This window comes from Pseudomonas sp. TNT2022 ID1044, assembly GCF_028656895.1.
GTDB classification, from domain to species: domain Bacteria; phylum Pseudomonadota; class Gammaproteobacteria; order Pseudomonadales; family Pseudomonadaceae; genus Aquipseudomonas; species Aquipseudomonas reinekei.
The window spans coordinates 55,951-169,096 of record NZ_JAMDHB010000004.1; the positions used below are offsets into that span (position 1 = coordinate 55,951).

Sequence of the window (113,146 nt, forward strand, 5' to 3'; positions counted from 1 at the left end):
AGCAGGGAAAAGAGGCATTGTTGAGCGTGGTGGAAGCGCCGCACTGGTTCGGTGAAATCGGTCTGTTCGATGGCCAGCCACGCACCCACGATGCGTCCAGCCTGGGTCATAGCACCCTGGCGCACATCCCGCAGTCGGTGTTGCTGGCGCTGCTCGAAGAACAACCGCTGTATTGGCGACAGCTGGCCTTGTTGATGAGCCAGAAACTGCGCCTGACCTTCATCAACCTCGAACAACTGAGCCTGATGCCGGCTCCTACTCGATTGGCCCATCGCTTGTTGATGATTGCCGCCGGCTATGGCGAAATCGACGAGCCACGCCGCGTCCTGCACCTGCCGCAGGAGCAGCTTGCTTCGATGTTGTCACTGTCGCGCCAGACCACCAACCAGATCCTCAAGGATTTGCAGGGGCAGGGGATCATTGGACTGAGCTACGGCGAAATCGAAATCCTCGATGCCGAGCGGTTGCGGTCACTCGCTACAATTTAACGGCCTACACCTACCCCATGTGGGAGCGCGCCTGCTCGCGATGGGGCCGGTCCTGCCAACCACCTTCCTGATCAATCAGCGCAACCCATCCCGAAACTGCCCCGGCGTCATCCCGGTCCAGCGCTTGAAGGCGCGGCTGAAGCTGCTGGTATCGGCAAACCCCAGCAGATAACTGATCTCGCTCAGCGAGACGTGCGAGTCGCGCAGGTGCAGCAGTGCCAGGTTCTCGCGGCTTTCGTTGAGCAGCGTATCGAAGCGACAGCCTTCATCCGCCAGATGCCTTTGCAGGCTGCGCAGGCTCAGGTGCAGGGCCTTGGCGATGTGTTCGGCGCTGGGTTCGCCTTCGGGCAATTGTTCTTCAATGGCATCGCGGACCTTGCGCTCCCACGTCAGCGGCTTGAGTTGCGCGAGGGTGCGTTTGAGCACGGTTTCGTTGTGCTCGGCCAGCTCCGGGTTGGCGTCATCCAGGTGGCTGTCGAAATCGACCAGGGCGAATTCCAGCCGGTCTTCGTCGGCGCCGAAGTGTATCGGCGAGCGAAAGACTTTATGCCATTGATGCGCGTCTGCCGGCTCCGGCCGCCGCAGGTACGTCGCCAGTGGCGCGTAATCCCGGCCCAGGCGATTGCGGCAGGTGCGCACGTAAATCGCCATGAATGCATCGATGGCCTCAAAGGCCGGGGCCGGATTGCCGCAGGGAATTTTCAGACAAAAAAGGTAGCGATCCTCGGTGCGGGTCAGCTCCAGTTCCAGGGCATCGCTGACCACCTGGTGATAGCGCACGATGCGTTCGAACACTTCACGCAGACTGCCGCTGGCCACCAGCGCATAACCCAGCGCATGGAAGGTCGTCGGGCTGACGAAACGTGACACGCGCAAACCAATCGCCGGGTCGCCACTGACCTGTACCGCCAACTCCCACAGGCGCGTAGTACCGGACAATGGATAGCGCGCGTTCGGGTCTTCCATCAACTGTGGATCGAGTCCCGCTTGCTGGCACAGGCTGGTGCTGTCGACGCCCAGGGCATCGAGTTGCTTGCGCAAGGCGCGGGTCCAGCTGGCGAGTGAGGTCGGTTCAGTCATGCTGATTGGCGCTTCCGGTCAACAGGTTGGCGTTCACGGCTACCGCTGCAAATGGGCGCGGCAGGCAGGATGCGAACATCAATAACCAGAGGATGGAAGCATGGACCGTACTTCTGCAAGCCCCCAACGACTGAATGCAGCTCAGCGATCGGCACATATTCGCGAGGTGGTGCTGGCCAAAGGGGTCGAATTGCGCGAACGCTACCCGATTCTCAAGCATCAGGATGCATTGGGCGCAGGCATCCTGGCCTTCGCGCTGGCCGGGATGATCGGCTCGGCGGCGCTGTACATGACGGGGCATATGGCGTGGTGGGCGTGTCTTTTGCTCAACGCGTTTTTTGCTTCGCTGACCCATGAACTGGAACACGACCTGATTCACAGCATGTACTTCCGCAAGCAGCGAGTGCCGCACAACCTGATGATGGGCCTGGTCTGGCTGGCGCGGCCGAGCACGATCAATCCGTGGATTCGCCGCCACCTGCACCTCAATCACCACAAGGTGTCCGGTTCCGAAACCGACATGGAAGAACGTGCGATCACCAACGGCGAGCCCTGGGGTTTCGCGCGGTTGCTGATGATTGGCGACAACATCATGTCGGCGTTCATTCGCATGCTGCGCGCCAAGACCTGGGCGCACAAGTTCAGCATCCTCAAGCGCACCCTGAAAGTTTATGCGCCGCTGGCGCTGGTGCATTGGGGCGCGTGGTATGTGTTTCTCGGCTTCCATGCGGCCAACGGCATCGCGTATTTGGTGGGTACGCCGATCGAGTGGTCGGCGACCACGCTGTCGGTGATGAACGTGATTGATATCGCGGCGGTGGTGATCATCGGCCCGAACGTGCTGCGCACGTTCTGCCTGCACTTCATCAGCTCGAACATGCACTACTACGGCGACATCGAGCCAGGGAACGTGATGCAGCAGTGCCAAGTGCTGAACGCCTGGTGGCTATGGCCGCTGCAAGCGTTCTGCTTCAACTTTGGCAGCAGCCACGGGATTCACCATTTCGTGGTGAAGGAACCGTTTTACATTCGCCAGATGACCGTGCCGGTGGCGCATAAGGTGATGCGTGAGATGGGGGTGCGGTTTAATGATCTGGGGACGTTTGCGCGGGCGAATCGGTTTGTGCGAAGAGAGGAAGTTCGGGGTGAAGCCGCAGAGGGTGTGCGGGTCTGAAGGCTCTATCGCTGGCAGGCCAGCTCCCACAGTGGATCTCGACTGTTCACACATTTTGTGTTCGCTGAAGATCAAATGTGGGAGCGAGCCTGCTACGCGAGTCTCCTGGGACTGAACCAGGGATACACGCAGGAAACCGCTATATCAGTTGCCGGTAATCAGCACACAGGTGTGGGCTTTGCAGCCCTTGCCACTGCTCAGTGAAACGAACCGGATGGCCGCCTCGGGTGTGGAGGTCGAAATCGTGACCGTTGCGGTTTGGAAATCCTTGGCCTGAAAGCGCTCATCCGGCAATACGACGCCCTTCCACTTCCCCTGGAAGATGTTGATGGGGTGGCTGGTTTTGTTTCGGATTTCAATGGTGTCGGTGTCCATGGGAATGGCCGCAAAAATCGACAGCGGCGTCAATAACAACGCCATGCAGGCCAATGTCCGGAAATTTAATGTCATGGGTACTCATCCTGAGTTGATTGAACGGTTGTTGATCTAAAGCGTCCGGCGGCGTTTTAGCAATCTCGCGGTTGTAAGGGGGCATGTGCGCTTACCGAAGCCGTTCAAAGCGATGCCATACGGTCATATTTTCAATGCCTCAAAGCATGGCTTTTTGGTCGCCGGCCCCAAGCCCTTGTCAGGCAAGGTGATATCGCCCGGGACGGCTGGGTCAGCGTACCCATCGATTTCAAAATTCATTAAACCGAAACCTAATTCGCGCGAAACGTTTACACGAGAAATTCACCATGGCGTCAATTGAGCGGGCAGGCATCACCAAGTTGTCGGTGATCACTGCGCGCTGACAAATTTACGATTTTCCGGGGCCGTCTCCTTGGCAGGGTGCGGCCCCTTTTTTATTCCGGCCAAACACGTCACACCAGCGCGTGTTTTCATATTCTATTTGGGTCTTAATAAATAGCTTCTTATTCCTTAAAGAATATAACTCTCATCCCTATACTCAATCAGGAACAGACACGCAGCAGGAGAGCACCCCCATGCGCAACGAATCAATTCGCTATCTGATTGTGCCGGGCTGGCAAGGATCGCCAGAAGATCATTGGCAAAGCCATTGGCAGAACAGCCTGCCGAACAGCGCGCGGGTGGAACAGGCCGACTGGCTGACCCCGCGTCGTGAAGACTGGGTCGCCGCGTTGGCTGAGGCGATTGCCGCCGACAGCACGCCGGTGATCCTGATTGCCCACAGCCTGGGATGCATCACCGTCGCCCATTGGGCAGCGACCGCGCCTGTGCAGTTTTTGCGTCAGGTACGCGGTGCCTTGCTGGTCGCACCGGCAGACGTCGAGCGTCCGGCTTGTGTGCCGGCCTTGCGCAATTTCGCACCGATTCCGACGGACCTGCTGCCATTCCCCAGCCAAGTCGTCAGCTCCGACAACGACAGTGCCGTCAGTGCGTCGCGAGCCATGGAACTGGCGCGTAACTGGGGCGCGGAGGCGGGCATCCTCGCGGGTGCCGGCCACATCAACGTCAAGTCCGGCCACCAACGCTGGGAGCAGGGTTTTGCCTATCTCTATCGCCTGCAGAACCGTATGGAACATCACGCCCTGCGCCGCGCTTGAACCTTTTCTTTTTTTAGAATCGCCCCCCGTCTCCCGGCGGTTTGGGGCGGGAGTCTGCCATGAGTTTTGAATCCTTCGGTCAGCCATTGCTGACCTTTCCCGACGCTGAAAAAAGTCCCCTGAGCATCCGCGCCAAGGCATTGGTGTTCGTCGATCCGCGTTCCCGACAATTGCGCCAAGAGCTGGAACAACTGGCGCCGCGTTCGATTTCAGTGTTGATCCGCGGTGAAACCGGCACCGGCAAGGAGTTGCTTGCACGGCACATCCATCGCGCCAGCGATCGCGGTGGCTTGTTCGTCTCGGTCAATTGCGGGGCGATCAGCCCGACCTATGCCGACGCCGAATTGTTTGGCTACGCGGCCGGCAGTTACAGCGGTTCGGCCAGCAGCCGGGCCGGATGGTTCGGTTCGGCCAACGGCGGAACGTTGTACCTGGACGAGATCGGCGATTTGCCGTTGCCGATCCAGATCAAACTGCTCGCCGCTCTGGAAAACCACGAAGTCACCCGTGTAGGTGCCCATCAGCCGAGTCCGGTGGACGTGCGCCTGGTGGCGGCCACCAGTATCGATCTGGCCCAGGCCGTCGCCGCGGGCAAGTTCCATGAGCGGCTCTATCACTATCTAAGCGAAGGCCAACTCGAACTGCCGGCCTTGCGCGAGCGGGTGGGCGACATCCTGTCGTTGGCCGAATACTTCCTGGGTATCTATAGCCAGCGCCTGGATCTGCCGGTGCCGCTGATCAGCGAAACTGCGCAACATGTGCTGGAACGACACAGTTGGCCGGGCAACACCCGGGAGCTGGAAAATGTCATTCACTTTGCATTGCTGGTGAGTACCGGCGATGAGATTTTGCCCGAGCATTTGAATTTGCCGGATGAAGGATTGGTACAAATCGAACGGCAACTGCAACAGATCCTCGACAACGGCTCCGCCGCCGAAAAAGACGCCCTGAAACAAATCCTTAAAAACGCCGGCCTCCTTTAGGAGCAAGCTTGCTCGCGATTGGGCCTCCGCGGTTTTTCTGTACAGACGCCATCGCTGACAAGCCAGCTCCTACAGGGAATGCGCGAGCTAGAGCTGTATGAACAAAATGGAATATGAAAGTGAATAAAAGATATTGTTCGGGAATAAAAAATCCCGGTATTGTCCGCGTCACGCCAGCGATAGCACTTCACTGGCACACGTACTAATAGCCGTCGCCACAAGCGACTGTGATATTCGATAAGGACACTGCATGAAAAAGGTTCTGTTGTTCACCGCTCTGGCGGCTGCCCTGACCGCGGGCCTGGCCCAGGCTGGCGAGAAACTGGTGGTAGCGGCGACCCCGGTTCCCCACGCCGAGATTCTTGAACTGATCAAGCCAACCCTCGCCAAAGAAGGCGTGGACCTGGAAATCAAAGTCTTCACCGACTACGTTCAGCCCAACGTACAGGTTGATCAGAAGCGTCTGGACGCCAACTACTTCCAGACCCTGCCGTACCTGAAAAGCTTCAACGAAGGCAAAGGCACCAACCTGGTCACCGTGATCGGTGTTCACGTTGAACCGTTCGGTGGCTACTCGAAGAAAGTCAAAACCCTGGCCGAGCTGAAAGACGGCGCGACCATCGCTATTCCTAACGAAGGCAGCAACAGCGGCCGTGCCCTGATCCTGCTGCAGAAGGCTGGCCTGATCGAGTTGAAAGACCCGAAAAACGCGTTGGCCACGCCGAAAGACATCGCCAAGAACCCGCACAACTTCAAGTTCAAGGAACTGGAATCGGCCATGCTGCCGCGCGTGCTGGATCAAGTCGACCTGGACATGATCAACACCAACTACGCGCTGGAGGCGGGTCTGAACCCGGCTAAAGACGCGCTGGTGATCGAAGGTGCAGATTCGCCATACGTAAACTTCCTGGTGGCTCGTCCTGATAACAAGGACAGCGCCGCCATCCAAAAACTGGCCAAAGCCCTGACCAGCCCGGAAGTGAAAGCATTCATCGAGAAGAAGTACAGCGGCGCGGTACTGCCGGCGTTCTGATTCGCGAGGTAAACCTCTTCAAGGTTTCCAACGCCGACGGCTAATACAGCGTCGGCGTTTTTTTATTGGGCGTTCTCTGAAACCTGTGGCCTGCGAGCTTGCTCGCGCCGGATTGCTAAGCGACCCCAACACCTGTGCATGCGGTCGATCATGCACACCGCGTTGCCTGGGATTGCGACTGCTGCGCAACCGAGCGGGAGCAAGCCCCCTCGCCACAAAAGCCTGGCATCAATCAACGATGAAATTCACGCCACCCTGGCCTTCAACGCTCGGCGCAACGCCACCAATAACTTCACGATGTCCTGCGGGTTCATGGGTTGAAGCACTTTTGCATCTGCCATTTTCTCTTCCTTGTGAGTGATCGGCCGGCGAGTCTGGCCAATAGCGGTTCGTCCTTGGAGGGGTAAATCGAAAAAAAGATCCTTCCTACAGCGCAAGGGAAAATAGACGTCTTACTTCGCCTCGGCAAATTCCGCAGGGTAGTTTTTGGCTACCGCGTGCTGACCCGAACCCGGGGCGCCGAAGCGCTCATTGCGTCGCCACGCAAATTGTTCTTTATTTGACGCCGCGCAACGTGCGCGTTTGAAACCCTGTTCTAAGCTGACAGACGTATTGCGCGCGCATAACGCAAAGGAGTCTGCATGGCTGGTCCTGGAATGAAAATGGCGATCGGCTTGAGCCTCCTGGCTTTGCTGACCGCGTGTGATGAAGAAGCACCGATTGAGAAGGCTCGGCCACGGGTTTTCGTTCAGGAAGTCAAACCTGCCGAATATGCCGCCAACATCACCTTGACCGGCGATGTGCAGGCCCGGGTGCAGACCGAACTGTCTTTTCGCGTGAGCGGAAAGATCATCCAGCGTACGGTCGATGTCGGTGACCGGATCTCGGCCAGACAGGTCCTTGCCCGGCTCGACCCGAAGGACCTGCAAACCAATGTCGACTCCGCGCAGGCTCAAGTCGTCGCCGAACAGGCCAGGGTCAAACAGAACGCCGCTTCATTCGTGCGTCAGCAAAAACTGTTGCCCAAAGGCTATACCAGCCAAAGCGAATACGACTCTGCCCAGGCTGCATTGCGTAGCAGCCAAAGCTCGCTGGCGGCGGCCCAGGCGCAATTGGCCAATGCCCGTGAACAACTGAGTTACACCGCCTTGGTTTCCGATGCGCCGGGCGTGATCACTCAGCGCCAGGCAGAAGTCGGGCAAGTGGTTCAGGCCACGGTGCCGATTTTCAGCCTGGCCCAGGACGGTGAGCGCGATGCGGTGTTCAATGTCTACGAATCGCTGCTGGCCGAACCGCCATCAGACAAAGCCGTCGTGGTCAGCCTGCTCGACAATCCGGCGATCAAAACCACTGGCACCGTCCGGGAAATCACCCCGGCGGTCTCCGAGCAGACCGGTACCGTACAGGTCAAAGTCACCCTCGACAGCTTGCCGCCGGGCATGCAGCTGGGCTCGGTGGTGAGTGCCAGTGCCAATACCCGGGGTAAATCCGCGGTGGAATTGCCATGGTCGGCGTTGACCAAGAAAGTCAGCGACCCTGCCGTGTGGCTGGTGGACGGCGAAGGCAAGGCGCAGCTGCATGCCGTCACCGTTGGCCGCTACCTGACCGGTAAAGTCATCATCAGCGATGGCCTCAAAGGCGGCGAAAAAGTCGTCATTGCCGGCGGCCAGTTGCTGCACCCCGGCGTGACCGTGGAAATCGCTGAAAACACCTACAAGGAATTGGCCACGGAGAGTCAACCATGAAGCATCTGTTACTGGTGTTCGCCAGTGTGATGCTGGTGGCCTGTTCGAAAGAGGAAGCAGCACCGGAACCGGTGCGCCCGGTGTTGTCGATCAAGGTCGAAGCGCTGGGTGAGCAAAACCTCGGCCGCTTCGCGGGGAGCATCCAGGCCCGTTATGAAAGCAACGTCGGTTTCCGGGTGCCGGGACGCATCGCCAGCCGTAGCGTCGATGTCGGCGCGGAAGTCGAAAAGGGCGCCTTGCTTGCCTCGCTGGATCCTACCGATCAGAAGAACCAGTTGCGCTCCGCAGAAGGCGATCTGGCGAGTATCCGGGCGAATCTGATTAATGCTCAGGCCACTGCACGGCGACAGCAGAGCCTGTTCGATCAAGGGGTGGGCTCCCAGGCGCAACTCGACGCTGCGCAGACTGACCTGAAAACCACCCAGGCTTCTCTTGACCAGGCCCAGGCGGCGGTCAATCAGGCCAAGGACCAACTGAACTACGTTGAACTGCGTGCCGATCACAAAGCGGTGGTCACCGCGTGGATGGCCGAGGCCGGGCAAGTCGTCACTGCCGGCCAGCAAGTGGTCACCCTGGCACAACCGGACATCAAGGAAGCGGTGATCGATCTGCCGGACACCCTGGTCGATCAGTTGCCCCAGGACGTGGTGTTTCAAGTGGCCTTGCAACTGACCCCGGAAATCAACACCACGGCCATCGTCCGTGAAATCGAACCCCAGGCAGAAAGCGCCACCCGTACCCGCCGTGCGCGCCTGACCCTGAGCGAAACGCCCACCGCGTTTCGTCTGGGCTCGGCGATCAGCGTGACCTTGAGTTCGGCGATCAAGCCGCAAATCGAACTGCCTCTGAGCGCACTGCAGGAGGTCGATGGCAAACCGCGGATCTGGATCGTCGATACGCAGTCACAAACCGTATCCCCGCGGGACGTCAGCATCGTCAGCCGCACCGATACAACGGTGGTCGTGGCCAGTGGCGTGAAGTCCGGCGAGCGGATTGTCAGTGCGGGTGTGAACAGCCTCAAACCGGGGCAGAAAGTGAAAGTAGATGAGGGCAGCCCACAATGAAAGGGAGCTTCAACTTATCCGAATGGGCGCTTAAACATCAGTCGTTTGTCTGGTATTTGATGTTCGTCGCGTTGCTGATGGGCGTGTTCTCGTACTTGAACCTGGGTCGCGAGGAAGACCCTTCATTCACCATCAAGACCATGGTGATCCAGACCCGCTGGCCGGGTGCGACCCAGGAGGAAACCCTCAAGCAGGTCACTGACCGCATCGAGAAAAAACTCGAAGAACTCGACTCGCTCGACTACGTGAAAAGCTACACCCGCCCCGGTGAGTCCACGGTGTACGTTTACTTGCGCGACACCACCAAGGCCAAGGACATTCCGGAAATCTGGTACCAGGTGCGCAAGAAAATCGGCGACATTCGCTACTCGTTTCCCCAAGGCATCCAGGGACCATCGTTCAACGACGAATTCGGTGACGTGTTCGGTTCGATCTATGCCTTTACCGCCGACGGCCTGACGTTGCGCCAGTTGCGCGACTACGTCGAACAGGCCCGTGCCGACATCCGTGGCGTGCCGGGATTGGGCAAGATCGAGATGGTCGGGCAGCAGGATGAAGTCCTGTACCTGAATTTCTCGACCCGCAAACTGGCGGCGCTGGGCATCGATGAGCAGCAGGTGGTTCAAAGCCTGCAAGCGCAGAACGCCGTGACGCCGGCGGGGGTGATCGAAGCCGGTCCCGAGCGGATTTCGGTGCGCACATCCGGGCAGTTCATTTCCGAGAAAGACCTGGCCAACGTCAACCTGCGGCTCAATGATCGCTTCTATCGCCTGGCCGACATTGCCGATATTCGCCGTGGTTACGTCGACCCGTCGACCCCGGAATTTCGTTTCAATGGACAACAGGCCATCGGCCTGGCCATTGCCATGCAGACCGGCGGCAACATCCAGGAATTCGGCAAGGCCCTGCACCAGCGTGTCAGCGAGCTCACTGCGAACCTGCCGGTGGGCGTCGGTGTCCACAACGTCTCCGATCAGTCCGTCGTGGTGGAAGCCGCGGTTGGCGGGTTCACCAGTGCCTTGTTCGAAGCCGTGGTGATCGTGTTGGTGGTCAGCTTCATCAGCCTCGGCGTGCGCGCCGGTCTGGTGGTGGCGTGCTCGATCCCGCTGGTGCTGGCGATGGTGTTCGTGTTCATGGAATACAGCGGCATCACCATGCAGCGGATTTCCCTTGGTGCGTTGATCATCGCGCTGGGCCTGCTGGTGGATGATGCGATGATCACGGTCGAGATGATGGTCTCGCGTCTGGAGTTGGGCGATACCAAGGAGCAGGCGGCGACCTTTGCCTATACCTCGACCGCCTTCCCGATGCTCACAGGTACGTTGGTCACAGTGGCGGGTTTCGTACCGATTGGCCTCAATGGCAGCTCGGCCGGTGAATACACCTTCACCCTGTTTGCGGTGATTGCCGTGGCCATGCTGGTTTCGTGGGTGGTGGCGGTGCTGTTCGCCCCGGTCATCGGCGTGCACATCCTCAGCGTCAATGTGAAGCCGCATGCGGCCGAACCCGGGCGTCTGGGACGGGCATTCAATAGCGGCCTGTTGTGGAGCATGCGCAACCGCTGGTGGGCGATTGGCCTCACCATCCTGTTGTTCGCGCTGTCGGTTGTCGGTATGCGCTTTGTGCAGAATCAGTTCTTTCCGGCCTCGGACCGCCCGGAAATCCTCGTCGACCTGAACCTGCCGCAAAACGCCTCGATCGATGAAACCCGCAAGGCCGTGGACAAGCTCGAAGCGACGCTCAAGGGTGACCCGGATATCGTGCGCTGGAGTACTTACGTCGGCCAGGGTGCGATTCGTTTTTACCTGCCTCTCGACCAGCAACTGCAGAACCCCTACTACGCGCAATTGGTGATCGTCGCCAAAGACTTCGAGACCCGCACAGCCCTCAGCGATCGCCTGCGTGAACGTCTGCGCAAGGATTTCGTCGGCATCGGCAGTTTTGTCCAGGCGCTGGAAATGGGCCCGCCTGTGGGCCGGCCGATCCAGTACCGGGTCAGCGGCCCGGACATCGACCAGGTGCGCAAGCACGCCATCGATCTGGCCAGCCAGTTGGACAAGAACCCGCACATCGGCGAAATCATTTTCGACTGGAACGAGCCGGGCAAGGTGCTGCGCATCGATATTGCCCAGGACAAGGCCCGCCAGCTCGGCTTGTCGTCCGAGGACGTGGCGAACCTGATGAACAGCATCGTCAGTGGCTCGACGGTGACCCAGGTCGACGATGACATCTACCTGATCAACGTGGTCGGTCGCGCCGTAGACGCCGAACGGGGTTCGCCGGAAACCCTGCAGAACCTGCAGATTCTCACCCCGGGCGGCACCTCGATTCCTTTGCTCGCGTTTGCCTCCGTGCGCTACGAACTTGAGCAACCGCTGGTGTGGCGTCGCGATCGTAAACCGACGATTACCATCAAGACGGCGGTGGTCGGTGAAATTCAGCCCACCGATCTGGTGAAACTGCTCAAGCCGGACATCGACCAGTTCGCTGCAGCATTGCCGGCGGGATACAAGGTCGCCACGGGCGGTACGGTGGAGGAGAGCGCCAAGGCCCAGGGGCCGATCAACAAGGTCATCCCGTTGATGGTGTTCCTGATGGCCACCTTCCTGATGATTCAACTGCACAGCGTGCAGAAAATGTTCCTGGTGGCCAGCGTCGCGCCGCTGGGCCTGATCGGCGTGGTGCTGGCGCTGGTGCCGACGGGAACGCCGATGGGCTTTGTGGCGATCCTCGGCATTCTGGCGCTGATCGGCATCATCATCCGCAACTCGGTGATTCTGGTGACCCAGATCGACGCGTTCGTGGCCGAAGGTTCTTCACAATGGGATGCCGTGCTGGAAGCCACCGAACACCGTCGGCGACCGATCCTGCTGACCGCCGCGGCGGCGAGCCTGGGCATGATCCCGATTGCCCGGGAAGTGTTCTGGGGGCCGATGGCCTACGCGATGATCGGCGGGATCATCGTCGCGACCTTGCTCACGCTGCTGTTTTTGCCGGCGTTGTACGTGGCCTGGTACAGGATTCACGAGCCTAAGAAAGAAGTGCGATAAGGCGAGCGCTGCGCGCTCATCGCCAGCAGGCTGGCTCCCACAGGTGCATGCGTTCAACGGTGGGAGCCAGCCTGCTGGCGATGGCGTCCGAACAGACTACACCGGCTTACGCCACACACTCGCCAGCCAAGGCTGCTGCTCCCGCGGCAGTCCCGCTGGCCGGTAGTAATGCTCCAGCTCGACAAACCCCGCTTCGGTGAGCAACTGCTGCCACGCTTGAAGATCGTGATACGCCCCATAGCGCGGCCCGTTCCAGCCTTCCTGATTCTCGCCACGGGGATTGGAACTGAACAACACACCACCAGGCTTCAGCGCCCCACGCAACTCCAGCAATACCCGAGGCAGCTCCTGGCGCGGGATGTGGAACAACACCGCGTTGGCAAAAATACCGTCGAAACGCTCGGCCGGCAGATCGAGCTTCAGAAAGTCCTGCTGCCAGACTTCGCAGCCGCTGTCCTCACGGGCCATCTGCGCGAATTTTTCCGAACCGTCGAGGCCGACGGCTGTGTGGCCCATGCGCGTAAACGTCTGCAGATCCCGACCGGGGCCGCAGCCGAAGTCGAGAATGTCGAACGGTGCCTGGCCATGGATATGCCGCAGCAGGGCATCGATGTTCTGGCTGACATCGTGATCGCGAGTGCCTTCACGAAAACCGTCCGCCACCGAGTTGTAGTGGCCGAGGGTGGTGGTTGTGATTTTTTCGAGGTCGTCGGGGGTTTGTTTCATGGTCGGCTGCGCAGGCAATTGGGATTTGCCGAATATACGCCATGAAATTTCAGGTCGTGCAAGCGCCCTCGCCACAAAAGCACCTGACGCACCGAGGATCTACCGCTTGTTCAATTCCCGCGCCAGTCTGTCGCCACCCAACTGAATCACCGCCACCAACGCCACCAGCAACACAATCACCGTCAACATGATCTGGCTGTCAAAACGCTGATACCCATACCGGTACGCAATGTCCCCCAGCCCGCCCGCACCAATCGCCCCGGCCATGGCCGACGAATTGATCATCGTGACCAGAGTGATGGTGAACCCGCCAACAATCCCCGGCAGCGCTTCCGGCAACAGCACATGCCAAACGATGTGACCGCGTCGGCAACCCATGGCCTGCGCGGCTTCGATCAGCCCGTGATCGACCTCGCGCAAACTGACCTCGGCAATCCGCGCAAAGAACGGCGTCGCCGCGATGGTCAACGGCACCACCGCCGCCCATACGCCGTAGGTGGTGCCGACAATCAAGCGGGTGAAGGGGATCAGTGCCACCATCAGAATCAGGAACGGGATCGAGCGGAACAGGTTCACGAACGCGCCCAATGCGCGGTTGATCGCCGGGGCCTCGTAGATTCCGCCCCTGGAACTGGTGACCAGGATCACCGCCAGCGGAATACCCGCCAGCAGCGCGATCAGCGATGACACACCGACCATCAAAAACGTGTCGATAAAGCCTTGCAGCAAGCGATCAAACCACATAACCCAACACCTCCACCTGTTGCGCCCAGCGGCCGGCGCGTTGCTGCAGTTCTTCGGCAGTGAGGGATGAACCCGTCACCGACAACAGCAATTGTCCGAGGGCGTGCCCTTGAATCCGTTCCACGCCACCCTGCAACAAGCGCACTCGGCCGCCGAGAGCGCCGAACAGGGCCGCGATGTCCGGTTCATCATCGGCAGCGCCGGTAAATTGCAGGCGCAATACCACCGCGTCTTCTGCTGACTGTGGCCGGGATCGCAAGCGGTTTTGCAGCTCTGGCGGCAGGGCGTGTTGCAATGGCGCGAGCAAGGTCTTGCTGACGTCGTGCTGCGGATTGCCGAACACTTCCCACACCGGGCCTTGCTCAACGATGTGCCCATGTTCGAGCACCACGACGCGATCACAGATCTCGCGGATCACTGCCATTTCATGGGTGATCAAAATGATGGTCAGGCCCAGGCGCTGGTTGATCTCGCGCAACAACCCGAGGATCGATTGCGTGGTTTCCGGATCCAGCGCGGAAGTGGCCTCGTCGCACAGCAGAATCGCCGGGTCGTGCACCAGCGCGCGGGCAATGCCGACACGTTGTTTCTGGCCACCGGAGAGTTGCGCGGGGTAGGCCTTGTGCTTGGCTTGCAGGCCCACCAGTTCCAGCAGTTCGCGAACCTTCTGATCGCGTTTTTCCTTGGGCACGCCGGCGACTTTCAGCGGCAACTCGACATTCTGCCAAACGGTTTTGGCCGACATCAGATTGAAGTGCTGGAAGATCATGCCGATGCGCCGCCGCAGCGCCACCAGGCGATCCTCGTCGAACCCACCGATGTCGACCTGATCGATCAGCACCCGGCCTGAAGTCGGTTGTTCCAGGCGATTGATGGTACGGATCAATGACGATTTGCCGGCGCCGCTGCGGCCGATAATGCCGAACACTTCACCGCGCTGGATCGCCAGGTCAATGCCGTGCAGGGCGGCCACCGGGCCATGTTTACCGTCGTAGGTTTTACCCAGGCCGACGAAGCGAACGTGGGCACGATTGAGTTCAGGGTGCAGCTCGGTTTGCACGGCGGCATGAGGCTCTGGAATTTCCAGTCGCAGTTGCGTGGCAGCGGTCATGCTCAGCTCTCCCAGCCGGCTTGATAGAGCTTGCCATGGGCTTTATCCAGCGCGGCGCGCACGGCTGGCGAATGCTGGTAGATGTCGACGAACTTGATCAGGCGCGGGTCGGTTTTGCTCTTCGGCTGGATCACGAACTGGATCACGTATTCCTTGTGGTCGAGGCCGTCGAACAGCAGCGCGGAACCGGCATCGAAGGTCTTCGCCAGGCGGATGTAGGCCGGGTAGCCCTGGACCAGATCAGCGTCGTCGTAAGCGCGGACCAGTTGCACGGCTTCAACCTGGAGGATCTTGATTTTCTTCGGGTTGGCAATGATGTCTTCTTCGGTGGCCTTGTAGCCGACACCCGGTTTGAGGGTGATCAGGCCAGCCTTGGCCAACAGTTGCAAACCACGGCCGCTGTTGATCGGGTCGTTGGCGATCGCCACGCTGGCGCCTTCTGGCAACTCGTCGAAGCTTTTGTATTTTTTCGAGTAGAGGCCGACGTTGTTGATGATCCCCGGCGCAAACGGCACCAGGTCAAAACCGGCGGCAGCCTTGGCGTTTTCCAGGAACGGGATGTGCTGGAAGTAGTTCACGTCGATGTCACCGGAGGCGAGGCTGACGTTGGGTGCAATCCAGTCGGTGAACTCCACCAGCTCGACTTTCAGGCCTTGTTTACCGGCTTCTTCAACCGCGGCTTCCAGCGGAATGGCGAAGGCAGCGGTGGTGCCGATTTTCAGCGGAGCGTCGGCGGCGAACACCGCAGAGCTAAAAAGGCCGAGGGCCAGGGCCAGTACTTTGACTGGGTGAGAGAGGTGGTTCTTGGTCATGATGGTTTTTCCAGTCAGTGCATAAGATTTTTGGTGTTCGGGCGGGCCTCATCGCTGGCAAGCCAGCTCCCACAGTGTTCTCGGGTGTTCACGCGCCCCCTGTGGGAGCTGGCTTGCCAGCGATGCTTTTAGCGTCGGAAGGCCGAGCCGGTATGTTGCCCAGGCAAATGCGCCGCTCGGTGAAACAGCTTTTCCCGCAAGCTGCCGTCGTCGTAGGCGGTCTTGTACGAGCCTCGGCGTTGCAGTTCGGGGATCACCAGGTCGATGAAATCCACGTAGCTTTCCGGCGTGACGATCCGCGTCAGGTTGAAGCCGTCGAGGCCGGTTTCGGCGATCCATGATTCCAGCTCATCGGCCACTTGCTCAGGCGAGCCGACCACGGTGATGTAGCGTCCGCCGAGGGCGTGTTGTTCGAGCAATTTGCGTCGGGTCCAGTCGTTGTTTTGCAGGTTTTTGGTGGCTGACTGGATCGCGTTGCTTTTCACGTACTGGATCGGCTCGTCGATGGCGTACTCGGAAATATCGATGCCGGTGGACGCCGAGAAATGCGCCACGCCGGCTTCGGCACTGGCGTAGCTCAGGTATTCGGCGTGCTTGGCCCAGGCCAGCTCTTCGGTTTCGCCGACAATCACGTTCAAGCCCATGAACACCTTGATGTCCTCGGGATTGCGCCCGGCGGCGACCGCGCTGGCGCGGACCTTGTCCACTTGCACCTGGGTCGACGTCTTGGTCTGGCCGCTGATGAACACACACTCAGCGTGCCGGCCGGCGAACAGCAAACCGCGATCCGAACTGCCGGCCTGGAACAGCACCGGTGTGCGCTGCGGTGACGGCTCGCACAGGTGATAACCCTCGACCTGATAGAACTCGCCCTTGTGCTCGACCTTGTGCACCTTGTCCGGCTGCGCATAGATGCGTTGCCGGGGATCGTTCAACACCGCGCCGTTTTCCCAGCTGCTTTCCCAGAGTTTGTAGAGCACCTCCAGGTACTCGTCGGCCTGGTCGTAACGGCGGTCGTGCTCGACCTGCTCGCTCAGGCCCATGGCCTTGGCGGCGCTGTCGAGGTAGCCGGTGACGATGTTCCAGCCCACACGACCACGGCTCAGATGATCCAGCGTTGACATGCGGCGGGCGAACAGGTACGGCGGCTCGTAGGTGAGGTTGGCGGTGAGACCGAAACCGAGGTTTTTGGTCACCGCCGCCATGGCCGAGACCAGCAGCAACGGGTCGTTGACCGGCAGCTGAATCGACTCCTTGAGCGGAACGTCCACCGAGTTTTGGTAGACGTCGTAAACGCCAACGATGTCAGCGATGAACAAACCGTCGAACAGGCCGCGTTCGAGCAACTGCGCCAGTTCGGTCCAGTACTCAATGGTTTTGTATTGGGTCGACGTGTCGCGCGGGTGCGTCCACAGGCCGTGGTTGATGTGCCCGATGCAGTTCATGTTGAACGCGTTGAGCAGGATTTTTTTCCTGGCCATCAGATAGTCCCCCGTAGCGGCGGGTTTTCATCGTTGAGGTAGTAATTGCCCACCGCGTGGTACTTCCAGCGCACCGGGTCGTGCAGGGTGTGCACCCGGGCGTTACGCCAGTGCCGATCAAGGCCGTGTTCAATCAGGGTCGCCTGGCTGCCGGCCAGTTCGAACAAGGTACTGCCGGCCGCGAGGGAGATTTCGGTGCTGATGGCGCGGGCTTCGGCGATGGCAATCGAAGCCGCTGCGACGGTCTCGGCGTTGGTGTCAGCCTGAGCCCTGTCGAGGCATTCGCCGGCGCGTTCGAGCAGCGCTTCGGTGACGTGCAGGCGAATGCTCAAGTGGCCGAAGCTCTTGAGGGTCAGCGGATCATCGATGGCTCTCTCATGGGTCGCGTCGATCCACGGCCGGGTCTTGGTCCGCACAAAATGCAGTGCATCTTCGTAGGCCGCGCGGGCGATGCCGGTGTCGATGGCGGCGTGAAGAATTTGCGCGAGTGGACCGACCGGGGTCGGGCGCTCGAACGCGGTTTGAAACGGGATCACGTCTTCGACGGCGACGAAAACATCTTCGAACACCACCGAACCGCTACCGGTGGTGCGCTGACCGAAGCCGCTCCAGTCGTCGATGACAGTCAAACCTTTGCTGTTGCTCGGGACGAACGCCAATTGCTGCACGCCGTTTTCATCAATGACCGAGGTAGGGATGCGCTGGGCATAGATTGCGCCGGTGGCGTAGAACTTACGCCCGTTGATGCGATAGCCGCCGCGCGCTCCCTGTAAATCAGGGGTCAGGCGGGTGACGCGGTCGTGGGCGGTTTTGGTGCCTAGCTCGGCGAGTGCATTGCCGAAACGCTGACCGGCCAGTACTTCGGCGTACAGGCGGTTTTTCTGCTCGGGGTTGCCGTTTACGCGCAGCACTTCCAGGGCATAAAAATGATTCTGCGGGATCTGCCCGAGGGAGCCGTCGGCCTGGGAAATCAGGGCGATGACTTTGGCCAGCGTGACGTTGGAAACGCCCGCGCCACCGTGCTCTTTCGGCACGCTGATGCCCCACAGGCCCGAGCGGGAAAACACGTCCAGTTCCGGGTGTGGCAAACGGCGTTCGCGATCACGGAGGGCGCTGTCGCGCCTGAAATCGTCGGCCAGGTCGCTGGCGACAATCAGGGCTTGCTCATCGCTGGTGATGACCGCGACGTGGTGAGAACTTGTCATGTGTTTCTCCAGCGCTCTGGTAGAAGTGTTCCGGTCGTTAAATCCAGGAATGGCGAGCCGGTAAAGTGCCGTTCAGGTGATAGGCGCCCACGGCGTGGTACTTCCAGCGCACCGGGTCATGCAGGGTGTGCACCCGGGCGTTGCGCCAATGGCGGTCAAGGTTGAATTCGGCAAGGGTCGCGCGGCTGCCGGCCAGCTCGAAAAGCTTTTCGCTGGCCAGTAGCGAGATCTCGGTGGTCAGCACCTTGGCTTCGGCCACGACAATCGAGGCACGGGCGGCGGATTCGGCGGTGAGCGGCGCGGCGCTGACCTGATCGAGCACTTGTCCGGCCTTGCGCAGCAGGGCCTCGGCGGCATGCAATTCGATTTTCAGCTTGCCGATATCGGCGATCACGTACAGGTCATCGCTGGCCCGTTCAACGTTGGCGTCAATCCATGGTCGGGAACGGGTTTTCACGAATTCGATGGCATCGTCGATGGCGCCCCGGGCGATTCCGGCGTCAATGGCGGCCTGAATCAGTTGCGAGACGGCGCCCTGGGTGTTGGGCTTTTCATTGATCTTCCAGTTGTCCACCACCAGATCGGCGTCGACCCGCACGTTGTTGAGCAAAATCGTACCGCTGGCGGTGGTGCGCTGACCGAAACCGGACCAGTCATCGACGATGCGCAGCCCCGGCGTACCGCGACGCACGAAGGCCAGCACTTGCTTGCCATCGTCATTGAGCGCCTTGACTGCAACCCAATGCGCGAACAGCGCGCCGGTGGAATAGAACTTCTGCCCGCTGATGACAAAACCATCGCCGTCGGCGGTGATGCGCGCCTTGAGGTCCAGGGTGTTTTTGGTGCCGCGTTCCGGCCCGGCGTTGCCGATGCGCCAGCCGTCGAGCACGCTATTGAACAGCTGTTTTTTCTGCGCTTCAGTGGCGCTGCCCAGCACCAGATTCAGGATGCCGAACTGGTTCTGCGGGATCTGCCCCAGGGCCGGGTCTGCCGCGGAAATGATCGCGAACACCTCAGCCAGGGTGACGAACGAAACCTGTGGGCCACCGTACTCGCGGGGGATGCAAATGCTGCCCAGCCCGCTGCGGGTGAATTGTTCGATTTCCGACCAAGGCAGCTTGCGCTGCTGGTCACGTTTGGCCGCTTGCAGGCGCGCGACTTGCGCCAGTTCATGAGCGGCCTTGATCGCTTGTGCGTCGTTGCGCAGCACTTGTGCGGGCAACAATAGCGGGGCGATATCCAGATCACTCTGGACGATTGCATCTGCCAAATTGGACATCAGCGCCGCTCCCTGGCTGCACGCAATGCCCTGGCGATCTGCACTGGGGTGATTGTGTTCCGGACCATACCTACCTCACATCTCATGGAAACGCCGCAGTGCGGCGAGCGAAAACAAGAGTGTCCGGTGGTCCGGTGTATATACCCTAAGCGTTTATAAAATAGTTTTGAACTAACCTTTAGGAATATCAATAGAAGTGTGTCGTTTCGATCCATTCAGGCATCAGCGATTTCTTCGTTCAGCAGCCTTGAGCACTTTCTTTGGCGGGACGTTGAGGTACGGATTGGCACAACCAATCTTCAACGTGCGTGCGGGCGCCCACCGTGAGTTGTTGCCGACCCGGTCGAGGATGCAATACGTCACTTCCAGGCGCAGGTCTTCGCCGGCCTCGATAATGATCGCCGGTGGTACCCAGACCTGGATTGGCTGGCCCACGTCATTCGCCGTGAGTCGCGGCAGGTCCATGCGCACGTCGCCCCAGCGCAGGGTGATTTCGTCGTCGGCCGCCATGTTCAGGTACGGCTCGATGGTCACGGGCACGCCGCGCTTGATCTGGTTGGGATTCACGCCCTGGCGGCGAATCGTTTCGGGGATGCTCACGGGGGCCAGGCACTGGTTTTCGTCGCCGTACAAGGCAGAAGGCTCGCCACCCGGACAATCGAGTTTGACTTGCACGCGCCTGGCCGGCGAAACCGCCGGCCCCTGGCCGACCTGCATGATCCGGTAATGGACGCGCGATGAGCCATTGACGATGAAGCTCTCCGGCACCCTCAGTTGAACGGATCGGCCAACCTCATTGTTGGTCAGCACCCGGGAGGCGACATAGCAGTTGTCCCAGAACAGTTCGATCAGATCGCCATCGTCCATTGCGGGGTAGGGCGGCACGTCAATCAGCAGGTGCGCGGCCGAGGTGATGTTGATGTCGCTCCTGTGAGATTGCGCCAGGGTTGGGGCTGCAAGTTCGGGTTGGTTCGAAGTGCTTTTCATGGAATCTCCTTGAAGTTGTTGCAGCGAAGTCCGTGTCTGAAAAAATAAAGGCGTGAAAGATAATTAATTGTTCTGGTTTAATAATCGCTGGTGCGGTTTGTAGGCTAGATAAGAGTTCGGGTGAATCAGTGTCAATAGCGATTGTTAGTTGAGCGGGGGATATAGCGTTATTCAGAAATGTCCTACGCATTGAAGTTAATAAGCGCTATTGGAGCGTAGACTTTGCTTATGAGTACCGGGTGTGTTCGGCCTTGAATACCGTGGGCGGGGGAATGGGGGGTAATGTTCGATGAGCAGTACAAGTCTGTTGCGGGATATAAATATGTGCCGCCAGTACGGACGAATTATTATCTATGATTTTCGGGGGTTGTTATGTGTGAGCGGGGAGGGTATGTAACTTCCGTCCGTGGAAGTTAACAGTTTTGCGAAGGGGTGTTAGTTGTGTGAGTTGTTCAGGAACTTACTGAGGAACTGTTTCGTGCGTTCTTCTTTCGGGTTGGCAAACAACGCCTTTGCCTCGCCTTGTTCGACGATCACGCCCTTGTCGAAAAACACCACGCGATTGGCCACGTCACGGGCGAAAGCCATTTCGTGGGTCACGATGACCATGGTGCGATTCTCTTCGGCCAGGCCGCGGATCGTCGCCAGCACTTCACCCACCAGCTCCGGGTCGAGTGCAGAGGTCGGTTCGTCGAACAGGATCACTTCCGGTTCCATCGCCAGCGCCCGGGCAATTGCCACGCGTTGTTGCTGGCCGCCCGAGAGACGGCGCGGGTAAGCATCTTCCTTGCCCGCCAGGCCAACCTTGGCCAACAGCTTTTTACCCAGGGCAACGGCGTCGGCGTGGGGGATCTTCTTGACGATGATCGGGCCTTCGATAACGTTTTCCAGGGCAGTGCGATGGGGGAACAGGTTGAAGTTCTGGAACACGAAACCCACGTGCTGGCGCAAGTTGCGCACCAGGCTTTGCTGCTGGTTCAACGGGCGGCGGGTATCGATCTCGATATTGCCGACCTTGATCCGGCCACTGCTGGGCTCCTCCAGGAAATTCAGGCAACGCAGGAACGTGGTCTTGCCCGAGCCGCTAGGCCCGATGATCGCCACGACCTCGCCTTCCTTCACTTGCAGATCGATGCCGTTGAGCACGACTTGACCCTTGAACTGCTTTGTCAGTTTTTCCACGACAATCATGGGGTCAGGACTCCTGGTCGTGCCGATTGACCCGCTCTTCCAACTTGTTCTGCAGGTGCGAAAGCACCGTGGCCAGAATCCAGTAGATCAGCGCGGCGGCAAGATACATGGTGAAAACTTCGAAGGTACGGGCGGTAATCAGCTGTGCCTGACGGAACAGCTCCGGCACCTGGATAGTGGCCGCCAGCGCGGTGTCCTTGACCAGCGAAATGAAGCTGTTGCCCAGCGGTGGCAATGCGGTGCGCATCGCCTGCGGCAGGATGGCCCGGCGCAGAGTCTGCGCACGGGTCATGCCGATGCTGGCAGCCGCTTCCCATTGGCCGCGTTCGATCGAGCTGATCGCGGCACGCAGGATTTCACAGGCGTAAGCGGCCATGTTCAGCGAGAAGCCGATCATGGCCGCCGGAATTGGATCGAGTTCCATGCCCAATTGCGGCAAGCCGTAATAGATCACGAACAGTTGCACCAGCAACGGCGTGCCGCGAAAGAACGACACGTAGATGCGGGCGATCCAGCTCACCAGCTTGAAGCGCGACAGGCGCATCAGTGCCAGGCCGAAGCCCAGCAAGAGGCCGAAGAACATCCCGCCGAGGCTCAAGATGACCGTGTAGTACGCGCCCTTGAGCAGAAAGGGCGCAGAATCCAGTGCGAGTTGGAAAGCTTCTTCCATTATTGAGTGACGTCAGCGCTGAAGTATTTTTCCGAAAGCTTTTTCAGCGTACCGTCGGCACGCAGCTTGTCGATCGCCTTGTTCACCGCAGCCAGCAGTTCCGGCTCGCCTTTGCGCAGGGCAATGCCGGCTTCCTGGCGGGAGAACGCTGCGCCGGCGGCAACGGTGTCGGTTGCCTTCTTGGCGTATTCCAGCGCGGCCAGACGGTCGATCAGGATGGCGTCGATACGGCCCACACGCAGGTCCTGGAACTTGGTCGGATCATCGTCATAGGTCTTGATGATGGCTTTGGGCTGATTGTCCTTGAGCCATTGTTCGTAGTTGGTGCCCAGGCCCACACCGACCTTCTTGCCGGCCAGGTCGTCAGCGGACTTGATGGTGCCGTCGTTCTGTTTCAGAACCAGCGCCTGAATACCGGAGACGGTGTAGGGCTCGGAGAAATCGTACTTCTTCTTGCGCTCTTCAGAGATGGTCACCTGGTTGATCACCGCGTCCAGGCGCTTGGATTCCAGTGCCGCGAGGATGCCGTCCCATTTGGTCGGTTGCAGTTTGACCTTCACGCCCAGCTCCTTGGCCAGGGCTTCGGAGAATTCGACTTCGAAGCCGGCCAGTTTGCCGTCGGCGTCGACGAAACTGAACGGTGGGTAGGTGCCTTCCAGGCCGACGTTGATCACGCCTTTGTCCTTGATTTGTTGCAGTTGCTCACCGGCCACTGCCTGGCCGATCAGGCCGGCGCTCAGTGCCAGGCCCAGCGAGCCCACCAGCAGATTTCGACGTAGTGCGGAAAAATTCATGACAAGCCCCTGTGTTTTCTTATGGAAGACGCTTAAGGAAAGTTGGCAAATTCGGGAATTGGACGACAGCGATATCCTGCCCTAAAAGCAACGTATGCGTCTCGCTGCAAATTCGCCTGCGGCGTGACTATATGATGGCGTTATTAGATTAGAAAATAATAAATTCTATTTTTGTTATTCTTTAAATGAATATGTTTTTTTCATCCTTCTGTGGCGAGGGAGCGTGCTCCCTCGCCACAGGGTCAGTCAGTCAGAAATTCTTTATACGCAAACAACGCCGGCGCCCCACCGGTGTGCAGGAAGATGATCGGCCCCCCGTTGAAACGCTGACGACCGATGCCATCAAGCAATCCCGCCATGGCCTTGCCAGTGTAGACCGGGTCCAGCAACAGCCCTTCCTGGCTCGCCAGCAACTTGACCGCCGCCAGCGTCCCGGCATTCGGCTCGCCATAGCGCGGCCCGAAATACTCATCCCACAACTCAACCTTGAAACTGTCCGGCAGGCTCACACCCAACAGTTCTGCCGTGCGTTCGGCCAACCCTTGCACTTTTGGCCGCTGATCTTCATCGCTGCGCGAAACAGTCACGCCAATGACGGGCAATTGCGGCAGTGCTTCACTCAAGGCCAGTGCCAGTCCGCTGTGGGTCCCGGCGCTGCCCGAAGCGAGGACGACAGCGGCGAAATCCAGGCCGGTGTCCTTGATCTGCTCGGCCAGTTCCAGGCCAGCACGCACGTAGCCCAGCGCGCCCAACGCATTGGAGCCGCCGATCGGCACCAGATACGGTTTTTTGCCATTGTTGCGCAGGCGCGCGGCCAATGCCTGCAATTGCTCGTCGGCGTTATCGAGGTTTTCCACCTGCTCGACTTTGGTATCGAACAGGTCCAGCAACAGCCGATTGCCGTTGCCGAGATAGTTGCTATCGTCGGTACCCAGAGGATTTTCCAGCAGGGCGACACAGCCTAGCCCCAGCCTGGCGGCAATCGCGGCGGTCTGGCGCACATGGTTCGACTGCAGGGCACCCGCGGTGATCAAGGTATCCGCGCCCTGGGCCAAGGCATCCGCGGCGAGGAATTCAAGCTTGCGCAGCTTGTTGCCGCCCATCGCCAGTGGCGTCAGGTCGTCGCGTTTGACATACACATCACGCCCGAGCCAGGTCGACAGCCGTTCGAGTTTTTCCAGGGCGGTGGGCTGACCGAGCAGGTCGAGGCGATTGAAGCGGGCAAGCTGTTGTTTGATCAACTCTTGATTGGACATGGTTCCGTACTGGCGGTGAATGATGTCAGGACTATAGGCACGCCCATTTCACGGGGCAACCGCCAATCGCTTATAGCTGATGGTGCTTGACACAGCACAATTGGTTCTTAATTTGGCCACAGGCCCTTGCCGTAAAGTAATCGCCGTTGACGCGGCCAGACCGTCCGGCCGCCCGTGAGGAGTTTTTACCGTGAGTGAGCGTTCCAGCCATTGGCAATTGCAGACCATCGTCAGCCAGCTGCGCACGGCCCGTGATCAGTGGCGAGCACAAAACGGCCGCGTCAGCGGCGAGCAGGGTGGTCGCGAACTACCGTCCCGGGCGGCCATGGCGGAAATTCTCGAGGCCTTGTGTGGTGCGCTGTTCCCCATGCGTCTCGGGCCGGTGGACCTGCGCGAAGAGAGTGAAGACTTCTACGTCGGCCACACCCTTGATGTGGCGCTGAACGCATTGCTGGCGCAAGCACGGCTCGAACTGCGATACGCCGCGCGTCACAGTGCCCAGGCCGAGGCTGAAGTCGAAGCCAGGACCATTCAGATCATTCAGGATTTCGCCCTGGCCCTGCCCGGGCTGCGCAGCCTGTTGGACACCGATGTGTTGGCGGCCTATCACGGTGACCCGGCGGCGCGCAGTGTCGATGAAGTGCTGCTGTGCTACCCGGGGATCCTGGCGGTGATTCACCATCGTCTGGCCCACCATTTGTATCGCGCCGGCCTGCCACTGCTGGCAAGGATCAGTGCGGAAATCGCCCACTCGGCCACCGGTATCGACATTCACCCGGGCGCGCAGATCGGCCGCAGTTTCTTCATCGACCACGGGACCGGCGTGGTGATCGGCGAGACTGCCATCATCGGCGAGCGTGTGCGTATTTATCAGGCGGTGACACTGGGCGCCAAGCGTTTTCCCGCCGACGAAGACGGCCAGTTGCAGAAGGGCCAGGCGCGGCATCCGATCGTCGAGGATGACGTGGTGATTTACGCCGGGGCGACAATTCTGGGACGGATCACCATCGGCAAGGGCTCGACCATTGGCGGTAATGTCTGGCTGACCCGCAGCGTGCCGGCGGGCAGTAACCTGACCCAGGCCAATTTGCAGCTGGATGATGGGGCGCAGAAGTAAGGCCGCAGTCCTCCGCTGACGGATCTACCGTCATCGCGAGCAGGCTCGCTCCCACAGGGTTTCCCGTCGATCACAGCCATTGTGTTCAACCCGATCCACTGCAGGAGCGAGCCTGCTCGCGGTGCTTTTAAATCCCTGCGTATTCCCTCCTTGAGCTAGCGTAAAAGCACGACCGCCCGGCTCGGCGATTAGTCCTTAGCACCCTATTCATGTTTAACTTGAACGTTCATTCAAGTTAAACCGGTGGTTCGCTGCCCGCTCACAACAGGAGGCTTGCCTTTGCTGAGTCCGATTTCTACAGCCACGTTTTTCCTCTATGAGGTGCACCGTTCATGAGTGCATCGTCCCTTCCTCCCAGCGGCCTGGTCCGCATGAACCCGCCGGTGTTTTATTTTGCGGCGAGCTTCATTCTGTTGTTCGGTGTCGTGGTCATAGCCATGCCCGAGCAGGCCGGTGCCTGGTTGCTGGCCGCGCAAAACTGGGCGGCCAACACGGTCGGCTGGTACTACATGCTGGCGATGACCCTGTATCTGGTCTTCGTGGTGGTCACCGCGTTATCGGGCTACGGCAAGATCAAACTCGGTGCCGACCACGACGAGCCCGAATTCAGTTACCTGTCCTGGGCCGGCATGCTGTTCGCCGCCGGGATCAGCATCACGCTGTTCTTCTTCTGCGTGTCCGAACCGTTGACCCACATGCTGCAGCCGCCCCAAGGCGAGGCAGGTACCGCTGACGCGGCGCGCCAGGCCATGCAGATCCTGTTTCTGCATTGGGGCTTGCATGGTTGGGGCGTGTTTGCCTTTGTCGGCATGGCGCTCGCTTACTTCGCTTACCGGCATAACCTGCCACTGGCCCTGCGTTCGGCGCTGTATCCGTTGATTGGCAAACGCATCAACGGCCCCATCGGTTACGCGGTGGACGGTTTCGGGATTATTGCCACGGTGTTCGGCCTCGGTGCCGACATGGGCTTTGGCGTACTGCACCTCAATTCCGGCCTCGACTACTTGTTCGGCATCGCCCACACCCAATGGATTCAGGTCGGCCTGATCACGCTGATGATGGGCGCGGCGATCATCGTCGCCGTGTCCGGCGTCGACAAAGGCGTGCGGGTGATGTCCGACATCAACATGCTGCTGGCCTGCGCGCTGCTGTTGTTCGTGTTGTTCGCCGGCCCTACGCAGCATTTGCTCAACACCCTGATCCAGAACGTCGGCGACTACCTCGGCGCCTTGCCGATGAAAAGTTTCGACCTCTACGCCTACGACAAACCCAGTGACTGGCTGGGCGGCTGGACGGTGTTTTACTGGGCCTGGTGGATCGCATGGTCGCCGTTCGTGGGCCTGTTCATCGCGCGGATTTCCCGTGGCCGGACCATCCGCGAGTTCGTCTTCGGCGTGCTGTTGATTCCGCTGGGTTTCACCCTGGCATGGATGTCGATCTTCGGTAACAGCGCCATCGACCAGGTGCTCAACCACGGCATGAGCGCGCTCGGCATGTCGGCCATCGACAACCCATCGATGACCCTCTACCTGCTGCTGGAAACCTACCCGTGGAGCAAAACCGTGATTGCGGTCACGGTGTTCATCAGCTTCGTGTTCTTCGTCACTTCCGCCGACTCGGGCACCGTGGTGCTGTCGACCCTGTCCGCCAAGGGCGGCAACCCGGATGAAGACGGGCCAAAGTGGCTGCGGGTGTTCTGGGGGGCGATGACTGCGCTGGTGACCAGTGCGCTGCTGTTCTCCGGCAGCATCGATGCGTTGAAGTCGGCGGTGGTCCTGACCTCATTGCCGTTCTCGCTGATTTTGCTGCTGATGATGTGGGGGCTGCACAAGGCGTTTTATCTGGAGTCGCAGAAGCAGATTGCGCAACTGCACTCGCTGGCACCGGTGTCCGGCTCACGGCGCGGTGGCTGGCGTCAGCGCTTGAGTCAGGCGGTGCACTTCCCGTCGCGGGACGAGGTGTATCGCTTTCTCGATACGACGGTGCGTCCGGCAATTGAAGAGGTCTCGGCGGTATTCATCGAGAAGGGCCTGAAGGTGATCACGCATCCAGAGCCGGTCAACGACAGCGTCAGCCTGGAAATCGGTCACGGTGATGAACACCCGTTTATCTATCAGGTGCAAATGCGCGGCTACTTCACGCCGTCGTTTGCCCGGGGTGGCATGGGCTCCAAGGAACTCAATAACCGTCGCTACTATCGCGCTGAAGTGCATTTGAGCGAAGGCAGTCAGAATTACGATCTGGTGGGTTACACCAAGGAGCAGATCATCAACGACATCCTCGATCAGTACGAACGGCACATGCAGTTCTTGCACCTGGTGCGTTGATCGGGGATTTCATGTCTCGCTGGTCAGCACCATGAACAACACCAGCGCCGCCACCGGGATACCGAACACGGCGCTGCCTACCACCAGTTCAGTACCCAACGGCTGGCCGGCATGCACGATGCCGACTGCGCCGTTGATCAACGTCAGCGCCAGCCACAGCACGATAAAGCTGTAGGCCAGGATTTGACGGCTGAAGCCGATTTTCTCGCCGATGTAGAGCATCAGCGCCAGGAGGATCAGGCCGAAGGTGATGATGATCGTGGTGTGCATGGTGGATTTCCTCCAGTGGGTGCTGCTTTTGAGGCGTTCAACATGCCTCCATGGCAGCTTAAACCGGCGTTAGTATTGCGCGAGTTGTCGGCATAGGGTTTTTCGAAAGAAGTGTGAAACGTTTCAGCAATTGGTCGAATCCGGGGTTTTTTGGCATTTGTCTGGGCGTATGCTGGGCGACTGGCGAAACAGTCGATACCAGATTCAAGACAGACAAGAGAGGATTCGATGACTTACACCGCTGCCGAAAACCGCTATGACGCCATTCCTTACCGCCGCGTAGGCCGTAGCGGTCTGGTGCTGCCGGCGCTGTCCCTGGGCCTGTGGCACAACTTCGGCGACAGCACGCCGATCGACACCCAGCGCGCGTTGTTGCGCACGGCATTCGACCAGGGCATCAACCATTTCGACCTGGCCAACAACTATGGCCCGCCGTACGGCAGCGCCGAGATCAATTTCGGCCGTTTGCTGCGAGAAGATTTCAAGCAGTACCGCGACGAACTGATCATCTCCAGCAAGGCTGGTTGGGACATGTGGCCCGGTCCTTACGGCCAGGGCGGCGGTTCACGCAAATACGTGCTGGCCAGTCTTGACCAGAGCTTGCAGCGCCTGGGTCTGGATTACGTCGACATTTTCTACTCGCACCGCTTCGACCCGGACACGCCGCTGGAAGAAACCGCCAGCGCATTGGCCACGGCGGTGCAGCAGGGCAAGGCGTTGTACATCGGTATCTCTTCGTACTCCGGCGTGAAAACCCGCGAAATGGCGGCGCTGCTCAACGAGTGGAAAGTCCCGCTGTTGATCCATCAACCAGCCTACAACCTGCTCAATCGTTGGGTGGAAAAGGACCTGCTCGATACCACTGACGAACTCGGCACTGGCGTCATTGCCTTCACGCCACTGGCCCAAGGGTTGCTCACCGACAAGTACCTCAACGGTGTACCGGCGGATGCGCGGGTCAATCGTCCGGGCGGTGGTTCGTTGCAGGCTTCGCATTTGTCCGAAGCCAACATTGCCCACGTGCGTGCGCTCAATGAGATCGCCAAACGTCGCGGCCAGAGCCTGGCGCAACTGGCGCTGGCGTGGACCCTGCGCGACCCGCGCGTGACTTCGGCACTGATCGGCGCGAGCCGGCCGGAGCAGATTATCGAGAACGTCGGGGCGTTGAAGAATTTGAGTTTCAGCGCAGAGGAACTGGCGGAGATTGACCGGTTTGCCCAAGAGGGCGGGATCAATCTTTGGGAGAAGCCTTCGACGGCGGAGTAAGAGTTCGGCGCTGGATTACCCGGCGTCTGTTACATGGCTATCGCTAGCAGGCTAGCTAGCTCCCACATTGGAATGCATTCCTCCTGTGGGAGCTAGCCTGCTAGCGATGGGGCCAGAAATGGAAACAAAAAATCAGCGAAAAAACGGCACATCTCCCAACACCGTCGCCCGCTGCATGACTCGCCGGGCCGGGCGGTAGTCATCCACCGCGTAGTGCTGGGTCACGCGGTTGTCCCAGAACGCGATGTCATCCTTCTGCCAGCGCCAGCGAATGGTGAATTCCGGGCGCGTGGAATGGGCGAACAGGAACTTCAGAATCGCTTCGCTCTCGGCTTCCGACAGTTCATTGATCTTCGAAGTGAAGCCTTCGTTGACGAACAGCGAGCGACGCCCGCTCACCGGATGTGTGCGGATTACCGGGTGCGATAGCGGTGGATTCTTGCGTCGTGCTTCCTCCCACTGGGCCAGCGCTTCGGGCGTGTTGCCGTAGCGCTCCAGTGGAAATGAACGGGTGAAATCGTGAGTGGCGGTCAGCCCTTCCAGCAAGGCTTTGAGCGGCGCCGACAAGGCTTCATACGCCGCGATGCCGCTGGCCCATAGCGTATCGCCACCAAACTCCGGCAACAGCTTGGCGCTGAGCACCGCGCCCATGGCCGGGGTCGGCAGGAAGGTCACGTCGGTGTGCCAGATCGCGTTGTCGCGCACGTCGGTGACGGCAGTGTCGAGGATCAGCACTTCTGGTTGCTCCGGCACATTCGGGTAGATCGGGTGAATGTGCAGATCGCCGAAATTCGCGGCGAATCGCGCTTGCTGCTGCGGTGTGATTGGCTGGTTGCGGAAGAACAGCACCTGGTGCTTGAGCAGTGCTTGTTCGATGGCGTCGCGTTGTTCCAGGTTCAGTGGCTGGCTGATGTCGACGCCGCTGATCTGTGCGCCGAGGGCGTAGCTGAGGGGGACGATGGTCAGGTGGCTCATGGTGATTTCTTCAATCCGAGGTGTGCTTTTTGTGGGCGCGAGCCTGCTCGCGATTGCAGTGAGGCAGGCAATACAACGTTGACTGATGGACCGCTATCGCGAGCAGGCTCGCTCCCACAGGTTTATTCACTCATCAATGAGCCTGGCCGTGCCACGGCACCAGTTTGCGCTGCAGTTTGCGCAAGCCCATCTCCATGGCGAAGGCAATCAGCGCGATCACCAGAATCCCCAACACCACCACATCGGTGACCAGGAATTGCGCGGCCGACTGCACCATGAAACCCAGGCCGCTGGTGGCGGCGATCAACTCGGCGGCGACCAAAGTCGACCAACCAACGCCGAGGCCAATACGCACGCCAGTCAAAATGTCCGGCAGGGCACTCGGCAGAATTACATGGCGAATCAACTGCGCGCGGGTGGCACCCAACGACTGCGCAGCGCGCAATTTCGCCGGGTCGACCGTGCGCACACCGGTAGCGGTGGCGATGGCAATCGGGGCGAAAATCGCCAGGTAGATCAGCAGCACTTTCGACAACTCACCAATGCCGCACCAGATTACGATCAGCGGCAGGTAGGCCAGCGGTGGAATAGGGCGGTAGAACTCGATCAGCGGATCCAGCACGCCCCGGGCAATACGGTTGGCGCCGATGGCGATGCCCACCGGCACGGCGGTCAGCACGGCGAAGCCGAGGCCCAGGCCGATGCGGCTGAGACTCGCGCCCAAGTGCTGCCACAGGGTCGAATCCATGTAGCCGCTGGTCGCCAGCAGCCAGCCTTTTTGCAGCACGGCGGACGGTGGCGGCAGGAACAACGGTTCGATCACTCCAGTGGCGGTGACAGCCCACCAAATGGCAACGAGCGCGACCAGTGTCAGCACGCTGATCCAGCGCGTGCTCAAACGGCGGCGTACGGGAATGACCGTGGAGCTTGCCTTTACCGCTGCGGCGGGAATTTCGTAGCTGCTCATGCGTGCTCCTGCCGTGGCGCGGCGCGGCGTTGGGAGAACACTTTGGCGAGGACGTGTTCGCGGGTTTCGATAAAGCGTGGGTCGGACTTGATCGAGCGTGCCGACTCACCGGCGGCGTAGCGCTGACCGAAATCCAGGCTCAGACGTTCGACGATTTGCCCAGGATTCGGCGCCAGCAGAATCAGGTCCGTGGCGAGGAACACCGCTTCTTCAATGTCGTGGGTAATCAGGAACACCGGCTTGGCCGTGCGCCGCCAGACTTGCAGCAACAGCTCTTGCATCTGCTCGCGGGTGAAGGCGTCGAGGGCGCCGAAGGGTTCGTCCATCAGCAACACGCGAGGATCGGCAGCCAGCGCGCGGGCCAGGCCAACACGCTGTTTCTGGCCGCCGGAGAGTTGCCAGATCCGGCGGTTTTCAAAACCGGAAAGATCGACCAGTGCGAGCATCTCCCGGGCGCGGATTTCGCGTTTGTCTCGAGCGATGCCCGCCAGTTCCAGACCAAAACCGACGTTGGCCAGCACGTCCTGCCACGGCAGCAGGGCGTCGTCCTGGAACACCACGCCGCGCTCGGCGCTCGGGCCTTTGACCGGCACGCCATCGAGAGTGATACGCCCGGCGCTGGGTTCGACGAAGCCGGCAATCAGGTTTAACAGCGAAGTCTTGCCACTGCCGGACGGGCCGAGGGCGACCAGCAGCTGCTGGGGCCCCAGGGTCAGGGAAATATCCGCCAGCACAGGTTCTGCTGCACCGGGGTACTGTGCGCTGATGCGCTCCAGCTGTAGCAAGGCCATCGCGGTTAACTCCCGATCAGTTGGTGATGAACTTGGCGCTGACGTAAGGGGCGTAGTCCGGCAGCACGGCTTCGACCTTGCCTTGTTCCTTGAGGAATACGGCAGTGTCGGTGATGGCTTTGGTGGTCGGTGCGCCGAGGCTGGTTACCTGGTCAGCCGCCAGCGGGTAGACGTTGCCTTGCAGCAGCAGCGGAATGTCGCTGGCCTTGGCGCCGGACAGTTTTACCAACTTGTCGACGTTGCTTTGATCGGCGAGCCAGGCCTTCGGGTCTTTGCGGTAATCGGCGTAGGCATCCAGGGTCACTTTGGCGAACGCGGTGACGATGTCCGGGTGCTTCTCGGCGAAGTCTTTGCGCACGATCCAGGCATCGAAGGTCGGCGCACCGAACTTGGCCAGTTCACCGGAGGTGATCAGCACTTTGCCGTTTTCCTTGGCCACGCCGAGGGCCGGGTCCCAAACGTATGTGGCGTCGATATCCCCGCGCTTCCACGCAGCAATGATCGCTGGTGGTGCGAGGTTGAGGACGGTGACTTTCGACGGGTCGATGTTCCAGTGCTTCAGCGCCGCGAGCAGGCTGTAGTGGCCGGTGGAAACGAACGGCACGGCGATTTTCTTGCCGATCAGGTCTTGTGGCGTCTTGATCCCGGAGCCGTCACGCGCGACCAAGGCTTCGGCAGCGCCAATCTGGGTGGCGATCAGGAAGGTTTCCACCGGCACTTTACGGGTGATGGCAGCGGTCAGGGGGCTGGAACCGAGATAGCCGATCTGTACGTCGCCGGAGGCGATGGCGGCAATGATGTCGGCACCGTTATCAAACTTGCGCCAGCTGATGTCGGCCTTGGTGGCTTTTTCATAAGCGCCGTCGGCCTGGGCGACTTTCGCCGGGTCAACGGTGGTCTGGTAAGCGACAGTAACGTCGGCCGCCTGGGCAAACAAACTGGCTGCTGCCAATGACGCGGCCGCCAGCAGGCGAAGAGGAAAATGCAGTTTCATCGGGAAGCTCCTTGTCAGGCGGACGAGAGTCGGCGTGAAAGGAGACTAAATGATCTAAGAATCCAAAAATAAATAACTTTTTAGAATGAGCTTATGAGCGGAAAATTCTAAGAACCAGATCGCTTTTGTGGCGAGGGAGCTTGCTTCCGCTGAAGGCCGAAGGACTCCCATTCCAGACAATCAAATTCTTCGGTCGTCTGATTTTGCGGCTGCTGCGCAGCCGAGCGGGAGCAAGCTCCCTCGCCACAGGGGATAGAGGTTAGTTGCTGATCGCCAGGATGCTTGCCTGATACGACCCGACAAACACATCGAAATCGCCGACTTCGTTCTGTTCCAGCTCAGCCTGTTCAGCCAGCGACGAACGCGCCCGCTCTTCGAACTTCGCCTGTTCCTCAACCGGCAACGGCTCGCTACGGAAAAACTCGGCATGGGCCTGGCTCTGGCGCAGGGAAAACTGAGCGAAGCTTTCCTTGTGCTCGGCCATAGCCGCCAGCACCTGCGCCGATGGCGTCAGGGACGGATCCTGAACCTTGGCCAGCTGCGCATCCAGCGCCTTGCTGTGCGCATCACCACCGTGGCTCTGATCCAGCAACGCCGCCAGTGGCGCGATGTTTTCGAGCAATTGCTCCGCCCACTCTTTCAGGTCGACCGGTTGCCCGTCGCGCTGCAATTGCAGGCCCGGACGACGACCTTCCTTGACCACGCTGAGGAAGTTCGAGGTGGCATTGCCGCAGCTGGTGTTGGTCAGCAATGGGCTGTCGTTGAGCGCGCAATACAGCAGGAAGGCGTCGAGGAAACGCGATTCGGTGAGGTCGATACCCATCGGCAGGAACGGGTTGATGTCCAGGCAGCGCACTTCGACGTACTGAATGCCTCGGGCCATCAACGCCTGAATCGGCCGCTCACCGGAGTAGGTCACACGTTTCGGGCGGATGTTGGAGTAGTACTCGTTTTCGATCTGCAGGATGTTGGTGTTGAGCTGCACCCACTCACCATCCTTGTGCGTGCCGACTTCGACGTATGGGGCATACGGCGTGGCGACTGCCTTGCGCAGGCTGTCGGTATAGCTGATCAGATCGTTGTAGCACGGTGTCAGGCCGGCCTGGGCGTTGCTCTGGTAACCCAGGTCACTCATGCGCAGGCTGGTGGCGTAGGGCAGATACAGGGTGTCCGGATCCAGCTGTTCCAGCTGATGCGAACGACCGCGCAGGAAACCGGCATCCAGCGCTGGCGAGGCACCGAACAGGTACATCAGCAGCCAGCTGTAGCGGCGGAAGTTGCGGATCAGGGCGATGTAGGACGACGACTGGAAATCGCGGTCAGTGCCGACAAAACCTTCAGCTTCCTTGAGCAGCGGCCAGAGCTTTTCCGGCAGGGAAAAGTTGTAGTGAATCCCGGCGATGCACTGCATGGTTTTGCCGTAACGCAGAGCCAGGCCCTTGCGGTACACGTACTTGAGCTGCCCGATGTTGGAGGTGCCGTAATAGGCGATCGGGATATCTGCCTCGGCCGGCAGCGGGCACGGCATCGATGGACTCCACAGGTACTCGTTGCCGAGCTTGCTGTAGGCAAAGCGGTGAATGCTGTCCAGGCTCGCCAGCGTATCGGCAGGATCGGGCAGGGCCGGAGTGATGAATTCCAGCAGCGACTCGGAGTAGTCGGTGGTGATTTGTTCATTGGTCAGCGCGGAACCCAAAGCTTCCGGGTGCGGCGTTTGCGCCAGGCGACCTTCATCGGTCACGCGCAGGCATTCACGTTCGATGCCGTGAAGGCACTGTTCGAGCAGAGAGAGGTTAGCGCGCTCGCCGAGCAGGGCCAGGCGGCGGTTGAGAAGTTCGCTCAAGTTGGATTCCTTCACGCGTCAGTCGCCCCAATATGGGGGTGGGCAAGACGGTCTACAAGGGTGAAGTTGAAACTGGCGTTTTCGCCTGGTTTTCATGCCGTACTGAATCGGTCAATCACGGATTGCAGTAACCCCCTGTGGGAACGAGCCTGCTCGCGAAGAGGGTGGATCAGTCAGCATTGTCGCCGACTGAGCCACCGCCTTCGCGAGCAGGCTCGCTCCCACAGAGGGCTATTGCTGAAATTAACTCAAAATGATGACCGGTAGCTACAGGACAGCGAACGTGCCTTGTGCTTTTGCGACCAGTTTGTCGCCTTGCATCACGTCGGCCTCGACCACCAGCGTGCGCCGCCCCGGGTGGATCACCCGCGCCGTGCACATCACCTCGCCGTCGGCGACGGCGCGGATGTAGTTGATCTTGCACTCGATGGTCGCACTCTGCCGGTCAAAGCCGTGGGTGCTGGAACAGGCCAGCCCCATGGCAATGTCCACCAGACTGAACAAGGCCCCGCCGTGCAGCTTGCCGGCGCGATTGCGCAGCGCCGGTTCCAGCACCAGGGCGACTTGCGCCACCCCGGTTTCCAGGCTGTGCAGGCGACAGCCCAGCAGCTTGAAAAAAGCGCTTTCGGTGTACCCGGCAGGGACCTCCATCAACGTTTCTTCAACTGCTTGGCGTTGGCGAAGAGCGAAGCCATGGCGTTGTTGGCCGGAGCCGCCGCCGTGGTTTCCTTGCGCGGTGCGGTGTTCTGGGATTGGCGCGGTGCCGACCCCGGACGCGCGCCGCGAGCACCGTCGATTTTCTCGCCCGGGGTGTCGCTCATGCGCATCGACAGGCCCACGCGTTTACGCGGAATGTCGACTTCCATGACCTTCACCTTCACCACGTCGCCGGCCTTCACCGCTTCCCGTGGATCCTTGATGAACTTCTCCGAAAGCGCGGAGATGTGCACCAAACCGTCCTGATGCACGCCGATGTCGACGAACGCGCCGAAGTTGGTCACGTTGGTCACCACGCCTTCGAGGATCATGCCCAGTTGCAGGTCCTTGAGGTCCTCGACGCCTTCCTGGAACTCGGCAGTCTTGAACTCGGGACGCGGGTCACGACCCGGTTTTTCCAGCTCTTGCAGGATGTCGGTCACGGTTGGCAAACCGAAGGTTTCGTCGGTGTACTTTTTCGGATCGAGGCGCTTGAGGAACGCGGCATCGCCAATCAGCGAACGGATGTCACGGTCGGTTTCAGCGGCAATGCGCTGCACCAGCGGATAGGCTTCCGGGTGCACCGCCGACGAATCCAGCGGGTTTTCGCCGTTCATGACACGCAGGAAACCGGCCGCCTGTTCGAAGGTTTTCTCACCCAGACGTGCGACTTTCTTCAGCGCCGCGCGGGTTTTGAACGCGCCGTGTTCGTCGCGGTGGCTGACGATGTTTTGCGCCAGGGTCGCGTTGAGGCCGGAGATCCGTGCCAGCAGCGCCACCGAAGCCGTGTTTACGTCCACGCCGACGGCGTTCACGCAGTCTTCGACCACCGCATCCAGGCCGCGCGCCAGTTTCAGCTGCGACACGTCGTGCTGATACTGGCCGACACCGATGGATTTCGGATCGATTTTCACCAGCTCCGCCAACGGGTCCTGCAGGCGACGGGCAATCGATACCGCGCCACGGATCGATACGTCCAGATCGGGGAATTCCTTGGACGCCAGTTCCGACGCCGAGTAAACCGATGCACCGGCCTCGGACACCATGACTTTGGTCATCTTCATGGCGGGATATTTTTTGATCAGCTCGGCAGCGAGCTTGTCGGTTTCACGGCTGGCGGTGCCGTTGCCGATGGCGATCAGGTCCACGGAGTGCTTGGCGCACAGGGCGGCAAGAATCGCGAGGGTCTGGTCCCACTTGTTGTGCGGCACGTGCGGGTAAACCGTGGCGTGATCGAGCAACTTGCCGGTGGAATCGACCACGGCGACCTTGCACCCGGTACGCAGGCCCGGGTCGAGGCCCAGGGTCGCGCGCGGGCCGGCCGGGGCCGACAGCAGCAGGTCGTGCAGGTTGTGGGCGAACACGTTGATCGCTTCGGTTTCCGCGCCATCGCGCAGCTCACCCAGCAAATCAGTCTCCAGGTGGGTGTAGAGCTTGACCTTCCAGGTCCAGCGCACCACTTCGCCCAGCCATTTGTCGGCGGCACGGTTCTGGTTCTGGATACCGAATTGCTGGCCGATCATGCCTTCGCACGGGTGCATGGTGCCCGGCAATTCGTCGCCGACTTTCAGCGCGGAGCTGAGAATGCCTTCGTTACGGCCACGGAAAATCGCCAGCGCACGGTGCGACGGCATGCTTTTCAGCGGTTCGTCGTGTTCGAAGTAATCACGGAATTTGGCGCCTTCCTCTTCCTTGCCGGCGATAACGCGGGCACTGAGGGTGGCTTCCTGCTTTAGGTAGCTGCGCAGCTTGTCGAGCAGGCCGGCGTCTTCAGCGAAACGCTCCATCAGGATGTACTTGGCGCCTTCGAGCGCGGCCTTCACATCGGCCACGCCTTTTTCCGCGTCGATGAAGCGGGCGGCTTCGGTTTCCGGGCTCAGGGTCGGGTCGTTGAACAGACCGTCAGCCAACTCGCCGAGGCCGGCTTCCAGGGCGATCTGGCCCTTGGTGCGGCGCTTCTGCTTGTACGGCAGGTACAGGTCTTCGAGGCGGGTCTTGGTGTCGGCGAGTTTGATATCGCGCTCGAGTTGCGGGGTCAGCTTGCCTTGCTCCTGGATGCTGGCCAGGATGCTGATGCGCCGTTCGTCGAGTTCTCGCAGGTAGCGCAGACGCTCTTCCAGATGACGCAACTGGGTGTCATCGAGGCTGCCGGTCACTTCTTTCCGGTAACGGGCGATGAAGGGAACGGTAGAGCCCTCATCGAGTAGCGCGACGGCCGCTTCGACCTGTTGTGGGCGTACACCGAGTTCCTCGGCGATGCGGCTGTTGATGCTGTCCATAAAACCACCTGACAAATTGTGAAAGCAGGCTCGCAGGCGCAGAGTTAGGGCCCTGGCGAGTCTGGTTGAGCGGCCTGGCCTGCGCCGCTGCCTGGATCAAAGGTATCCCGTTGACCCGTGAAATCGAACAATGACTGCCGGCACCCTGAAATAAAAACGGTGCCCGTCTGTAGTACCTGTCTGATGTTGCCTGACACAAAAGGCCGCGCATTATAACCAGCGTTCCGGCATTCGGGGGCATCGGCCGGCTGCGGCTTCGGTGGCCGGTTTTCTGGCGATAAAGGAAAAATCTGCTAACAATGCACACGGTGCGTATAACGGCAGCTACGCCATAATGCGCGCCGAGCTAAAAGGAGCATCTAATGAGCAGCACTGCAAACATTGCTGAAGGCGAAAAAATTCTTATTGTTGATGACGATCCGGGCCTCAGCAGCCTGCTGGAGCGTTTCTTCGTCAGCAAGGGCTACCGCGCCCGCGCCGTACCGAACACCGAGCAAATGGACCGCCTGCTGGCACGCGAAGTGTTCAACCTGGTCGTCCTCGACCTGATGCTGCCTGGCGAAGACGGCCTGACTGCCTGCCGCCGCCTGCGCGGCGCGAACAATCAGATTCCCATCATCATGCTGACCGCCAAGGGCGATGAGCTGAGCCGCATCAAGGGCCTGGAACTGGGTGCCGACGACTATCTGGCCAAGCCATTCAACCCCGATGAACTGATGGCCCGTGTCAAAGCCGTCCTGCGTCGTCAGTCGGCTCCGGTGCCGGGCGCGCCCGGCAGCGAAGACGAAAGCGTGACCTTCGGTGACTACGAACTGTCCCTGGCCACCCGCGAACTCAAGCGCGGCGAAGAAGTGCACATGCTCACCACCGGTGAGTTCGCGGTGCTCAAGGCCCTGGTGATGAACGCCCGCCAGCCGTTGACCCGCGACAAGTTGATGAACCTGGCCCGTGGCCGCGAGTGGGATGCTCTGGAGCGCTCCATCGACGTGCAGATCTCCCGTCTGCGCCGGATGATCGAACCCGATCCGTCCAAGCCGCGTTACATCCAGACTGTCTGGGGCGTGGGTTACGTGTTCGTTCCGGATGGCGCCGCCACCAAGTGATCGGCGATTTGTAGGAGCGGGTCGTGCGGGTGACAGGTCAATTGGCCTTGCCCGCAGACTCGCGATCCGCAATATGCGAGCATCGCTCGCTCCTGCAAGTATGTAACGGTTATCCATGAAAACCCCGGTTTGGTTCCCCCAGAGTTTTTTCTCCCGCACCCTTTGGCTGGTGCTCATCGTCGTTCTGTTTTCCAAGGCGCTGACCCTGGTTTACCTGTTGATGAACGAAGACGTGCTGGTGGACCGCCAGTACAGCCACGGCGTCGCCCTGACGCTGCGCGCCTATTGGGCCGCCGATGAAAACAACCGCGACAAGATTGCCGAAGCCGCGACCCTGATCCGGGTGGTGGGTGCTGGCGTGCCGGAGGGCGAACAGCACTGGCCCTACAGCGAGATCTATCAGCGGCAGATGCAGGCCGAGTTGGGGGCCGACACCGAAGTCCGGTTACGCATGCATTCACCACCGGCGCTGTGGGTCCGGGCGCCAAGCCTGGGTGATGGCTGGCTGAAAGTGCCGTTGTATCCGCACCCATTGCGCGGTCAGAAAATCTGGAACGTACTGGGCTGGTTTCTTGCCATTGGTTTGCTGTCCACCGCGTCGGCGTGGATTTTCGTCAGCCAGCTCAACCAACCGCTCAAACGTCTGGTCTACGCGGCACGGCAACTCGGCCAAGGTCGCAGTGTGCGCCTGCCGATCAGCGATACGCCGAGTGAAATGACCGAGGTTTATCGCGCCTTCAACCAGATGGCTGAAGACGTCGAGCAGGCCGGTCGCGAGCGCGAACTGATGCTGGCCGGGGTTTCCCATGACTTGCGCACGCCCTTGACCCGTTTGCGCCTGTCTTTGGAATTGATGGGTGACCACAACGACCTCACGGACGATATGGTCCGCGACATCGAGGACATGGACGCGATTCTCGACCAGTTCCTGGCGTTCATTCGCGATGGACGGGATGAGTCGGTGGAAGAAGTGGACTTGAGCGATCTGGTTCGCGAAGTGGCCGCACCGTACAACCAGAACGAAGAGAAAGTGCGCCTGCGTCTGGAGCCGATCCAGCCGTTTCCGTTGCGTCGGGTGTCGATGAAACGCTTGCTGAACAACCTGATCGGCAATGCACTGCACCACGCCGGCAATGGCGTGGAAGTGGCGGCGTATGTGTCTGGGGATGTGAACGCACCGTACGTGGTGCTGAGCGTCATGGACCGTGGCGCCGGTATCGATCCGTCGGAGCTGGAAGCGATCTTCAACCCATTCACCCGAGGTGATCGTGCCCGGGGTGGCAAGGGCACCGGGTTGGGCCTGGCGATTGTGAAGCGGATTGCTTCGATGCACGGTGGCAATGTCGAGCTGCGCAACCGTGCAGGCGGTGGATTGGAAGCGCGGGTGCGCTTGCCGCTGGGGTTGATGTTGCCGAGGGATGCCGTTTAAGAGTCGTACACAGCCCTTTGTGGCGAGGGGGCTTGCTCCCGCTGGGGGCCGGGGGGCCCCCCTCTTGCGACTGCTACGCAGCCGAGCGGGAGCAAGCCCCCTCGCCACAAAAGTTTGGCGTTAGCCTTTGCCTTTGGTCCGGGTCATATTCGGCCCGCCATTCTTCTCCAGATGCTCAATGATGATCCCCGCCACGTTCTTGCCAGTGGTGGTCTCGATCCCCTCAAGCCCCGGCGAGGAGTTCACTTCCATCACCAGCGGCCCGTGATTGGAGCGCAGGATATCCACACCCGCCACCGAGAGGCCCATGACCTTGGCCGCACGCAATGCGGTCATACGTTCTTCCGGGGTGATCTTGATCAGGCTGGCGCTACCACCGCGATGCAGGTTGGAGCGGAATTCGCCGGGTTTGGCCTGGCGCTTCATGGCCGCAATCACCTTGTCGCCCACCACGAAGCAACGAATGTCGGCGCCGCCGGCTTCCTTGATGTACTCCTGGACCATGATGTTTTGCTTGAGGCCCATGAACGCCTCGATCACCGACTCTGCCGCCGTGGCGGTTTCACACAACACCACGCCGATGCCCTGGGTGCCTTCCAGCACCTTGATCACCAGTGGCGCGCCGTTGACCATTTCGATCAGGTCGGGAATGTCATCCGGTGAGTGGGCAAAACCGGTGACCGGCAAACCAATGCCCCGGCGTGAAAGCAATTGCAGCGAACGCAGCTTGTCCCGCGAGCGGGCGATGGCCACCGATTCGTTGAGCGGATACACCCCCATCATTTCGAACTGACGCAACACCGCGCAGCCATAGAAAGTAACCGATGCACCGATCCGCGGGATCACCGCATCGAATCCTTCCAGCGGCTTGCCGCGGTAGTGGATCTGCGGTTTATGACTGGCAATGTTCATGTAGGCGCGCAGGGTATCGACCACCACCATTTCATGGCCGCGTTCGGTACCGGCTTCGACCAGGCGGCGGGTGGAATACAGACGCGGGTTCCGCGACAGCACAGCGATCTTCATGCAACACCTGTGGAGGAGGTAGATACCGGGAACACCGGCTTGTCTTGTACATACTTGATGCCCGGATTGACCACCAGTTGGCCATCGATCAGGGCTTTGGAACCGAGTAACAGGCGATAACGCATGGACTTGCGGCAGGCGAGGGTGAACTCGACCCGCCAGACCCGATCACCGAGGGCCAGGGTGGTACTGATCACGTATCGCACCTGCGCGTGACCGTTGGAGCTTTTAATGGTTTTTCTTGTCACCAGCGGTGCTTCGCAGCGACGGTGACGCAGTTGCACCACCGTGCCCAGGTGCGCGGTGAAACGCACCCACTGGCCGCCATCGCGCTCGAACGTCTCGATGTCGGTGGCATGCAGGCTGGAGGTGCTGGCGCCGGTGTCGATTTTTGCCCGAAGGCCGGCCACTCCCAAATCCGGGAGCGCCACCCACTCGCGCAGACCGACAACGGTCAAATGGTCAAATGTCTTCAAAATGGCTCAACCGGCAGAAACCACGGTGGCCGCAGGCGGCCGAATTCGCGGTATTCACGCAGAATAATGGTTAAAAGGCGACAGATATCTACGGCCCGGATTTCCAGCCCCGCAAGGAGGTTATGGAATGTCAGCATTGTAGTCCGGGACGGAGTAATTCTTGGTACGACAGAACGGTAGTACAGTTCACCAATATTTCAGAATGAGGAAATCCCATGGCACAAAAAAACGATGAGGACGACAAAGTCCGCCTCGATAAATGGTTGTGGGCCGCGCGGTTTTACAAAACCCGTGCCTTGGCCAAAGCGGCGATTGAAAGTGGCAAAGTGCATTGCCGGGGCGAGCGCTGCAAGCCTGGCAAAGAGCCACGCATTGGCGATGAATTCGTTATCCGCGCCGGTTTTGAGGAACGCACGGTGGTGGTTCGGGCGCTGTCGATTGTGCGCCGTGGTGCGCCGGAAGCGCAGACGCTGTACGCCGAAACCGAGGCCAGCCTCGCCAAGCGCGAAAACGCCGCCGCCGAGCGCAAGGCGGGTGCCCTGGGTGTGAGCACGGATGGCAAGCCGAGCAAGAAACAGCGGCGTGATCTGTTCAAGTTTCGTGGTAGCAGCAACGAATGATTGACCCGTCCGCCGATCGTTCCAAACCGGCGAAGACTTGTAATTGCGCCTTTGCGTAGCCATATGAGGTAATTCGCCTGCCGTGCATGTGCCATTCGTCGTAAAGCGCACACCGTCGCCGGCCTCTAAGCCATAACCAGACAGCACGACCTTATGGCCAAGGCGTAACCTCGAATTCTGTAACCACTTTTGTCACCACTTCAGATACCCAGACTTATGACCGACCTACCGGATAACGACTTCACCCAACGCTTCATCTTTGATGACAGCGACACCCGTGGCGAGATGGTTTCGCTGGAGCTCAGCTACGCTGAGGTCCTGGCCAAACACGCCTATCCGGAGCCGGTTGCGCAGCTGCTCGGCGAACTGATGGCGGCTGCGGCGTTGCTGGTCGGCACCTTGAAATTCGACGGGTTGCTGATCCTTCAGGCCCGCTCCGAAGGCCCGATCCCGTTGCTGATGATCGAATGCTCCAGCGAGCGCGACATCCGGGGCCTGGCCCGTTACGAGGCCGACCGCATTGCCCCCGACGCCACCCTGGCCGACCTGATGCCCGACGGTTCGCTGACGTTGACCATCGACCCGAAACAAGGCCAGCGCTACCAGGGTGTGGTCGATCTGGACGGCGAAACGCTGTCCGACTGCTTCACCAACTACTTCGTCATGTCCCAGCAGATCGGCACGCGCATCAAGCTCTGCGCCGATGGCCGTCGCGCCCGTGGCCTGTTGCTGCAGCAACTGCCCGCCGACCGCCTGAAAGACGAAGAAGAACGCGCCGCCAGCTGGCAGCACCTCACCGCGTTGAGCGGGACGTTGACTGCCGATGAATTGCTGAGCCTGGACAACGAAACCGTCCTTCATCGTCTTTACCACGAAGAGCAGGTGCGACTGTTCGATGTGCAAAAACTGCGCTTCCGTTGCAGCTGCTCACGCGAACGTTCGGCCAATGCGCTGGTCAGTCTGGGCATGGAAGACGCGCAAAACCTGGTGGTCGAGCACGGTGGCAAAATCGAGATCGACTGTCAGTTTTGCAATCAGCAGTACCTGTTCGACGCCGCCGATGTCACTCAATTGTTCGCCGGTGCGGGTGTCGAGACGCCGTCAGATACCCGTCACTAAAACGGTTCAGCGCAGGTAAATTCACTGGTTAGTGCCGGAATAACGCCGTTACGACAGGAGGGGCCTACTCTTTTTGGGCTTTTCTGGCATAATCCGGCCCACTTTTTTCGCGGTAGTAGTGCACGACTTTCTACTACAAAAACGTTTGGAGCACTCGGCCACTGGCCGACGGGGAACCTCATGACGCAAGCCAATAACGCCGTGTACACCGATCTGAGTGTTGATGATCTGGTTAAAGAAGCCCTCAACCGCGGTGAAGGCGAGCTTGCCGATACCGGCGCACTGGTTGTTCGTACCGGTCACCGTACCGGCCGTTCGCCAGTCGATCGTTTCATCGTTGACGAGCCGTCCACCACAGGCGCCATCGCCTGGGGCCCGATCAACCGCAAGTTCCCGGCCGACAAGTTCGATGCCTTGTGGGACCGTGTTGAGGCGTTCAACAACGCGCAAGAGCATTTCGTTTCCCACGTGCATGTAGGTGCAGCCGAAGATCATTACCTGGCCGTGAAGATGACCACCCAGACTGCCTGGCAGAATCTGTTCGGTCGTTGCCTGTTCATCAACCCGGCTCAGTACAACCCGGCTGGCCGTGAAGAGTGGCAAGTGCTCAACGTCGCCAACTTCGAGTGCGTGCCTGAGCGTGACGGCACCAACTCCGACGGTTGCGTGATCCTCAACTTCGCACAGAAAAAAGTGCTGATCGCCGGCATGCGTTACGCCGGTGAGATGAAGAAAGCCATGTTCTCGGTGCAGAACTTCCTGCTGCCGGCCGCTGACGTGCTGCCAATGCACTGCGCTGCCAACATCGGCGAAGAAGGCGACGTGACCCTGTTCTTCGGTCTGTCGGGCACCGGTAAAACCACCCTTTCGGCCGATGAAAGCCGTTACCTGATCGGTGACGACGAGCACGGTTGGGGCGAAGGCGTTGTCTTCAACATCGAAGGCGGTTGCTATGCCAAGTGCATCGACCTGTCCGAGAAGAACGAGCCGGTTATCTGGAAAGCCATCAAGCACGGCGCAGTCCTGGAAAACGTCGTCATCGATGACGCCAAGCACGCCGACTACGCTGATGTCAGCCTGACCCAGAACAGCCGCGCCGCGTACCCGCTGGAGCACGTTGCCAAGCGTTCCGAGAAGAATCTGGGCGGCGAGCCGAACGCTGTCATCTTCCTGACCTGCGACCTGACCGGCGTGCTGCCGCCAGTGTCGATCCTCAACGAAGAACAAGCGGCCTACCACTTCCTGTCCGGCTACACCGCTCTGGTGGGCTCGACCGAAATGGGTTCGGGCAGCGGCATCAAGTCGACCTTCTCCACCTGCTTCGGCGCACCGTTCTTCCCGCGCCCGGCTGGCGAATACGCAGAGCTGCTGATCAAACGCATCCGCGGCTTCGGCTCCAAGGTCTACCTGGTCAACACCGGCTGGACCGGCGGTGGCTACGGCGTCGGCAAGCGCTTCAACATCCCGACCACCCGTGCGGTGATCGCAGCGATCCAGAGCGGCGCGTTGATCGGTACCGAGACCGAGCACCTGGACACCATCAACCTCGACGTGCCACTGGCCGTACCGGGCGTTGAGACTGGCCTGCTGAACCCACGCAACACCTGGGCCGATAAAGCCGCCTACGACGAAGCCGCCAAAGCACTGGCCGGCCTGTTCATCGAGAACTTCAAGAAGTTCGAAGTGAGCGACGCGATCAAGGCTGCGGGTCCTAAGTTGTAAGTGTTGGTTTGAAGCAATGAAAAAGCCGCCTCTCGAGGCGGCTTTTCTGTGGGTGCGAATTAGACTCTTGCCATAGGTAGCGCAACGATCCATTGCCCACGTTTGTGCCTATTGCTGCTCTCGTTCGGCTATTGGCTTTTTAGTACTCCCCCCGCCATTACCACCGCCGTCAGGGTTACTAATCGGCCCGACGGTTACCGTCCCGCCGCCGTTGCCTCCGGTGCCGGTGCCCGGAAAAGGGTTGCCTACAGGCCGGCTGTTACTGCTCCCGCCACCGCCGCCCGTATAAGTGCCGCTGGCTCCAGGTGGCAGGATGTTGGAGACAATGTTGCCCGAGTCAAAATTGTCACCGCCGCGCCAAATGTATTCCGAACAAACGGCCACGTTGCACACGACCATTGAGTCGCCCACTTTCAGCCCCTGCGGATTCCAGTTGAAAGGGCGAGGTGAGTTCAAGCGGCTCTCTTCACGGCGAAGCACAGCCCTTGTCGCATCATCCGGGTTGGGGACTTGCGCATAGCATCCATTGCACGTGTAAACACCCGCCCGACTGGCCGCGGGCACCTCAGTGGCGCCAACAACAAGTACTGCACCGATAAAAAATGAAGCAGAAAATTTTGCCATCGAATATGCATCCTGCATAAACAGCTCCTGTTTGTTTGCCTTTCGCAGTTATGGATAACTGCATCGGATAGGGCTCACGCCCTCACAAACCGTAAGCTGCCGATCATTAGCCGGCAAACGTCCATGTGTAACAAATTCGCTTTGTCTGTTCGTCTATTAAAGATAGAGGTGTCGCGACGTTACAGCCCTTCAAGCTCCTGCGTGTCCCAGCGCTGGGCCTTGATAGCCCGGTAGAGCATGCCGATGGTTAGTGGCACCTTCGCGCCACGTCCCTTGGCTTTGCGCTTTAGATTCACATCGTAGCCGTCGGGCTGGAAATAGCGATAGCTGTCGAAATCCACGAAGTCGATGGTGAAGTGTTCTTCCAGGGTTTCGATCAAGTGTTGTGCGTCGGCACCGTTGCAGCCGAGGTCGAAATTGATCGAGGTGTTGAGGCTGATGGCTTTGCGCTCGGGGAAGCCGAGTTCTTCGTGCAGGAGCTGGATGAGTTGATGGAGGGTTGGGTCGTCGGGGAGGTTGGGGGCGAGGTTCATTGCATAGGCTCCGCTAATCGAAATGCAGGCGCCATATTGTCCTGCTCGCGTTTTGATAGGCCCAATGCCCCTGCTAGCGTGGACCATTGGCTGACAACTTCTTTGAAGTTGTCGATGATGCTTTCTGCATCCGCACGATTGATCCGGAAATACCCCGCCACTTCCCGGGCAAGCTCCAGATCCAGTGCATTGTCCGTATCGGTGATGTTTAGCTTCAAGCCGTCAGCGTGGGCCACCGGGTTCATGTCATAGGCGGCAGACAATCGCCATCCCCGGCCGGGATCAAGGATGAAACCGTGGTTACGCAGGTGGTCGTCGCTGTTGGAGACCAGGATGTTGAACACAATCCGAGACCACAACTCACGAAGGTCAGCATTGGTTTGCGAGCCGTGTTCCATCAGCACTTCGGCCAGCTCAAGGTAGCTCGCGCCGACTGAGGCATCGTCACCATCAACGCGATCCGTCATGGTCATGGCCGAGGCAAAGTGCAGGCGGCCACCGCGGTCCGTTCGATCGAAGCGCTTGACCATGAAGCAGTGATGATCACTGGCGTAGCGTCGGGCGATACCGGTTGCGACGCGCAGGCCACAATGATTGGCCAAGGCATTTACCACCAGTTCCCAGGCGCCAATGTCATAGTCATCGCGGGTGCTGGGGAACTTGGCTATCCACAAGTGACCGTGCTCATCCGCGACGCTGGCTTTTGGGCGAGCACCACCCAGAGAACCTCCAGGTGCGATCAGCATTCTCAGCCACTCGCGACCGTCGAGTGAGGTGTTGTCGCGATCATTTTCCAGCGCTCGGCTTGCTTGTTCCAGCGCCCGCAACTCAATGAAAGGCGGGGCGGCCAAGCCATCGCGACCATCGAGAAAATGGCCTTCGTCATTGAGCTTGTAGCGAATCGCACCGACCCGATAAAGGTCATGTACACCTAACAGGAAGTCTGATTCGTAGAGCTTGCTGCCCTTGGCTGCCAAACCGTCGCGAATATCGCGTTCCTGTCGCCGCTTCATCAGTAGCTGCCCCCAGCGATCCGGGCTTGAATCAGCGAACACGCCAAAGCGGTTTTGATGTTGTCCAGGGAATTGACGACCTTCATACAGCCCGATCCGAGGGTCCAGCGGTGTGAAGTTCAACTCAGGATCTGCCAGCGCAGCCGTGTCGTACTCAAACTCGAAGACCTCAGTGGCGCGAGCCTTCCGGGCATGCAAGAAACCGAGGCGTCTGGGGCCATTCAAGGATTCCCAATCGGCATACACCGCAATCCGGGTCATTTCTCACCTGTTGTGGGCTTGGTTTTTTTCTTGGTCAACAGATTGGACAGTGAGTGGGTGTTGAAAGGGTAGTCAGCGGACAGATCAGCTGTGTGGGCACTACTTTCAGTCACTCCATTGTCTTTTTCAGACATTGGAGAGGTTTTTTTCACTGCGCTGATTCTGCGAGTTCGTCGGTTCGAGTCTGTTGTGGCGGTGGCATTGGGTTTGAGTTGTGCATCCTGCAGTTGCCGGCCCACTTCATCGATTGCCGCCAGTTTGCTCAAGTCTTTTTCCAGCCCAAGAACCTGCATCACCGACAGGTATGCCCCGATGGTCACTCCTGATCCACCAGACTCCAGAGAGCGCAATGTCATCAGTGACATGCCCGCCCGCTCAGCGACTTGTTTAGCTGTGAGCTTGCGTCGCAGGCGAGCGAGTTTCAGGCGCTCGCCGAACTCGGAAAGGAGTCTGGAAGCGGCGGGCAAGAGTGCGGCTGTCTTCTTGGCCATGTGCCAATATTCCTTCATTAAGGCGCTATAACTGCCAGAATAATAGCACTTAAATGATGGGGCAACCTGCGACGGGGAAATTGGAGAGTGCGCCATTTCAGTGGCCCTGATGTCTCAAAGAGGTGCATGCTAACTGCCATTATTCCGGCTGTTTTACATTAAAAAAGCCGGAATAATTTCACTTTAGCGCGTTGACTGAGTAGCGTCAGACTGGCGCTTTCCAGTTCAGCATGCGTTGTTGGGCGACTTTGAGCAGGTCGCAGCCGTCCTGGGTTAGCAGATAGAGCGCGTGGGTGATGTGCGGGATGTCTTCGATGTCGCCGTCGAGGAAGCTCTGGCAGTGCAGGGTTCGGAGCAGATCGCTGGACGCGCGAATGCGCTGGAGAGCGGATTCGAGGATGTCTTGGGGGTTGGCTTCTGTGTCGATAATTAGCGGGGTGGTGTCGGTGAGGTTGGTTTGGAGTGGGCGGTAGCGATTTGGAAACGGATTAAGAGTTGGCATAAGAGGTACTCGGTTTGTTGTTTAGTAACCGCCAACACCGTGACCAAACGATAGGAGGCGGACTGTGCGCAGGCTTGGTCAACCGAAAACAACAAATCGGCTCGCCCGAGGGCGTCCCACACACAGCCGCCATAACAAAACACTACGAGGACATAGATGTCCGCGGCGCGAATGATGGCACACATGTGTGCGTTGTTCTCAGGTGACCAAACCTGATCGCTGAATTTGCAGCGATGCAGGGACAGTAAATGTTCGTTGCCAGTCAGCGATAGTCGACAAGGTGTCTTCTTTTGTAGGACGTTGCCGAAGCTTTGATAGGGCGTTGCTGACGGAATTATCCACATGGCACCGCGTTATCGTTCATCGCTGGCAAGCCAGCTCCTACAAGGGATTGTGGTGGCTTTAGAGGGTGAGTTGCGGCAAGCGTTGCCGGGCGATGTCGAGCAGGTCGTTGCCGTCCTGGGTTAGTAGGTAAAGCGCGCTGACGATGTTGGGGATGTCGCTGGTGTCGGCCTGTTTGAAGCACAGGCAATACAGGGTTTCGAGCAGGTCGCTGGCGGCGCGGATGCGTTGGCGGGCGGCGTCGAGGATTTCGAAGGGGTCGGCTTCGGTGTCGATGACCAATACCGGTGTTTCGCTGTAACGGGTTTTGAGTGGGCGGTAGCGGTCGGTCAGTGGGGCGGAGGTGGTCATCGAGGTAGGTCCTGTGCGAAATCGGCAAGTGTGCCCGGCAGGCCGAGACACTGTTTTCAGCCGCGCCGGAAACTATAGAAGGGCGCGGCGCTGTGCGACAAGACGGTTGGGGTCGACAGGTTTTGTAGGGTTTTTGAGGGGGTTTGAGGAAAGGGACTACGCGGTGGTTGATGGTTCTTCAGACGTTGTAGGTTATTTCGGGTTTTGCGGTGACTGGGCTGGACCCATCGCTAGCAGGCTAGCTCCCACAGGGGATTGGTGGGCACCGAAAATCCAGTGTGGGAGCTAGCCTGCTAGCGATAGCAATCTGACGGTCGCTACATCCCTCAATTCTTCCAAGGCATCCGCTGTATCATCCCGTATCGTTTTTTGCCCCGACCTTTTCTCGACTCGCTGCGATCGCCGGCTAGGCTTTGCTCATCGCAGCAGTCAACGGAGTGACAGCTTATGCACAACACCCTGGAGCAGGTTTTCGGTTATCCACAGTTTCGACCCGGTCAGGAGAAAACCGTCAGCGCTGTGCTGGCGGGGCGTTCGGCGGCGGCGATTTTCCCCACCGGTTCCGGCAAGTCCCTGTGCTATCAGTTATCGGCCGTGCTGTTGCCGCACCTGACGCTTGTCGTCTCGCCACTGCTGGCATTGATGCAGGATCAGTTGGCGTTCCTGCAACGTCATGGCATTGCGGCGGGCAGTATCGATTCGGCCCAGAGCCGCGATGACGCCAGCGATGTGATGGCCCGCACCAGGTCCGGCGAACTGAAAATCTTGATGATCTCGGTGGAGCGCCTGAAGAACGAGCGTTTCCGCAACTTCCTGAAGCAGGTGCCGATCTCGTTGCTGGTGGTGGACGAGGCCCATTGCATCTCTGAATGGGGCCACAATTTCCGTCCGGATTACCTCAAGCTGCCGGACTACCAACGCCAGTTCAACATCCCGCAAGTCTTGCTGCTGACGGCTACGGCGACGCCCAAGGTGATCGTCGACATGCAGACGAAATTCGCCATCGCGCCCGATGACGTGGTGACCACGGGGTTCTATCGACCGAACCTCAATCTGTGGGTGGAACCGGTGCGCGGTCCGGACAAACGCCGACGTCTTGTTGAGTGGATGAGTGAGCGTCCCGAGCAGCCGGGCATCGTCTACGTCACCCTGCAGAAAACCGCCGAGCACATTGCCGAACACCTGCAACGCAACGGCATACAGGCCGAGGCCTATCACGCCGGTTTGCCCCACGACCAACGTGACGGCATCCAGAAACGCTTCATGGGCGGGCAGTCCAATTGCATCGTTGCGACCATCGCCTTCGGCATGGGGATCGACAAGAGCGACATCCGCAACGTCGTGCACTTCGACCTGCCCAAATCCATCGAAAACTACAGCCAGGAAATCGGCCGCGCCGGGCGTGATGGACAGCCGTCCGATTGCCTGGTGCTGGCCAATCGCGACAGCCTCAACGTGCTGGAAAACTTTGTTTACGGTGATACCCCTGAGCTCGACGGCATCCGCCATGTCGTCGACGAGTTGCAAGCGTGTGCGCCGCAAGGGGAGTGGGAGTTTCTGTTGGGACCGTTGGCGGATAACAGCAACATTCGCCAGCTGCCGCTCAAGACGTTGCTGGTGCAGCTGGAGCTGCGTGGAATCATTGCCCCGCGTTACGCGTACTACGCTGAATACCGTTTCAAATACCTGGAGGAACCCGAGGCGTTGCTGGCCCGTTTTGAAGGCGAGCGCAAGGATTTCGTCGCGGCGATCATCCAGACTTCCAAGCGTGCGCGGAGCTGGGCCACGGTTAATTTCGACGCGCTGTACGAGCAACATCAGGCCGAGCGCAACCGGGTGGTCAAGGCGCTGGATTATTTCCAGGAGAAGGGCTGGGTCGAGCTTGAAAGCAAGTTGATGACCGAGGTCTATACGCTGCTGAAAACGGATTTTGACCCGCAGACACTCAGCGCTGAACTTCACGCCGGTTTCACCCGACACGAACAAACCGAGATCGCGCGAATCCACGCGATGCTGGATTTGTTTGCCACCGACCGTTGCCTGGGTTTTCGATTGGCCGAGTATTTCGGCGACAGCAACGCCCCGCAGCAGTGTGGGCATTGCTCGGTGTGTCATGGGCAGGTTGCACGGCTCCCGCTACCGCCGGAGTTGCCGGCGCTTGTGGATAAAAACTTCGAGGCGCTGTGTAGCGGGTTTATCCACAAGCACGAGCAGCACACAGGCAGCCTGCCCTCGGCTGAGCGCGTGACGCGGTTTCTGTGCGGGATCAGTGTGCCGCTGTTCACCAAACTTAAAGCGCGGGCCATTCCGGGGTTTGCGGTGCTGGAGGATTATCCGTATGGCGACGTGCGGAGCTGGGCTGAACAATATCTCTCAGGCTGAATCCTGTCCTTGTAGGAGCCGGCTGTATAGCGTCTGGCTGATGTGCATCCATCCGCTGAATGTTGCTCATCACAGGAATAAATTTCAAAAATGCGCGGTGGCTGACTATGGTGAGGGCTGTCTTTGGATCGCCAACAAGAGAACAAGAGATGAGCCAGACACCGTTCAACATTCAGCGCGCAGCCGTGATCGGCGCGGGCACCATGGGTCGTGGCATTGTCATGTGCCTGGCCAACGCCGGCGTGGCGGTGCAATGGGTCGATAACAATCCGCAGATGCTTGAGCAGGCTCTGGTTGCCGTCGCCGACACCTACGCCCACAGCGTGCGACAGGCGCGTATTGATCAGGCCGAGGCCGACGCCCGCATCGCCCGAATCACGGTAGCGGCCAATTATGCGGCCATCCGTGACGTCGACCTGGTGATCGAAGCGGTTTACGAAAACCTCGAACTCAAGCAGTCAATCTTCCGCGAGCTGGATGGCCTGCTCAAACCTGAAGCGATTCTGGCGAGCAACACTTCAGCGCTGGACATCGACGCCATCGCTGCCGTTACACGCCGTGCGCAACAAGTCCTGGGCCTGCACTTTTTCAGCCCGGCGCACATCATGAAACTGCTCGAAATCGTCCGTGGCGCCCAGACGGCTCCGGCGGTAATTGAGGCAGCCCTGGCGCTGGGCAGGCACATGGGCAAGGTCAGTGTGGTGGCGGGCAACTGCGACGGATTTATCGGCAATCGCATGCTCAATACCTATGTGCTGGAAGCACGCAAAATGTTGCTGGAGGGCGCTTATCCGTATCAGGTGGATGCGGCGCTGCAAGGTTTTGGTTTCGCCATGGGGCCGTTCCGCATGTTCGACGTAGTGGGTGTCGACCTGCAGTGGCGCGCCCGGCAACTGTCGGGTGTAGGGCAGGATGCGCCAGAGGTTCAGGTGGATAACCGTCTGTGTGAACTGGGCCGTTTCGGCCAGAAGAGCGGCAACGGTTTTTACCACTATGAGCCGGGCAGTCGACAGGCTGAGCACGATCCGCAGGTCGATGCGCTGGTGCTGGAGGTCAGCGAAAAGCTGGGGTTCCATCGACGTGAGATCAGCACGGAGGAAATCCTCGAGCGCTGCTTGCTGGCGCTGGTCAACGAAGGCGCGAAGATCCTGGAGGAAGGGATCGCCGGATCGGCCCACGACATCGATCTGGTGTACCTCAACGGTTACGGGTTCCCGGCGGACAAGGGCGGGCCGATGGCCTGGGCGGATCAGCAGGGGCTGGCGGATATTCACCAGCGTCTGTTGGCGTTGGAGACGCGCCAGGGTGATCACTGGAGTCCGGCGCGGTTGATCGGGGAGTTGGCAGCGGTGGGTAAGGGATTCGCTGACCAGTAAACTCCACTCGAAATCATGAAAGGAGCCCATTGATGCCCCAACGCAGCGAATACCCGCACTTGCAGCCCATCACCACGCGCTGGCATGACAACGACGCCTACGGCCACGTCAACAACGTGACTTACTACAGCTTCTTCGACACAGCGGTAAACACTTACCTGATCGAAGTCGGTGGTCTGGATATTCATGACGGCGAGGTGGTGGGGTTTGTGGTGAGCTCGGCCTGTGATTACTTTGCTTCCATCGCGTTCCCGGACAGGATCGAGATCGGTTTGCGGGTCGGCAAGCTCGGTAACAGCTCGGTGCAGTACGAGTTGGCGGTGTTCAAGCAGGGAGAGGACGAGGCCTGTGCAGCGGGGCGCTTTGTGCATGTGTTTGTCGACCGCGCTTCAAATCAGCCGGTGGCGATTCCGCCCGGGTTGCGCGCGGCCCTGGAGCGTCTGGTGGTGTAAGGCGGGCAAAAAAAATCGCAGCCCTCGGGCTGCGATTTTTTCACTGCTCAGTGAGCCTGTTACGGCCTCAATGACGGTGGCGGTAGTATTTCTTGTGGTGCTTGCGATGGCCGTAGTGGTGGCCACGGTCATGATGGCCGTCACGGTAGTAGCGACGGTCGCGACGACGATCATCGTCGTCATCATCATCGCTCTTGTTGCCCATGTAGTTACCCAGCGCGCCACCGGCGCCGCCGCCTGCTGCGGAGCCGATCAGGCTGCCGGTGGTGCCGCCCATGCTTCGGCCGACCACGTTACCGCCTGCTGCGCCCAACGCACCACCGATGGCGGCTTCGCCACGGCTGCGTTTGTCTGCACCAACTGCGCTACCACCCGCGCCGCCCAGGGCCGCGCCGATGGTGGAACCTGTATTGCCGCCAATCGATTGGCCGACGACCGAGCCCAAAACCCCGCCCAATGCGCCGCCCACACCTGCTTCGGTGGTGCCGCCAGCAGAAGCGATGCCACTGACCAGGCCAAGGGACAACAAGAGAATCGAGGAGAACTTCATAGAGGAACCTCAAGGGGATGACGGCGCGATCCTGAGGCTGTGTCAGAGGTGTGACAATCGAAATCCGACGAGTAACACGACTTCAGCACATTTCTATAAGTTGCTGTTTTTTGGGCGGAACTTAACGATTTTTCGCCGGTCTTTTATTACTTCGCAAAGGCTGTTTTCATTAGAAAACGGCCTTTTTTGTGGGCGATTGGAAAGTTTTCGTCAATGCTGAAACCTGTGTTGAATCCGTCTATCGCCATCGCGAGCAACCTTGCTCCTACAGGGATTTTTATCGAACACAAATGATGTGGCCAACAAAAAAATTCTGTAGGAGCGAGCTTGCTCGCGAGAGGGCCAGAACTAACGATACATTACGCCGACCTGGCCATGATCAAGCCGGTTTCACTCGCCGCTTCCAAGCGGATCGCCACGAACTTCGACGTCGGCGTATGGCTGCCGTCCCCGGTGCTTTCCAGCGGCACCAGCGGGTTCACTTCCGGGTAGTAAGCCGCCGCTTGCCCAGCCGGAATATCAAACGCCAGCAGCGTGAAGCCTTTCACCCGACGTTCAATGCCATCGTCCCACAGCGAAACGATGTCGGCCTTTTGTCCCGGCTTGAAGCCCAGGCGAATGATGTCGGCTTCGTTGACGAACAGCACATCACGCTGCCCCTTCACGCCGCGATAACGATCGTTGAGGCCATAAATCGTGGTGTTGTACTGATCGTGGGAGCGCATCGATTGCATGATCAGGTCCGGCACCACGCCCGTGGAGCGGGTGCGCTCGTGTATCAGATCCTTGGGCAAAAGGTTCGGCTTGAAATTGGCCCGGCCCGATGCGGTGTTCCACTTGCGCGCACCGGCACTGTTGCCCAGATAGAAGCCACCCGGGTTCTTGATCTTCTCGTTGAAGTCTTTGAAGCTCGGAAGGGTGTCGGCGATCAGCTCGCGAATGCGGCGGTAGTCACCCACCAGCCAGTTCCAGTCCACCGGATGGCTGCCCAGCGTCGCAGCGGCGATCCCGGCGAGGATCGCGGGCTCAGAGCGCATCTGGTTCGACAGCGGCTCCAGTTGACCGTTGGACGCATGCACCATGCTGAACGAGTCTTCGACGGTCACCGCTTGCGGGCCTTCGGTCTGCCGGTCGATGTCGGTACGGCCCAGGCACGGCAGGATCAGCGCGTCTTTGCCGTGAGCCAAATGGCTGCGGTTGAGCTTGGTGCTGATCTGCACGGTCAGATCGCAATTGCTCAGGGCCTGGAAGGTCCGTGAGCTGTCCGGGGTGGCCTGGGCGAAGTTGCCGCCCAGGGCGATGAACACTTTCGCCCGGCCTTCAGCCATGGCGTGGATCGCCTCGACCACGTTGTGGCCATTTTTACGCGGCACCTTGAACTGGAAGCGCCGCTCCAGTGCATCGAGGAACGCCACCGGCGGACGTTCGTTGATGCCCATGGTCCGGTCGCCCTGCACGTTACTGTGGCCACGCACCGGGCACAGGCCCGCGCCCGGTCGGCCGATGTTGCCGCGCAGCAGCATCAGGTTGGCGATTTCCTGGATGGTCGCCACCGAGTGGCGGTGCTGGGTGATGCCCATCGCCCAGCACATGATGACGTTCTTGCCTTTGGCGTACATGCGTGCCGCTTGTTCGATTTCGACAAGGGGCAGGCCGGACTGCTCGACGATTTGTTCCCACGGGGTGTCGTCGATGACCGCCAGGTAATCCAGCACGTTGACGCTGTGTTCGTTGAGGAAGTCGTGATCGAACACCGCCGGGGCGCCAGCCTTCTGGGCGTCGCGTTCCCATTGCAGCAGAAACTTGGCCATGCCGCGCATGATCGCCATGTCACCGCCCAGTGCAGGGCGGAAGTACGCGGTGTTGGTCGCTTTGAAACCGTTGGTGAGCATTTCGATCGGGTGCTGCGGATGCTGGAAACGTTCCAGGCCGCGCTCTTTCAGCGGGTTGATGCACACCACTTGCGCGCCGCGTTTCACCGCTTCGCGCAGCGGCTCGAGCATCCGCGGGTGGTTGGTGCCGGGGTTCTGGCCCCAGACGAAAATCGCATCGGCGTGTTCGAAGTCATCGAAGGTCACGGTGCCTTTGCCGACACCGACGCTTTGCGACAACGCGACACCGCTGGCCTCATGGCACATGTTCGAGCAGTCAGGGAAGTTGTTGGTGCCGTAGGCGCGTACAAACAACTGATAGAGAAACGCCGCCTCGTTGCTGGCGCGACCCGAGGTATAGAACTCGGCCTGATCCGGGCTCGACAAGCCTTTGAGGTGTTTGGCGATCAGCGCAAACGCGTCGTCCCAGCTGATGGGTTGGTAGCGATCGGTTTCGGCGTTGTAGCTCAATGGCTCGGTCAGGCGGCCCTGATATTCGAGCCAGTAGTCGCTTTGCTCCAGCAACGAGGTGACGCTGTGCCTGGCGAAGAACTTGCCGTCGACTCGGCGTTTGGTCGCTTCCCAGTTCACCGCTTTGGCGCCGTTCTCGCAGAAGGCCACCATGCCGGCTTCATTGGAATCGCCCCAGGCGCAACCCGGGCAGTCGAAACCGCCGTTCTTGTTGGTCTTGAGCATCATGCGCAGGTTTTTCAGCGCGTTGTCGCTGGTGAGCCAGGCCTGGGCGACGCTGATCAGTGCGCCCCAACCACCGGCCGGACCTTTGTAGGGTTTGTAGCGAGGAACAGGTGTCTGGTCGGCTTGACGGTGTTGACTCACGCTTGATTCTCCAAAGCCGGGCTGTAGACCCGTGGCGCATTTTTCTGTGGCAGATGGATGAGATTGAGGTTGTGGCGACGGGCCCATTGCACGGCAAGGCCCGTGGGCGACGACAGGCTGACCAGGGTTTGGATGCCGGCGCGCAAAACTTTCTGGATCAATTCGAGGCTGCAACGGCTGGTGACAATCGCCAGGCCGCCAGCGGTCGAAATGTTCTGGCGGACCAGGCCGCCGATCAATTTGTCGAGGGCGTTGTGCCGGCCGATGTCTTCACGGCCGAGCAGCAATTCGCCCTGGCTGTTCATGAACACCGCCGCATGCACCGCGCCGCTGTACTGGCCCAGCGGCTGGAACGCGCCGATGCGCTGGCGCAGGCCGTCGAGCCATTCGGCGGGCGGCAGCGGGGCGCCGGGCAGGACTTTGAGGTCTGGCAGCGCCTGTTCGACCGCTTCCACGCCGCAGAGCCCGCAACCGCTGGTGCCGGCCAGTTGCCGACGCTGTTGCTTGAGGTTCCAGAACGCGCGGTTGGCGATGGTCACTTGCGCGTATTGCGCCGACCCGGAGCCGCTCAGTTGCAGGTCATAAATGTCGGTGGCGTCTTGAATGATGCCGCTGCCCAGGCTGAAGCCGACAATAAAGTCTTCGAGGTCAGTGGGCGTAACCAGCATCACCGCCTGGCTGATGCCGTTGTAGGCAATGGCCAGCGCGACTTCCTCGGCCAGCGCGGTGCTGTCCGATTCCGAGTGTTCAAGGTTGCTGTAGCTGTACGTCTGGCTGGCGGAGGGCGCGGGCGTTTCGAGGGCAGGCGCCGCGCAGGCAGGGCGCTTGGCTTTCATGGCATCACCGACGGGTTTGATCAGCTTTAAGACTAGGCGTGGCAACTTGTCGCGTCTAATCGCTATTACTGATCTACCGATAGATACCGTCGATCAAGCGCCCAGTAGCGATTGTTGATAGATCGCAAAGCACGCTTCAGCCAACGCCGACCGCGGTGCGCTTCGACGCATGATCAACCCCAGCCGGCCCAGCGTTTGGGCATTTTCGATCGGTTGCAGGCGCAAGTGTTCGGTGAGGCCTTCGAGACCGCCCTCCAATGGCATCACGGCGCAACACAGGCCGCCGTGCACAGCTTGTAACAGTTGATGCACGGCATCGGTTTGCAACAAGGGCTGCGGAGTGAGACCACGGCTGTGGAAGTTGTGGTCGATGGACTGACGGAAGTGCATGCCGCTGGTGAGCATGCCCAGCGGCAGCTCGATCAACGATTCCCAGCTCAAGGGCGCGTCGCCAAAGCTGAAGAAGCGCTGATCGTAGAGCAGACCCATGCGGGTTTCGCTGAAGGTCAGCGAGTCGAAGTGTTCGCCGTCCAGACGTTCCAGGTAGGAAACCCCGAGATCGATACGGTTGTTCGCCAGTTGTTCGAGGATCTGTTCGGAGCTGAGCGCTGACAGCTCGAAGCGCAGGTTCGGGTGTTCGGCGTGCAGGCGTTGCAGCAGTGGCAGCGGATCGAAGCTCGACAGCGGCACCACACCCAAACGCAGGGTGCCGACCAGATTGCCGCGACAGGCTGCCGCCTCGGCGTACAGGCCGTCGTAAGCGGCCAGCACGGTACGCGCCCAGGCCAGTACGCGCTCGCCCGGCGCGGTGAAGCCCTCGAAGCGTTGCCCGCGATTGACCAGTGGCAAGTCGAGCTCTTCTTCAAGGCTGCGAAGGCGCATGGACAGCGTCGGCTGGGTGATGTGGCAGCGCGCAGCGGCTTGCCCGAAGTGCCGGGTTTCGTCGAGAGCGATGAGGAATTTCAGCTGCTTGATGTCCATCTTCGCTCCAGAGGTCGGGAAGGTTTGGATTCTATCGCAAGCGGGGTCATTGGTCGGGTTGGATTCGCAAGTGTCGGCGGTGGTCTAGGCTTTTGCGTCTGGAACCCCAATCCCAAGGAGAGTGCACCATGAGTCTTTTGAGTTTTGTGAAAGAGGCGGGCGAAAAGTTGCTGGACTTGCTGACTCCGGGCAACGCCAATGCCAGTGAGCAGTTGAAGGAGCACATCAGCAAAGTCGGCCTGGGTAATCCGAATGTGCAGGCGACGGTTGATGGCGACAAAGTGACCGTGACGGGTGAGGTGGGAAGCCAGGAAGAGAAAGAGAAAATCCTGCTGGCTGTGGGCAACATTGCCGGTGTCGGCAGCGTGGATGATCAGATTACGGTGACCGGGCCAGTAGTCGCGGCTGCGCGTTTTGTTGTCGTGAAGAAAGGCGACACGCTCAGCGCCATATCGTTGGCCGTGTATGGCAGCGCCAACCAGTACAACAAGATCTTTGAAGCCAACAAACCGATGTTGTCGCATCCGGACAAGATCTATCCGGGGCAGACATTGCGGATTCCTGAGTAGGTCTTCAAACCGCGTGATGGCCATCGCGGGCAAGCCACGCTCCCACAGGAATCGCGTCGTTCGCATTCATCGTGAACGACTCAGATCCTGTGGGAGCGGGCTTGCCCGCGATGCGGACAACTCGGTCTAAAGCCCTGCAATCAAATCCCGATAATCCCCCACCGCCGCGAACTCAGCCGTGTCCTTCGGCCCTTTGCGACTGTCCGGTTCACGCACGGCCAGCAAATGCGCCACCCCAAAATTCCGCGCACTGCGCAAAATCGGCAAGGTGTCGTCGATAAACAGGCTACGCGCCGGATCGAAGCCGATATCGGCCTGTAACGCATCCCAGAACTGCGGGTTTTCCTTGGGGAAACCGTAATCGTGGGAGCTGATCAGGCGCTCGAAGTACGGCGCCAGTTCGATTTTTTCCAGTTTCAATGACAGCGAATCGCGGTGTGCGTTGGTGATCAGCACCACGCGTTTGCCTGCCTGTTTGATCGCCGCCAGGAACGTGTCCGCGTCCGGGCGCAGGGCGATCAAATGAGCGGTTTCCAGTTTCAGGTCGCGCACCGACAGTTTCAGCTCGGCGCTCCAGAAATCCAGGCAGTACCACTGCAACTGGCCGGCATTGCGTTCGAACAGTGGCTGCAACTCCATCTCGGCCATGGCCCGGCTCACGCCGTGCAGGTCCGCATAACGCTGGGGCAAATGTTCCAGCCAGAAATGGTTATCGAAATGCAGGTCCAGCAGCGTGCCATCCATATCCAGCAGAACGGTGTCGATGTCGCGCCAGGGCAGCAGGGACATAAAAAACTTCTCCAGCGGTAAAAAAGATATCCGAGGTAAACAATCAGGATAGGCCGGGTATAGTAACGCGTTCACGCCAAGGAGCCGCTCATGCGCCAGAAACCCACCATCCTCGCCCGCGAGATTGTCGCCACCAGCCGTTTATTCTGCGTCGAAGAGCTGAAACTGCGCTTTTCCAATGGCGTGGAACGCACCTATGAGCGCTTGGTCGGCAAAGGCGCAGGCTATGGCGCTGTGATGATCGTGGCGATGCTCGATGCCGATCACGCGGTGTTGGTCGAGGAGTATTGCGGTGGCACCGACGCGTACGAGTTGTCCCTGCCAAAAGGCCTGATCGAGCCAGGCGAAGACGTGCTGGCGGCGGCGGAGCGCGAACTCAAGGAAGAAGCCGGTTTTGGCGCGCGGCAATTGGAGCATTTGACCGAGTTGTCGTTGTCGCCCGGTTACATGAGCCAGAAAATCCAGGTGGTGCTGGCCACCGATCTCTACGAAGAGCGCCTGGAGGGTGACGAGCCGGAGCCGATGGGTCTGGGCAAAGTCAACCTGCGCGAGTTGTCAGCGTTGGCGCAAAACCCGCAATTCACCGAGGGCCGTGCCTTGGCGGCGCTGTATCTGGCCCGTGATCTGTTGACCCAGCGTGGGGTGTTCCAGCCATGAATTTTCCACATCCCTTGATGGCCCCCGTGGTTGAACTGGCGTTGCAGGCCGGTGATGCGATTCTGCCGTTCTGGCGCACAGGTACTGCGGTGACGGCTAAGTCGGACGACTCGCCTGTCACCGCCGCAGACCTGGCCGCGCATCATTTGATTCTGGGCGGGCTGACGGCGCTGGATCCGAGCATTCCGGTGCTGTCTGAAGAAGACGCCAACATCCCGCAAAGCGTGCGTGCCGGATGGCAGCGCTGGTGGCTGGTCGACCCGCTGGACGGCACCAAGGAGTTCATCAGCGGCAGCGAAGAATTCACCGTCAATATCGCCCTGATCGAAAACGGCCAGGTGGTATTCGGTGTGGTGTCGATGCCGACCAACGGCCGCTTCTACGTCGGTGGCGCCGGGCTCGGTGCGTGGCGCGGCGATAAAGGTGGGACACCGGTGGCGATTCAGGTGCGTGATGTTCTGGCGCCCGGTCAATCGTTCACCGTGGTTGCCAGTCGCCGCCATTCCAGCCCGGAGCAGGAGCGCTTGCTGGCCGGGTTGAGTGCCAGCCTTGGCGAGCTGCAACTGGCCAATATCGGCAGTTCGCTGAAGTTTTGTTTGTTGGCCGAAGGCGCAGCGGATTGTTATCCGCGTTTGGCGCCGACTTCGCAGTGGGACACGGCGGCGGCTCAGGGTGTGCTGGAAGGCGCGGGCGGGGAGGTGCTGGATTTGAGCGGCGCGCCGTTCTGTTATCCGGCGCGGGAGTCGCTGTTGAATGAGTTCTTTCTGGCGTTGCCGGCGAAGGCGGCGTGGCGGGAACAACTACTGGAACTTGCGCGTTCCTGAGGTTCAAGCCTGTTTGTGGCGAGGGGGCTTGCTCCCGCTCGGCTGCGCAGCAGCCGTAAACAACGGAAAGGGGGCCGCTTCGCGCCCCGGGGGGAGCAAGCCCCCTCGCCACAGGGTTTTTCATTTCCCGCCAGTTTAGCGGTGCAATACATACTGCCCGGTAAACCTCACAGCATCCTCATCACGGCCTTCATTGACGACCCGCGTATGCAGCGTCAATCGCGCTCGGCTGTAGCGCTGGAACGTGGTCAGGAATTTCTTCCAGATCACCGGATCCGGCGCCCGACAGATCGCATTGGCGTCGCCCGTTACCGGCAGCGGATAGCTGATCTGCCCTTCCTGAATCACGATGTGCCCGTCGGTGATGCCTTCTTCCTTCAAGCGCAAATGCAGCCAGCCCCAACCCGCCAGCACGGCGCCGCAATACAGGCTGCCGCCGAACATGGTGCTCTTGTGGTTGACGTTGGCGTCCAGCGGCAAGAGCAGGCGCAGTTGCTGGTCGTGCCAGTCGAGCACCTTGAGGCCCATGTCCCGGGTGAGGGGGATGTCGTGGTGGAGGACTGATTCCAGTTGACGACTTTCGCGGCTCATTCAGGACCTCTTATTGGCAGTTGATGATGGGACGGCGGCTCAATCGAGGTCGTCGGTGTGGCTGGCGGCACCGCTGTCGGCGAAGCTCAGCCCGTGTTTGCGCAGTTTGTCGTGCAAGGTCTTGCGCGGGATGCCAAGGGCTTCGGCAACGCTACGCACCGAGCTGTGCGAGCGTGCCAGTTCAGCGGCAATCAGGCTTTTCTCGAAGTTTTCCACCTGCTCGCTCAGCCCGCCGCTGACCTGTTCCATCACAGTGCCGGCAGCGCCTTGCGCCTCGTTGTTATCCAGCGCCAGTTCCAGGCCGAGGGCGAAGCGTTCGGCGGCGTTTTGCAGTTCGCGCACATTGCCCGGCCAGGTGTGGCGCAGCAGCAGCGCGCGTTGCCCCGGTTGCAGTTCGTGGGGTGGCAAGCCGTGGCGGGCGCTGGCTTCGTCGGCAAAGTGCTGGAACAGCATCAAGGCATCTTCGCCGCGCTCGCGCAGAGGCGGAATGCGCAGTGGCGCGACGTTCAAGCGGTAATACAAGTCAGCGCGGAAGCGGCCCTGATCGGCGGACTGGCGCAGGTCTTCCTTGGTGGCGGCGATGATGCGGATATCCAGCGGGATCTGTTGATTGCCGCCCAGGCGTTCGACCACACGCTCTTGCAGCAAGCGCAGCAGTTTCACTTGCACATCCAGGCTCATGCTTTCGATTTCATCGAGGAACAACGTACCGCCGTTGGCGAATTCGAACTTGCCGATGCGGCGCTTTTGCGCGCCGGTGAAAGCGCCGGGTTCATGGCCGAACAGTTCGCTTTCGACCACCGACTCGGCCAGCGCTCCGGCGTTGATCGCCACGAAGGGGCCGTTACGCCGGCTGGATAAATCATGCAGCGCTCGCGCAACGACTTCCTTGCCGGCGCCGGTTTCGCCGAGGATCAGCACGTCAGCCTTGGTCGCCGCCAACGCGCCGATCTGCTCACGCAGGCGCAACATCGACGAGGACTGCCCGACCAGACGGGTGCTCAGTTCATTGCGGTCGCTCAGGGCCAGACGCAGGCTGCGGTTATCCAGCACCAATCGACGCAGGGCCAGGGCGCGGCGCACGCTGTCGAGCAGGGCATCGCTGGCGAAGGGTTTTTCCAGAAAGTCATAAGCCCCGGCGCGCATGGCTTGCACCGCCAGCGGCACATCGCCGTGACCGGTAATCAGCAGCACCGGTAGCTCCGGGTCCTGGGCGAGCAGTTCAGTCAACAGTTCGAGACCGTCCATGCCCGGCATGCGAATGTCGCTGACCACTACACCGGGCCAGTCACGTTCCAACTGCCCGGCCAGGCCTTTGGCCTCGGCCAGCGGCAGAATTTTCAGACCGGCCAGATCGAGGGTCTGGCTCAAGGCCTGGCGCAGGTGGGGATCGTCGTCGATCAACACGACCTGAATGCGGTTGTCGATGGTCATGCACTTCGGTCCTCGGACGGTTGCAGGCTCACACCCGGTGCACCTGCGCGTAGCTTCAGGGTAATCAGCGCGCCGCCCTCCTTATGGTTGGCGAACGACAGTTCACCACCGAAGGCGCGCATCAGGGTCTCGCAAATCGCCAGCCCCAAGCCAAGCCCCTGGGTGCGGGTCTTGGTGGTGTAGAAGGGCTCGCTGGCGCGACCAAGGGCTTCCATGCAAAAGCCGGGGCCGTTGTCGCGAATGTACAGGTTGACGCCATCGGCGGTGGTTTGGGCACTCAGCCAGAGTTTGCGTGGCGGGCCTTTTTCCGTGAGGGCATCGAGGGCATTGGCCAGCAGGTTGCCAAGCACTTGGCGCAAGCGGGTTTCGCCGGCCTCGACCCACAACGTCGCGGCAGGCAGGTCGCGGATCAACTCGACTTCCATGCTGCGTCGACGCTTGGCCAGCAGGGCCAGGGCATCGTCCAGCGCCGGTTGCAGGGCGACGCTTTCCGGCGCGTGGCGATCGCGACGGGCGAAGGCCCGCAAGTGAGCGATGATCGACGCCATGCGCCCGGTCAGTTCGCTGATCAGTTTGAGGTTGCCACGCGCGTCGTCGGTGCGTTGGTGGTCGAGCAGCACTTCGGCGTTTTCCGCGTAGCTGCGGATGGCCGCCAACGGTTGATTGAGTTCGTGGCTGATGCTCGCCGACATGGTCCCCAACGCCGAGAGCTTGCCAGCCTGCACCAGGTCATCCTGGGCGCGTACAAGGTCTTGCTGAGCCTGCTCGCGTTCCAGCACTTCCTGTTTGAGTCGACGGTTGAGACCTTCCAGGTCGCTGGTCCGTTCGGCCACCCGACCTTCCAGTTCGCGTCGGGCCTTGGCTTCGAAGGCGATCCGCTCCAGGTAGTGGCGGCGCCGCTGCATCATCAGGCCGAGCAACAGCATGACCACCAACAGCGTGGCGCCACCGATGGCGACCACGGTCCGTACCGGCCGGTCGATCAAGGTGCGCGGGGCGAGGATGCTGACGTTCCAGCCGGTTTCCGCGATCGGTTGGGTCTGGGTCAGCCAGGCGTTCGGATTGAGTTTCAGCGGTCGCGGATCACGGGTCGGGTAGGGCTGGATCGCGCTGATCGCCTTGCGCTCGTCTTCGCTCAGTGGTCGGGTCGCGCGAAAGCGCCATTCTGGCCGTGAAGTGATGATGACCACGCCGTTGTGATCGGTGAGCAACAGTTGCTCCGGGGTTTTGCCCCAGAGGCTTTCGGTGTGGTCGAGGTCGACCTTGACCACCAGCACACCGGTGATTTTCTCGCCGTTGCGCACCGCTGCGGCGAAGAAGTAGCCGCGTTTGGCCGAGGTGGTGCCCAGCCCGAAGAAGCGCCCCAGGCGTCCTGCCATGGCTTCGCTGAAGTACGGACGGAAGGAGAAATTGCGGCCGACGAAACTGTCGTGCTTGTCCCAGTTCGAGGCCGCGAGGGTCTTGCCCGTGGTGTCCATCAGGTACATGACTTCAGCACCGGTCTGGGCGCTGATGTTTTTCAGCAGGCGATTAGCGTTGCCTTGGTTGACGCTGTCGTCCGGGGCTCCGAGCACGGCGCGCAGGGCTGGCAGGTCGCCAAGAATCTGCGGCAACACTTCATAGCGGTGCAAGGTGCCCAACAGGTTGGCGACGTACAGGTCGAGGGTCTGGCGGTTTTGCCCGGCCAGTTCGCTGCGGTAGTAGCGTTCGGCCAAATGCTCGAGCGGCCACAACAACGGCGCCAGGCACAGTGCGAGCAGGGCCAGGCTACGCCAGCGGGGTCTGCGGGGGAGGGTCGGAGTCATGAGCATCGAACGCCTGTGGATATCGACGCATTATGCCTAGGCAAAGACATCGGCGTCCTTGAAGAGTGCAGCGTCCTGATCCCGGGCCGACAGTTGTGGTGCGCTGTCCAGCGCCCAGTCGATGGCCAGGTCCGGGTCGTCCCAACGGATGCTGCGTTCGGCGCTCGGGTTGTAATAGTCGGTGACCTTGTAAAGGCATTCGGCAAATTCGCTCAACGCCACCAGGCCATGGGCGAAGCCTTCGGGAATCCAGAGTTGGCGGCGGTTGTCGGCGGACAATCGCACGGCGGTCCACTTGCCGAAGTGGGGCGAGCTACGACGGATGTCCACGGCCACGTCGAGCATTTCGCCAGCGACCACACGAACCAGTTTGCCCTGGGTGTTTTGCAGCTGGTAATGCAGGCCGCGAAGCACGCCTTTCTTCGAGTGGGAGTGGTTGTCCTGGACAAACGTCGGGGCCAGCCCCGTTGCTTGCTGGAAAGCCCGGGCATTGAAACTCTCGAAAAAAAAGCCGCGTTCATCGCCCATGACGGTGGGTTCAAAGACCAGCACACCGGGCAGGTCGGTGGTGACGGCTTTCATGGCGTTCTCCAGCAGTGGATGGTGATAGCTGACATTCTTGCGCATGGGGCCGAACGAAGCGAGGGGTGGGGGTTGCGTATCGCCCCGAGCAGTGGCGATATAGGCGCCTAATAAAATTTCCGAGGTCGTTGTATGCCGCTCGCCACGTTGATTCATCGCGCCAGTTTGCCCAGCCCGCAAGTGTCTGCGGAGCAAGCACTTGAGCTGTTGCAGGAGCATTACGGACTGAGCGGCAGATTGCAGGCCCTGGGCAGCCAGCAGGACCTCAACTACCGCGTCGACAGTGAGCAGGGCCGTTTTGTCCTGAAAATCTGTCGCGGCGACTACTCGGCCCTGGAACTGCAGGCCCAGCATGCCGGGCTCAAGCATTTGGCGGCGCACCCTGATGTGCACGTGCCTCGGGTGATCGCGGCGAAGAACGGCGCGGACCTGCTCTCGTTGAATGTCGCCGGCCAAGCGGTCCACGTGCGCCTGCTGGATTACATCGAAGGCCAGTCGCTGACGCACCTCGAATACTTCAACCCCACGGTGGTGGCCGGTTTCGGTCGCTTGTGCGGCGAGATGGACCTGGCGCTGGCGGATTTCGACCATCCCGGGCTGGTGCGCACGCTGCAATGGGACGCGCGCCATGCGCAGGCCCTGATCGCGCATTTGTTGCCGGTCATCCAGGACGACAACCAGCGCCGGCTCATCGCCGAAGCCGCCGAACAGGCGCAACGCCATCTGCAACCTTTGGAAAGCAAGCTGCCGGTGCAAGCCATCCACATGGACATCACCGACGACAACGTGGTTTGGCAGCGTGATGCCCAGCGCCATTGGCAGTTGCAAGGGGTGATTGATTTCGGCGATCTGATACGCACCTGGCGCATCACTGATTTGTCGGTGACCTGCGCGGCGCTGTTGCATCACGGTGAAGGTGATCCGTTCTGCATTCTGCCGGCGGTGCAGGCGTATCACGCGGTAAATCCGCTGACCCATGAGGAATTGCTGGCGCTGTGGCCGCTGATCGTCGCCCGTGCCGCGGTGTTGGTGCTCAGCGGCGAGCAGCAGGTCAGCATCGATCCGGGCAACACCTACAGCCGCGATAACCTGAGCCACGAGTGGGAGATTTTCCGCGTGGCGACTTCGGTGCCGCTGGCGCTGATGGAAGCCGCAATCCTGACGGCGGTTGGCCAGAGCCTGCCAGACATTGGCAGCGAAGGTTTTGCACCGTTGCTGCCGAGTCTGGTCGGACGGGAGTTTGCCTTGATCGACCTGGGCGTCCTCAGCCCGCACTTCGAGGCCGGTAACTGGGAGCAGGAGGGCACCGATCAGCGATTGCTCGATGAAGCTGCCGCCCTTCACGGGTTGGCCGCCAGTCGTTACGGGCAATACCGGTTGTCCCGCACCCGGCCGGACAGCGCCACCGAACCGGACACGTGCCCGTTGCACGTCGAATTGCGGGTGCCCACGGGTACGACGGTCGAGGCGCCATTTGCCGGCGTGGTTCACCAGCCGTTGCAAGGGGTGCTGCAACTCGACGGTCCACAACTGAGTGTGCGGCTCTGGGGCGTCACGCCGTCCCTGCATGCCGGTGCGGCGCTGGTCAAAGGCCAGGTGCTGGGCGCGGTCAGTGGTCCGCTGATCGTGCAGTTGTGCCGAGGCTCTTCGTTCAGTGCACCGTTGTTTTGCAGCCCGTCGCGAGCGGCGGCCTGGCAAGCGTTGTGCCCGTCACCGGCCGCGTTGCTGGGGCTGGCCTGTGATGCCGAACAAGAGCTCGACTCGCAGACCCTGCTGGCCCGGCGTGACGCCAGTTTCGCCCGCACGCAAAAACACTATTACGTCGACCCGCCGCGTATCGAGCGTGGCTGGCGCAATCACCTGATCGACATGCAGGGCCGCTCTTACCTCGACATGCTCAACAACGTCGCGGTGCTGGGTCACGGGCATCCGCGCATGGCGGCGGTCGTCAGTCGCCAGTGGTCGCTACTGAACACCAACTCGCGGTTCAACTACGCCGCCGTGGCCGAGTTTTCCGAGCGCCTGCTGAAACTGGCGCCGGACTCCATGGACCGCGTGTTCCTGGTCAACAGCGGCAGCGAAGCCAACGACCTGGCGATCCGCTTGGCGTGGGCCTACAGCGGCGGGCGCGACATGCTCAGCGTGCTTGAGGCCTATCACGGCTGGACCGTGGGCGCGGACGCGGTGTCGACGTCGATTGCCGACAACCCCAAAGCCTTGAGCAGCCGCCCGGACTGGGTGCATCCGGTAATCGCTCCGAACACCTATCGCGGTGAATTCCGTGGCCCGGACAGCGCGCCGGACTACGTGCGCAGCGTTGAACACAACCTGGCCAAAATCGCCGAACAGAAACGCCAATTGGCCGGTTTCATTTGCGAGCCTGTGTATGGCAATGCCGGTGGCATCTCGCTGCCGCCGGGTTATTTGCAGCAGGTATACGCCCTGGTTCGCGCTCAGGGCGGTGTATGTATCGCCGACGAAGTGCAGGTCGGCTACGGGCGCATGGGTCATTTCTTCTGGGGTTTCGAAGAGCAGGGCGTGGTACCGGACATCATCACCATGGCCAAGGGCATGGGCAACGGCCAGCCACTGGGCGCCGTGATCACTCGCCGGGAAATCGCCGAGGCCTTGGAGGCCGAGGGCTATTTCTTCTCGTCGGCTGGCGGCAGTCCGGTCAGTTGCCAGGTCGGCATGGCGGTGCTGGATGTGATGGAAGAAGAAAAGCTCTGGGAAAACGCCCAGGTCGTTGGCGGCTACTTCAAAGAGCGTCTTGAAGCGCTGATCGATATTCATCCGTTAGTCGGTGCGGTGCATGGCTCCGGGTTTTATCTGGGCGTCGAGTTGATCCGCAACCGCGACACCCTGGAGCCGGCCACCGAAGAAACCACGGCGCTGTGTGATCGCTTGCGTGAGCTGGGAATTTTCATGCAGCCGACCGGTGATTTCCTCAACGTGCTGAAGATCAAACCGCCGATGGTGACCTCGCGCCAGAGTGTGGATTTCTTCGTGGACATGCTTTCGAAGGTGCTCGGGGAAAATCTCTAAACGCTTCTCCCGGTGGGAGCGAGCCTGCTCGCGAATTGGGTCGCACATGCACCAGTGACGTTGACTTATCCACCGCTTTCGCGAGCAGGCTCGCTCCCACTGGGATGGTGATTTAATTCGATTGTTATCGGGAATAAGTGCGTAAATTTAGACAGAAGGCGCATATATCGCTTTAAAAGCCGATTTTTATCGGATATAAAGTCGCCATTGCCAGGGTGTGGATGAGCCATGCCTGAACGTCACGCACTTGTCCGGAGATGATCCATGAGCCGTATCGTTACCGTCGCCGCCACGCAGATGGCCTGTTCCTGGGACCTGGAAGGCAACATCGAAGTTGCCGAGCGGCTGGTCCGCGAAGCCGCCGCCAAAGGGGCACAGATCATCCTGATCCAGGAGCTGTTCGAGGCGCCGTACTTCTGCCAGAAGCCCAACCCGGATTACCTGCAACTGGCCACGACGGTGGACGACAACGTCGCGATCAAGCACTTCCAGAAAGTCGCCAGGGAACTGCAAGTGGTGCTGCCGATCAGCTTCTACGAGCTGGCGGGCCGCGCGCGTTTCAACAGCATCGCGATCATCGACGCCGACGGCAGCAACCTCGGTATTTATCGTAAAAGCCACATCCCGGACGGTCCTGGCTACCACGAAAAGTACTACTTCAACCCGGGCGATACCGGCTTCAAAGTGTGGGACACCCGCTACGCCAAAATCGGCGTGGGCATCTGCTGGGACCAGTGGTTCCCGGAAGCCGCGCGCAGCATGGCGTTGCAAGGGGCGGAAATCCTGTTCTACCCGACCGCCATCGGCAGCGAGCCGCACGACAAGACCATTTCGTCCCGCGATCACTGGCAGCGTGTGCAACAGGGTCATGCCGGTGCCAACCTGATGCCGCTGATCGCCAGCAACCGGATCGGCAACGAGGAGCAGGACGGCTACGACATCACCTTCTACGGCTCTTCGTTTATCGCCAACCAGTTCGGCGAGAAGGTGCAAGAACTCAACGAGACCGAAGAGGGGGTACTGGTCCACAGCTTCGACCTCGACAAACTCGAACACACACGCAGCGCATGGGGTTCCTTCCGCGACCGCCGTCCGAACCTGTATGGTGCTATCAAAACCCTCGACGGATCCCTGGAGTCCTGACTGCCATGACCACTTTGAACAGCACCCCTCGCGCAGATGGCTTCTACATGCCGGCCGAGTGGGCCCCGCAAACCCAGACCTGGATGATCTGGCCCGAGCGCCCGGACAACTGGCGCCTGGGCGGCAAACCGGCGCAAGCCGCGCACGTGGCAGTGGCCAAGGCCATTGCCCGTTTCGAACCGGTAACCGTGGCGGTGTCCGCCGGCCAGTATGAGAACGCCCGGGCTCGCCTGGATGTGCCGAATATCCGCGTTGTCGAGATGTCCAGCGACGATGCCTGGGTTCGCGACACCGGCCCGACGTTCGTCATCAACAACAACGGCGAAGTCCGTGGCGTGAACTGGGATTTCAATTCCTGGGGTGGCTTTGACGGTGGCCTGTATTCGCCTTGGAACCGTGACTCGCAAGTGGGCGGCAAGATCTGTGAGATCGAACGCAGCCCGCGTTATCGCACCGAAGGCTTTGTGCTCGAAGGTGGCTCGATCCACGTCGACGGCGAAGGCACGCTGATCACCACCGAAGAATGCCTGCTCAACCGCAATCGCAATCCGCACATGAACCGTGCAGAAATTGAAGCGGTGCTGAGCGCGAATCTGTCTGTGGATAAAATCATCTGGCTGCCGGACGGTTTGTTCAACGACGAAACCGATGGCCATGTGGATAACTTCTGCTGCTACGTGCGCCCGGGCGAAGTGCTGCTGGCCTGGACCGATGATCCGCAAGATCCGAACTACCCACGCTGCCAGGCGGCCATGAACGTGCTGGAAAGCAGCACTGACGCCAAAGGTCGCCCGTTCACGGTGCACAAAATGCCGATTCCGGGTCCGCTGTACGCGACCGAGGAAGAATGCGCCGGTGTCGATCCGGTGGATGGTACCCAGGAGCGCAATCCGTCGGTACGCCTGGCCGGCTCCTACGTGAACTTCCTGATCGTCAACGGCGGCATCATTGCCCCGAGTTTCGATGACCCGTTTGATGGTCCGGCAAAAGAAATTTTGCAGAACCTGTTCCCGCAGCACGAAGTGGTCATGGTGCCGGGCCGCGAATTGTTACTGGGTGGCGGCAATATCCACTGCCTTACCCAACAACAGCCAGCGCCGCATAAAGAGTGAGTGCAGTTGTAACAGGTTGAGTTGTCTGACAAATCGGCTAGGCAAACGTTTTCGCGTGATGCCATGCCCCAAGCCCGCGGCCCTTAAGGACTGCGGGCTTTTTTGTATCCGCTGGTCGACAATCCCGACACATTGGCATAGGTCTTGTATTGCTCAGGGGGAGAAACAGGGAGGGGAGAACTTAGTTGTTCTGTCATAAACCTTGGATAAGTTAGCCGCTCACAAACCGGGAGAGAGCGCTGAAATGAACGCCGAAGTGAATGTGATGAGCGAGCGGGCAACGCATCCCCTGGCGGTAAACAGCGAATCGCTCCAGATTCTGGCGCACTGGTTCAAGTCCAATGGAACGCGTCCGATCAGTGAAACTGATCCGCGCCGGACGATGATCGAGCGCTACCCCGCTGGTTTGTTCAGCGAGGCGGAACTGGATGCATTGTGGGATGTGATGGAAGGATAGGAAGAAAAACAAAGGATTGATCAAGAAAAAGCGCTGCCGGGAGGGCGGCGCTTTTTTTTGCTTGTTCGTTCCTGCGCTCCGCGAGGGAACGATCACACCCCTGTAGTAGCCGGCTGAACGGGCGATAGCGGTGTAATAAGTTGATTTTCAGTGTTTAGAAGCTGTAGGTCCCCGTCACAACCAGACTGCGCGGCGCCCCCGGCTGAATCTGCGCCGCACTGGTTGCCGACGAGTAATACCTCTTGTCGGTGATGTTGTTCAACGCCGCGCGCAAGTCCCAGTCCTTATGGCGAAACCCGGCCAATGCATCCCAACGGCCATAACCCGGTAGCACCGTGGTGTTGAGGTTGTCTGCATAACGGTCACCGACCAGGGTCAGTCCGGTTTCGGCGTACCAGCCCATCTCCGGTTTCCAGGTCAGGAACACGCTGCCGTTGTGCTTGGCCACGTTACTGATGCGCTTGCCTTCAAACCCGTTGTTGTCCTTTTCAACCGTTGCGTCCTGCACGCCCACGCCGCCACGCATGTACCAGTTGCCAGCAATCTTGCCGGTAGCAGTCAGCTCAATCCCGCGGGAACGTTGCAAGCCGGAGAGCAGGGTAATGGTCGGGTTATTCGGATCGCTGGTGCGGCGGTTGTAGAGTTCCAGTTCGTAGATCGCCAGCGTGGTGCTCAGGCGATCATCGAGCCAGTCGCTCTTCACGCCGATTTCCTTTTGCTTGGTCAGCTCTGGGCTCAGGTCGTTGCTGTTACCGGCTGCACCCGGCGTGATGCCGATCAAACCGCCACCGACCGGCGAGAACGTCTTCGACCAGGATGCGTAGAAGGAATGATTGTGCAACGGCGTCCAGACCAGTCCTACGCGCGGGCTGGTGCTGTGGCTGTCACGGTCTTCGGAAATGTCGCGCAGCTTGTTAGTCGACTCAATGTCGAAGGTGTCGTAACGCAAGCCACCGAGCAATTGCCATTGATCGTTCAGGCGCAGTTGATCTTGCACATACACCGCACGGCTTTCGACCTCGGTGTGGGAACTGCTTGATACCTGCATGCGGCCGGTATGGCGCAAATCGCGGTTGGGGTTGTTCAGGTCCAGCGCCGGTACTGGCGAGCTGCCCGGCCCGGAAGTGGCGGCGGTGTACAGGGTCGGATCGCGACGCTGGCTACCGATCTCGATGCCGCTCAGCAGGCGATGCTCCAGGCCGAAGGTATCGAACCCGCCTTCCAGCTCAACGTTGTTGTAGACGTTGCGGGTGGTCAGGTCCTGTTGCCAGCGCTGGCGCGTAACCCGGTTAGTCGCCGGGGTGTAGCCGGTCAGGTAGGTGTTGTCGAAATCACTGTCGAGCTTGAACACACCCAGGGTCTGGCGCAGCTGCCAGTTTTCGTTGATGTCGTAACTGAGTTTCGAGCGCAGGGATTGCGACTTGTCGTCGATGAAGTCGTGCTCGCTGCCGTAGGTCGTATCGCGTCCTACATCCGCCGGACGACCATTCACACCCGGTATACCGCGATCCGGCGTGCGGTTGTAGCGGCTGTACTCGTATTGCACCAGCCAATTCAGGTCGGGGGTCAGTTGCCAGCTCATCGAGGGGGCGAACAACTGGCGATTGCCGCTCACGCCATCGCGGAAGCTGTTCTGGTCCATGTTGCCCATGTTCAGGCGCAGGCTGATGTCCTCGGAAGGATCGGTGCTGAGGTCGGCGTAAAGGCTGCGCAGATCATCGCTGCCGCCTTGGGCTTCGATGGTTGAGCGACGGCCGAATTCCGGGAGCTTGCTCACCCGGTTGACGATCCCGCCCTGGCTACCACGGCCATACAACACGGCGGCCGGGCCTTTGAGGACATCGATGCGCTCGATGTTGTGCAAGTCGCGCACGTACTGGCTGTCGTCGCGAATGCCGTCCAGATAAAAGTCGTTGCTGGCGTCGAAGCCGCGGATGCGCAGGCTGTCGAAGCGGGTGTCAGCGCCGCTGCTGACGTTGGGAATGCCGCTGAGTGCAGTGCCCAGATCATTGGTGCCGTAATCCGCGACGTTAGCGGTTTTAATCGAGTCGATGGCCTGCGGCACATACCGCACCGGCGTGCTGGTACGGGTTGCCGTATTGGTTTCCTTGACGCGCGGGTCATCGGCTTCCACTTCGGCGCTGATGGCGGTGGCAGGCAATGTGGTAGGGGCAGCGTAGGAAAAACCGGCAGACAGCAAGGCAGAAAGCCCAAGGCTATAGGGCGAAATACGAAAAGGGGCAGGCATTGAAGAGCGCATCCGTAGGATTTTTAGGCTATGGCGTTTCGGGCGCTAATGGTAATGCTTGCTATTTGCTTTCGTTAATTATTCTTGAAAAGTTCCATGGAGTGATTGTTGCCAATTGTGTCTTCGTTGACACGAAAGTGGATTGCCAGTGGTTTGATCCTCCAGAAATCACCCGAATCAGTGCGTCAAATTGACTTGAGAAATGCCACGCGATTGATTGTTTCTGCCACTGCAAGCAAATTCTTAGACGATTTTCGCCTAATTACAGACGATTCATGAAATTGACACATGGTTGAGCGCGCGGCTACGATTCGGCCCAACGCCTGTGGCAAACCGCCATGACTCCAAAACAATAAAAGGCCCGCCACGAGTAGTCGTGTGCGGGCCTTTTTGTTTGCGGAATGAAAAAAGAGCGCAATAGTGCCGTTTCAGCCGTACGACACAGCGCGTTTCAACCCGTAATAAGGAAAACAAAATGTTGAACATGCGAATCAGCCTGATCGCTCTGGGGATTTTGAGCGCTACACAGGCCATGGCTAACGACCAGGCCGAATCCAAGGGATTTGTTGAAGACAGCAGCCTTAAAGTGCTGTTGCGCAACGCCTACATGAACCGTGACTACAAGAACGGTAACGACGACAAATCCGAGTGGGGCCAAGCGGCCATCGGTACGTTCTCGTCCGGTTTCACCCAAGGCACCGTCGGTGTGGGCGTGGATGCGTTCGGTCTGTACGCACTCAATCTGGAGCGCAATGAAGGCCGCAGCGGTGCCCAAGGCATCGACTTCTTCAAGCGTGGCTCCAGTGGCGAACCTGCCGACGACTTGTCCAAGGGCGGCGCAGCGGTCAAATTCCGTCTATCCAGCACAACCCTGACCTACGGCGACCAGATGCCGGCCCTGCCGGTGTTGAGCTACGACAACGTGCGTCTGCTGCCGGAAAGCTACACCGGCACCCTGATCACCTCCAAGGAGATCAAGGGCCTGGAACTGAACGCCGGTCGCTTCACCGCCGAATCGCGTAAAAGCGCGGAAGGCCGTGACAGCGGTGGTTTGAAGTCGATCAACGTGTTGGGCGGCAGCTATCAGTTCACCGAACAGTTCAAGGCTTCCCTGTACGCGTCGGACGTTGAAGACGTGCTGAAGAAGCAATACGTGAACGCCAACTACGTGTTCCCGCTGGCCAAGGATCAATCCCTGACCCTGGACTTCAACGGCTACCGCACCAAGCTCGACAGCGAGTACGTGCGCGAAAACACCATCCCCGGCGAAAGCATCGTCACCGGTGACGACAACAAGATCTGGAGCCTGGCAGCCACCTTCGCCACCGGCCCTCACTCGTTCACGCTCGCGCATCAGCGCAGCACCGGCGACAGCAACCTGGGTTACGCCTATGGCGGTTACCAGAAAGACCAACACCGCGTCGGCGACGGTGGCAACACCATCTACCTGGCCAACTCCTACTGGTCCGACTTCAACGCCGAAGACGAACGCAGCTGGCAACTGGGCTACGGTCTGGACTTCAGCACCTTCGGTGTTCCAGGCCTGAGCTACAACTTTGCCTACGTACGCGGTGACAACATCACCACCTCCACCAGCGAAGGCGGCACCGAGCGCGAAATCTTCAACCAGTTCAAATACGTCGTCCAAACCGGCCCGGCCAAAGACCTGAGCATCAAGCTGCGTAGCTCGATCCTGCGCGTGTCGCAGAAGTCGAGCGAGTACAACGTCAGCGGTAACGAAGTGCGTGTGTTTGTGGATTACCCGATCAATATTTTTTGATGATGGGTTGAGCGTTCACGCTTGATAAAAACCCCGACGGGTTCGTAATGCTGTTCGTCCTTAATTGAACAGCACTGCGACGGGTTCGGGGTTTTTTGTGCGCGCTTGATGAATAAAGGTGTTTTTGCCGTCCCCCTCTTTTGCTCCATTTCATTACTCCATGTAACTAATGATGTTCCCATCCCCATCTTTATCCCCTCCAGCTAACGCCATACATTGAGCTCCAACGCCTCTCCCATCATCCCGACGGGAAGGTCACTGGAGTTTCCCTCATGCCTTTCGTAAGCGTACGCATCACCCGCGATGGCGTTACCACTGAGCAGAAAGCTCAGGTGATCGCCGAGATCACTGAAACACTGGAGCGCGTGCTCAACAAACGCCCTGACCTGACCCACATCGTGATCGAGGAAGTCGACACCGATAACTGGGGTTATGCCGGGATCACCACCACTCAATACCGCAAGCAACTGGCGCAAGAGGGGCAGTCATGACGCCGTCGGTCACCGTCGATTTCGTCTCCGACGTGGTGTGCCCATGGTGTGCACTGGGGGCGACGGCACTGGAGCAGGCGATCGCGAACGTCGCGGGTGAGGTGTCGGTTGAGCTGACCTACAAGCCTTTCGAACTGAACCCGACCATGCCCGCCGAAGGCGAGAAAGCGGTCGAGCACTTGATGCGCAAATACGGACGTACCGCCCAGGATGTCGCCAATGGCAAAGCGATGCAGATCGAACGCGGCAATGCCATCGGCTTCAAGTTCGACCTGGAGAAGCGCACCCACTTCTACAACACCTTCGACGCTCACCGGTTGCTGTATTGGGCGCAGGAGGAAGGGCGTCAGGTGGCGCTGAAGAAGATCCTGCTCCGCGCTTACTTCAGCGAAGGCCAGAACCCGAGCGATCAGCCGACGCTGGTGCGGCTGGCAGGAGAAGCCGGGCTGGACGAGGCCCGTGCGCGCGAGGTGTTGGCGTCGGGTGTGTTTGCCGAAGAGGTGCGTGAACTGGAGGCGTTTTACCAACAGCACGGCATCAATTCGGTCCCGGCCATGGTGCTCAACGGTCGTCACCTGGTGTCTGGTTCGCAATCGGTCGAGTACTACGAACAGATGTTGAGACAAATGGCCCAGGCCCCTGCCGAAGCCTGATTCACCCCATTTCAAACCCCACTTTTGTTAGAGGTATTTATCATGAGCAATTCGAAAAAAGTTGTTGTCATCACCGGTGCATCCCAAGGCCTGGGCGATGGCATGGTCAAGGCTTTCCGCGAACTCGGTTACCAGATCGTCGCCACCTCGCGGTCGATCAAGCCTTCCACCGATCCGGACATTCTCACCGTGGCCGGCGACATCGGCGAACCGGAAACCGCCCAGCGCGTGATCCGTGAAGCGATCGCCCGTTTCGGCCGCGTCGATACCCTGGTCAACAACGCCGGCATCTTCGTTGCCAAGCCATTCACCGCGTACACCGCCGAAGACTACGCCAACGTGCTGTCGGTGAACCTCAGCGGCTTCTTCTACATCACCCAACTGGCCATCAACGAGATGGAAAAACAGGGTAGCGGCCACATCGTCAACATCACCACCAGCCTGGTGGACCATGCCATCGACGGTGTGCCATCGGTCCTGGCATCGTTGACCAAAGGCGGCCTGAACTCGGCGACCAAATCCCTGGCCATCGAATACGCCAAGCGTGGAATTCGGGTGAACGCGGTATCGCCTGGCATCATCAAAACCCCGATGCACGGCGAAGAAACCCACGCCGCACTGGGCGCTCTGCACCCGGTCGGGCACATGGGCGAAATCGATGACATCTCGCAAGCCGTCGTGTACCTGGACAACGCCAAGTTTGTCACTGGCGAAATCCTGCACGTTGATGGCGGGCAGAGCGCCGGTCACTAAGATCCGCTTCTGCAAACCGCAGGAACAACAAGCCCTCGTATTGCTACGAGGGCTTTTGTTTGGTGGCAATAAAGGGCGTGGTTGTGATGATCAATTACGAGATCAGGGTTATTTAAGGAAGTGTCTGACATACAACGTGGTGATCTCTTGTAGATCATTGAGGCTTTTCCATGGCGCGGGGCCACGGAGAAGTCATTGAAGGATATCAATTGCATCGCGTTCACATTCGCAGGGGAATGCCGCCCAAGCTGCCAAGGGTCGCTTTCGACGTCGACCGCGTGTTCTGCATCTCTTTGGATGAGCGCAAGGATCGACGCGAACTCTTTCGGCAAACCGTCACGCGACACCTTTCCAACCCCGTTGAGTTCTACATCGCGCAGCGTTGTGATGACCCCGTCCGGGGCTGCTATGAATCGCATCAAGCACTCGCCGCCATGGCGCTGGCTGAAGGTTGGCAGAGAATGCTGGTCTTTGAAGACGATGCAAAACCCTACACGCTTCGCGCTACACAAGTGCGATGGGTGAACCGGTTTATTCGCCACAATGATTTTCAGGCACTGCATCTGGGTTACAGCATGGGACGCACCTGGCTGACCTGGTTTCCGTTCATCGCCCGGGGAGAAGTGGTGGCGCTTCACGCCTACATCATCTCGCGCGAAGGCTGCCGGATATTGGCGCAGGCACCTTATTGCGGAACGCCGGTCGATGTCTTGTTCAAGCACCAGATCAAACAACACTGTGTGTTTCCGATGCTCTTCCGTCAGCACGCAGCAACGCAAACCGGCAGCGACATCCAAACGGTTGCCACTAACGAGGACGAATGGTGGGAAGGCAATTGGAAAAAACACCGCCGATCGTTGCTCAAGAATATTTGGCGAACGGTGTTCAGGTTGAGGTTTTGAGCTTGGGTTTTTGATACGGGTGGGGAGGGTGAGTTTGTTGAGTGTTGGATTGAACAGGCTCTTATGAACGAGGTGGGATGAAAAGTCCCAGAAACGACAAAGCCCCGCGTTGCGGGGGCTTTGGATATGGTGCGGCACCAGGAGTCGAACAAGTAGCTAACATATTGAATTTATGAAAAATATTTCTAGTGGTTAGACGGATTATCTCATTCTCTACCCTCGTTTAATTGTCTGTAAGTACCGACCATTACCTCGTCTTAAATAGATAAAGTTATGGCTGTGGCCGAGTTTCGCTTTTTACTATGGTGCGACATGCGGATTAGTATTTTTTATTCGATGTTTTAACGGTCCGCCGCTTTTGTTAAGGGCAGGTGAGCGCTCAGCTGATTCGTGCTATTATACGCTACTAATAACTTGTCCTTTCAGTAAGAGTTTGACTCGTAATGGAATACACAATATTAAAAAGTTTTGATCATGTTTCTTTGTACATAAATCAAGTTTCAAATATCGCCGATAATAATAAGGGCGCATTTGGCTTTTTGGCTTCGTCAGCATATGATCAAATGGCGTCAAAAGGACAGTTGTGGGTAATAGTTAATGAGGCTAGAGAGCTAAAAGGGTATCTGATGTTTGGCGGCACTATGCCGAGTATTAAAATTTTTCAAATTTACTCCTGCCGTTCTGTAAAAGGGCATAGAATTGGTTCACGCTTAATAAGTTCGTTGAAAGATTTTGCGAAAGAGCACGGCTACCATTCCATTGTGGCTAGGGTAGCTTCTGATTTGCCAGCGAACGAGTTTTGGAGCAAGTTAGGGTTTCAGGTTTATAAGCAGGTCAAGGGCGGAGAAACGACTAAGCGGATTATTAATGTCCGTGGATTCGTTGTAAATGATAATGACTTGTTCGGCTCATTAGGCAACGAACGAGTAGGCGTTAGACCAACAGGACCTGTACTTAAAAAACGGATTTATGCCTTGGATCTTAATCTTCTCTTGGATGTTTCCAAGGCAAGGCCAGGCTATGAGCAGATAGTGAAAATCATGCAGGTTGGATTCCAAGGAGGATTTTCGATTTGCATAACTCCAGAGTTCAAAGCGGAGCTTGAACGGCAATCGTCACACTTTTCGGATGATCCAGTTTTGAGAATGGCTGGAGCATTTCCTGAACTAATGGCAAATACTGATGTTCAAGAAATAGCTGAATCATTGAGAAGAGATATTTTTCCGTCTAGAACAGCAAGTAGAAAGTCAGCTCAGAATGATGAGTCTGATTTACGGCATTTAGCTTATTGCATATCTGCCAAAATAGATGGTTTCATAACTCGCGAGAAAGCACTTCTAAGGTCTTGCAATGATATTAAATATAAGTATGGATGTTCTATACTTTCGCCTGATGAGCTTATCACGGATAATGGATTCTCAAAGTCTGATAAGCCGCTGAATTCTGATTTCTCGTTCTCTTCTTCTACTATGACTGATGAGTTAAGCGCTTTTTTAAGCTCTTTTTCAGTGCCAGAGCTAGTGAGTGAAAGTCTTGATTCGGCCTCGCCTACTAAAGAGGGGGCGAATGTATATGAGGCCCGGCTGGATGGGGAGTTATTCGGCATATATTATTTCCAGAAACCGGTTAAATCTTCAGGGCATGCATTAGCCGTGCTGTATATCGATGAGAGCCGTCCTCAAGCAATCGCAGCAATTGACCACTTTCTAGAAATGGCTTTGAGGTATAAGTGCTCGTTCTCGCATCGCTTGGATTTATATATTGGGAAAGATCAGGATATCACTGCGGAAACCCTTGCTAAGAAAGGATTTTTCAAATCCGCAGATCATTTTGTAAAAATTATGAGTAGCGAATTTTTAGACCGTAAAAACTGGTCGGACTTCGCTCGAGCTGTCAAAACTTTTTGCGAGTTCAGTATTCCAGAAAAGCTCCCTTCAAAGAAGGAACTTCAAAATACCGGCATATTTATCTCTGATGCATTTAATGAGTCTCAAGTATTTTCTTGGTTCGATTTCGAGACTGCTATTGGGCCTAAGTTTATCTTGAGCTCCGATAGGGATTGTATCATAGTGCCTATCCGTGAAAAATTCGCTAACGGGTTGATAGGTAACGTAAAGAACCAACTGTCTCTGCTGTCTAGTCATCAGCAAATATTTTTACTTGAGAAAGCGTATTTTAGGTCACCAGTTAGAGAGTCTATTTTTATACGGGGTGGGGTTATTGCTTTTTACGTTTCGGGCATAAAAAGCATTCAGGAAATCATAGGTTTCGCACGAATTACATTTTCAGATGTCATAGATATTGACGAGGCCGCCGTTAAGTTTGATCGGCAGGGGGTTTTGTCAAAAAAAGAGCTGCTTGATATTTCTGATGGGGCAGGGCGTGTTCATGTCTTCACGTTTGATAACTTTATTGAATTTGATCGGCGCGTATCATTTTCAAGGGCGAAAGAGTTGGGTCTAATAAGTAATGCTAACTTAGTCTCCCCTGAACGAATAGGCGTGGATAAGCTGAAGGTATTAATTGGGGAAGCCTATAATGATTGAGGCGCTGGTTTCCATCAAGCCGAGGCATGTGGATAACATTATGCGAGGCAAAAAGAGTGTTGAGCTTAGAGTTAAGCCCATCAGTTTGCCACCTGGGTCCCGACTATGGGTATATACAACTCTACCGGTGGGTAGGATAGATATGTCCGCACAGGTAGACTTTGTAAAGAGTATGCCTCCAGAGGAAATATGGACAAAGTATGGAAAAGAGATCTGTATTTCCAAACTTGATTTTGACCTATACACAGCTGGGCGCGATCTAGTAACGGCTATCGGCTTGAAAGACATAACCATTTTAGATCAAGGTGTATGCTTACCTTTGATTCGCATGAGGCTTGGCAAATTTCAACCCCCACAGTTTTTTTCCAAAATAGCCCCGGATAGTCCGCTACTCACACTTCTTTGTGGGGGTAATGAGGTGGCTAGCGATTAGGTGTGGCTATATAGGGTTTAAATAGTAACGTGTTAGGTTAACTCGTCAAGGGAATAAAATATGTTTCGCAGTTTCTGTGAGTGGCACATTTTTACGTAAAGAAGTGGAATATGAGAATTTAGCTGTTATGAAGCTGCGGCTGGGCGGTCGATAACTATTTAATATAGTGGTGTCTCGAGCATGCGAGTTGTTTTTATATAGTGTTGTCGTTTGTTTTTAGACGAAAAAGGGGACTGCGAAAAAGGGGACAGATTTATTTTCGCCCGCAATATGCAGGCATTACTTACGTCAGGTGCCGGATGCAGCTAGGCAATGGCTACTTGAGGAAAGCGAAGAGGATGCACACGGTGCCGAGAACGCTTTGCCTCGCGCATGTTGCTTTGCGGGATTTTTAGACTGTTGCCATCGAAAAGCTGTAGGCGCGGTCGGTGGGCTTGGCTGAGCGGCAAGCCGAATCGGAGACTGGATCGGTGGTGCGACATAAGGGAACGACCCCTTTATCGATTACTTACCTCTGACACCCCCCAAAAACGAAAAAACCCGCCAGAAGGCGGGTTTTTCGGGGGTTCCAGAGATTTTGAAAGCCTTCTCTGGAACCTTGTATGGTGCCGGCACCAGGAATCGAACCCGGGACCTACTGATTACAAGTCAGTTGCTCTACCATCTGAGCTATACCGGCGTGTCAGGGCGACGATTATAGCGATTGGGCAGGTTCTGTAAACCCCTGAATTCTGACTATTTTTGCGCGAGCCTCTGGTGCGCAATTCTGGCGCTCGTTGGTTCTCATCGCGCGTTGTAAAACGTCGTTCCCGGCGGGATGTCTTTGTTGACGAATGACATGGCGCCGATAGTGACGTTGTCGCCGATCGTCAGGGTGTCGGCGATGATGCAGCTGTTGGCGCCGACGCTGACATTGTCGCCAATTACCAGCTCATAACGGTCAAGGCCCAAGGTCTTGATGCCGATGGTGGTGTTTTGCCGAATGAAAAAATTGCGGCCGATTTTGACGTTGCCGGTGATCACTACGCCGGGCAAATGACCGATGCGAAAGCCCGGGCCGATCTGGGCATCGATGCTGATGTCTACGCCGTACTTGAGGTTGAGTTTTCGTTCCAGGCGTTTGGCGTAGCGGCGCGCAAAGCTGTTTCCGGAGTAGAAGTACTGGGCCAGCCGGAACATGAACAAGTAGCGCAGGGTATTGTTCTTGCGAGTCCGCTTGAGGATGTTGCTGATCAGGCCTGTGCGGCTGCCGCGTTTTTTCTTGTTGGAGACTTCCGACTGCCAGTGCTCTATCAAGGTGTCGAGATTCAAAACGTGGCCCCTGCTGAATCTTTTATCAGTGAAGCCGCCGATAGTAGCTGGTTGCTATCAAGGTGCCTATCGATGCCGCCAGCTTCGCTCATCCATTCAAGTGCTGACGGCCTGTGCATAGGCTGCCCACACTGCCTCGATTTTGGCGGTTATGTCCTTTTGATTGAATGCTTATGCACAACGGGATTTCAGATGCACGGGATTTGCTGAGGTTTTGTGGATCCGTTCTCATTTGTGCGCAAATCCCTGTTTTTCGGGTTTTTTATCCGCCTGTACGAAAATTGAACAGTTTGGTTTCACGCCTGAAACAGCTGTAAATATTGGATCCACGATAATTTAATCAACAGAGTTATCCACAGACTGGCGCTTGTTAAGAGCGTTCGGCCAGCAGCAGTAAATTACGCGGGGTCAGTGGGCTTTCACAAAAGGTTCCGAGGCGAACGGCGTATCCCTGCTCCATGAGGAAGAGGGCGCGATCGAGGACCAGCCACAGTTCCAATGGACGTCGGAAAAGTCCGCGTACCAGCTCCAGGTTGCGCACGTGCGCCAGTCGTCGCCAGCCAGCTTTTTCGCGTGCCGACCAGTCTTGCGCAGCGATTGTGGATAAGTCTTTGAGTCCGGCCAAATGATGGCAGTAATCGGCGAAAGATTTGTCCAGCCAGGCACTGGGCAACGACGGAGTCGGCAGATAGTCGTCAATGCCTCGCAGGTCCCGCTGCAGCAGGTCGAATCCCAGGCGCCGGGCCATGGACGTGTCGCGCTGACGTCGCACGCGAGCGCCGGCGGTGACGGTTTCGCTCATGGGCAGCGCCAAATCATCGAGCGACAGCTGCAGGCCGGACCCTTGGGCGGCAGCGGACATTGGCGCGTAGTTAGCCTGGCTGATCCGGTTGTAGCAGCAAGGCGCGATGGCGAGTTGCTTGCAGCCTGCCGCACTGGCCAGGCGCATGAGTTGCACATGCAAATCGCCGCAGGCGTGCAGGGCGACCGGCGTGTGGGAAGCCTTTAGCAACGGGGCTGCGGTGGCAGCGAGCACGTCCTGTTCAATATGCAGCGCATGCAGTTGATGGCGTTGGCTGAGGGCCTGGCCGCTGGCAACCAGCGCCGGGTCATATTCCACGCAGGTCAGCTGTTGGCCGGTTTGCAACAAGCGGCGACCCAGATGCCCTTTGCCCGCGCACCAATCCAGCCAGTGCCCGGGAGCATCGGCAAATTGCAGGCGGCTGGCGAAGGCTTCGATCTGTTGCCACTTGCGGCCCGGCACGTCGACATTCAGTCGATGGCCCGCCTTGGCCAGTGCATGGGCGGGCAATTCATCCACGTCAGCCAATGCAACGGACAGTTTTGCCAATGATGCAAAAGGCTCTGGTGCGTTCAGTAGAGCGGGTTGGTTGTGCGCATGTTCCGCATCTTCCAGTGACCGCCCACGTAGCCAGGCGGCCAGTGCCGGGTGGGACGTTTCCCACGGGAGCTGAAGATGTGTGAACGGTCGAGGTTTCCATAGCGCCTGATGTTCTGTCAGAAACGAATCCAGCGCCATGAAGCGGGCGAGCAGTGCCTCGCCCGTCAGTACATGGGAATCAACGGCCTTGGCAGGCATCGACGCGCAGCCAGCGCTCTAGCAGCTTGAAGCCTCGCACCAGCACGTAAGCCATTACCAGATAGAACATGCCGGCGGCGAAGAAGATCTCCACCGGCAGGTAGGTCCGGGCAATGATGGTGCGAGCCATGCCGGTCAGTTCCAGCAAGGTCACGGTGCTCGCCAAGGCGCTGGCCTTGAGCATCAGGATCACTTCGTTGCTGTAGGCCGGCAGGCCGATGCGCGCGGCGCGTGGCAGGATGATGTAGATCAGGGCCTTGGTCTTGGACATGCCCAGCGCCCGCGCGGCTTCGATCTCGCCCGGTGGAATCGCCTGGATCGCGCCGCGCAGGATCTCGGCGATGTAGGCTGCGGTGTGCAGGGTCATGGTCGCCGTGGCGCACCAGAAAGGATCGCGCAGGTAAGGCCACATTGAGCTGCTGCGGATTGCGTCGAACTGCGCCAGGCCGTAGTAGACCAGGAACAGTTGAACCAGCAACGGCGTACCGCGGAAAAAGAAGATGTAGCCGTAGGGAAACGCCCGCACCCACCACAAGCGCGAAGAACGGGCGATGCCCAGCGGGATTGCGAGCAGCAGGCCGGCAATCACTGCGATGGCCACCAGTTCAAGCGTCAGGGTCGCGCCCTGGGCCAGTTTTGGCAGCCATTTGATGATGACTTCCCAGTTCATTGGGTGCTCCTCGCGAAGCCGCGAGCGGCGCGTTTTTCCAGGAAATGCATGCCGGTCATCGCCAGAACCGTCAGGCCCAGGTACATGAAGGCGGCGACCATATAGAAGGTGAACGGTTGTTTGGAGACGGTCACGCCGATCTGCGCGTGGCGCATGATTTCTTCCAGGCCGATCACCGATACCAGCGCGGTGTCTTTCATCAGGATCATGAACAGGTTGCCCAGGCCGGGCAGGGCGATGCGCCACATCTGCGGCATGATCAACTTGGTGAAGATCCGCCATTTCGACAGGCCCAACGCTACGCCGGCCTCACGATGGCCCTTGGGAATGGCGAGGATCGCGCCACGAAACACTTCCGTGGCATAAGCGCCGAAGCACAGGCCCAGTGCGATCACGCCAGCGGCGAAGGCGTTGAGTTCAAGGTCGGGGTTGCCGAAGAACTCGCCCAGGGCACGCATCAAATTGACCGTGCCGAAGTAGATCAACAGCACCCAGAGCAATTCCGGGATACCGCGAACCAGGGTCGAATAAGTGCCGCCAAGCCATTGCAGCGGCTTGTACGGGGAAGTCTTGGCCAAGGCGCCGAGCAGACCGAGCACCAGCCCCAGGCACAGGGCCGAGAGAGCCAGTTTCACTGTCATCAGCGCGCCAGCGGCGAGCGCCGGGCCGAATCCGTAGAGGTCGATAATCATGGATTTCTTTTCAAATCGCGGCAGGCAATGCCGGGGACCGACGCCGTCAGAAGGCGGCGTCGGTCCGGCAGGTCAGAATCAATAGATGCTGAACGGGAAGTACTTGTCGTTGATCTTCTTGTAAGTGCCGTCAGCAACGATTTCTTTCAGCGCGACGTTGAGCTTCTCGCGGATTGGATCGTTTTTACGCACGGCGATACCGATCTTGTCGCTTTCTTCTACCGGGTCACCCTTGAACTCATAGGATTTGCCGGCGTCGCTTTTCAGCCACTCGTAGTTGACGTATTTGTCAGCGAGGATGCCGTCCAGACGACCGGAAGTCAGGTCGAGGTAGGCGTTTTCCTGGGTGTCGTAGAGCTTGATGGTGATGTCGTCACCATAAGTGTCTTCGAGGAACGTGCCGGCCAGGGTCGCGCGCTGTGCGCCGATCACTTTGCCCTTCAGCGCAGCCTTGTCGGTTTTGAAGTCGACGCTTTTCGGCGCGATGAATTGCAGCTTGTTGGAGTAGTACGGGTCGGTGAAGTCCACCGCTTGCTTGCGCTCGTCGGTGATCGACATCGAGGAGATCAGGAAGTCGAACTTCTTGGCGTTCAAGGCCGGGATGATGCCGTCCCAGTCGGAGGTGACGACGGTGCACTCGACTTTCATCTTGGCGCACAGGGCGTCGCCGATCTCTTTGTCGAAGCCGACGACGTTGCCACTGGCATCTTTGTTATTGAACGGCGGGTAAGCGGCTTCGATGCCCATCTTCAGGGTTTCGGCCATGGCACCGGCGCTGAACGCCAGGGTGACGGCGGCAGCCAGGAAGACCTTTTTGTAGTTCTGCATGTGGGTAGCTCCGTTAGCGGTTGCTGGACATGAATTGTTTGCAGCGCGCCGAAAGCGGGTTTTCAAACACCTGCTGTGGCGATCCTTGCTCTTCTACCAGGCCCTGGTGGAGGAACACCACTTCGCTGGAGACCTGACGGGCGAAGCCCATTTCGTGGGTCACGAGCAACATGGTGCGGCCTTCTTCGGCCAGTGCGCGGATGACATTAAGTACTTCCTGGACCATTTCCGGGTCAAGCGCGGAGGTCGGTTCGTCGAACAGGATGACCTTGGGCTGCATGGCCAGGGTGCGGGCGATGGCCGCGCGTTGCTGCTGGCCGCCGGACAATTGCGCCGGGTAGGCATGGCGCTTGTCAGCGATGCCGACCTTGGCCAGCAGGGCTTCGGCGACTTCGATGGCTTCGGCCTTGCTCTGGCCGAGTACGCGACGCGGGGCTTCGATGATGTTGTCGAGCACGCTCATGTGCGGCCACAGATTAAAGTTTTGAAACACAAAACCAATCTCGCTGCGCAGGCGGTTGATCTGCTTGCTGTCGGCGGCAACCAGTTCGCCGTTCTTCGCGGCCTTGAGCTTGAGTTCTTCGCCGGCCACCAGGATTTGTCCCTGATGCGGGTTTTCCAGCAGGTTGATGCAGCGCAGGAACGTGGACTTGCCGGAGCCGGAAGAACCCAGGATCGAGATCACATCGCCGTCGCGGGCGGTCAGCGAAATGCCCTTGAGCACCTCCAGCGAGCCGTAGCGTTTGTGCAAGTTACGGATTTCAAGCGCGGGCGTGGCCTCAGCCATGTGCGTTCCTCATTGTGTATTCGCTCCTGCTGTTGGTTGCCTTCCTGGCAAGGCGGCCAAGCTAGCATAGCGTTTCAAAGGCAGCCAACAGCACTGCGGGCAGTAAACGGTTGGCGTGTGGCAGGTTGTCGCATCGGCACAGCAGACTGTCGCCCCATCAACAACCGAACAGGCGTTTGAACCTGGATTACAAGCAAAAAGCACAGCGGCTTTCGCAAAAAGGGCGCGATGTTGCCAGCTTTGGCGGGGGGTGGGAAGCGCTAACCGGCCAAACGCACTTTTATTGTGCGCAGAGCGTTTTCGGGGTGTGTTTCGGGTGCCTTGAATCGCCGTTGAAGTGGGTCGCAGGGTAACGTTCTGGCAAATTGCCATTAATCTCAATGACTTGCGATGACTGTCCGGTCAGGATCAGAGCCCCGTAACCAGGGGTTTTGAAACATTTTGGCGCACTTATTGCGTGCAGATTCCGGAACACCCCGTTTGTTTCTTTTTACAAGACAGAGGCTTCACGGGTTGCACGCATTCGCTTTCCTTACAAAGGTAGTTTCAATGAGCAGTACCCAAAGCTCTAACGGCCTCGAACAGGGGCTTAAACCGCGTCATGTGACCATGCTGTCGATCGCCGGTGTTATCGGCGCCGGCCTGTTCGTTGGCTCGGGTCACGCGATCGCTGCTGCAGGCCCGGCCGTGCTGCTGGCCTACGCCGCCGCCGGCATGCTGGTGGTGCTGGTGATGCGCATGCTCGGTGAAATGGCTGTTGCCTCGCCGGACACGGGTTCTTTTTCGACCTACGCCGACCGCGCGATCGGTCACTGGGCCGGTTTCACCATCGGCTGGCTGTACTGGTGGTTCTGGGTGCTGGTCATCCCGTTGGAAGCCAACGCTGCCGCAACCATCCTGCATGCCTGGTTCCCGGGCGTCGATATCTGGGCCTTCGCCCTGGTCATCACTATGTTGCTGACCGTGACCAACCTGTTCAGCGTGAAGAACTACGGTGAATTCGAATTCTGGTTCGCCCTGATCAAGGTCATGGCGATCATCGGTTTCATTGTTCTGGGCGTCATGGCGATCTTCGGTTTCCTGCCAGGCAGCCAAGTCAGCGGCGTTTCCCATCTGTTCGACACCCAGGGGTTCCTGCCAAACGGCATGGGCGCGGTGTTGGGTGCCATTCTGACCACCATGTTCTCCTTCATGGGTACCGAAATCGTGACCATCGCGGCCGCGGAATCGAAAGACCCTGGCAAGCAAATCTCCAAGGCCACCAATTCGGTGATCTGGCGGATCGGCTTGTTCTACCTCGTATCGATCTTCATCGTTGTGGCCCTGGTGCCATGGAACGATCCGATTCTGGCCAGCGTCGGTTCCTATCAGACCGTTCTTGAGCGCATGGGCATCCCGAACGCCAAAATGATCGTCGACATCGTGGTCCTGGTCGCCGTGACCAGTTGCCTGAACTCGGCGCTCTACACGTCGTCGCGTATGTTGTTCTCCCTGGGCAAGCGCGGCGATGCGCCAGCCGTTTCCACGCGCACCAACAAAAGTGGCACGCCTTACTGGGCGGTGATGCTGTCCACGGGCGCGGCATTCCTGGCCACATTCGCCAACTATGTAGCCCCGGCGGCGGTGTTCGAATTCCTGCTGGCCAGCTCCGGCGCCATTGCACTGCTGGTGTACCTGGTGATCGCGATCTCGCAACTGCGCATGCGCAAGCAGCGCATGGCTCGCGGTGAGAAGATCGTCTTCAGCATGTGGCTGTTCCCGGGCCTGACCTATGCGGTGATCGTCTTCATCGTCGCGGCCCTGACCATCATGCTGTTCCAGGACGCCCACCGCGTGGAAATCCTCGCGACCGGCCTGCTCAGTGTTCTGGTGGTTGCTTCCGGTTTGCTGGTGGCTCGCCGTCGCAAGCAGCAGAAAGCTGGTGCGGTGGTACTGAGCTGATTCGTACTGCGTGACGTAAAACGGCCGCTGTCAGGGATGACAAGCGGTCGTTTTTGTTTGTGTCTTCGTTCGGTTCAACCGGGGTGTACCCAGTCTTCTACACGTAAGCCTGGAACCCGCTCAAATTCTCGCAGGTTATTCGTTACTACGATGAACCCGCGTGAGCGCGCGTGCCCGGCAATCATTTGGTCGTAGGGGCCGATGGGGGTTCCAGCCTTCGCCAGCTCGGATCGAATCATTCCGGTATGCGCGGCGGCATCATTGTCGAAAGGCAAAACTTCAAGGCGCGCCGCAAAGCCTTCGATCACGGAAAGGTTTTTTTCTGGTGCTGCTGACTTTTCGGCACCGTAGATCAACTCCATGAGGGTCACAGCACTGATGCACAACTGCCCGTCATGGCGGTTAAAGGCTTCTCTTACAATTTGCGGTTTGTTCTTGATGGTGAAAATGCAGATGTTGGTATCGAGCATGAATTTGATCATCAAAACGACTCACGCTCCTGATCGGTGGGTTGCTCACGATCAGCCATAAAATCCGTACATACGCTATCCCCGTCGAACCAGCTATCCCATGTCTCATCGGCGGGGGTAATGATGCGGGCTCGGCCGATGGCAACTACGTTGACTCGTTTTACGTCGCTTGGCATTGCTACGGCTTTGGGAAGGCGAACGGCCTGGCTTCGATTACTCATGAAAAGGGTGGTCTGTTCCATTTTTGCCTCCTGCGCCAATGCTGGTGGGGTGAATCCAAAGCGTAGATTTTTTTATGGATATGTCAATGGGATATACATGTAGGGTGGTGGATGGTTTCCGGATAGTCAGGTTTTTCGCGCAACAAAAAACGGCCGCTGTCAGGGATGACAAGCGGCCGTTTTTATTTGAGTCGTAACCCTTACTCGGTTTTTTCTGCCGGTGCTTCCTGCGACTCGCGGTAGGCATCCAGTGCGGCGCCGAAGTCAGCAATGAACTGCGGCTCGCTCAGCCATGCCTGGGCGGTCTCGCGGTCCATGCCGTCGGCCCACATGCGGTAATCGATCAGCATGTCGGCGGCCAGATGGGTGGCGGCCATGCCTTCGTCATCGGCGTTTTCCATGTCCAGCAGTTCTGGATGGTCGACGATGATGAAGGCGAGGTTGGTCAGCAGGACCGAGAGCATTTCGCTGCGGCTGACGGCTTCCGCGTCACGCATTTTGCTGAACATCGCCAGGGTGTATTCCGGAATCGGCTCGCCGATTTCGCCCAGGTCATCATCCAGCGCGGCGGGTTTGCGGCCGTGGATATTGATTTGTTTAGCTTTGGCTTTTGCACGCTTGGCGCGTTTCTGTTGCTTGTTCAGGGAGGCCATGGGAGCTCAGTTCGGTTTCTGTTGGGTTTGCGCGGCGATAGCGTCGGACGCTGCTACGTAGTCAGCCTGAAAGGCCGCTGATTCGATCCACGCCAAGGCGCCGGCTTCGTCGGTTTCAGTGGACCATTGGCGATATTCGATCAGCGCCGCCAGGATGAAATCCATCGCACCTTCTTCGCCTTCCTGTTCGTAGACCAGTTCCAGCAACGGGTCCTCGAGGAAAGCCGTGCACATGGCTTGCTGGCTGGTTTTCTCGGCGTCGATCATTTTCTTGAACAGTTCGGTCAGGTCGACCGACTCGAAGTCGATGCGGTCATCATTGGGGTCGAGTTCGACCGGCGCGGCAGCGCGTTGGGTGCGGTTCTGCTTGGCCTTGGCCTTGGCGCGGGAGGCGCGTTTTTGCTGCTTGTTGGCGGAGGCCATGGATGTTGTTCCGTTATGCGTTAATTGGGGTGGCTGCGCGGTACTGTCCGCCCGGGTGTGTCGGGGGGCAGCTCGCCGTCTTGCAGCCAGGACAATGCAATGGGCCATAGTGTGGCTTGGTATGCGCTGCGAAAAAAGGCGAAATGTCCAACTTCTGTTTCGCCGATGTCTTCGGGCGTGATGCGCAGGTGTGTCCTGATGCTGCCGGTGAAGTAGGCGAGCAGGCGTTCGATGGCCGCAATAGTGCCGTAGGGATCGTCGCTGATGCTGATCGCCAGGGTATTCGCGGTCACGGTGGCGAAGGGCAGGTGACCGTTGATTATCCGACCGCTGGGACGCGTTTCGTAGCGGGCGGTGGGCGTACTCCAGTCGCGGACCACACCGGCGGGCGTGTCTTCCAGCCAGCCAAGGCGTTTGCCGGGAAAGTAACCACAGATCTTTGTCGCCAAAGGCATCACCACGTGCCACTTGCCAAACATGCGCCAGCGATGGGCGGGCGCGTAGTCGCGCCAGTAAGCGAATTGCGCGCCGACCGTCACCAGGCGCCGGATGAGTTGTCCGGAGGCTCCCAGGCCCGCTGCACAGCCGCCAAAGCTGTGGCCGACCACATCAATCGGCTGACCGGGAAACTCCCGCTGCGCACGCTGGAGCATCGCCTCGAAATCCAGGGCGCCCCAGTCGGTCCACGAGGCTTGTAACCCTTTGATCGACGCCGGACGTGATTCGCCGATCCCTCGGTAATCATAGGTAATGACATCGAAGCCGTGAGCGAACAGGTAATCGGCGAAACGCGAGTAGTGTCGGCAGCGGACCGAGGTCGCGGCATTGATGATGACGACCGGGCGAGTGGAGTCCGCAGCCGCATGCCGCCAGGCGAATCCACCAAGGATGAAGCCATCGGCAGCGGGTTGCCTGAAGGGCTTGCCAAGCGCATCACTCGTTAACGGAAGCTCGATTTGAGTGGGAGCAAGTGGTGGTGTTTCCTGCAAACTCATCGGCGCCAGACCTTTGCGGGTAGTTGCCAACGATAGTCTTCACGCAGCCGATGAACAATCCACCCGGATATCATCACGGTTTTTGATCGAGCCGCTCTTCCAGAGCTGCCCGCTCTCGATCCAGTTCCGCGCGCAACTCTTCCTCGCTCGGCAGTACGCGTTGGGCAAGCCAAGAAACTCCAGCACCACCGGATCGCGGATGAAATCCCGAGGGCTGGCTTTCATGTTCTGAATGTTGGTAGCGGCCTCCTGCTTGACGCTGCCGCGGTCGCGGCTTGCCAGCAGGCGCTCGTAGTAGAGCGTGTTGATCTGGCGTTCCAGCGCGCGGCTTGACCAGTTTTGGGTGGCTGATTCGTTCATGTACCAGAGACGAGCACTGTCGTTGTCGACCCGAAGCAGACGGCGGTAGTGGGTCCAGCTCAATTCGGAACGCACTGCGTTCCAAATTGGAAAAGTTTGATAAAAATCCCGCATGTAGCGCAGATTGCGCTCGTCAAAACCTTTCCCGAAGTCTTCAGTCAGGACCTTGGCTAGCGTAGCCAGCAAGCGTTTGCCATAACCCGCCCGCCGAGCCCCTCCCTGCTCGAACTCGACAATATGCCGACCGATCTGCCAGCAGGTTTGCACTTGAATGGTGTCGACCGCACGCAACACTTTTTGACGTGCCTGGCGGATCAATGCGCCAAGATTGCCAAGTAGTGAAGCGAGTGGTGGGTCTGGGGTGTCGCCGGGTTTGAGAGCGCTCATGAAGTCTTCCGCGTCGCGTTGAACACGCAGAAGAGAATCGCAAAAGGCCTGGGCCAGCGATGCCGGCCGACGCTGAGAAGCCGGCAAGAAATACCGGTTTTTCTCGCAGGACCGGACGTATATCAAGTCAGATCCGAGGAGTGATTCTCGTAGTACGTTTCGTACTCAAACCAAGACTGATACAAAACCTGCCAATTGACCGAGGTTGTCACCTGCTTCATCAAATCGCAGGCATAAAAAAACCCTGAATATTGCGATTCAGGGTTTTCGGTATTTGGTGCCCAGAGACGGAATCGAACCGCCGACACGGGGATTTTCAATCCCCTGCTCTACCGACTGAGCTATCTGGGCAACGGGGCGCATTAAACTGGTTTTTCAGGGGGTCGTCAAGCAAGTTTTCAAAAAAATTTTAATTATTACCGTCGCTTACGATCCAACCCCCGATTTAGCGGGTTACTCCGACGGCGGCACGTAGCCTTCGGCCTTGGCGTATTCCTCGCCGGAAAAGAACTTGTCCATCTCGCCCTGAAGATATTTGCGATCTTCGGCGTTCATCATGTTCAGGCGTTTTTCGTTGATCAGCAGGGTCTGGTGTTTTTGCCAGTCAGCCCAGGCCTTGGCCGAGACGTGGTCAAAAATGTCCTGGCCTTTGGCGCCCGGGAACGGTGCACGTTCCAGGCCTTCGAGTTCTTCTTTGTACTTGCGGCACATGATGGTGCGGGTCATGACGACTCTCCTGCGTTCAATACGGCGGCCGCGCGTTCGAGCAAGGTTTTGACCGGAGCGGCAAGGCCCAGGCGCGGCGGGGTGGCGAGGTTATACCAGAGCCAGTCGGCCTCGGCCACGTGATGGCCGGCTTTCTGGACCTGGACCAGCCAGGGTTCGATGGACAATTGGAAATGGCTGAAAGTGTGCACCAGGCTCGGCAGCGATTGCTGTGTGCCCAGCTCCAGCGAGTGTTGCGAAGCCAGGTGTTGCAGATCATCGAGGTCGTCGAGTTCCGGCAGGCTCCATAAACCGCCCCACAAGCCCGTGGAAGGGCGACGGTAAAGCAGGATCGCACCTTCGCCGTTGGCGAGCATCGGCATCAGCGTGCGTTTCTGCGGGATGGCTTTGCGCGGCTTGGGAATCGGGTAGCGTGTTTCCAGGCCGAGCATGTGCGCTTCGCAACCTTTCTCCAGCGGACACAGCAGGCAGCTGGGTTTGCTGCGGGTGCAGAGCGTCGCGCCCAGGTCCATCATCGCCTGGGTGTAGGCGTTGACCCGATCATGGGGCGTAAAGCGCTCAGCGTTCGCCCAGAGCTGTCTGGCGACCTTCGGCTCGCCGGGGTAGCCCTCTTGCGCGGTAAAGCGCGCCAGCACGCGTTTGACGTTGCCGTCGAGAATCGGCGCGCGCAGGCCCATGCTGATGCTGGCGATCGCACCGGCGGTTGACAGGCCGATGCCCGGCAGGTCCGTGAGCTTTTCCACATCCCGGGGGAATTCGCCGCCGTACTGCTCGACGACGATCTTCGCGGTCTTCTGCAGATTGCGCGCGCGGGTGTAGTAACCCAGGCCGGTCCACAGGTGCAGCACTTCGTCTTCCGGCGCAGCGGCCAAGGCTTCGACCGTCGGCAGCGAAGCCATGAACCGGTCGAAGTAATTGAGCACAGTGCTGACCTGAGTCTGCTGCAGCATGATTTCCGAGACCCACACCCGATACGGGTTGATGTCCTGTTGCCAGGGCAAATCATGCCGGCCATGGCGGTCGAACCAGTCCAGCACCGCCGTTGAAAACTGCTCGGCTCTCATCGCTTGAACAGCCCCTTGAGCGCGTCTTTGAGTTCCGGGCTGACTTTGTCGCCCAGCTTCTCGTCGATTTTTTCACTGATGCGTTCGCCCGCCAGTTTGCTCGCGACCTGGCCCATGCGTTCGTTGTCGAGTCGGCAAGCCTTGGCGCCCAGCTCCAGCGGGCCACGGCAACGCAGCGGCCACTCGATACCGACGAATTTCTCGCCCACCTGACAGGCCGGGTCCGGCATGGCGCTGGTGTCGCCTTCGACAACGATGCCTACGCGGTAATCCATACCCAGCACTCGCAGATCGACATCGCCGTCACCGTTGACGGTCATGCCCGGGATGCGCACTTTCAGGTCCGGGTTGCTGGCCACGCCGTTACGGAAATTGAGGTTGCCCTTGAGCTCCTGGAACGGTGTGTCCTTGCCCCGTGGCTCGCCGCTGAGGGTTTTGCGATTGAGCGTGGCGATGCCTTTGCACAGTTGCTGCTCGAGGTTGGCATTGAGCAATACGCCGTTGTTGATGACGAAACTGGCGTTGCCGTTGAGGGTTTCGATCAGCGCTTTCTGGCTGTTGCCGGTGCCGGTCAGGGTGCTGTTGAGCGTGACCAGACCTTTGACCGGTGGTTCTTTACCCTGGCTTTCGAGGATTTTTTCCACCGGTACGCGGCTGATCTGCGTCTGCATGTTCAGCACAGGCGCCTGCTGGCGCACATCGAGGGTGCCCTTGGCGTCGAAGTTACCTTCGTACAAGTCACCGCGCAGGCTCGCCAGTGTCAGCAGGCCACCCTGGCCGTTGGCCTTGAGCACCGCGTTGCGGATCGGCAGTTTTTCCAGGGTCAACTGGCTGAAGGTCAGGTCGGCGTCCACATCCAGTTTGCTCAGGCGTTCCACTGGCAGCAGGCGCTCGCTGCTCCAGGCCTCTTTGGTCGGCGATTGCGGCAGCGGTGTGCTGCCGGCGCCCGCCATGGCATCGGCTTCGGTGCTGGCGACTTCGGCCTGACGCACTTGTTTGGCGCTGTTGGCTTCGGCCGACTTCGGCGCCAGGTAGCGGTCGACGTTGAAGGTGTCGGCCTTGAGGGTGGCGCGCAACGATTGCTTGGCGAAGTCCTCGACAGCGATGCGGCCGCTGAAGGTGCTGTCGTCGAGTTTGAGGTTGATGTCGTCAAGCGTGAGGCTGGAAGGCGTGCCCGCGAGACGGGTTGCCAGCTCCACTTTGCTCAGGCTGCCTTCGGCCATGGCGGGGAGTTTCTGGCCGATGCTGTCGATAAATTTTGCCAGGTCGAACTGGGCGATCGACAGGCCGCCACTGACCTGCGGGGTCTTGTCGAGATCGTTGACTTTCAACTCTCCCAGTGCACGCAGCTGATTGGCGGAGATCTTGATGCCGGTCCACTCGGCAACGTTGGCGGCCCGGTCCAGCAGCAACTGGCCCTGGGCGGCGAAGGTCATGGTCTTGCCTTGCAGTGGATCACCAGCGACCTCACCGGACAGTTTCATGTCTTCGAGTTTGTAGCGCTGCAAGGCACGCTCGAAACGCAGCTCGCCGTTGAGTTCGGTGCGCACCCGCAGAACTGGCTGGTTGGTACCGAGAAATGCGGTGAGCTTGACCGGAATGTTGGTGGAGTCATGCACCGGGCCGGTACTCAGCTGGATGCTTTCGGCGCTGAATTGTTTGCCGGTTTTTTCGTCGTTGTATTCGATGCGGGCGTTGTTGACGGTCAGGCTGTCGATGTCCAGGCGAATCGGCTGAGCCGGTTTTTCTGCCTGGGCGGTGGTTTGCGGCTCAGCTTCGCCAGGGGTTGCCGGCGGGGAGTCCGGGGTCGTCGGGTTCGCCACTTTGCCGATGTCTTCCCAATTGCCGTGACCATCCTTGTCGCGGGTCAGGCGCAGGTTGAGGCCTTCAACGCGCACGTCGCTCATCTGCACTTCGCGGCGCAGCAGCGGCAGTACGCGGACCGACAGGCCAAGCATCTGCAGGTCGGCAAACGGCTCGGTGGGCTTGGCCAGGGTCGCGACACCGGCGTCGTGCAGTTCCAGGCCCAGCCATGGGAACAGGCTCCAGCCGATATCGCCATTGAGCGTCAGCTCGATGTGGGCCTTGTCGCGGGCAATCTGGCGAATCTCGTCTTTGTAGTCGTTGGGATCGAAGAGGTGGGTCAGGGCAAAGCCCAGCGCCACAATGATCAGCAACAGCCCGAGAAGTACCAGACCCAGGATTTTGCCGAACGCTTTCATGGGCGAGTCCTTGTAGTTAGTCGAATTCAAAATTTAGCCGGGGAGTATAGCGCTCCGAGAGAGACGACCGGTCAGTGATCACTCGGACAGGGCATCGAGCGGCATGTTCATTCAGCAGCCTGGCGATGATCGGCGGGTGGTTCCTGCGTGTCAGAGATCGGATAACGTACAAAAAACTGATATCACTTTGGTTTTTCTGTCACGTGCAAATGGTAACCTTCGCTCGTTCGTCGGTCCTTCTGCGACTTGATGCCGCACCAAGATGGAGCTTCACCTTAAAAAACAGTCATGCGTGCGCATAAAGGCTGGGGGTGAAGAGTGGCTGACGAACCATTCTAATAATTGGGGATACACAATGACCACGAGTATCGCGGCGGACGGCTATGCCGACCAGCCCGCGTTCCTGTCCAAGGAACGCATCATCGCCAAGCCCGGTTTCAACCGTTGGCTGGTACCACCGGCCGCTCTGGCCATCCACCTGTGCATCGGCATGGCCTACGGCTTCTCGGTGTTCTGGTTGCCACTGTCCAAGGCGCTGGGCATCACTAAACCGATGGCCTGCGCGCCGGACATGAGCTTCATCGCTCAAGTCTTTTCTTCGCAATGCGACTGGCCGATCTCGATGCTCGGCTGGATCTACACCCTGTTCTTCATCTTCCTGGGTTGCTCGGCAGCCATTTGGGGCGGCTGGCTGGAACACGCCGGGCCACGCAAGGCCGGTGTTGTATCGGCACTGTGCTGGTGTGGCGGTCTGCTGATTTCGGCACTGGGCATCTACACGCACCAGATCTGGCTGATGTGGATCGGCTCCGGGGTCATCGGCGGTATCGGCCTGGGCCTGGGTTACATCTCGCCGGTGTCGACCCTGATCAAGTGGTTCCCGGACAAGCGCGGCATGGCGACCGGCATGGCGATCATGGGCTTCGGCGGCGGCGCGATGGTCGGTGCACCGTTGGCGACTGCCCTGATGAGCCACTTCGGTTCGCCAGAAGGCGTTGGCGTATGGCAGAGCTTCGTGGCAATGGCCGCGATCTACTTCGTGTTCATGATCGGTGGCGCACTGTCCTACCGCGTGCCGCCGACCGGCTGGAAGCCTGAAGGCTGGACCGCTCCGGTGAAAAAAGCCTCGAACGCGATGATCACCCACCGTCACGTGCACGTGAACGTGGCGTGGAAAACTCCGCAATTCCGTCTGGTGTGGCTGGTGCTGTGCCTGAACGTTTCGGCCGGTATCGGCATCCTGGGTATGGCCTCGCCGCTGCTGCAGGAAGTGTTCGGCGGCAAATTGCTGGGTAATGACCTGCCGTTTGGTCAGCTGGATGCAGGTCAATTGGCTTCGATCGCTGCGATCGCTGCCGGTTTCACCGGTCTGCTGAGCCTGTTCAACATCGGTGGCCGCTTCTTCTGGGCATCGTTCTCGGACTACCTGGGTCGCAAAAACACCTACTTCGTGTTCTTCGCCCTGGGCTTTGCGCTGTACGCATTGATTCCGAACCTAGGTCACCTGGGCAACGTTGCCCTGTTCGTGGCGGCGTTCTGCATCATCCTGTCGATGTACGGCGGCGGTTTTGCCACGGTTCCTGCGTATCTCGCGGATCTGTTCGGTACGCAAATGGTCGGCGCGATCCACGGTCGCCTGCTGACCGCATGGGCTGCGGCGGGTGTGTTGGGTCCGGTACTGGTGAACTACCTGCGTGAGTATCAGCTGAGCATCGGCGTTGAGCGTGCGGCAGCGTACGACATCACCTTGTACATCCTCGCCGGCCTGCTGGTGCTGGGTTTCATCTGCAACCTGCTGGTGCGTCCGGTGGCTGACAAGTACTTCATGACCGACGCTGAACTGGCTGCCGAACAGGCGCTGGGTCACGACAAAGGCGCTGACGCCAGCACTTCGCTGGAGTGGAAAGCTGCGCCGGGCTCCAAGCCTCTGGCGATTGCTGCCTGGCTGGCGGTGGGTATTCCGTTGGCGTGGGGTGTGTGGGTGACTCTGCAGAAAACGGCAGTACTGTTTCACTAAGTAAGCGGTAAACGCATCACCCCTTGTGGGAGCGAGCCTGCTCGCGAATGCGGTCTGACAGTCGACAGAGATGTCGAATGTGAAGGCCTCTTCGCGAGCAGGCTCGCTCCCACATTTGTTTTGTGGTGTGTGCAAGCGGCTTGTATGGACATGTCTATCCCCGACAGCATCGGATTCACTCCGTCAGCGATATCACCTCCCGTGTTTCTGTTTCGCGCCCGCGCCCCTATAATGGCTGCCTTTTTCGCCCAATGATTTTGCGGAGCTGGTGATGGCCGAACGTATGGCGTCTGTCGAGCGCGACACTCTGGAAACCCAGATCAAAGCCTCGATCAACCTTGATGGCACCGGAAAGGCCCGATTCGATATCGGTGTTCCTTTTCTTGAGCACATGCTGGACCAGATCGCCCGTCACGGGCTGATCGACCTGGATATTGTCAGCAAGGGCGACCTGCATATCGATGACCACCACACCGTGGAAGACGTCGGTATCACCCTCGGCCAGGCTTTCACCAAAGCCATCGGCGACAAGAAAGGCATCCGTCGCTACGGCCACGCCTACGTGCCGCTCGATGAAGCGCTGTCGCGCGTCGTGATCGACTTCTCTGGCCGTCCAGGCCTGCAGATGCACGTTCCGTACACCCGCGCCACCGTCGGCGGCTTCGACGTTGACCTGTTCCAGGAGTTCTTCCAGGGCTTCGTCAACCACGCCAACGTCACCCTGCACATCGACAACCTGCGCGGGCACAACACCCACCACCAGATCGAAACCGTGTTCAAGGCTTTCGGCCGCGCCCTGCGCATGGCCGTTGAGCTCGATGACCGCATGGCCGGGCAAATGCCATCGACCAAGGGCGTTCTGTAATGCAGACAGTCGCGGTAATCGATTACGGCATGGGCAACCTGCACTCGGTGGCCAAGGCCCTCGAGCACGTCGGTGCCGGCAAGGTTTTGATCACCAGCGATGCCAACGTAATTCGCGAAGCCGACCGGGTGGTTTTCCCCGGCGTCGGTGCGATTCGCGATTGCATGGCGGAGATCCGTCGCCTCGGTTTCGATTCGCTGGTGCGTGAAGTCAGTCAGGACCGTCCGTTCCTTGGCATCTGTGTCGGCATGCAAGCCTTGCTCGACACCAGCGAAGAGAACGACGGTGTCGATTGCATCGGCCTGTTCCCGGGCGCGGTGAAGTTCTTCGGTAAAGACCTGCATGAAGACGGCGAACACCTGAAAGTCCCGCACATGGGCTGGAACGAAGTGAAGCAGAAGGTCAGTCACCCGCTGTGGCACGACATTCCGGACATGGCGCGTTTCTACTTCGTGCACAGCTACTACATCGCCGCCGCCAACGCGCGTCAGGTGGTGGGTGGCGGGCATTACGGTGTCGATTTCGCTGCAGCGCTGGCCGATGGTTCGCGTTTCGCCGTGCAGTTCCACCCGGAGAAAAGCCATACCCATGGCCTGCAATTGCTGCAGAACTTCGCTGCGTGGGACGGTCGCTGGTAAATGGCCGTCAAGAAATCCAGGCCGCCGATCCTGACCCTCACTCCCGAGCAGGAGAACGAGGCCAACAGCAAGATCAAGCGTTTCATGGAAGACCGCTTTGAACTCGACCTCGGTTCGTTCGAGGCGGCTGAGATTCTTGAGCTGTTTACCCGTGAAATTGCTCCGCACTATTACAACAGGGCGATTTTCGATGTGCAGACGCATCTCAAAGAGAGGTTCGAAAGCATCGAAAGCGACCTGTGGGCGCTCGAGAAAAACTGATTTTCGAGCCAAGCTGAACATTCGAATTTGAAGGTTTGCCAGATGCTGATTATTCCCGCTATCGATCTTAAAGACGGTGCCTGTGTTCGTCTGCGCCAGGGCCGCATGGAAGATTCCACAGTGTTCTCCGATGACCCGGTGAGCATGGCTGCCAAGTGGGTGGAGGGCGGTTGCCGTCGTCTGCATCTGGTCGACCTGAACGGCGCGTTCGAAGGCCAGCCGGTCAACGGCGAAGTGGTCACCGCGATCGCCAAGCGCTACCCGAACCTGCCGATCCAGATCGGCGGCGGTATCCGTTCCCTGGAAACCATCGAGCACTACGTCAAGGCTGGCGTGAGCTACGTGATCATCGGCACCAAAGCCGTGAAAGATCCGGCCTTCGTCGCCGAAGCCTGCCGTGCTTTCCCGGGCAAAGTGATCGTCGGTCTGGACGCCAAGGACGGTTTCGTCGCCACCGACGGCTGGGCTGAAATCAGCACCATCCAGGTGATCGACCTGGCCAGACAATTTGAAGCCGACGGCGTGTCCGCCATTGTTTATACCGACATCGCCAAAGACGGCATGATGCAGGGCTGCAATGTGCCGTTCACCGCTGCGCTGGCCGCTGCCACATCGATCCCGGTGATCGCTTCCGGTGGCATCCACAATCTGGGTGACATCAAGACCCTGCTCGACGCCAAGGCGCCAGGCATCATCGGTGCGATCACAGGCCGGGCGATCTACGAAGGCACCCTCGACGTCGCTGAAGCGCAAGCTTTCTGCGATTCGTACAAAGGCTGAGGACTGACCATGGCGCTGGCCAAACGCATCATCCCTTGCCTGGACGTGGACAACGGCCGGGTGGTCAAGGGAGTGAAATTCGAAAACATCCGCGACGCCGGTGACCCGGTGGAAATTGCCCGTCGTTATGACGAGCAGGGTGCCGACGAAATTACCTTTCTCGACATCACCGCCAGCGTCGACGGTCGCGATACCACGCTGCATACCGTCGAGCGCATGGCCAGCCAGGTATTCATCCCGCTGACCGTGGGCGGTGGCGTACGCACCGTGCAAGACATCCGCAACCTGCTCAATGCCGGCGCGGACAAGGTGTCGATCAACACCGCAGCGGTGTTCAATCCGGAATTCGTCGGCGAAGCCGCTCAGCATTTCGGCTCGCAGTGCATCGTTGTTGCCATCGATGCAAAGAAAGTTTCCGGTCCGGGCGAAACCCCGCGCTGGGAAATCTTCACCCACGGCGGTCGCAAACCGACCGGCCTCGACGCGGTCGAGTGGGCGAAGAAAATGGAAGGCCTCGGTGCCGGTGAAATCCTCCTGACCAGCATGGACCAGGACGGCATGAAAAACGGCTTCGACCTGGGCGTGACCCGCGCCATCAGCGATGCGCTGGGCATTCCGGTGATCGCGTCCGGCGGTGTCGGCAACCTGCAGCATCTGGCCGACGGCATCCTCGAAGGTCACGCCAGCGCAGTGCTGGCGGCGAGTATTTTCCACTTCGGCGAATACACCGTGCAGGAAGCCAAGGCCTACATGGCCCATCGCGCAATCGTGATGCGCTAAACAAACCGATGCAGGCCAGTAGACATCATGGCGAGCTCAAGGCACTCTTGGGCACGCCATGGATTTCGGTAGCCAGACATGTTTAAACGTCTTCTTTTTGCCCTCGCCAGCGTTTCTCTGTTGTTCGTCAGTGCGGCGCACGCCGCAGACAGGCCCGACACCGACGTGGTGTTGCTGACGGAGAACTTCCCTCCGTACAACATGGCGAAGAACGGCAAGAACTTCGCCCAGGGCGAGAACATCGATGGCATCGCCACGGACATCGTCCGCGAAATATTCAAGCGTGCCGACATCACCTATAGCCTGACCCTGCGCTTTCCTTGGGAGCGAGTGTACAAACTCGCCCTGGAAAACCCCGGTTACGGTGCCTTCGTGATGGCGCGGTTGCCCGACCGCGAGAGACTCTTCAAGTGGGTCGGGCCGATCGGTCCGGACGACTGGATCATGCTGGCCAAGGCTGACAGCAAAATCACCCTCGAAAATCTGGATGACGCGCGCAAGTACAAGATCGGTGCGTACAAGGGCGACGCCATTGCCATGACCCTGGCCAAGCAAGGTTTGAAGCCGGTATTGGTCCTGCGCGATCAGGACAACGCGAAGAAGCTGGTCAGCGGCCAGATTGATCTGTGGGCCACTGGCGATCCCGCCGGGCGCTACCTGGCGCGTCAGGAAGGCGTGAGCGGGCTCAAGACTGTATTGCGCTTCAACAGCGCCGAGCTGTACCTGGCGTTGAACAAGGATGTGCCGGACGAAACGGTTGCCAAGCTGCAGGCGGCGCTGGATCAGCTGCGCAAGGAAGGCGTGGTGGACGAGATCATGGCGCGGTACCTGTAAGCGGAATCAAAAAAACGCAGCCTTCGCCAGCCCGTAGGGTGCCCGCTATCTCAATGTGGAGCTGCCGGAGGCTGCGATCTTTTCATCGGTAAACGCCGTCCTTGCCATGGGCAGCCGTAGCACGATTGCCACGCACGCTGATCATCTGTTTGATGTCTATCCAGTCAATGCCCTGAGCTTTGAGCTTGGGCAACTCGCGCTCGAGCACCGCCAGCGTCTGCGGGTAGGGATGCCCGATCATCACCGCCGAGCCCTGTTTGTGCGCCAGGCTGATGGCTGTCTGCAGCTGTGTGAAGATCGCTGCTTCAGTGCGCTCATCATCGAGGAACACATCCCGCGACACGCTCGCCAGATCAATTTTCTGTGCCTGTTGCGCCGCCACGGTTTGCGCACTGGTGCGGCTGTCGACGAAGAACTTATGACGACGCTGCAAGTCCGCCATCAACCAGGCCATGGCGGCGGGTTGCGCGGTCATGCGGCTGCCCATGTGGTTATTGATGCCGGCGGTGTAGGGGACCCTTTTGAACGCCGCGTTCAGGCGTTTCTCAAGCTCTTCGATGGGAAGCTCGGGATGCCAGGCAAACGGCCCGGTGGCCGGATCCATGGGCATATGCAGGATGACGATTTTGCCAGCGCGATGGGCTTCGCGGGCGAATTCGGTGGCGTGGGGTGTGTCGGGCATGATCGCCGTGGTCACCGGGCCGGGCAGGGCCAGCACGCGGCGATCCCGGGGCAGGCTCTGCCCCAGGTCATCGATGATCAAACTCAGATAGGCCTTTTGTGGCGCTGCTGTGACGGGGGTAGCGTGAACCACGCCCGCCAGACAGCACACCAGAGCCAGGGCTGACCGCAGAAACATCTCAGCGGCCGGACGTGATGCTCAGCCCTTTGAGCAGGCTCAGGGCCTGGGCCAGTTGGTAATCGTCGTCCTGCGGCATCGGTTTGGCTTTGCCGCCAGAGCTGCTTGGTCTGTCGGCGCCGCCGTTGCCATTGCCCAGGTGACCTTGCAGATCAGCCTCCTTGAAGTACTCGCTGTCCTGCTCGCTGGTGATCTTGGCCTTGCGCACTTCGATGTCCGGCACGATGCCCTGGGCCTGGATCGAACGACCATTCGGCGTGTAGTACAGCGCCGTGGTGATTTTCAGGGCGCGATCATTGTTCAGCGGCAGCACGGTTTGCACCGAGCCTTTGCCGAAACTTGGCGTCCCCATGATCACTGCACGCTTCTGATCCTGCAGAGCGCCAGCGACGATTTCCGATGCTGAGGCGCTGCCGCCGTTGATCAGGGTAACCATTGGCACGGCTTCGCTTTCGTCCTTGCCCGTGGCGTTGAAGCGAAGCTCGGAGTTGGCGATCCGGCCTTTGGTGTAAACGATCAGGCCCTTGGTGATGAAGTGGTCGACCACTTCAACCGCCGATTGCAGCACGCCGCCCGGGTTGTTGCGCAGGTCGAGAATGATGCCCTTGAGCTTCTTGCCGTTGTCCTTGCGCAGCTTGGCCAGGGCCTTGGAGACCTCTTCGCCGGTCTTGACCTGGAACTGGGTGATGCGGATGTAGCCGTAGCCGGACTCCAGCAACTGGCTCTTCACGCTCTTCACTTGAATGATGGCGCGGGCCAGGGTCACGTCGAACGGCGTACCGCCGTCGCGTACCAGGGTCAGGGTGATTTTCTCGCCGATCTTGCCACGCATCTTGTCCACGGCTTCGGTCATGCTCTGGCCGCGGGTCGGCTGGCCGTTGATCTTGACGATGAAGTCGCCGGCCTGGATGCCTGCCTTGGAGGCCGGAGTGTCGTCGATGGGCGACACCACTTTGATGAACCCGTCTTCGGCGCCGACTTCAATGCCCAGGCCGCCGAACTCGCCGCTGGTGCTTTCCTGCAACTCAGCGAAGTCTTCAGGCCCCAGGTAGGCGGAATGCGGGTCAAGGTTGCTGAGCATGCCCTTGATCGCGTTTTCCAGCAGGGTCTTGTCGTCAACCGGTTCGACATAAGCGGCCTTGATCCGATCCATGACCTCGGCAAAGGTGCGCAACTCTTCCAGCGGCAATGGCGCCCTGGTGGTCGCAGCAGTGCCCGCAGGCGCGACCGCCGGGGCCGGTTGAGCGGCAAACGCCAGAGGCGCGCCGATCACCAGGGCGATCGTCAGGGCCAGCGAGGTAAGGCGGGACAAATGCAGCATGTCGAACGAACTCCTGAATTGGATGGCGCGCTTATCCTTGCGCGCGACACCATTGTGCCGGGTCACTCGGGTGACCCTGCTGACGAATCGCAAAATACAACGCCGGTGTGTTTTGTCCGCCACTGTTACCGACAGTGGAAATCGATTCACCGGCTTTTACCACGTCACCCGCAGACTTGAGCAGTGTCTGGTTGTGACCATACAGACTCAAAAAACCGTTGCCGTGGTCGAGAATCACCAGCAGCCCGGCGCCGCGCAGCCAGTCGGCGAACACCACACGACCGCCATGCACCGCATGTACGGTGCTACCGGCTGAAGCGCCGATCAACACGCCGTCCCACTTGGTCCGGGCATCGTCGCCACGGCTTTCACCGAAGCGTGCCACCAGTCGACCATCGACAGGCCAGGGAAGTTTGCCGCGAGTTGACGCAAATGCACCGCCGAAGGTTTCGCCGGAGCTTGAAACCAATGCGCCAGGTGATGATTTAACCGGTTTGCGTGGGGCGTCAGTCTCATCTGCTTGAGCCTGGGCCTCACGTAAACGCTTTTTTTCGGCTTCCTGCTGGGCAATCAGCGCTTTTTGTCGCGCTTCTTCTGCCTCACGGGCCTGGCGAGCCAAGGTTTCTTCAATGGTTTTAAGGACTTTAGACAGGTCTGCCTGATCCTGCTCGCGGGCTGCCAGTTTCTGGTCGCGGGCCTTCACGTCTGCATTGAGCTTGGCCAGGACTTGCTGGCGCTCCTGGCGGACTTTGTCGAGTTCTTCGCGCTGGGTGTCTAGGCTGCTTTTCTGTACCAGCAACTGCGCTTGCTGCATGGCGATGTCTTTTTCGACATTGGCCAGTTGGCGCAGGGTTTCGTTGAAGTTCTTCAACTGTTCCATGCGGGCCTGGCTCAGGTAATCGTAATAGGTGAGGGTGCGGGCGAACTTCTCGGGATTCTGCTGGTTGAGCAGCAGCTTGAGGTATTCCTGACGGCCGTTCTGGTAGGCCGCACGGGCCTGGATGGCGATCAGTCGCTGTTGTTCAGTGCGCGCGCTCTGGAGTTTTTTTTTCTCCGCATCGAGCCGCTGCAGCTCGGATTCACTTTTCTTCAGCTCTTTTTGCAGGGCGTCGACCTGCTTCTCGAGCTTGCCCATTTCGGTCTCGGTGCCCTTGAGATCTTTTTGCACGCCGGTTTTTTCTTCCTGCAGCTTGCCCAGCAGTTTCTTCAACTCGGCAATGTCCTGACGCGTGGCGTCCAACTGTTGTTGGGTTTGCGTGCGCTCGTCAGCGAAGGCCGGTTGGAGCAGGCAAGTCAGAGCAAGGGCTATCAGGACGCGAAGCATAGAGGCGGGCGACACCAGGGAAAGGGACGGCCTAGTATGCCCGCCATGGACGGCAAAAAAAATGCCCAAATTTGACTGTGTGATAACTGGAGAGGGATGTGGGGGGATTTGGTCTTCAAAACCACCACAAACACTGTAGGAGCTGGCTTGCCAGCGATGGCGGAGGATCAGTCAGCACAGATGCTGACTGTCAAATGGCTATCGCTGGCAAGCCAGCTCCTACAAGGGTATTTCAGTGCTTGTGCGGCCGGGTTAAACCAGAATCGAAGTCCCGGTCATTTCCGCCGGCTGTTCCAGGCCCAGCAGCTTGAGCATGGTCGGCGCCACGTCCGCCAGCACGCCGCCTTCGCGGACCTTGAGGTCGCGCTTGCCGACATAGATGAACGGCACCGGTTCAGTGGTGTGCGCGGTATGGGCCTGGCCGGTGGCGGCGTCGGACATTTGCTCGACGTTGCCGTGGTCGGCGGTGATCAGCGCTTCGCCGCCGACTTTTTCCAGCGCCTCGACGATACGGCCGACGCACTGGTCCAGGCATTCAACGGCCTTCACCGCCGCGTCGAACACGCCGCTGTGACCGACCATGTCGCCGTTGGCGTAGTTGACTACGATCACGTCGTAGCGCTGGTTTTCGATGGCATCGACGATGCGGTCGGTGACTTCCGGCGCGCTCATTTCCGGCTGCAAGTCATAAGTGGCGACTTTCGGCGACGGGATGAGGATGCGCTCTTCGCCCGGGAACGGTTCTTCACGGCCACCGGAGAAGAAGAAGGTCACGTGCGCGTATTTCTCGGTTTCAGCGATGCGCAGTTGGGTCTTGCCGTTTTTCGCCAGGTAATCGCCCAGCACGTTTTCCAGGCTGCCGGCGGCGAAAGCCGAGGGTGCAGGAATGCTCGCGGCGTATTGAGTCAGCATGACGAAACCGGCCAGTTTCGGCTGGCGGCTGCGTTCGAATTCCTTGAAGTCGTCTTCGACGAACACGCGGGTCAGTTCGCGGGCGCGGTCGGCGCGGAAGTTCATGAACACCACGGCGTCGCCGTCTTCGACTTTTACCGGTTCGCCAATCGAGGTGGCTTTGACGAATTCGTCGCTCTCGCCACGCTCGTAAGCGGCTTGAAGGCCTTCCTGGGCGGTGGCGGCGTTGAATTCGCCGTTACCGTCGACGATCAGGTTGTAGGCTTGGGACACGCGGTCCCAACGGTTGTCACGGTCCATGGCGAAGTAGCGACCGATCAGGCTGGCGATGCGGCCTTTGCCCAGGGCCTGGAACGTCGCGTCGAGCAGTTCGATCGACGACTCTGCGCTTTTCGGCGGGGTATCGCGGCCATCGAGGAACGCGTGCAGGTAGATCTTTTCGGCGCCACGTTTGGCGGCCAGTTCAGCCATGGCCACCAGGTGATCCTGGTGGCTGTGCACGCCGCCATCGGACAGCAGGCCCATGAAGTGCACGGCTTTGCCGGCAGCAACGGCTTTATCCACCGCCGCGCAGATGGTCGGGTTCTCGAAGAACTCGCCGTCGCGAATCGACTTGGTGACGCGAGTGAAATCCTGATACACCACGCGGCCTGCGCCGAGGTTCATGTGGCCGACTTCGGAGTTGCCCATCTGGCCGTCCGGCAGGCCGACGTCCATGCCGCTGCCCGAGATCAGGCCGTTTGGCACGGTGGCCCACAAGCGGTCCAGCACAGGCTTCTTCGCGGCAAAAATCGCGTTGGATTCGGGGTTATCGCTGTGACCGAAGCCGTCGAGAATCATCAGGACCAAAGGTTTAGGCGTGGTAGTCATGGAATCCACTCGTGGCTGAGGTAAAAGGGGTAATGGAAAAAGGGAGTCGCAGTTTAAAGCGAAGTTCCGGCCACGTCACCGCCGGACGGGGTTTGGCCCACCATAGTGGCTGTGTATACTGGCCGACATTTTAACGCCCTGGAACCTCCTTCGATGGTTGCTCACCTGATTGAATTTGCCACTAACCACTACATTCTCGTCGGTATCTTCGTCGTACTGCTGGCCGCGCTGATTGCTTATCAGATGCAGGGCGGCGGCCGGAGCCTGAGCACCGGTGAACTGACCGGCCTGGTCAACAAAGATGCAGGCGTGGTGATCGACATCCGTCCGGTCAAAGACTTTGCCGCCGGTCACATTGTCGGTGCGTTGAACATTCCGCACGACAAACTGACCGCCCGCGTTGGCGAGCTGGAAAAGCACAAGGCCAAGACCATCATCCTGGTCGACGCCATGGGCCAGACCGCCGGCACTCACGCTCGCGAGCTGATGAAGGCCGGCTTCACCGCCGCCAAGCTGTCCGGTGGCGTTTCCAGCTGGAAAGCCGACAATCTGCCGCTGGTGAAGTGATATGAGCAACGTCGTCGTCTACTCCAGCGATTACTGCCCTTATTGCTCCCGAGCCAAGTACCTGCTCGAGAACAAAGGCGTGGCCTTCGAAGAGATCAAGGTCGATGGCAAGCCGCAGGTGCGTGCCGCTATGGCTCAGAAGGCCGGACGTACATCCGTGCCACAGATCTGGATAGGCAGCACCCACGTTGGCGGTTGTGATGATTTGTTTGCCCTGGAGCGCGCCGGCAAGCTCGACGCACTGCTCACGGCCTGAATTCCATACCCTATAAAAGCCCAAGATCAGAAAGGATCTGAGATGACTGACCAACAGAACACTGCAGCTAGCGAAGAAGAAAACGCACCGCAATTCTCCTTGCAGCGCATCTACGTACGTGACTTGTCCTTCGAAGCCCCGAAAAGCCCGGCGATCTTTCGCCAGCAGTGGGAGCCGAGTGTCGGTCTGGATCTGAACACTCGCCAGAAAGCTCTGGAATCTGACTTCCATGAAGTCGTGCTGACCTTGTCGGTGACCGTGAAGAACGGTGACGAAGTGGCGTTCATCGCCGAAGTGCAGCAGGCCGGTATCTTCCTGATCAAGAACCTGGACGACGCTTCGATGAGTCACACCCTGGGTGCTTTCTGCCCGAACATCCTGTTCCCGTACGCTCGCGAAACCCTGGACAGCCTGGTGACCCGTGGTTCGTTCCCGGCACTGATGCTGGCCCCGGTGAACTTCGACGCACTGTACGCGCAAGAGCTGCAACGCATGCAGGCAGCGGGCGAGACGCCAACCGTTCAATAAACGGTTTTGCAACACCCCTGTGGGAGCGAGCCTGCTCGCGAAGAGGAAGTGTCAGATAACTTCAATGTTGTCTGACACACCGCTTTCGCGAGCAGGCTCGCTCCCACATTTGTTTCGGGGTGTTATTTGAAGTCGTTCTGGCGCCAGGCTTCGTACACGGCCACTGCGACAGTGTTCGACAGATTCAGGCTGCGGCAGCCTTCCCGCATCGGCAGGCGCAGGCGCTGTTCGGCGGGCAGGGCGTCCAGCACTTCGGCGGGCAGGCCACGGCTTTCCGGCCCGAACAGGAACGCATCGCCCGGAACGAAGCTGGCATCGTGGAATGGCCGTGAACCCTTGGTGGTGAATGCGAACACCCGTGGCTGACCGAGGCTTTCCAGGCAGCTGGCGAGATCCGCGTGGCGCTGCAGGGTGGCATACTCGTGGTAATCGAGGCCGGCCCGGCGCAGGCGCTTGTCGTCCATCTCGAAGCCCAGCGGTTCGATCAAATGCAGGTGGCAGCCACTGTTGGCGCACAGCCTGATAACGTTGCCGGTATTCGGCGGAATTTCTGGTTGGAAGAGGATGACGTGAAACATGCACGGCTCCGAAGGTAAAGATGAGCGGCATTCTACGCCGCAAGCCGACTCTCGTTCGAAACTATTCCCGCGGGTGATGATGTCGCTGGCCATTGTCGGGGTGATGGTGGGGCTGATGATCGGTCGCCTGACTACGCCCGACCCCGGCGTACTGCAGCAAATCGAAGTGGCAAGTGACGGGCTGGTGGTGTGGTTCAACAACGAACCCAAGACCCACGGCGAAATCGTCGATGGCAGCGTTGCGTTATTGTTCGAGGCTGAAGGCAAGGCTCAGCAAGGTCAGCTCAAACTCAACGACAAGAGCGTGAACTGGCGAGTGCGGTTGAGTGATGGAGGATTGTTGCTGACGGTGGTGGCAGCCCGGCCACTGCAAGGTGAGTGGGCCGGTAGTGAGGTCGATGGCCGCTGGCGGCTGGAGATCCATCTCCGGGAGCAATAAAAGAGGGAATCCCCGGCCTGCCTGTACCAAGGTCCCCAAAACGGGAGGGTTCGCGCATTGCGTCGTGAACCCGGTGTAAAGAGGGAATCCCCGGCCTGCCTGTACCAAGGACCCCAAAACTGGGTGGGCTCGTCGCTTGTGCGGTGTGAGCCCGATGTAAAGAGGGGAATCCCCGGCCTGCCTGTACCAAGGTCCCCGAAACTGGGTAGGTGAACTGATTCACTTGAAAGGGGTATTGCAGGGCGCGTGCCAGGTTTTAATATTTGGTCATTAATAAGCACATCAGAACGACGAAAGCCCCGTAGAACGGGGCTTTCGTGTTTTTGCAGACGGGTTTTTCTTGCGGTTTAGGGCGGGCCGATGGATCAGATACTGTGCGCGATTGCGGTTCACGGTGCATTCAGTCGGTGCATACCATCTCTAAAAAAGCATCGCGGGCAAGCCTGCTCCCACAGGATGGGTACAGAACCTGTGGGAGCGGGCTTGCCCGCGATGGGATGTAACGGTCAGCGCAAAGTTAAAGGCTGTTCAGCCCTCATCCCCCTCATCATCATCGCCACCATCCACTTTCATCCCCAATTCCTTGATCTTGCGCGTCAGGGTATTGCGGCCCCAACCCAGCAAAACCGCGGCATCGCGGCGGCGGCCGGCGGTGTGCTTGAGGGCGGTTTCAATCATGATTCGCTCGAAGGCCGGGACGGCGCTGTCCAGCAGGCTCGACTGGCCGCGTGCCAGCGCCTGGTCGGCCCACTGGCGCAATGCCTGCTCCCAGTTGGTGACGGGCGCGGAGTCCTGCGGCAGGCTCAGCAGCTCGGGCGGCAAGTCGCCAATGTGCACTTCGCGACCCGAGGCCATCACCGTGATCCAGCGGCAAGTGTTCTCCAGCTGACGCACGTTGCCCGGCCACGGCAGGTTTTTCAGGTATTCCTCGGTTTCGCTTTTCAGCAGCTTCGGCTCTACGGCCAATTCTTGCGCGGCGCGGCTGAGGAAGTGCTTGGCCAGGGTCGGGATGTCTTCGCGACGGTCCGACAGGCGCGGGATATGGATGCGGATCACATTGAGGCGATGGAACAAGTCCTCACGGAATTTCCCGGCGTGCACCAGGGTTTCCAGATTCTGGTGAGTCGCGGCGATGATGCGCACATCAACCTTGACTGGCACGTGGCCGCCAACGCGATAGAACTCGCCATCAGCCAGTACGCGCAGCAAGCGGGTCTGGGTGTCGGCCGGCATGTCGCCGATTTCATCGAGGAACAGCGTGCCGCCGTCAGCCTGCTCGAATCGTCCGCGTCGCAGGTTGGCAGCACCGGTGAACGCGCCTTTCTCGTGGCCGAACAGTTCGGATTCCATCAGGTCTTTCGGGATCGCCGCCATGTTCAACGCAATGAACGGCGACGCCGCGCGAGGGCTGTGGCGGTGCAGGGCGTGGGCCACCAGTTCTTTACCGGTACCCGACTCGCCGTTGATCAGCACGGTGATGTTGGAGTGGCTCAAGCGCCCGATGGCGCGAAACACTTCCTGCATCGCTGGCGCTTCGCCGATGATTTCCGGGGTGCGGGTCAGGGGCGGAACGACTTCCAGGCCTTGTTGTTCCTGGGCATGCTGGTTGGCGCGCTTGACCAGGGAAACCGCTTCGTCGACATCGAACGGCTTGGGCAGGTATTCGAAAGCGCCACCCTGATAGGACGCGACTGCGCTGTCCAGATCGGAGTGCGCGGTCATGATGATCACCGGTAGCCGCGGGTGCTGTTCGCGAATCCGCGCCAGAAGGTCCAGGCCGCTGGCGCCGGGCATGCGGATGTCGGAGATGATCACGTCCGGCTGCTGGCGCGCCAGGCGGCTCATCACGCCATCGGCGCTGTCGAAGCTCTGCGTGGTCATGCCTTCCTGTTGCAAGGCTTTTTCCAGGACCCAACGGATAGAACGGTCGTCATCGACGATCCACACGGTTTCACTACGGCTCATGTCGATGTGGCTCCTTGTTCCAGTGGCAGAAAGATCGAGAAGGTGGTGTGGCCGGGGTGGCTGTCACACTCGATCAGGCCCTGGTGCTGGCTGATGATGTTCTGGGTAATGGCCAGGCCGAGTCCGGTACCGTCCGGGCGTCCGCTGACCATGGGGAAGAAAATGGTTTCCTGAAGTTCCGCAGGAATGCCCGGACCGTTGTCGATGATCTCGATCTTGGTCACGAGGCGATGGCGCACGTGGCCGATGGTGAACTGGCGCATGGCGCGGGTGCGCAGGCTGATGCGGCCCAGGCGCAGCTCGTTCTGGCTGCTGATGGCCTGCA

106 protein-coding genes, 2 tRNA genes and 1 pseudogene (2 of these 109 running past the window's edge) are annotated in these 113,146 nt (G+C 59.2%); 45 read left to right on the top strand and 64 right to left on the bottom strand.

Annotated elements, in window-relative coordinates; translation table 11 throughout:
• Positions 1-488 carry the 3' portion of a Crp/Fnr family transcriptional regulator gene (locus M5G20_RS06515; RefSeq protein WP_273918447.1) on the top strand. It extends 199 nt beyond the left edge of the window, so the window shows 488 of its 687 coding nt (coding positions 200-687); its start codon lies beyond the left edge, outside the window; it ends in the stop codon at positions 486-488.
• 75 nt (positions 489-563) lie between these two features.
• Here the strand turns inward: M5G20_RS06515 and M5G20_RS06520 are convergent, their stop codons facing one another.
• On the bottom strand, positions 564-1,568 hold the full coding sequence (locus M5G20_RS06520) for an AraC family transcriptional regulator (protein ID WP_273918448.1): 1,005 nt from the start codon (positions 1,566-1,568) through the stop codon (positions 564-566).
• A gap of 100 nt (positions 1,569-1,668) precedes the next feature.
• Between M5G20_RS06520 and M5G20_RS06525 the strand changes: the two genes are divergently transcribed.
• Positions 1,669-2,742, top strand: a complete 1,074-nt coding sequence (locus tag M5G20_RS06525; protein WP_273918449.1) for a fatty acid desaturase — start codon at positions 1,669-1,671, stop codon at positions 2,740-2,742.
• A 144-nt stretch (positions 2,743-2,886) separates the two neighbouring features.
• On the opposite strand, the gene M5G20_RS06530 is transcribed toward M5G20_RS06525, so the two are convergent.
• Positions 2,887-3,162, bottom strand: a complete 276-nt coding sequence (locus M5G20_RS06530; RefSeq protein ID WP_273918450.1) for a hypothetical protein — start codon at positions 3,160-3,162, stop codon at positions 2,887-2,889.
• 566 nt (positions 3,163-3,728) lie between these two features.
• Between M5G20_RS06530 and M5G20_RS06535 the strand changes: the two genes are divergently transcribed.
• The 6 genes from M5G20_RS06535 to M5G20_RS06560 all read left to right on the top strand — a co-directional run bounded on the left by M5G20_RS06535 (position 3,729) and on the right by M5G20_RS06560 (position 12,185).
• Positions 3,729-4,310 carry an alpha/beta hydrolase gene (locus M5G20_RS06535; protein WP_273918451.1) on the top strand — a complete coding sequence of 194 codons (582 nt, stop codon included), beginning with the start codon at positions 3,729-3,731 and terminating at the stop codon, positions 4,308-4,310.
• A gap of 59 nt (positions 4,311-4,369) precedes the next feature.
• Entirely contained in the window at positions 4,370-5,293 is a 924-nt protein-coding gene (locus tag M5G20_RS06540) for a sigma 54-interacting transcriptional regulator (protein ID WP_273918452.1), read from the top strand.
• A 250-nt stretch (positions 5,294-5,543) separates the two neighbouring features.
• Entirely contained in the window at positions 5,544-6,326 is a 783-nt protein-coding gene (locus M5G20_RS06545) for a MetQ/NlpA family ABC transporter substrate-binding protein (protein WP_034148439.1), read from the top strand.
• Between the two features lie 641 nt (positions 6,327-6,967).
• Positions 6,968-8,071: an efflux RND transporter periplasmic adaptor subunit gene (locus M5G20_RS06550; protein ID WP_273918453.1), complete on the top strand. Its 1,104-nt coding sequence runs from the start codon at positions 6,968-6,970 to the stop codon at positions 8,069-8,071.
• On the top strand, positions 8,068-9,135 hold the full coding sequence (locus tag M5G20_RS06555) for an efflux RND transporter periplasmic adaptor subunit (protein ID WP_150735962.1): 1,068 nt from the start codon (positions 8,068-8,070) through the stop codon (positions 9,133-9,135). The genes M5G20_RS06550 and M5G20_RS06555 overlap by 4 nt, the downstream gene beginning before the upstream one ends.
• Positions 9,132-12,185, top strand: coding sequence for an efflux RND transporter permease subunit (locus tag M5G20_RS06560; RefSeq protein WP_273918454.1), 3,054 nt, complete (start codon positions 9,132-9,134; stop codon positions 12,183-12,185). Before M5G20_RS06555 ends, M5G20_RS06560 begins: the two co-directional genes overlap by 4 nt.
• Positions 12,186-12,281: 96 nt before the next feature.
• On the opposite strand, the gene M5G20_RS06565 is transcribed toward M5G20_RS06560, so the two are convergent.
• The 12 genes from M5G20_RS06565 to M5G20_RS06620 form a co-directional block, all read right to left on the bottom strand.
• The gene (locus tag M5G20_RS06565; protein WP_273918455.1) at positions 12,282-12,911 is read right to left on the bottom strand and encodes a class I SAM-dependent methyltransferase; all 630 of its coding nucleotides are present in this window, start codon (positions 12,909-12,911) and stop codon (positions 12,282-12,284) included.
• Positions 12,912-13,010: 99 nt separating this feature from the next.
• The gene (locus M5G20_RS06570; protein WP_273918456.1) at positions 13,011-13,655 is read right to left on the bottom strand and encodes a methionine ABC transporter permease; all 645 of its coding nucleotides are present in this window, start codon (positions 13,653-13,655) and stop codon (positions 13,011-13,013) included.
• Positions 13,645-14,766: a methionine ABC transporter ATP-binding protein gene (locus M5G20_RS06575; protein WP_273918457.1), complete on the bottom strand. Its 1,122-nt coding sequence runs from the start codon at positions 14,764-14,766 to the stop codon at positions 13,645-13,647. Before M5G20_RS06575 ends, M5G20_RS06570 begins: the two co-directional genes overlap by 11 nt.
• Before the next feature lie 2 nt (positions 14,767-14,768).
• Positions 14,769-15,578 carry a MetQ/NlpA family ABC transporter substrate-binding protein gene (locus tag M5G20_RS06580; protein WP_273918458.1) on the bottom strand — a complete coding sequence of 270 codons (810 nt, stop codon included), beginning with the start codon at positions 15,576-15,578 and terminating at the stop codon, positions 14,769-14,771.
• 128 nt (positions 15,579-15,706) lie between these two features.
• On the bottom strand, positions 15,707-17,059 hold the full coding sequence (locus M5G20_RS06585) for an LLM class flavin-dependent oxidoreductase (protein ID WP_273918459.1): 1,353 nt from the start codon (positions 17,057-17,059) through the stop codon (positions 15,707-15,709).
• Entirely contained in the window at positions 17,059-18,264 is a 1,206-nt protein-coding gene (locus M5G20_RS06590; RefSeq protein ID WP_273918460.1) for an SfnB family sulfur acquisition oxidoreductase, read from the bottom strand. Before M5G20_RS06590 ends, M5G20_RS06585 begins: the two co-directional genes overlap by 1 nt.
• A gap of 37 nt (positions 18,265-18,301) precedes the next feature.
• Entirely contained in the window at positions 18,302-19,543 is a 1,242-nt protein-coding gene (locus M5G20_RS06595; RefSeq protein ID WP_273918461.1) for an SfnB family sulfur acquisition oxidoreductase, read from the bottom strand.
• A gap of 222 nt (positions 19,544-19,765) precedes the next feature.
• Positions 19,766-20,530 carry a hypothetical protein gene (locus M5G20_RS06600; RefSeq protein ID WP_273918462.1) on the bottom strand — a complete coding sequence of 255 codons (765 nt, stop codon included), beginning with the start codon at positions 20,528-20,530 and terminating at the stop codon, positions 19,766-19,768.
• 435 nt (positions 20,531-20,965) lie between these two features.
• Positions 20,966-21,721 (bottom strand): L-cystine ABC transporter ATP-binding protein TcyN, encoded by a 756-nt coding sequence (gene tcyN, locus M5G20_RS06605; protein WP_273918463.1) that lies wholly within the window; start codon positions 21,719-21,721, stop codon positions 20,966-20,968.
• Positions 21,722-21,725: 4 nt separating this feature from the next.
• Entirely contained in the window at positions 21,726-22,391 is a 666-nt protein-coding gene (gene tcyL / locus M5G20_RS06610; protein WP_273918464.1) for a cystine ABC transporter permease, read from the bottom strand.
• On the bottom strand, positions 22,391-23,185 hold the full coding sequence (gene tcyJ / locus M5G20_RS06615) for a cystine ABC transporter substrate-binding protein (protein WP_273918465.1): 795 nt from the start codon (positions 23,183-23,185) through the stop codon (positions 22,391-22,393). Before tcyJ ends, tcyL begins: the two co-directional genes overlap by 1 nt.
• Before the next feature lie 242 nt (positions 23,186-23,427).
• Complete coding sequence (locus M5G20_RS06620; RefSeq protein WP_273918670.1) at positions 23,428-24,426, bottom strand: D-cysteine desulfhydrase; 999 nt, start codon at positions 24,424-24,426, stop codon at positions 23,428-23,430.
• 205 nt (positions 24,427-24,631) lie between these two features.
• On the opposite strand from M5G20_RS06620, the gene epsC reads away from it, so the two are divergent.
• Positions 24,632-25,558 carry a serine O-acetyltransferase EpsC gene (gene epsC / locus M5G20_RS06625; protein ID WP_273918466.1) on the top strand — a complete coding sequence of 309 codons (927 nt, stop codon included), beginning with the start codon at positions 24,632-24,634 and terminating at the stop codon, positions 25,556-25,558.
• 371 nt (positions 25,559-25,929) lie between these two features.
• Complete coding sequence (gene betT / locus M5G20_RS06630) at positions 25,930-27,885, top strand: choline transporter BetT (RefSeq protein ID WP_273918671.1); 1,956 nt, start codon at positions 25,930-25,932, stop codon at positions 27,883-27,885.
• A 9-nt stretch (positions 27,886-27,894) separates the two neighbouring features.
• Here the strand turns inward: betT and M5G20_RS06635 are convergent, their stop codons facing one another.
• On the bottom strand, positions 27,895-28,155 hold the full coding sequence (locus M5G20_RS06635; protein ID WP_273918467.1) for a hypothetical protein: 261 nt from the start codon (positions 28,153-28,155) through the stop codon (positions 27,895-27,897).
• 228 nt (positions 28,156-28,383) lie between these two features.
• Between M5G20_RS06635 and mgrA the strand changes: the two genes are divergently transcribed.
• On the top strand, positions 28,384-29,421 hold the full coding sequence (gene mgrA / locus M5G20_RS06640) for an L-glyceraldehyde 3-phosphate reductase (RefSeq protein ID WP_273918468.1): 1,038 nt from the start codon (positions 28,384-28,386) through the stop codon (positions 29,419-29,421).
• Positions 29,422-29,553: 132 nt separating this feature from the next.
• Here the strand turns inward: mgrA and tauD are convergent, their stop codons facing one another.
• From tauD to M5G20_RS06675, 7 genes are all read right to left on the bottom strand, one after another.
• Complete coding sequence (tauD, locus tag M5G20_RS06645; RefSeq protein ID WP_273918469.1) at positions 29,554-30,396, bottom strand: taurine dioxygenase; 843 nt, start codon at positions 30,394-30,396, stop codon at positions 29,554-29,556.
• Between the two features lie 133 nt (positions 30,397-30,529).
• Entirely contained in the window at positions 30,530-31,363 is an 834-nt protein-coding gene (tauC, locus tag M5G20_RS06650; RefSeq protein ID WP_273918470.1) for a taurine ABC transporter permease TauC, read from the bottom strand.
• Positions 31,360-32,154, bottom strand: coding sequence for a taurine ABC transporter ATP-binding subunit (tauB, locus tag M5G20_RS06655; protein WP_273918471.1), 795 nt, complete (start codon positions 32,152-32,154; stop codon positions 31,360-31,362). The genes tauC and tauB overlap by 4 nt, the downstream gene beginning before the upstream one ends.
• A 16-nt stretch (positions 32,155-32,170) precedes the next feature.
• Positions 32,171-33,148, bottom strand: a complete 978-nt coding sequence (gene tauA, locus M5G20_RS06660; RefSeq protein WP_150735944.1) for a taurine ABC transporter substrate-binding protein — start codon at positions 33,146-33,148, stop codon at positions 32,171-32,173.
• A gap of 259 nt (positions 33,149-33,407) precedes the next feature.
• Positions 33,408-34,991, bottom strand: coding sequence for a glutamate--cysteine ligase (gene gshA / locus M5G20_RS06665; RefSeq protein ID WP_273918472.1), 1,584 nt, complete (start codon positions 34,989-34,991; stop codon positions 33,408-33,410).
• A 267-nt stretch (positions 34,992-35,258) separates the two neighbouring features.
• A complete protein-coding gene (locus M5G20_RS06670; protein WP_273918473.1) occupies positions 35,259-35,642 on the bottom strand; it encodes a PaaI family thioesterase in 384 nt (127 codons plus the stop codon).
• Entirely contained in the window at positions 35,642-37,966 is a 2,325-nt protein-coding gene (locus tag M5G20_RS06675; protein WP_273918474.1) for a Tex family protein, read from the bottom strand. The genes M5G20_RS06670 and M5G20_RS06675 overlap by 1 nt, the downstream gene beginning before the upstream one ends.
• Before the next feature lie 362 nt (positions 37,967-38,328).
• Between M5G20_RS06675 and ompR the strand changes: the two genes are divergently transcribed.
• Together ompR and M5G20_RS06685 are read left to right on the top strand one after the other, a co-directional pair.
• Positions 38,329-39,069, top strand: a complete 741-nt coding sequence (gene ompR / locus M5G20_RS06680; protein ID WP_020795794.1) for an osmolarity response regulator transcription factor OmpR — start codon at positions 38,329-38,331, stop codon at positions 39,067-39,069.
• A gap of 115 nt (positions 39,070-39,184) precedes the next feature.
• On the top strand, positions 39,185-40,498 hold the full coding sequence (locus M5G20_RS06685) for an ATP-binding protein (protein WP_273918475.1): 1,314 nt from the start codon (positions 39,185-39,187) through the stop codon (positions 40,496-40,498).
• A 120-nt stretch (positions 40,499-40,618) separates the two neighbouring features.
• Here the strand turns inward: M5G20_RS06685 and rimK are convergent, their stop codons facing one another.
• Both rimK and rimB read right to left on the bottom strand, forming a co-directional pair.
• Positions 40,619-41,524, bottom strand: a complete 906-nt coding sequence (rimK, locus tag M5G20_RS06690; protein WP_150735939.1) for a 30S ribosomal protein S6--L-glutamate ligase — start codon at positions 41,522-41,524, stop codon at positions 40,619-40,621.
• Complete coding sequence (rimB, locus tag M5G20_RS06695) at positions 41,521-42,000, bottom strand: retropepsin-like aspartic endopeptidase RimB (RefSeq protein WP_056852107.1); 480 nt, start codon at positions 41,998-42,000, stop codon at positions 41,521-41,523. Before rimB ends, rimK begins: the two co-directional genes overlap by 4 nt.
• Before the next feature lie 215 nt (positions 42,001-42,215).
• On the opposite strand from rimB, the gene M5G20_RS06700 reads away from it, so the two are divergent.
• The 3 genes from M5G20_RS06700 to M5G20_RS06710 all read left to right on the top strand — a co-directional run bounded on the left by M5G20_RS06700 (position 42,216) and on the right by M5G20_RS06710 (position 45,461).
• Positions 42,216-42,620 (top strand): RNA-binding S4 domain-containing protein, encoded by a 405-nt coding sequence (locus tag M5G20_RS06700; RefSeq protein ID WP_273918476.1) that lies wholly within the window; start codon positions 42,216-42,218, stop codon positions 42,618-42,620.
• 216 nt (positions 42,621-42,836) lie between these two features.
• Positions 42,837-43,739: an Hsp33 family molecular chaperone HslO gene (gene hslO / locus M5G20_RS06705; protein WP_273918477.1), complete on the top strand. Its 903-nt coding sequence runs from the start codon at positions 42,837-42,839 to the stop codon at positions 43,737-43,739.
• A 180-nt stretch (positions 43,740-43,919) separates the two neighbouring features.
• A complete protein-coding gene (locus tag M5G20_RS06710; RefSeq protein ID WP_273918478.1) occupies positions 43,920-45,461 on the top strand; it encodes a phosphoenolpyruvate carboxykinase in 1,542 nt (513 codons plus the stop codon).
• Between the two features lie 108 nt (positions 45,462-45,569).
• Here M5G20_RS06710 and M5G20_RS06715 read toward each other — a convergent pair whose 3' ends face one another.
• From M5G20_RS06715 to M5G20_RS06740, 6 genes are all read right to left on the bottom strand, one after another.
• A complete protein-coding gene (locus tag M5G20_RS06715) occupies positions 45,570-46,103 on the bottom strand; it encodes a hypothetical protein (RefSeq protein WP_273918479.1) in 534 nt (177 codons plus the stop codon).
• Positions 46,104-46,264: 161 nt separating this feature from the next.
• Complete coding sequence (locus M5G20_RS06720) at positions 46,265-46,618, bottom strand: DUF1493 family protein (protein WP_273918480.1); 354 nt, start codon at positions 46,616-46,618, stop codon at positions 46,265-46,267.
• Positions 46,615-47,892 (bottom strand): type II toxin-antitoxin system HipA family toxin, encoded by a 1,278-nt coding sequence (locus tag M5G20_RS06725; protein ID WP_273918481.1) that lies wholly within the window; start codon positions 47,890-47,892, stop codon positions 46,615-46,617. Before M5G20_RS06725 ends, M5G20_RS06720 begins: the two co-directional genes overlap by 4 nt.
• Positions 47,889-48,383, bottom strand: a complete 495-nt coding sequence (locus M5G20_RS06730; protein ID WP_273918482.1) for a helix-turn-helix domain-containing protein — start codon at positions 48,381-48,383, stop codon at positions 47,889-47,891. The genes M5G20_RS06725 and M5G20_RS06730 overlap by 4 nt, the downstream gene beginning before the upstream one ends.
• A gap of 205 nt (positions 48,384-48,588) precedes the next feature.
• On the bottom strand, positions 48,589-48,885 hold the full coding sequence (locus tag M5G20_RS06735) for a hypothetical protein (RefSeq protein ID WP_273918483.1): 297 nt from the start codon (positions 48,883-48,885) through the stop codon (positions 48,589-48,591).
• A gap of 402 nt (positions 48,886-49,287) precedes the next feature.
• Entirely contained in the window at positions 49,288-49,578 is a 291-nt protein-coding gene (locus M5G20_RS06740; RefSeq protein WP_273918484.1) for a hypothetical protein, read from the bottom strand.
• 447 nt (positions 49,579-50,025) lie between these two features.
• On the opposite strand from M5G20_RS06740, the gene M5G20_RS06745 reads away from it, so the two are divergent.
• From M5G20_RS06745 to M5G20_RS06755, 3 genes are all read left to right on the top strand, one after another.
• A complete protein-coding gene (locus M5G20_RS06745; RefSeq protein ID WP_273918485.1) occupies positions 50,026-51,960 on the top strand; it encodes a RecQ family ATP-dependent DNA helicase in 1,935 nt (644 codons plus the stop codon).
• A gap of 149 nt (positions 51,961-52,109) precedes the next feature.
• Complete coding sequence (locus M5G20_RS06750) at positions 52,110-53,336, top strand: 3-hydroxyacyl-CoA dehydrogenase (RefSeq protein ID WP_273918486.1); 1,227 nt, start codon at positions 52,110-52,112, stop codon at positions 53,334-53,336.
• 32 nt (positions 53,337-53,368) lie between these two features.
• A complete protein-coding gene (locus tag M5G20_RS06755) occupies positions 53,369-53,788 on the top strand; it encodes an acyl-CoA thioesterase (RefSeq protein WP_273918487.1) in 420 nt (139 codons plus the stop codon).
• Positions 53,789-53,855: 67 nt separating this feature from the next.
• Here M5G20_RS06755 and M5G20_RS06760 read toward each other — a convergent pair whose 3' ends face one another.
• The 4 genes from M5G20_RS06760 to M5G20_RS06775 form a co-directional block, all read right to left on the bottom strand.
• Positions 53,856-54,338, bottom strand: a complete 483-nt coding sequence (locus M5G20_RS06760; RefSeq protein ID WP_075947140.1) for a glycine zipper domain-containing protein — start codon at positions 54,336-54,338, stop codon at positions 53,856-53,858.
• Positions 54,339-54,697: 359 nt separating this feature from the next.
• A complete protein-coding gene (locus tag M5G20_RS06765) occupies positions 54,698-57,046 on the bottom strand; it encodes an FdhF/YdeP family oxidoreductase (protein ID WP_273918488.1) in 2,349 nt (782 codons plus the stop codon).
• Entirely contained in the window at positions 57,043-57,882 is an 840-nt protein-coding gene (fdhD, locus tag M5G20_RS06770; protein WP_273918489.1) for a formate dehydrogenase accessory sulfurtransferase FdhD, read from the bottom strand. Before fdhD ends, M5G20_RS06765 begins: the two co-directional genes overlap by 4 nt.
• Positions 57,883-57,975: 93 nt before the next feature.
• Complete coding sequence (locus tag M5G20_RS06775) at positions 57,976-58,863, bottom strand: LysR family transcriptional regulator (protein ID WP_273918490.1); 888 nt, start codon at positions 58,861-58,863, stop codon at positions 57,976-57,978.
• A gap of 128 nt (positions 58,864-58,991) precedes the next feature.
• On the opposite strand from M5G20_RS06775, the gene lysM reads away from it, so the two are divergent.
• Entirely contained in the window at positions 58,992-59,432 is a 441-nt protein-coding gene (gene lysM, locus M5G20_RS06780; RefSeq protein WP_075947144.1) for a peptidoglycan-binding protein LysM, read from the top strand.
• A gap of 126 nt (positions 59,433-59,558) precedes the next feature.
• On the opposite strand, the gene yrfG is transcribed toward lysM, so the two are convergent.
• On the bottom strand, positions 59,559-60,221 hold the full coding sequence (yrfG, locus tag M5G20_RS06785; protein WP_273918491.1) for a GMP/IMP nucleotidase: 663 nt from the start codon (positions 60,219-60,221) through the stop codon (positions 59,559-59,561).
• A gap of 90 nt (positions 60,222-60,311) precedes the next feature.
• Here yrfG and nudE point away from each other — a divergent pair, with 90 nt between their 5' ends.
• Positions 60,312-60,878, top strand: a complete 567-nt coding sequence (gene nudE, locus M5G20_RS06790) for an ADP compounds hydrolase NudE (RefSeq protein WP_273918492.1) — start codon at positions 60,312-60,314, stop codon at positions 60,876-60,878.
• A complete protein-coding gene (gene cysQ, locus M5G20_RS06795) occupies positions 60,875-61,702 on the top strand; it encodes a 3'(2'),5'-bisphosphate nucleotidase CysQ (protein WP_273918493.1) in 828 nt (275 codons plus the stop codon). The genes nudE and cysQ overlap by 4 nt, the downstream gene beginning before the upstream one ends.
• A 135-nt stretch (positions 61,703-61,837) precedes the next feature.
• On the opposite strand, the gene M5G20_RS06800 is transcribed toward cysQ, so the two are convergent.
• From M5G20_RS06800 to rfbC, 4 genes are read right to left on the bottom strand one after another with little or no spacing between them, the layout of a single operon-like run.
• The gene (locus M5G20_RS06800) at positions 61,838-62,293 is read right to left on the bottom strand and encodes a thioesterase domain-containing protein (RefSeq protein WP_273918494.1); all 456 of its coding nucleotides are present in this window, start codon (positions 62,291-62,293) and stop codon (positions 61,838-61,840) included.
• A gap of 39 nt (positions 62,294-62,332) precedes the next feature.
• Positions 62,333-63,727: a sigma-54-dependent transcriptional regulator gene (locus M5G20_RS06805; RefSeq protein WP_273918495.1), complete on the bottom strand. Its 1,395-nt coding sequence runs from the start codon at positions 63,725-63,727 to the stop codon at positions 62,333-62,335.
• The gene (locus tag M5G20_RS06810; RefSeq protein ID WP_273918496.1) at positions 63,724-65,532 is read right to left on the bottom strand and encodes a sensor histidine kinase; all 1,809 of its coding nucleotides are present in this window, start codon (positions 65,530-65,532) and stop codon (positions 63,724-63,726) included. The genes M5G20_RS06805 and M5G20_RS06810 overlap by 4 nt, the downstream gene beginning before the upstream one ends.
• 36 nt (positions 65,533-65,568) lie before the next feature.
• The gene (gene rfbC / locus M5G20_RS06815) at positions 65,569-66,114 is read right to left on the bottom strand and encodes a dTDP-4-dehydrorhamnose 3,5-epimerase (RefSeq protein WP_273918672.1); all 546 of its coding nucleotides are present in this window, start codon (positions 66,112-66,114) and stop codon (positions 65,569-65,571) included.
• Between the two features lie 132 nt (positions 66,115-66,246).
• Here rfbC and M5G20_RS06820 point away from each other — a divergent pair, with 132 nt between their 5' ends.
• From M5G20_RS06820 to M5G20_RS06835, 4 genes are all read left to right on the top strand, one after another.
• Positions 66,247-69,159: an aminotransferase gene (locus tag M5G20_RS06820; RefSeq protein WP_273918497.1), complete on the top strand. Its 2,913-nt coding sequence runs from the start codon at positions 66,247-66,249 to the stop codon at positions 69,157-69,159.
• A 264-nt stretch (positions 69,160-69,423) separates the two neighbouring features.
• Positions 69,424-70,302 carry an N-carbamoylputrescine amidase gene (aguB, locus tag M5G20_RS06825; RefSeq protein WP_273918498.1) on the top strand — a complete coding sequence of 293 codons (879 nt, stop codon included), beginning with the start codon at positions 69,424-69,426 and terminating at the stop codon, positions 70,300-70,302.
• A gap of 5 nt (positions 70,303-70,307) precedes the next feature.
• On the top strand, positions 70,308-71,414 hold the full coding sequence (aguA, locus tag M5G20_RS06830; protein ID WP_273918499.1) for an agmatine deiminase: 1,107 nt from the start codon (positions 70,308-70,310) through the stop codon (positions 71,412-71,414).
• A gap of 244 nt (positions 71,415-71,658) precedes the next feature.
• A complete protein-coding gene (locus tag M5G20_RS06835; RefSeq protein ID WP_150735915.1) occupies positions 71,659-71,871 on the top strand; it encodes a hypothetical protein in 213 nt (70 codons plus the stop codon).
• A 154-nt stretch (positions 71,872-72,025) separates the two neighbouring features.
• On the opposite strand, the gene M5G20_RS06840 is transcribed toward M5G20_RS06835, so the two are convergent.
• A complete protein-coding gene (locus tag M5G20_RS06840; RefSeq protein ID WP_273918500.1) occupies positions 72,026-74,119 on the bottom strand; it encodes a TonB-dependent receptor in 2,094 nt (697 codons plus the stop codon).
• Positions 74,120-74,594: 475 nt separating this feature from the next.
• Between M5G20_RS06840 and M5G20_RS06845 the strand changes: the two genes are divergently transcribed.
• The 7 genes from M5G20_RS06845 to M5G20_RS30220 all read left to right on the top strand — a co-directional run bounded on the left by M5G20_RS06845 (position 74,595) and on the right by M5G20_RS30220 (position 81,677).
• A complete protein-coding gene (locus M5G20_RS06845; protein WP_150735914.1) occupies positions 74,595-75,899 on the top strand; it encodes an OprD family porin in 1,305 nt (434 codons plus the stop codon).
• A gap of 272 nt (positions 75,900-76,171) precedes the next feature.
• Complete coding sequence (locus M5G20_RS06850; RefSeq protein WP_095192344.1) at positions 76,172-76,390, top strand: tautomerase family protein; 219 nt, start codon at positions 76,172-76,174, stop codon at positions 76,388-76,390.
• On the top strand, positions 76,387-77,043 hold the full coding sequence (locus M5G20_RS06855; protein WP_212626031.1) for a DsbA family oxidoreductase: 657 nt from the start codon (positions 76,387-76,389) through the stop codon (positions 77,041-77,043). The genes M5G20_RS06850 and M5G20_RS06855 overlap by 4 nt, the downstream gene beginning before the upstream one ends.
• Positions 77,044-77,085: 42 nt before the next feature.
• Positions 77,086-77,796, top strand: a complete 711-nt coding sequence (locus M5G20_RS06860; RefSeq protein ID WP_273918501.1) for an SDR family NAD(P)-dependent oxidoreductase — start codon at positions 77,086-77,088, stop codon at positions 77,794-77,796.
• 248 nt (positions 77,797-78,044) lie between these two features.
• Complete coding sequence (locus M5G20_RS06865; protein WP_273918673.1) at positions 78,045-78,698, top strand: hypothetical protein; 654 nt, start codon at positions 78,045-78,047, stop codon at positions 78,696-78,698.
• Positions 78,699-79,141: 443 nt separating this feature from the next.
• Positions 79,142-81,244, top strand: coding sequence for a GNAT family N-acetyltransferase (locus M5G20_RS06870; RefSeq protein WP_273918502.1), 2,103 nt, complete (start codon positions 79,142-79,144; stop codon positions 81,242-81,244).
• Positions 81,237-81,677 (top strand): ASCH domain-containing protein, encoded by a 441-nt coding sequence (locus tag M5G20_RS30220; protein WP_443218294.1) that lies wholly within the window; start codon positions 81,237-81,239, stop codon positions 81,675-81,677. Before M5G20_RS06870 ends, M5G20_RS30220 begins: the two co-directional genes overlap by 8 nt.
• Before the next feature lie 603 nt (positions 81,678-82,280).
• On the opposite strand, the gene M5G20_RS06875 is transcribed toward M5G20_RS30220, so the two are convergent.
• The 7 genes from M5G20_RS06875 to M5G20_RS06905 form a co-directional block, all read right to left on the bottom strand.
• Positions 82,281-82,356, bottom strand: a tRNA-Thr gene (locus M5G20_RS06875).
• A gap of 104 nt (positions 82,357-82,460) precedes the next feature.
• Entirely contained in the window at positions 82,461-82,988 is a 528-nt protein-coding gene (locus M5G20_RS06880; RefSeq protein WP_150735482.1) for a serine acetyltransferase, read from the bottom strand.
• 370 nt (positions 82,989-83,358) lie between these two features.
• Complete coding sequence (locus tag M5G20_RS06885; RefSeq protein WP_273918503.1) at positions 83,359-84,588, bottom strand: methyltransferase; 1,230 nt, start codon at positions 84,586-84,588, stop codon at positions 83,359-83,361.
• The gene (locus tag M5G20_RS06890; protein WP_273918504.1) at positions 84,569-85,258 is read right to left on the bottom strand and encodes an ABC transporter permease; all 690 of its coding nucleotides are present in this window, start codon (positions 85,256-85,258) and stop codon (positions 84,569-84,571) included. The genes M5G20_RS06885 and M5G20_RS06890 overlap by 20 nt, the downstream gene beginning before the upstream one ends.
• Positions 85,255-85,950, bottom strand: coding sequence for an ABC transporter permease (locus M5G20_RS06895; protein WP_007972786.1), 696 nt, complete (start codon positions 85,948-85,950; stop codon positions 85,255-85,257). Before M5G20_RS06895 ends, M5G20_RS06890 begins: the two co-directional genes overlap by 4 nt.
• A gap of 78 nt (positions 85,951-86,028) precedes the next feature.
• Positions 86,029-86,778 (bottom strand): ABC transporter substrate-binding protein, encoded by a 750-nt coding sequence (locus tag M5G20_RS06900; protein ID WP_150735485.1) that lies wholly within the window; start codon positions 86,776-86,778, stop codon positions 86,029-86,031.
• Positions 86,779-86,791: 13 nt separating this feature from the next.
• Complete coding sequence (locus M5G20_RS06905) at positions 86,792-87,565, bottom strand: ABC transporter ATP-binding protein (RefSeq protein ID WP_150735486.1); 774 nt, start codon at positions 87,563-87,565, stop codon at positions 86,792-86,794.
• A 549-nt stretch (positions 87,566-88,114) separates the two neighbouring features.
• On the opposite strand from M5G20_RS06905, the gene gabP reads away from it, so the two are divergent.
• Positions 88,115-89,506, top strand: coding sequence for a GABA permease (gene gabP / locus M5G20_RS06910; protein ID WP_273918505.1), 1,392 nt, complete (start codon positions 88,115-88,117; stop codon positions 89,504-89,506).
• Between the two features lie 74 nt (positions 89,507-89,580).
• Here the strand turns inward: gabP and vapC are convergent, their stop codons facing one another.
• The 10 genes and pseudogenes from vapC to M5G20_RS06960 all read right to left on the bottom strand — a co-directional run bounded on the left by vapC (position 89,581) and on the right by M5G20_RS06960 (position 97,027).
• On the bottom strand, positions 89,581-89,988 hold the full coding sequence (vapC, locus tag M5G20_RS06915) for a type II toxin-antitoxin system tRNA(fMet)-specific endonuclease VapC (RefSeq protein WP_273918506.1): 408 nt from the start codon (positions 89,986-89,988) through the stop codon (positions 89,581-89,583).
• Positions 89,988-90,218 (bottom strand): type II toxin-antitoxin system VapB family antitoxin, encoded by a 231-nt coding sequence (gene vapB / locus M5G20_RS06920; RefSeq protein WP_273918507.1) that lies wholly within the window; start codon positions 90,216-90,218, stop codon positions 89,988-89,990. The genes vapC and vapB overlap by 1 nt, the downstream gene beginning before the upstream one ends.
• A 179-nt stretch (positions 90,219-90,397) precedes the next feature.
• Positions 90,398-90,850: a hypothetical protein gene (locus M5G20_RS06925; protein ID WP_273918508.1), complete on the bottom strand. Its 453-nt coding sequence runs from the start codon at positions 90,848-90,850 to the stop codon at positions 90,398-90,400.
• A gap of 6 nt (positions 90,851-90,856) precedes the next feature.
• The gene (locus tag M5G20_RS06930; RefSeq protein WP_150735491.1) at positions 90,857-91,273 is read right to left on the bottom strand and encodes a hypothetical protein; all 417 of its coding nucleotides are present in this window, start codon (positions 91,271-91,273) and stop codon (positions 90,857-90,859) included.
• 20 nt (positions 91,274-91,293) lie between these two features.
• Positions 91,294-92,268 carry an alpha/beta hydrolase family protein gene (locus tag M5G20_RS06935; RefSeq protein WP_273918509.1) on the bottom strand — a complete coding sequence of 325 codons (975 nt, stop codon included), beginning with the start codon at positions 92,266-92,268 and terminating at the stop codon, positions 91,294-91,296.
• 156 nt (positions 92,269-92,424) lie between these two features.
• Positions 92,425-93,015, bottom strand: a pseudogene (locus tag M5G20_RS06940) (DUF1016 N-terminal domain-containing protein); the annotation flags it as partial.
• 275 nt (positions 93,016-93,290) lie between these two features.
• Positions 93,291-93,366, bottom strand: a tRNA-Phe gene (locus M5G20_RS06945).
• 102 nt (positions 93,367-93,468) lie between these two features.
• Positions 93,469-93,741 (bottom strand): oxidative damage protection protein, encoded by a 273-nt coding sequence (locus M5G20_RS06950; RefSeq protein ID WP_273918510.1) that lies wholly within the window; start codon positions 93,739-93,741, stop codon positions 93,469-93,471.
• A complete protein-coding gene (gene mutY / locus M5G20_RS06955; RefSeq protein WP_273918511.1) occupies positions 93,738-94,805 on the bottom strand; it encodes an A/G-specific adenine glycosylase in 1,068 nt (355 codons plus the stop codon). Before mutY ends, M5G20_RS06950 begins: the two co-directional genes overlap by 4 nt.
• Positions 94,802-97,027: an AsmA family protein gene (locus M5G20_RS06960; RefSeq protein WP_273918512.1), complete on the bottom strand. Its 2,226-nt coding sequence runs from the start codon at positions 97,025-97,027 to the stop codon at positions 94,802-94,804. Before M5G20_RS06960 ends, mutY begins: the two co-directional genes overlap by 4 nt.
• 355 nt (positions 97,028-97,382) lie before the next feature.
• Here M5G20_RS06960 and M5G20_RS06965 point away from each other — a divergent pair, with 355 nt between their 5' ends.
• The 7 genes from M5G20_RS06965 (at position 97,383) to M5G20_RS06995 (ending at position 103,202) form a co-directional block, all read left to right on the top strand.
• Positions 97,383-99,044, top strand: coding sequence for an OFA family MFS transporter (locus M5G20_RS06965; RefSeq protein WP_273918513.1), 1,662 nt, complete (start codon positions 97,383-97,385; stop codon positions 99,042-99,044).
• 271 nt (positions 99,045-99,315) lie between these two features.
• The gene (gene hisB / locus M5G20_RS06970; protein WP_007939452.1) at positions 99,316-99,909 is read left to right on the top strand and encodes an imidazoleglycerol-phosphate dehydratase HisB; all 594 of its coding nucleotides are present in this window, start codon (positions 99,316-99,318) and stop codon (positions 99,907-99,909) included.
• On the top strand, positions 99,909-100,547 hold the full coding sequence (gene hisH / locus M5G20_RS06975) for an imidazole glycerol phosphate synthase subunit HisH (protein ID WP_008080553.1): 639 nt from the start codon (positions 99,909-99,911) through the stop codon (positions 100,545-100,547). The genes hisB and hisH overlap by 1 nt, the downstream gene beginning before the upstream one ends.
• Positions 100,548-100,808, top strand: a complete 261-nt coding sequence (locus M5G20_RS06980) for a DUF2164 domain-containing protein (RefSeq protein ID WP_150735498.1) — start codon at positions 100,548-100,550, stop codon at positions 100,806-100,808. It abuts the gene before it with no gap.
• A 42-nt stretch (positions 100,809-100,850) separates the two neighbouring features.
• Positions 100,851-101,588: a 1-(5-phosphoribosyl)-5-[(5-phosphoribosylamino)methylideneamino]imidazole-4-carboxamide isomerase gene (gene hisA / locus M5G20_RS06985; RefSeq protein ID WP_273918514.1), complete on the top strand. Its 738-nt coding sequence runs from the start codon at positions 100,851-100,853 to the stop codon at positions 101,586-101,588.
• A 9-nt stretch (positions 101,589-101,597) separates the two neighbouring features.
• Positions 101,598-102,368, top strand: a complete 771-nt coding sequence (gene hisF, locus M5G20_RS06990; RefSeq protein ID WP_053153159.1) for an imidazole glycerol phosphate synthase subunit HisF — start codon at positions 101,598-101,600, stop codon at positions 102,366-102,368.
• A 78-nt stretch (positions 102,369-102,446) separates the two neighbouring features.
• The gene (locus tag M5G20_RS06995; protein ID WP_273918515.1) at positions 102,447-103,202 is read left to right on the top strand and encodes a substrate-binding periplasmic protein; all 756 of its coding nucleotides are present in this window, start codon (positions 102,447-102,449) and stop codon (positions 103,200-103,202) included.
• A gap of 82 nt (positions 103,203-103,284) precedes the next feature.
• Here M5G20_RS06995 and M5G20_RS07000 read toward each other — a convergent pair whose 3' ends face one another.
• The 4 genes from M5G20_RS07000 to gpmI all read right to left on the bottom strand — a co-directional run bounded on the left by M5G20_RS07000 (position 103,285) and on the right by gpmI (position 108,488).
• Entirely contained in the window at positions 103,285-104,061 is a 777-nt protein-coding gene (locus tag M5G20_RS07000) for a divergent polysaccharide deacetylase family protein (protein WP_273918516.1), read from the bottom strand.
• Between the two features lies 1 nt (position 104,062).
• Positions 104,063-105,382, bottom strand: coding sequence for a S41 family peptidase (locus M5G20_RS07005; protein ID WP_273918517.1), 1,320 nt, complete (start codon positions 105,380-105,382; stop codon positions 104,063-104,065).
• Between the two features lie 31 nt (positions 105,383-105,413).
• Positions 105,414-106,706 (bottom strand): murein hydrolase activator EnvC family protein, encoded by a 1,293-nt coding sequence (locus tag M5G20_RS07010; protein WP_273918518.1) that lies wholly within the window; start codon positions 106,704-106,706, stop codon positions 105,414-105,416.
• Positions 106,707-106,958: 252 nt separating this feature from the next.
• Positions 106,959-108,488 carry a 2,3-bisphosphoglycerate-independent phosphoglycerate mutase gene (gpmI, locus tag M5G20_RS07015; protein WP_273918519.1) on the bottom strand — a complete coding sequence of 510 codons (1,530 nt, stop codon included), beginning with the start codon at positions 108,486-108,488 and terminating at the stop codon, positions 106,959-106,961.
• A gap of 153 nt (positions 108,489-108,641) precedes the next feature.
• On the opposite strand from gpmI, the gene M5G20_RS07020 reads away from it, so the two are divergent.
• Genes M5G20_RS07020 through secB form a run of 3 tightly spaced genes read left to right on the top strand, consistent with a single transcriptional unit; the run spans position 108,642 to position 109,839 of the window.
• Positions 108,642-109,055: a rhodanese-like domain-containing protein gene (locus M5G20_RS07020; RefSeq protein WP_273918520.1), complete on the top strand. Its 414-nt coding sequence runs from the start codon at positions 108,642-108,644 to the stop codon at positions 109,053-109,055.
• 1 nt (position 109,056) lies between these two features.
• On the top strand, positions 109,057-109,311 hold the full coding sequence (gene grxC / locus M5G20_RS07025; protein ID WP_273918521.1) for a glutaredoxin 3: 255 nt from the start codon (positions 109,057-109,059) through the stop codon (positions 109,309-109,311).
• Between the two features lie 42 nt (positions 109,312-109,353).
• The gene (secB, locus tag M5G20_RS07030) at positions 109,354-109,839 is read left to right on the top strand and encodes a protein-export chaperone SecB (RefSeq protein WP_056852207.1); all 486 of its coding nucleotides are present in this window, start codon (positions 109,354-109,356) and stop codon (positions 109,837-109,839) included.
• Between the two features lie 122 nt (positions 109,840-109,961).
• On the opposite strand, the gene M5G20_RS07035 is transcribed toward secB, so the two are convergent.
• Complete coding sequence (locus M5G20_RS07035) at positions 109,962-110,417, bottom strand: tRNA (cytidine(34)-2'-O)-methyltransferase (RefSeq protein ID WP_075947176.1); 456 nt, start codon at positions 110,415-110,417, stop codon at positions 109,962-109,964.
• On the opposite strand from M5G20_RS07035, the gene M5G20_RS07040 reads away from it, so the two are divergent.
• Positions 110,416-110,856 carry a hypothetical protein gene (locus tag M5G20_RS07040; RefSeq protein WP_273918522.1) on the top strand — a complete coding sequence of 147 codons (441 nt, stop codon included), beginning with the start codon at positions 110,416-110,418 and terminating at the stop codon, positions 110,854-110,856. The genes M5G20_RS07035 and M5G20_RS07040 overlap by 2 nt on opposite strands.
• A gap of 528 nt (positions 110,857-111,384) precedes the next feature.
• On the opposite strand, the gene ntrC is transcribed toward M5G20_RS07040, so the two are convergent.
• Positions 111,385-112,821, bottom strand: a complete 1,437-nt coding sequence (ntrC, locus tag M5G20_RS07045) for a nitrogen regulation protein NR(I) (protein ID WP_273918523.1) — start codon at positions 112,819-112,821, stop codon at positions 111,385-111,387.
• On the bottom strand, positions 112,818-113,146 hold the end of the coding sequence (gene glnL / locus M5G20_RS07050; protein WP_056852211.1) for a nitrogen regulation protein NR(II). It continues 757 nt past the right edge of the window; 329 of the gene's 1,086 nt are visible here — the last part of the coding sequence; its start codon lies beyond the right edge, outside the window; it ends in the stop codon at positions 112,818-112,820. The genes ntrC and glnL overlap by 4 nt, the downstream gene beginning before the upstream one ends.

What these genes read in the sequence shown, in the direction of transcription:
- M5G20_RS06520 (WP_273918448.1), bottom strand. Translation starts at nt 1,568, where the DNA reads ATGACTGAACCGACCTCACTCGCCAGCTGGACCCGCGCCTTGCGCAAG.
- M5G20_RS06525 (WP_273918449.1), top strand. Translation starts at nt 1,669, where the DNA reads ATGGACCGTACTTCTGCAAGCCCCCAACGACTGAATGCAGCTCAGCGA.
- M5G20_RS06530 (WP_273918450.1), bottom strand. Translation starts at nt 3,162, where the DNA reads ATGGCGTTGTTATTGACGCCGCTGTCGATTTTTGCGGCCATTCCCATG.
- M5G20_RS06535 (WP_273918451.1), top strand. Translation starts at nt 3,729, where the DNA reads ATGCGCAACGAATCAATTCGCTATCTGATTGTGCCGGGCTGGCAAGGA.
- M5G20_RS06540 (WP_273918452.1), top strand. Translation starts at nt 4,370, where the DNA reads ATGAGTTTTGAATCCTTCGGTCAGCCATTGCTGACCTTTCCCGACGCT.
- M5G20_RS06545 (WP_034148439.1), top strand. Translation starts at nt 5,544, where the DNA reads ATGAAAAAGGTTCTGTTGTTCACCGCTCTGGCGGCTGCCCTGACCGCG.
- M5G20_RS06550 (WP_273918453.1), top strand. Translation starts at nt 6,968, where the DNA reads ATGGCTGGTCCTGGAATGAAAATGGCGATCGGCTTGAGCCTCCTGGCT.
- M5G20_RS06555 (WP_150735962.1), top strand. Translation starts at nt 8,068, where the DNA reads ATGAAGCATCTGTTACTGGTGTTCGCCAGTGTGATGCTGGTGGCCTGT.
- M5G20_RS06560 (WP_273918454.1), top strand. Translation starts at nt 9,132, where the DNA reads ATGAAAGGGAGCTTCAACTTATCCGAATGGGCGCTTAAACATCAGTCG.
- M5G20_RS06565 (WP_273918455.1), bottom strand. Translation starts at nt 12,911, where the DNA reads ATGAAACAAACCCCCGACGACCTCGAAAAAATCACAACCACCACCCTC.
- M5G20_RS06570 (WP_273918456.1), bottom strand. Translation starts at nt 13,655, where the DNA reads ATGTGGTTTGATCGCTTGCTGCAAGGCTTTATCGACACGTTTTTGATG.
- M5G20_RS06575 (WP_273918457.1), bottom strand. Translation starts at nt 14,766, where the DNA reads ATGACCGCTGCCACGCAACTGCGACTGGAAATTCCAGAGCCTCATGCC.
- M5G20_RS06580 (WP_273918458.1), bottom strand. Translation starts at nt 15,578, where the DNA reads ATGACCAAGAACCACCTCTCTCACCCAGTCAAAGTACTGGCCCTGGCC.
- M5G20_RS06585 (WP_273918459.1), bottom strand. Translation starts at nt 17,059, where the DNA reads ATGGCCAGGAAAAAAATCCTGCTCAACGCGTTCAACATGAACTGCATC.
- M5G20_RS06590 (WP_273918460.1), bottom strand. Translation starts at nt 18,264, where the DNA reads ATGACAAGTTCTCACCACGTCGCGGTCATCACCAGCGATGAGCAAGCC.
- M5G20_RS06595 (WP_273918461.1), bottom strand. Translation starts at nt 19,543, where the DNA reads ATGTCCAATTTGGCAGATGCAATCGTCCAGAGTGATCTGGATATCGCC.
- M5G20_RS06600 (WP_273918462.1), bottom strand. Translation starts at nt 20,530, where the DNA reads ATGAAAAGCACTTCGAACCAACCCGAACTTGCAGCCCCAACCCTGGCG.
- tcyN (WP_273918463.1), bottom strand. Translation starts at nt 21,721, where the DNA reads ATGATTGTCGTGGAAAAACTGACAAAGCAGTTCAAGGGTCAAGTCGTG.
- tcyL (WP_273918464.1), bottom strand. Translation starts at nt 22,391, where the DNA reads ATGGAAGAAGCTTTCCAACTCGCACTGGATTCTGCGCCCTTTCTGCTC.
- tcyJ (WP_273918465.1), bottom strand. Translation starts at nt 23,185, where the DNA reads ATGAATTTTTCCGCACTACGTCGAAATCTGCTGGTGGGCTCGCTGGGC.
- betT (WP_273918671.1), top strand. Translation starts at nt 25,930, where the DNA reads ATGAACCCGCCGGTGTTTTATTTTGCGGCGAGCTTCATTCTGTTGTTC.
- M5G20_RS06635 (WP_273918467.1), bottom strand. Translation starts at nt 28,155, where the DNA reads ATGCACACCACGATCATCATCACCTTCGGCCTGATCCTCCTGGCGCTG.
- mgrA (WP_273918468.1), top strand. Translation starts at nt 28,384, where the DNA reads ATGACTTACACCGCTGCCGAAAACCGCTATGACGCCATTCCTTACCGC.
- tauD (WP_273918469.1), bottom strand. Translation starts at nt 30,396, where the DNA reads ATGAGCCACCTGACCATCGTCCCCCTCAGCTACGCCCTCGGCGCACAG.
- tauC (WP_273918470.1), bottom strand. Translation starts at nt 31,363, where the DNA reads ATGAGCAGCTACGAAATTCCCGCCGCAGCGGTAAAGGCAAGCTCCACG.
- tauB (WP_273918471.1), bottom strand. Translation starts at nt 32,154, where the DNA reads ATGGCCTTGCTACAGCTGGAGCGCATCAGCGCACAGTACCCCGGTGCA.
- tauA (WP_150735944.1), bottom strand. Translation starts at nt 33,148, where the DNA reads ATGAAACTGCATTTTCCTCTTCGCCTGCTGGCGGCCGCGTCATTGGCA.
- M5G20_RS06670 (WP_273918473.1), bottom strand. Translation starts at nt 35,642, where the DNA reads ATGGAGGTCCCTGCCGGGTACACCGAAAGCGCTTTTTTCAAGCTGCTG.
- M5G20_RS06675 (WP_273918474.1), bottom strand. Translation starts at nt 37,966, where the DNA reads ATGGACAGCATCAACAGCCGCATCGCCGAGGAACTCGGTGTACGCCCA.
- ompR (WP_020795794.1), top strand. Translation starts at nt 38,329, where the DNA reads ATGAGCAGCACTGCAAACATTGCTGAAGGCGAAAAAATTCTTATTGTT.
- M5G20_RS06685 (WP_273918475.1), top strand. Translation starts at nt 39,185, where the DNA reads ATGAAAACCCCGGTTTGGTTCCCCCAGAGTTTTTTCTCCCGCACCCTT.
- rimK (WP_150735939.1), bottom strand. Translation starts at nt 41,524, where the DNA reads ATGAAGATCGCTGTGCTGTCGCGGAACCCGCGTCTGTATTCCACCCGC.
- M5G20_RS06700 (WP_273918476.1), top strand. Translation starts at nt 42,216, where the DNA reads ATGGCACAAAAAAACGATGAGGACGACAAAGTCCGCCTCGATAAATGG.
- hslO (WP_273918477.1), top strand. Translation starts at nt 42,837, where the DNA reads ATGACCGACCTACCGGATAACGACTTCACCCAACGCTTCATCTTTGAT.
- M5G20_RS06710 (WP_273918478.1), top strand. Translation starts at nt 43,920, where the DNA reads ATGACGCAAGCCAATAACGCCGTGTACACCGATCTGAGTGTTGATGAT.
- M5G20_RS06715 (WP_273918479.1), bottom strand. Translation starts at nt 46,103, where the DNA reads ATGCAGGATGCATATTCGATGGCAAAATTTTCTGCTTCATTTTTTATC.
- M5G20_RS06720 (WP_273918480.1), bottom strand. Translation starts at nt 46,618, where the DNA reads ATGAACCTCGCCCCCAACCTCCCCGACGACCCAACCCTCCATCAACTC.
- M5G20_RS06725 (WP_273918481.1), bottom strand. Translation starts at nt 47,892, where the DNA reads ATGACCCGGATTGCGGTGTATGCCGATTGGGAATCCTTGAATGGCCCC.
- M5G20_RS06730 (WP_273918482.1), bottom strand. Translation starts at nt 48,383, where the DNA reads ATGGCCAAGAAGACAGCCGCACTCTTGCCCGCCGCTTCCAGACTCCTT.
- M5G20_RS06735 (WP_273918483.1), bottom strand. Translation starts at nt 48,885, where the DNA reads ATGCCAACTCTTAATCCGTTTCCAAATCGCTACCGCCCACTCCAAACC.
- M5G20_RS06740 (WP_273918484.1), bottom strand. Translation starts at nt 49,578, where the DNA reads ATGACCACCTCCGCCCCACTGACCGACCGCTACCGCCCACTCAAAACC.
- M5G20_RS06745 (WP_273918485.1), top strand. Translation starts at nt 50,026, where the DNA reads ATGCACAACACCCTGGAGCAGGTTTTCGGTTATCCACAGTTTCGACCC.
- M5G20_RS06750 (WP_273918486.1), top strand. Translation starts at nt 52,110, where the DNA reads ATGAGCCAGACACCGTTCAACATTCAGCGCGCAGCCGTGATCGGCGCG.
- M5G20_RS06755 (WP_273918487.1), top strand. Translation starts at nt 53,369, where the DNA reads ATGCCCCAACGCAGCGAATACCCGCACTTGCAGCCCATCACCACGCGC.
- M5G20_RS06760 (WP_075947140.1), bottom strand. Translation starts at nt 54,338, where the DNA reads ATGAAGTTCTCCTCGATTCTCTTGTTGTCCCTTGGCCTGGTCAGTGGC.
- fdhD (WP_273918489.1), bottom strand. Translation starts at nt 57,882, where the DNA reads ATGAAAGCCAAGCGCCCTGCCTGCGCGGCGCCTGCCCTCGAAACGCCC.
- M5G20_RS06775 (WP_273918490.1), bottom strand. Translation starts at nt 58,863, where the DNA reads ATGGACATCAAGCAGCTGAAATTCCTCATCGCTCTCGACGAAACCCGG.
- lysM (WP_075947144.1), top strand. Translation starts at nt 58,992, where the DNA reads ATGAGTCTTTTGAGTTTTGTGAAAGAGGCGGGCGAAAAGTTGCTGGAC.
- yrfG (WP_273918491.1), bottom strand. Translation starts at nt 60,221, where the DNA reads ATGTCCCTGCTGCCCTGGCGCGACATCGACACCGTTCTGCTGGATATG.
- nudE (WP_273918492.1), top strand. Translation starts at nt 60,312, where the DNA reads ATGCGCCAGAAACCCACCATCCTCGCCCGCGAGATTGTCGCCACCAGC.
- cysQ (WP_273918493.1), top strand. Translation starts at nt 60,875, where the DNA reads ATGAATTTTCCACATCCCTTGATGGCCCCCGTGGTTGAACTGGCGTTG.
- M5G20_RS06800 (WP_273918494.1), bottom strand. Translation starts at nt 62,293, where the DNA reads ATGAGCCGCGAAAGTCGTCAACTGGAATCAGTCCTCCACCACGACATC.
- M5G20_RS06805 (WP_273918495.1), bottom strand. Translation starts at nt 63,727, where the DNA reads ATGACCATCGACAACCGCATTCAGGTCGTGTTGATCGACGACGATCCC.
- M5G20_RS06810 (WP_273918496.1), bottom strand. Translation starts at nt 65,532, where the DNA reads ATGACTCCGACCCTCCCCCGCAGACCCCGCTGGCGTAGCCTGGCCCTG.
- rfbC (WP_273918672.1), bottom strand. Translation starts at nt 66,114, where the DNA reads ATGAAAGCCGTCACCACCGACCTGCCCGGTGTGCTGGTCTTTGAACCC.
- M5G20_RS06820 (WP_273918497.1), top strand. Translation starts at nt 66,247, where the DNA reads ATGCCGCTCGCCACGTTGATTCATCGCGCCAGTTTGCCCAGCCCGCAA.
- aguB (WP_273918498.1), top strand. Translation starts at nt 69,424, where the DNA reads ATGAGCCGTATCGTTACCGTCGCCGCCACGCAGATGGCCTGTTCCTGG.
- aguA (WP_273918499.1), top strand. Translation starts at nt 70,308, where the DNA reads ATGACCACTTTGAACAGCACCCCTCGCGCAGATGGCTTCTACATGCCG.
- M5G20_RS06835 (WP_150735915.1), top strand. Translation starts at nt 71,659, where the DNA reads ATGAACGCCGAAGTGAATGTGATGAGCGAGCGGGCAACGCATCCCCTG.
- M5G20_RS06840 (WP_273918500.1), bottom strand. Translation starts at nt 74,119, where the DNA reads ATGCCTGCCCCTTTTCGTATTTCGCCCTATAGCCTTGGGCTTTCTGCC.
- M5G20_RS06845 (WP_150735914.1), top strand. Translation starts at nt 74,595, where the DNA reads ATGTTGAACATGCGAATCAGCCTGATCGCTCTGGGGATTTTGAGCGCT.
- M5G20_RS06850 (WP_095192344.1), top strand. Translation starts at nt 76,172, where the DNA reads ATGCCTTTCGTAAGCGTACGCATCACCCGCGATGGCGTTACCACTGAG.
- M5G20_RS06855 (WP_212626031.1), top strand. Translation starts at nt 76,387, where the DNA reads ATGACGCCGTCGGTCACCGTCGATTTCGTCTCCGACGTGGTGTGCCCA.
- M5G20_RS06860 (WP_273918501.1), top strand. Translation starts at nt 77,086, where the DNA reads ATGAGCAATTCGAAAAAAGTTGTTGTCATCACCGGTGCATCCCAAGGC.
- M5G20_RS06870 (WP_273918502.1), top strand. Translation starts at nt 79,142, where the DNA reads ATGGAATACACAATATTAAAAAGTTTTGATCATGTTTCTTTGTACATA.
- M5G20_RS30220 (WP_443218294.1), top strand. Translation starts at nt 81,237, where the DNA reads ATGATTGAGGCGCTGGTTTCCATCAAGCCGAGGCATGTGGATAACATT.
- M5G20_RS06885 (WP_273918503.1), bottom strand. Translation starts at nt 84,588, where the DNA reads ATGCCTGCCAAGGCCGTTGATTCCCATGTACTGACGGGCGAGGCACTG.
- M5G20_RS06890 (WP_273918504.1), bottom strand. Translation starts at nt 85,258, where the DNA reads ATGAACTGGGAAGTCATCATCAAATGGCTGCCAAAACTGGCCCAGGGC.
- M5G20_RS06895 (WP_007972786.1), bottom strand. Translation starts at nt 85,950, where the DNA reads ATGATTATCGACCTCTACGGATTCGGCCCGGCGCTCGCCGCTGGCGCG.
- M5G20_RS06900 (WP_150735485.1), bottom strand. Translation starts at nt 86,778, where the DNA reads ATGCAGAACTACAAAAAGGTCTTCCTGGCTGCCGCCGTCACCCTGGCG.
- M5G20_RS06905 (WP_150735486.1), bottom strand. Translation starts at nt 87,565, where the DNA reads ATGGCTGAGGCCACGCCCGCGCTTGAAATCCGTAACTTGCACAAACGC.
- gabP (WP_273918505.1), top strand. Translation starts at nt 88,115, where the DNA reads ATGAGCAGTACCCAAAGCTCTAACGGCCTCGAACAGGGGCTTAAACCG.
- vapC (WP_273918506.1), bottom strand. Translation starts at nt 89,988, where the DNA reads ATGATCAAATTCATGCTCGATACCAACATCTGCATTTTCACCATCAAG.
- vapB (WP_273918507.1), bottom strand. Translation starts at nt 90,218, where the DNA reads ATGGAACAGACCACCCTTTTCATGAGTAATCGAAGCCAGGCCGTTCGC.
- M5G20_RS06925 (WP_273918508.1), bottom strand. Translation starts at nt 90,850, where the DNA reads ATGGCCTCCCTGAACAAGCAACAGAAACGCGCCAAGCGTGCAAAAGCC.
- M5G20_RS06930 (WP_150735491.1), bottom strand. Translation starts at nt 91,273, where the DNA reads ATGGCCTCCGCCAACAAGCAGCAAAAACGCGCCTCCCGCGCCAAGGCC.
- M5G20_RS06935 (WP_273918509.1), bottom strand. Translation starts at nt 92,268, where the DNA reads ATGAGTTTGCAGGAAACACCACCACTTGCTCCCACTCAAATCGAGCTT.
- M5G20_RS06950 (WP_273918510.1), bottom strand. Translation starts at nt 93,741, where the DNA reads ATGACCCGCACCATCATGTGCCGCAAGTACAAAGAAGAACTCGAAGGC.
- mutY (WP_273918511.1), bottom strand. Translation starts at nt 94,805, where the DNA reads ATGAGAGCCGAGCAGTTTTCAACGGCGGTGCTGGACTGGTTCGACCGC.
- M5G20_RS06960 (WP_273918512.1), bottom strand. Translation starts at nt 97,027, where the DNA reads ATGAAAGCGTTCGGCAAAATCCTGGGTCTGGTACTTCTCGGGCTGTTG.
- M5G20_RS06965 (WP_273918513.1), top strand. Translation starts at nt 97,383, where the DNA reads ATGACCACGAGTATCGCGGCGGACGGCTATGCCGACCAGCCCGCGTTC.
- hisB (WP_007939452.1), top strand. Translation starts at nt 99,316, where the DNA reads ATGGCCGAACGTATGGCGTCTGTCGAGCGCGACACTCTGGAAACCCAG.
- hisH (WP_008080553.1), top strand. Translation starts at nt 99,909, where the DNA reads ATGCAGACAGTCGCGGTAATCGATTACGGCATGGGCAACCTGCACTCG.
- M5G20_RS06980 (WP_150735498.1), top strand. Translation starts at nt 100,548, where the DNA reads ATGGCCGTCAAGAAATCCAGGCCGCCGATCCTGACCCTCACTCCCGAG.
- hisA (WP_273918514.1), top strand. Translation starts at nt 100,851, where the DNA reads ATGCTGATTATTCCCGCTATCGATCTTAAAGACGGTGCCTGTGTTCGT.
- hisF (WP_053153159.1), top strand. Translation starts at nt 101,598, where the DNA reads ATGGCGCTGGCCAAACGCATCATCCCTTGCCTGGACGTGGACAACGGC.
- M5G20_RS06995 (WP_273918515.1), top strand. Translation starts at nt 102,447, where the DNA reads ATGTTTAAACGTCTTCTTTTTGCCCTCGCCAGCGTTTCTCTGTTGTTC.
- M5G20_RS07000 (WP_273918516.1), bottom strand. Translation starts at nt 104,061, where the DNA reads ATGTTTCTGCGGTCAGCCCTGGCTCTGGTGTGCTGTCTGGCGGGCGTG.
- M5G20_RS07005 (WP_273918517.1), bottom strand. Translation starts at nt 105,382, where the DNA reads ATGCTGCATTTGTCCCGCCTTACCTCGCTGGCCCTGACGATCGCCCTG.
- M5G20_RS07010 (WP_273918518.1), bottom strand. Translation starts at nt 106,706, where the DNA reads ATGCTTCGCGTCCTGATAGCCCTTGCTCTGACTTGCCTGCTCCAACCG.
- gpmI (WP_273918519.1), bottom strand. Translation starts at nt 108,488, where the DNA reads ATGACTACCACGCCTAAACCTTTGGTCCTGATGATTCTCGACGGCTTC.
- M5G20_RS07020 (WP_273918520.1), top strand. Translation starts at nt 108,642, where the DNA reads ATGGTTGCTCACCTGATTGAATTTGCCACTAACCACTACATTCTCGTC.
- grxC (WP_273918521.1), top strand. Translation starts at nt 109,057, where the DNA reads ATGAGCAACGTCGTCGTCTACTCCAGCGATTACTGCCCTTATTGCTCC.
- secB (WP_056852207.1), top strand. Translation starts at nt 109,354, where the DNA reads ATGACTGACCAACAGAACACTGCAGCTAGCGAAGAAGAAAACGCACCG.
- M5G20_RS07040 (WP_273918522.1), top strand. Translation starts at nt 110,416, where the DNA reads ATGCACGGCTCCGAAGGTAAAGATGAGCGGCATTCTACGCCGCAAGCC.
- M5G20_RS07035 (WP_075947176.1), bottom strand. Translation starts at nt 110,417, where the DNA reads ATGTTTCACGTCATCCTCTTCCAACCAGAAATTCCGCCGAATACCGGC.
- ntrC (WP_273918523.1), bottom strand. Translation starts at nt 112,821, where the DNA reads ATGAGCCGTAGTGAAACCGTGTGGATCGTCGATGACGACCGTTCTATC.